104 protein-coding genes and 6 tRNA genes (1 of these 110 running past the window's edge) are annotated in these 115,343 nt (G+C 54.5%); 65 read left to right on the forward strand and 45 right to left on the reverse strand.

Going from position 1 to position 115,343, the window contains the following annotated elements:
- The coding region (locus F3I44_RS02485) for an integrase core domain-containing protein (RefSeq protein ID WP_150019289.1) at nucleotides 1-127 on the forward strand (127 nt) is incomplete at its 5' end.
- Nucleotides 128-169: 42 nt separating this feature from the next.
- Here F3I44_RS02485 and pflA read toward each other — a convergent pair.
- The 4 genes from pflA to ycaO form a co-directional block, all read right to left on the reverse strand.
- Nucleotides 170-910 carry a pyruvate formate lyase 1-activating protein gene (gene pflA, locus F3I44_RS02490; protein ID WP_150009919.1) on the reverse strand — a complete coding sequence of 247 codons (741 nt, stop codon included), beginning with the start codon at nucleotides 908-910 and terminating at the stop codon, nucleotides 170-172.
- A gap of 162 nt (nucleotides 911-1,072) precedes the next feature.
- The gene (gene pflB, locus F3I44_RS02495) at nucleotides 1,073-3,355 is read right to left on the reverse strand and encodes a formate C-acetyltransferase (RefSeq protein WP_150009917.1); all 2,283 of its coding nucleotides are present in this window, start codon (nucleotides 3,353-3,355) and stop codon (nucleotides 1,073-1,075) included.
- 71 nt (nucleotides 3,356-3,426) lie between these two features.
- Nucleotides 3,427-4,287, reverse strand: a complete 861-nt coding sequence (focA, locus tag F3I44_RS02500) for a formate transporter FocA (protein ID WP_150009915.1) — start codon at nucleotides 4,285-4,287, stop codon at nucleotides 3,427-3,429.
- A gap of 373 nt (nucleotides 4,288-4,660) precedes the next feature.
- Nucleotides 4,661-6,424, reverse strand: a complete 1,764-nt coding sequence (ycaO, locus tag F3I44_RS02505) for a 30S ribosomal protein S12 methylthiotransferase accessory factor YcaO (RefSeq protein WP_150009913.1) — start codon at nucleotides 6,422-6,424, stop codon at nucleotides 4,661-4,663.
- Nucleotides 6,425-6,750: 326 nt separating this feature from the next.
- Between ycaO and serC the strand changes: the two genes are divergently transcribed.
- From serC to F3I44_RS02565, 12 genes are all read left to right on the forward strand, one after another.
- Entirely contained in the window at nucleotides 6,751-7,836 is a 1,086-nt protein-coding gene (gene serC / locus F3I44_RS02510; protein ID WP_150009911.1) for a 3-phosphoserine/phosphohydroxythreonine transaminase, read from the forward strand.
- 82 nt (nucleotides 7,837-7,918) lie between these two features.
- Entirely contained in the window at nucleotides 7,919-9,205 is a 1,287-nt protein-coding gene (aroA, locus tag F3I44_RS02515) for a 3-phosphoshikimate 1-carboxyvinyltransferase (protein ID WP_150009909.1), read from the forward strand.
- Between the two features lie 199 nt (nucleotides 9,206-9,404).
- Nucleotides 9,405-10,091: a (d)CMP kinase gene (gene cmk / locus F3I44_RS02520; protein WP_013357315.1), complete on the forward strand. Its 687-nt coding sequence runs from the start codon at nucleotides 9,405-9,407 to the stop codon at nucleotides 10,089-10,091.
- Nucleotides 10,092-10,199: 108 nt separating this feature from the next.
- Nucleotides 10,200-11,873, forward strand: a complete 1,674-nt coding sequence (rpsA, locus tag F3I44_RS02525) for a 30S ribosomal protein S1 (RefSeq protein ID WP_003849352.1) — start codon at nucleotides 10,200-10,202, stop codon at nucleotides 11,871-11,873.
- An 82-nt stretch (nucleotides 11,874-11,955) separates the two neighbouring features.
- Nucleotides 11,956-12,240, forward strand: coding sequence for an integration host factor subunit beta (ihfB, locus tag F3I44_RS02530; RefSeq protein ID WP_003849360.1), 285 nt, complete (start codon nucleotides 11,956-11,958; stop codon nucleotides 12,238-12,240).
- Nucleotides 12,241-12,442: 202 nt separating this feature from the next.
- The gene (locus tag F3I44_RS02535; RefSeq protein WP_190285882.1) at nucleotides 12,443-14,698 is read left to right on the forward strand and encodes a DNA internalization-related competence protein ComEC/Rec2; all 2,256 of its coding nucleotides are present in this window, start codon (nucleotides 12,443-12,445) and stop codon (nucleotides 14,696-14,698) included.
- A 34-nt stretch (nucleotides 14,699-14,732) separates the two neighbouring features.
- Nucleotides 14,733-16,481, forward strand: coding sequence for a lipid A ABC transporter ATP-binding protein/permease MsbA (gene msbA / locus F3I44_RS02540; RefSeq protein WP_150009905.1), 1,749 nt, complete (start codon nucleotides 14,733-14,735; stop codon nucleotides 16,479-16,481).
- Nucleotides 16,478-17,464, forward strand: a complete 987-nt coding sequence (lpxK, locus tag F3I44_RS02545; protein WP_150009903.1) for a tetraacyldisaccharide 4'-kinase — start codon at nucleotides 16,478-16,480, stop codon at nucleotides 17,462-17,464. The genes msbA and lpxK overlap by 4 nt, the downstream gene beginning before the upstream one ends.
- A gap of 39 nt (nucleotides 17,465-17,503) precedes the next feature.
- A complete protein-coding gene (locus F3I44_RS02550) occupies nucleotides 17,504-18,718 on the forward strand; it encodes a winged helix-turn-helix domain-containing protein (RefSeq protein ID WP_150009901.1) in 1,215 nt (404 codons plus the stop codon).
- 105 nt (nucleotides 18,719-18,823) lie between these two features.
- Nucleotides 18,824-19,006 carry a Trm112 family protein gene (locus F3I44_RS02555; protein WP_003849374.1) on the forward strand — a complete coding sequence of 61 codons (183 nt, stop codon included), beginning with the start codon at nucleotides 18,824-18,826 and terminating at the stop codon, nucleotides 19,004-19,006.
- On the forward strand, nucleotides 19,003-19,752 hold the full coding sequence (gene kdsB, locus F3I44_RS02560; protein ID WP_150009899.1) for a 3-deoxy-manno-octulosonate cytidylyltransferase: 750 nt from the start codon (nucleotides 19,003-19,005) through the stop codon (nucleotides 19,750-19,752). The genes F3I44_RS02555 and kdsB overlap by 4 nt, the downstream gene beginning before the upstream one ends.
- Before the next feature lie 109 nt (nucleotides 19,753-19,861).
- Nucleotides 19,862-20,755, forward strand: coding sequence for a phosphotransferase (locus F3I44_RS02565; protein ID WP_150009897.1), 894 nt, complete (start codon nucleotides 19,862-19,864; stop codon nucleotides 20,753-20,755).
- On the opposite strand, the gene elyC is transcribed toward F3I44_RS02565, so the two are convergent.
- Complete coding sequence (elyC, locus tag F3I44_RS02570; protein WP_150009895.1) at nucleotides 20,735-21,520, reverse strand: envelope biogenesis factor ElyC; 786 nt, start codon at nucleotides 21,518-21,520, stop codon at nucleotides 20,735-20,737. The two genes, F3I44_RS02565 and elyC, sit on opposite strands and share 21 nt — an antisense overlap.
- Nucleotides 21,521-21,645: 125 nt before the next feature.
- Here elyC and cmoM point away from each other — a divergent pair, with 125 nt between their 5' ends.
- From cmoM to F3I44_RS02605, 7 genes are all read left to right on the forward strand, one after another.
- Entirely contained in the window at nucleotides 21,646-22,431 is a 786-nt protein-coding gene (cmoM, locus tag F3I44_RS02575) for a tRNA uridine 5-oxyacetic acid(34) methyltransferase CmoM (protein ID WP_150009893.1), read from the forward strand.
- Nucleotides 22,428-23,750, forward strand: a complete 1,323-nt coding sequence (mukF, locus tag F3I44_RS02580; RefSeq protein ID WP_150009891.1) for a chromosome partition protein MukF — start codon at nucleotides 22,428-22,430, stop codon at nucleotides 23,748-23,750. Before cmoM ends, mukF begins: the two co-directional genes overlap by 4 nt.
- Nucleotides 23,731-24,453, forward strand: coding sequence for a chromosome partition protein MukE (mukE, locus tag F3I44_RS02585; RefSeq protein WP_147788446.1), 723 nt, complete (start codon nucleotides 23,731-23,733; stop codon nucleotides 24,451-24,453). The genes mukF and mukE overlap by 20 nt, the downstream gene beginning before the upstream one ends.
- Nucleotides 24,450-28,937, forward strand: a complete 4,488-nt coding sequence (mukB, locus tag F3I44_RS02590; protein ID WP_150009889.1) for a chromosome partition protein MukB — start codon at nucleotides 24,450-24,452, stop codon at nucleotides 28,935-28,937. Before mukE ends, mukB begins: the two co-directional genes overlap by 4 nt.
- Before the next feature lie 147 nt (nucleotides 28,938-29,084).
- Nucleotides 29,085-30,896 carry a L,D-transpeptidase gene (ldtD, locus tag F3I44_RS02595; RefSeq protein WP_150009887.1) on the forward strand — a complete coding sequence of 604 codons (1,812 nt, stop codon included), beginning with the start codon at nucleotides 29,085-29,087 and terminating at the stop codon, nucleotides 30,894-30,896.
- Between the two features lie 186 nt (nucleotides 30,897-31,082).
- Nucleotides 31,083-31,631 (forward strand): YcbK family protein, encoded by a 549-nt coding sequence (locus F3I44_RS02600; RefSeq protein WP_150009885.1) that lies wholly within the window; start codon nucleotides 31,083-31,085, stop codon nucleotides 31,629-31,631.
- A 39-nt stretch (nucleotides 31,632-31,670) separates the two neighbouring features.
- Nucleotides 31,671-32,300, forward strand: a complete 630-nt coding sequence (locus F3I44_RS02605) for an MBL fold metallo-hydrolase (RefSeq protein WP_150009883.1) — start codon at nucleotides 31,671-31,673, stop codon at nucleotides 32,298-32,300.
- A gap of 65 nt (nucleotides 32,301-32,365) precedes the next feature.
- Here F3I44_RS02605 and F3I44_RS02610 read toward each other — a convergent pair whose 3' ends face one another.
- The 4 genes from F3I44_RS02610 to pncB form a co-directional block, all read right to left on the reverse strand.
- Complete coding sequence (locus F3I44_RS02610) at nucleotides 32,366-33,556, reverse strand: amino acid aminotransferase (protein WP_150009881.1); 1,191 nt, start codon at nucleotides 33,554-33,556, stop codon at nucleotides 32,366-32,368.
- A 233-nt stretch (nucleotides 33,557-33,789) separates the two neighbouring features.
- Complete coding sequence (ompF, locus tag F3I44_RS02615; protein ID WP_304621872.1) at nucleotides 33,790-34,893, reverse strand: porin OmpF; 1,104 nt, start codon at nucleotides 34,891-34,893, stop codon at nucleotides 33,790-33,792.
- Nucleotides 34,894-35,193: 300 nt separating this feature from the next.
- Nucleotides 35,194-36,594: an asparagine--tRNA ligase gene (gene asnS, locus F3I44_RS02620; RefSeq protein ID WP_150009879.1), complete on the reverse strand. Its 1,401-nt coding sequence runs from the start codon at nucleotides 36,592-36,594 to the stop codon at nucleotides 35,194-35,196.
- A gap of 156 nt (nucleotides 36,595-36,750) precedes the next feature.
- Nucleotides 36,751-37,956, reverse strand: coding sequence for a nicotinate phosphoribosyltransferase (gene pncB, locus F3I44_RS02625; RefSeq protein WP_150009877.1), 1,206 nt, complete (start codon nucleotides 37,954-37,956; stop codon nucleotides 36,751-36,753).
- A 243-nt stretch (nucleotides 37,957-38,199) separates the two neighbouring features.
- Here pncB and pepN point away from each other — a divergent pair, with 243 nt between their 5' ends.
- Entirely contained in the window at nucleotides 38,200-40,815 is a 2,616-nt protein-coding gene (gene pepN / locus F3I44_RS02630) for an aminopeptidase N (RefSeq protein ID WP_150009875.1), read from the forward strand.
- Between the two features lie 35 nt (nucleotides 40,816-40,850).
- Here pepN and ssuB read toward each other — a convergent pair whose 3' ends face one another.
- From ssuB to ssuE, 5 genes are read right to left on the reverse strand one after another with little or no spacing between them, the layout of a single operon-like run.
- Entirely contained in the window at nucleotides 40,851-41,639 is a 789-nt protein-coding gene (gene ssuB / locus F3I44_RS02635) for an aliphatic sulfonates ABC transporter ATP-binding protein (protein WP_150009873.1), read from the reverse strand.
- Entirely contained in the window at nucleotides 41,636-42,427 is a 792-nt protein-coding gene (gene ssuC, locus F3I44_RS02640) for an aliphatic sulfonate ABC transporter permease SsuC (protein WP_150009943.1), read from the reverse strand. Before ssuC ends, ssuB begins: the two co-directional genes overlap by 4 nt.
- 10 nt (nucleotides 42,428-42,437) lie before the next feature.
- Complete coding sequence (gene ssuD, locus F3I44_RS02645; RefSeq protein ID WP_013357338.1) at nucleotides 42,438-43,586, reverse strand: FMNH2-dependent alkanesulfonate monooxygenase; 1,149 nt, start codon at nucleotides 43,584-43,586, stop codon at nucleotides 42,438-42,440.
- 9 nt (nucleotides 43,587-43,595) lie between these two features.
- The gene (locus F3I44_RS02650; RefSeq protein ID WP_150009871.1) at nucleotides 43,596-44,549 is read right to left on the reverse strand and encodes a sulfonate ABC transporter substrate-binding protein; all 954 of its coding nucleotides are present in this window, start codon (nucleotides 44,547-44,549) and stop codon (nucleotides 43,596-43,598) included.
- An 11-nt stretch (nucleotides 44,550-44,560) separates the two neighbouring features.
- On the reverse strand, nucleotides 44,561-45,112 hold the full coding sequence (gene ssuE, locus F3I44_RS02655) for an NADPH-dependent FMN reductase (RefSeq protein ID WP_013357340.1): 552 nt from the start codon (nucleotides 45,110-45,112) through the stop codon (nucleotides 44,561-44,563).
- A gap of 751 nt (nucleotides 45,113-45,863) precedes the next feature.
- Between ssuE and F3I44_RS02660 the strand changes: the two genes are divergently transcribed.
- The 4 genes from F3I44_RS02660 to F3I44_RS02675 all read left to right on the forward strand — a co-directional run bounded on the left by F3I44_RS02660 (nucleotide 45,864) and on the right by F3I44_RS02675 (nucleotide 50,086).
- A complete protein-coding gene (locus tag F3I44_RS02660; protein WP_150009941.1) occupies nucleotides 45,864-46,844 on the forward strand; it encodes a glycosyltransferase in 981 nt (326 codons plus the stop codon).
- Between the two features lie 102 nt (nucleotides 46,845-46,946).
- Nucleotides 46,947-48,248 (forward strand): flippase, encoded by a 1,302-nt coding sequence (locus F3I44_RS02665; RefSeq protein ID WP_013357342.1) that lies wholly within the window; start codon nucleotides 46,947-46,949, stop codon nucleotides 48,246-48,248.
- 134 nt (nucleotides 48,249-48,382) lie between these two features.
- Nucleotides 48,383-49,393 (forward strand): quinone-dependent dihydroorotate dehydrogenase, encoded by a 1,011-nt coding sequence (pyrD, locus tag F3I44_RS02670; RefSeq protein WP_150009869.1) that lies wholly within the window; start codon nucleotides 48,383-48,385, stop codon nucleotides 49,391-49,393.
- A 153-nt stretch (nucleotides 49,394-49,546) separates the two neighbouring features.
- A complete protein-coding gene (locus F3I44_RS02675; RefSeq protein ID WP_150009867.1) occupies nucleotides 49,547-50,086 on the forward strand; it encodes a cell division protein ZapC in 540 nt (179 codons plus the stop codon).
- Here the strand turns inward: F3I44_RS02675 and F3I44_RS02680 are convergent, their stop codons facing one another.
- Nucleotides 50,087-51,196: a YcbX family protein gene (locus tag F3I44_RS02680; protein ID WP_150009865.1), complete on the reverse strand. Its 1,110-nt coding sequence runs from the start codon at nucleotides 51,194-51,196 to the stop codon at nucleotides 50,087-50,089. It abuts the gene before it with no gap.
- A 110-nt stretch (nucleotides 51,197-51,306) separates the two neighbouring features.
- On the opposite strand from F3I44_RS02680, the gene rlmKL reads away from it, so the two are divergent.
- The 6 genes from rlmKL (at nucleotide 51,307) to rmf (ending at nucleotide 59,270) form a co-directional block, all read left to right on the forward strand.
- Nucleotides 51,307-53,421 (forward strand): bifunctional 23S rRNA (guanine(2069)-N(7))-methyltransferase RlmK/23S rRNA (guanine(2445)-N(2))-methyltransferase RlmL, encoded by a 2,115-nt coding sequence (gene rlmKL, locus F3I44_RS02685; RefSeq protein ID WP_150009863.1) that lies wholly within the window; start codon nucleotides 51,307-51,309, stop codon nucleotides 53,419-53,421.
- Nucleotides 53,422-53,427: 6 nt separating this feature from the next.
- On the forward strand, nucleotides 53,428-55,344 hold the full coding sequence (locus F3I44_RS02690; RefSeq protein WP_150009861.1) for an ABC transporter ATP-binding protein: 1,917 nt from the start codon (nucleotides 53,428-53,430) through the stop codon (nucleotides 55,342-55,344).
- A 14-nt stretch (nucleotides 55,345-55,358) separates the two neighbouring features.
- A complete protein-coding gene (gene pqiA / locus F3I44_RS02695) occupies nucleotides 55,359-56,627 on the forward strand; it encodes a membrane integrity-associated transporter subunit PqiA (protein WP_150009859.1) in 1,269 nt (422 codons plus the stop codon).
- A complete protein-coding gene (gene pqiB, locus F3I44_RS02700) occupies nucleotides 56,614-58,257 on the forward strand; it encodes an intermembrane transport protein PqiB (protein WP_150009857.1) in 1,644 nt (547 codons plus the stop codon). The genes pqiA and pqiB overlap by 14 nt, the downstream gene beginning before the upstream one ends.
- A complete protein-coding gene (pqiC, locus tag F3I44_RS02705; protein WP_150009855.1) occupies nucleotides 58,254-58,823 on the forward strand; it encodes a membrane integrity-associated transporter subunit PqiC in 570 nt (189 codons plus the stop codon). The genes pqiB and pqiC overlap by 4 nt, the downstream gene beginning before the upstream one ends.
- A gap of 279 nt (nucleotides 58,824-59,102) precedes the next feature.
- Nucleotides 59,103-59,270 carry a ribosome modulation factor gene (gene rmf / locus F3I44_RS02710; RefSeq protein WP_008925875.1) on the forward strand — a complete coding sequence of 56 codons (168 nt, stop codon included), beginning with the start codon at nucleotides 59,103-59,105 and terminating at the stop codon, nucleotides 59,268-59,270.
- Nucleotides 59,271-59,338: 68 nt separating this feature from the next.
- On the opposite strand, the gene fabA is transcribed toward rmf, so the two are convergent.
- Together fabA and F3I44_RS02720 are read right to left on the reverse strand one after the other, a co-directional pair.
- The gene (gene fabA, locus F3I44_RS02715; protein ID WP_009091047.1) at nucleotides 59,339-59,857 is read right to left on the reverse strand and encodes a bifunctional 3-hydroxydecanoyl-ACP dehydratase/trans-2-decenoyl-ACP isomerase; all 519 of its coding nucleotides are present in this window, start codon (nucleotides 59,855-59,857) and stop codon (nucleotides 59,339-59,341) included.
- Nucleotides 59,858-59,925: 68 nt separating this feature from the next.
- Entirely contained in the window at nucleotides 59,926-61,794 is a 1,869-nt protein-coding gene (locus tag F3I44_RS02720; RefSeq protein ID WP_150009853.1) for a Lon protease family protein, read from the reverse strand.
- Nucleotides 61,795-61,847: 53 nt separating this feature from the next.
- Between F3I44_RS02720 and matP the strand changes: the two genes are divergently transcribed.
- Complete coding sequence (gene matP / locus F3I44_RS02725; RefSeq protein ID WP_150009851.1) at nucleotides 61,848-62,315, forward strand: macrodomain Ter protein MatP; 468 nt, start codon at nucleotides 61,848-61,850, stop codon at nucleotides 62,313-62,315.
- A gap of 91 nt (nucleotides 62,316-62,406) precedes the next feature.
- On the opposite strand, the gene ompA is transcribed toward matP, so the two are convergent.
- Together ompA and sulA are read right to left on the reverse strand one after the other, a co-directional pair.
- The gene (gene ompA, locus F3I44_RS02730) at nucleotides 62,407-63,477 is read right to left on the reverse strand and encodes a porin OmpA (protein WP_013357354.1); all 1,071 of its coding nucleotides are present in this window, start codon (nucleotides 63,475-63,477) and stop codon (nucleotides 62,407-62,409) included.
- A gap of 350 nt (nucleotides 63,478-63,827) precedes the next feature.
- Complete coding sequence (gene sulA, locus F3I44_RS02735; RefSeq protein ID WP_150009849.1) at nucleotides 63,828-64,319, reverse strand: SOS-induced cell division inhibitor SulA; 492 nt, start codon at nucleotides 64,317-64,319, stop codon at nucleotides 63,828-63,830.
- A 210-nt stretch (nucleotides 64,320-64,529) separates the two neighbouring features.
- On the opposite strand from sulA, the gene F3I44_RS02740 reads away from it, so the two are divergent.
- Nucleotides 64,530-65,159: a TfoX/Sxy family DNA transformation protein gene (locus F3I44_RS02740; RefSeq protein ID WP_150009847.1), complete on the forward strand. Its 630-nt coding sequence runs from the start codon at nucleotides 64,530-64,532 to the stop codon at nucleotides 65,157-65,159.
- Here the strand turns inward: F3I44_RS02740 and yccS are convergent.
- Nucleotides 65,156-67,315, reverse strand: a complete 2,160-nt coding sequence (gene yccS / locus F3I44_RS02745; RefSeq protein ID WP_150019309.1) for a YccS family putative transporter — start codon at nucleotides 67,313-67,315, stop codon at nucleotides 65,156-65,158. The two genes, F3I44_RS02740 and yccS, sit on opposite strands and share 4 nt — an antisense overlap.
- A complete protein-coding gene (locus F3I44_RS02750; RefSeq protein WP_013357358.1) occupies nucleotides 67,299-67,739 on the reverse strand; it encodes a YccF domain-containing protein in 441 nt (146 codons plus the stop codon). Before F3I44_RS02750 ends, yccS begins: the two co-directional genes overlap by 17 nt.
- A 123-nt stretch (nucleotides 67,740-67,862) precedes the next feature.
- Here F3I44_RS02750 and helD point away from each other — a divergent pair, with 123 nt between their 5' ends.
- Nucleotides 67,863-69,917, forward strand: coding sequence for a DNA helicase IV (gene helD / locus F3I44_RS02755; RefSeq protein WP_150009845.1), 2,055 nt, complete (start codon nucleotides 67,863-67,865; stop codon nucleotides 69,915-69,917).
- Between the two features lies 1 nt (nucleotide 69,918).
- Here the strand turns inward: helD and mgsA are convergent, their stop codons facing one another.
- Both mgsA and F3I44_RS02765 read right to left on the reverse strand, forming a co-directional pair.
- The gene (gene mgsA / locus F3I44_RS02760; RefSeq protein WP_150009843.1) at nucleotides 69,919-70,377 is read right to left on the reverse strand and encodes a methylglyoxal synthase; all 459 of its coding nucleotides are present in this window, start codon (nucleotides 70,375-70,377) and stop codon (nucleotides 69,919-69,921) included.
- A gap of 69 nt (nucleotides 70,378-70,446) precedes the next feature.
- Nucleotides 70,447-71,088, reverse strand: a complete 642-nt coding sequence (locus tag F3I44_RS02765) for a DUF2057 family protein (protein WP_150009841.1) — start codon at nucleotides 71,086-71,088, stop codon at nucleotides 70,447-70,449.
- Nucleotides 71,089-71,264: 176 nt separating this feature from the next.
- On the opposite strand from F3I44_RS02765, the gene F3I44_RS02770 reads away from it, so the two are divergent.
- Nucleotides 71,265-71,678, forward strand: coding sequence for a CoA-binding protein (locus F3I44_RS02770; protein ID WP_150009839.1), 414 nt, complete (start codon nucleotides 71,265-71,267; stop codon nucleotides 71,676-71,678).
- A 34-nt stretch (nucleotides 71,679-71,712) separates the two neighbouring features.
- Here F3I44_RS02770 and hspQ read toward each other — a convergent pair whose 3' ends face one another.
- Nucleotides 71,713-72,030, reverse strand: a complete 318-nt coding sequence (hspQ, locus tag F3I44_RS02775) for a heat shock protein HspQ (protein WP_150009837.1) — start codon at nucleotides 72,028-72,030, stop codon at nucleotides 71,713-71,715.
- 58 nt (nucleotides 72,031-72,088) lie between these two features.
- The gene (rlmI, locus tag F3I44_RS02780; protein ID WP_150009835.1) at nucleotides 72,089-73,279 is read right to left on the reverse strand and encodes a 23S rRNA (cytosine(1962)-C(5))-methyltransferase RlmI; all 1,191 of its coding nucleotides are present in this window, start codon (nucleotides 73,277-73,279) and stop codon (nucleotides 72,089-72,091) included.
- An 85-nt stretch (nucleotides 73,280-73,364) separates the two neighbouring features.
- Here rlmI and yccX point away from each other — a divergent pair, with 85 nt between their 5' ends.
- A complete protein-coding gene (gene yccX / locus F3I44_RS02785) occupies nucleotides 73,365-73,643 on the forward strand; it encodes an acylphosphatase (RefSeq protein ID WP_150019290.1) in 279 nt (92 codons plus the stop codon).
- Here yccX and tusE read toward each other — a convergent pair whose 3' ends face one another.
- On the reverse strand, nucleotides 73,644-73,970 hold the full coding sequence (gene tusE / locus F3I44_RS02790) for a sulfurtransferase TusE (RefSeq protein WP_033732189.1): 327 nt from the start codon (nucleotides 73,968-73,970) through the stop codon (nucleotides 73,644-73,646). It lies immediately after the preceding gene.
- Nucleotides 73,971-74,075: 105 nt separating this feature from the next.
- Nucleotides 74,076-74,729, reverse strand: a complete 654-nt coding sequence (yccA, locus tag F3I44_RS02795) for an FtsH protease modulator YccA (RefSeq protein ID WP_003850014.1) — start codon at nucleotides 74,727-74,729, stop codon at nucleotides 74,076-74,078.
- Between the two features lie 235 nt (nucleotides 74,730-74,964).
- Between yccA and F3I44_RS02800 the strand changes: the two genes are divergently transcribed.
- From F3I44_RS02800 to agp, 3 genes are all read left to right on the forward strand, one after another.
- Nucleotides 74,965-75,052 (forward strand) — tRNA-Ser (locus tag F3I44_RS02800).
- 66 nt (nucleotides 75,053-75,118) lie between these two features.
- A tRNA-Ser gene (locus tag F3I44_RS02805) sits at nucleotides 75,119-75,206 on the forward strand.
- Between the two features lie 270 nt (nucleotides 75,207-75,476).
- On the forward strand, nucleotides 75,477-77,192 hold the full coding sequence (gene agp, locus F3I44_RS02810; protein ID WP_190285883.1) for a bifunctional glucose-1-phosphatase/inositol phosphatase: 1,716 nt from the start codon (nucleotides 75,477-75,479) through the stop codon (nucleotides 77,190-77,192).
- Nucleotides 77,193-77,257: 65 nt separating this feature from the next.
- On the opposite strand, the gene F3I44_RS02815 is transcribed toward agp, so the two are convergent.
- From F3I44_RS02815 to wrbA, 3 genes are read right to left on the reverse strand one after another with little or no spacing between them, the layout of a single operon-like run.
- A complete protein-coding gene (locus F3I44_RS02815; protein ID WP_150009829.1) occupies nucleotides 77,258-78,631 on the reverse strand; it encodes an NAD-dependent succinate-semialdehyde dehydrogenase in 1,374 nt (457 codons plus the stop codon).
- A 52-nt stretch (nucleotides 78,632-78,683) separates the two neighbouring features.
- Nucleotides 78,684-78,914, reverse strand: coding sequence for a YccJ family protein (locus F3I44_RS02820; protein ID WP_003850006.1), 231 nt, complete (start codon nucleotides 78,912-78,914; stop codon nucleotides 78,684-78,686).
- Nucleotides 78,915-78,934: 20 nt separating this feature from the next.
- Nucleotides 78,935-79,534, reverse strand: coding sequence for an NAD(P)H:quinone oxidoreductase (wrbA, locus tag F3I44_RS02825; protein ID WP_150009827.1), 600 nt, complete (start codon nucleotides 79,532-79,534; stop codon nucleotides 78,935-78,937).
- 299 nt (nucleotides 79,535-79,833) lie between these two features.
- On the opposite strand from wrbA, the gene F3I44_RS02830 reads away from it, so the two are divergent.
- Together F3I44_RS02830 and F3I44_RS02835 are read left to right on the forward strand one after the other, a co-directional pair.
- Nucleotides 79,834-80,007 carry a general stress protein gene (locus F3I44_RS02830; RefSeq protein ID WP_003850002.1) on the forward strand — a complete coding sequence of 58 codons (174 nt, stop codon included), beginning with the start codon at nucleotides 79,834-79,836 and terminating at the stop codon, nucleotides 80,005-80,007.
- A 96-nt stretch (nucleotides 80,008-80,103) separates the two neighbouring features.
- Nucleotides 80,104-81,018 carry a DMT family transporter gene (locus tag F3I44_RS02835; protein ID WP_150009825.1) on the forward strand — a complete coding sequence of 305 codons (915 nt, stop codon included), beginning with the start codon at nucleotides 80,104-80,106 and terminating at the stop codon, nucleotides 81,016-81,018.
- Here the strand turns inward: F3I44_RS02835 and rutG are convergent, their stop codons facing one another.
- From rutG to rutA, 6 genes are read right to left on the reverse strand one after another with little or no spacing between them, the layout of a single operon-like run.
- A complete protein-coding gene (gene rutG, locus F3I44_RS02840; RefSeq protein WP_150009823.1) occupies nucleotides 81,019-82,347 on the reverse strand; it encodes a pyrimidine utilization transport protein G in 1,329 nt (442 codons plus the stop codon).
- Nucleotides 82,348-82,396: 49 nt separating this feature from the next.
- On the reverse strand, nucleotides 82,397-82,909 hold the full coding sequence (rutF, locus tag F3I44_RS02845) for an NADH-dependent FMN reductase RutF (protein WP_150009821.1): 513 nt from the start codon (nucleotides 82,907-82,909) through the stop codon (nucleotides 82,397-82,399).
- Nucleotides 82,910-82,927: 18 nt separating this feature from the next.
- Nucleotides 82,928-83,737, reverse strand: coding sequence for a pyrimidine utilization protein D (rutD, locus tag F3I44_RS02850; RefSeq protein ID WP_150009819.1), 810 nt, complete (start codon nucleotides 83,735-83,737; stop codon nucleotides 82,928-82,930).
- Complete coding sequence (rutC, locus tag F3I44_RS02855) at nucleotides 83,737-84,132, reverse strand: pyrimidine utilization protein C (RefSeq protein ID WP_150009817.1); 396 nt, start codon at nucleotides 84,130-84,132, stop codon at nucleotides 83,737-83,739. Before rutC ends, rutD begins: the two co-directional genes overlap by 1 nt.
- A gap of 20 nt (nucleotides 84,133-84,152) precedes the next feature.
- A complete protein-coding gene (rutB, locus tag F3I44_RS02860; protein WP_150009937.1) occupies nucleotides 84,153-84,866 on the reverse strand; it encodes a pyrimidine utilization protein B in 714 nt (237 codons plus the stop codon).
- A complete protein-coding gene (rutA, locus tag F3I44_RS02865; RefSeq protein ID WP_150009815.1) occupies nucleotides 84,866-85,957 on the reverse strand; it encodes a pyrimidine utilization protein A in 1,092 nt (363 codons plus the stop codon). The genes rutB and rutA overlap by 1 nt, the downstream gene beginning before the upstream one ends.
- A 306-nt stretch (nucleotides 85,958-86,263) precedes the next feature.
- Here rutA and rutR point away from each other — a divergent pair, with 306 nt between their 5' ends.
- Together rutR and F3I44_RS02875 are read left to right on the forward strand one after the other, a co-directional pair.
- Nucleotides 86,264-86,899, forward strand: coding sequence for an HTH-type transcriptional regulator RutR (gene rutR / locus F3I44_RS02870; RefSeq protein WP_033732203.1), 636 nt, complete (start codon nucleotides 86,264-86,266; stop codon nucleotides 86,897-86,899).
- Between the two features lie 38 nt (nucleotides 86,900-86,937).
- Nucleotides 86,938-87,912 carry a metal-dependent hydrolase gene (locus tag F3I44_RS02875; protein WP_150009813.1) on the forward strand — a complete coding sequence of 325 codons (975 nt, stop codon included), beginning with the start codon at nucleotides 86,938-86,940 and terminating at the stop codon, nucleotides 87,910-87,912.
- Between the two features lie 45 nt (nucleotides 87,913-87,957).
- Here the strand turns inward: F3I44_RS02875 and cycA are convergent, their stop codons facing one another.
- A complete protein-coding gene (cycA, locus tag F3I44_RS02880; RefSeq protein WP_150009811.1) occupies nucleotides 87,958-89,352 on the reverse strand; it encodes a D-serine/D-alanine/glycine transporter in 1,395 nt (464 codons plus the stop codon).
- Between the two features lie 286 nt (nucleotides 89,353-89,638).
- Here cycA and F3I44_RS02885 point away from each other — a divergent pair, with 286 nt between their 5' ends.
- From F3I44_RS02885 to F3I44_RS02895, 3 genes are all read left to right on the forward strand, one after another.
- Nucleotides 89,639-90,334 (forward strand): extensin family protein, encoded by a 696-nt coding sequence (locus F3I44_RS02885; RefSeq protein WP_150009809.1) that lies wholly within the window; start codon nucleotides 89,639-89,641, stop codon nucleotides 90,332-90,334.
- 1,172 nt (nucleotides 90,335-91,506) lie between these two features.
- On the forward strand, nucleotides 91,507-92,229 hold the full coding sequence (gene sdiA / locus F3I44_RS02890) for a transcriptional regulator SdiA (protein ID WP_150009807.1): 723 nt from the start codon (nucleotides 91,507-91,509) through the stop codon (nucleotides 92,227-92,229).
- Nucleotides 92,230-92,351: 122 nt separating this feature from the next.
- Nucleotides 92,352-92,963, forward strand: a complete 612-nt coding sequence (locus F3I44_RS02895) for an acyl-homoserine-lactone synthase (RefSeq protein WP_150009935.1) — start codon at nucleotides 92,352-92,354, stop codon at nucleotides 92,961-92,963.
- A 33-nt stretch (nucleotides 92,964-92,996) separates the two neighbouring features.
- Here F3I44_RS02895 and F3I44_RS02900 read toward each other — a convergent pair whose 3' ends face one another.
- Nucleotides 92,997-93,221, reverse strand: a complete 225-nt coding sequence (locus F3I44_RS02900; RefSeq protein ID WP_003849983.1) for a DUF2594 family protein — start codon at nucleotides 93,219-93,221, stop codon at nucleotides 92,997-92,999.
- A 431-nt stretch (nucleotides 93,222-93,652) separates the two neighbouring features.
- On the opposite strand from F3I44_RS02900, the gene uvrY reads away from it, so the two are divergent.
- From uvrY to F3I44_RS02930, 6 genes are all read left to right on the forward strand, one after another.
- Nucleotides 93,653-94,312 carry a UvrY/SirA/GacA family response regulator transcription factor gene (gene uvrY / locus F3I44_RS02905; RefSeq protein ID WP_150009805.1) on the forward strand — a complete coding sequence of 220 codons (660 nt, stop codon included), beginning with the start codon at nucleotides 93,653-93,655 and terminating at the stop codon, nucleotides 94,310-94,312.
- Nucleotides 94,305-96,137, forward strand: a complete 1,833-nt coding sequence (gene uvrC / locus F3I44_RS02910; RefSeq protein WP_150009803.1) for an excinuclease ABC subunit UvrC — start codon at nucleotides 94,305-94,307, stop codon at nucleotides 96,135-96,137. Before uvrY ends, uvrC begins: the two co-directional genes overlap by 8 nt.
- 69 nt (nucleotides 96,138-96,206) lie before the next feature.
- The gene (gene pgsA / locus F3I44_RS02915; protein ID WP_150009801.1) at nucleotides 96,207-96,755 is read left to right on the forward strand and encodes a CDP-diacylglycerol--glycerol-3-phosphate 3-phosphatidyltransferase; all 549 of its coding nucleotides are present in this window, start codon (nucleotides 96,207-96,209) and stop codon (nucleotides 96,753-96,755) included.
- A 152-nt stretch (nucleotides 96,756-96,907) separates the two neighbouring features.
- Nucleotides 96,908-96,983 (forward strand) — tRNA-Gly (locus F3I44_RS02920).
- 40 nt (nucleotides 96,984-97,023) lie between these two features.
- Nucleotides 97,024-97,097 (forward strand) — tRNA-Cys (locus F3I44_RS02925).
- 10 nt (nucleotides 97,098-97,107) lie between these two features.
- Nucleotides 97,108-97,194 (forward strand) — tRNA-Leu (locus F3I44_RS02930).
- A 133-nt stretch (nucleotides 97,195-97,327) separates the two neighbouring features.
- On the opposite strand, the gene F3I44_RS02935 is transcribed toward F3I44_RS02930, so the two are convergent.
- Nucleotides 97,328-97,585, reverse strand: coding sequence for a hypothetical protein (locus F3I44_RS02935; RefSeq protein WP_150009799.1), 258 nt, complete (start codon nucleotides 97,583-97,585; stop codon nucleotides 97,328-97,330).
- A 209-nt stretch (nucleotides 97,586-97,794) separates the two neighbouring features.
- Between F3I44_RS02935 and F3I44_RS02940 the strand changes: the two genes are divergently transcribed.
- From F3I44_RS02940 to F3I44_RS02950, 4 genes are all read left to right on the forward strand, one after another.
- Nucleotides 97,795-97,870: transfer RNA gene (locus F3I44_RS02940), tRNA-Lys, on the forward strand.
- 161 nt (nucleotides 97,871-98,031) lie between these two features.
- Entirely contained in the window at nucleotides 98,032-98,877 is an 846-nt protein-coding gene (locus F3I44_RS02945) for a substrate-binding domain-containing protein (protein WP_150009797.1), read from the forward strand.
- Nucleotides 98,855-99,028: a hypothetical protein gene (locus F3I44_RS23675; RefSeq protein ID WP_156085412.1), complete on the forward strand. Its 174-nt coding sequence runs from the start codon at nucleotides 98,855-98,857 to the stop codon at nucleotides 99,026-99,028. The genes F3I44_RS02945 and F3I44_RS23675 overlap by 23 nt, the downstream gene beginning before the upstream one ends.
- Before the next feature lie 242 nt (nucleotides 99,029-99,270).
- Nucleotides 99,271-99,471 (forward strand): DUF6404 family protein, encoded by a 201-nt coding sequence (locus F3I44_RS02950; protein WP_013357389.1) that lies wholly within the window; start codon nucleotides 99,271-99,273, stop codon nucleotides 99,469-99,471.
- A gap of 35 nt (nucleotides 99,472-99,506) precedes the next feature.
- On the opposite strand, the gene F3I44_RS02955 is transcribed toward F3I44_RS02950, so the two are convergent.
- From F3I44_RS02955 to F3I44_RS02970, 4 genes are all read right to left on the reverse strand, one after another.
- Nucleotides 99,507-101,012 (reverse strand): SulP family inorganic anion transporter, encoded by a 1,506-nt coding sequence (locus tag F3I44_RS02955; RefSeq protein WP_190285884.1) that lies wholly within the window; start codon nucleotides 101,010-101,012, stop codon nucleotides 99,507-99,509.
- A 137-nt stretch (nucleotides 101,013-101,149) separates the two neighbouring features.
- Complete coding sequence (locus tag F3I44_RS02960; RefSeq protein WP_150009795.1) at nucleotides 101,150-101,410, reverse strand: biofilm/acid-resistance regulator YmgB/AriR; 261 nt, start codon at nucleotides 101,408-101,410, stop codon at nucleotides 101,150-101,152.
- A 393-nt stretch (nucleotides 101,411-101,803) separates the two neighbouring features.
- Nucleotides 101,804-102,211, reverse strand: coding sequence for a DUF2000 domain-containing protein (locus F3I44_RS02965; RefSeq protein WP_150009793.1), 408 nt, complete (start codon nucleotides 102,209-102,211; stop codon nucleotides 101,804-101,806).
- 41 nt (nucleotides 102,212-102,252) lie between these two features.
- The gene (locus F3I44_RS02970; protein WP_150009791.1) at nucleotides 102,253-103,101 is read right to left on the reverse strand and encodes an AraC family transcriptional regulator; all 849 of its coding nucleotides are present in this window, start codon (nucleotides 103,099-103,101) and stop codon (nucleotides 102,253-102,255) included.
- A gap of 145 nt (nucleotides 103,102-103,246) precedes the next feature.
- Here F3I44_RS02970 and F3I44_RS02975 point away from each other — a divergent pair, with 145 nt between their 5' ends.
- The 6 genes from F3I44_RS02975 to F3I44_RS23685 all read left to right on the forward strand — a co-directional run bounded on the left by F3I44_RS02975 (nucleotide 103,247) and on the right by F3I44_RS23685 (nucleotide 108,607).
- Complete coding sequence (locus tag F3I44_RS02975) at nucleotides 103,247-103,678, forward strand: MarR family winged helix-turn-helix transcriptional regulator (RefSeq protein WP_013357394.1); 432 nt, start codon at nucleotides 103,247-103,249, stop codon at nucleotides 103,676-103,678.
- A gap of 2 nt (nucleotides 103,679-103,680) precedes the next feature.
- Nucleotides 103,681-105,366, forward strand: coding sequence for an MFS transporter (locus F3I44_RS02980; protein WP_150009789.1), 1,686 nt, complete (start codon nucleotides 103,681-103,683; stop codon nucleotides 105,364-105,366).
- The gene (locus F3I44_RS02985) at nucleotides 105,363-106,457 is read left to right on the forward strand and encodes an HlyD family secretion protein (RefSeq protein WP_150009787.1); all 1,095 of its coding nucleotides are present in this window, start codon (nucleotides 105,363-105,365) and stop codon (nucleotides 106,455-106,457) included. Before F3I44_RS02980 ends, F3I44_RS02985 begins: the two co-directional genes overlap by 4 nt.
- Nucleotides 106,457-107,839 (forward strand): efflux transporter outer membrane subunit, encoded by a 1,383-nt coding sequence (locus tag F3I44_RS02990; RefSeq protein WP_150019310.1) that lies wholly within the window; start codon nucleotides 106,457-106,459, stop codon nucleotides 107,837-107,839. Before F3I44_RS02985 ends, F3I44_RS02990 begins: the two co-directional genes overlap by 1 nt.
- A 410-nt stretch (nucleotides 107,840-108,249) precedes the next feature.
- A complete protein-coding gene (locus F3I44_RS23680) occupies nucleotides 108,250-108,393 on the forward strand; it encodes a hypothetical protein (protein ID WP_167498268.1) in 144 nt (47 codons plus the stop codon).
- A 40-nt stretch (nucleotides 108,394-108,433) separates the two neighbouring features.
- Nucleotides 108,434-108,607 (forward strand): hypothetical protein, encoded by a 174-nt coding sequence (locus F3I44_RS23685; protein ID WP_190285885.1) that lies wholly within the window; start codon nucleotides 108,434-108,436, stop codon nucleotides 108,605-108,607.
- Here F3I44_RS23685 and F3I44_RS03000 read toward each other — a convergent pair.
- Nucleotides 108,595-109,758: a beta-glucosidase gene (locus F3I44_RS03000; RefSeq protein ID WP_150009783.1), complete on the reverse strand. Its 1,164-nt coding sequence runs from the start codon at nucleotides 109,756-109,758 to the stop codon at nucleotides 108,595-108,597. The two genes, F3I44_RS23685 and F3I44_RS03000, sit on opposite strands and share 13 nt — an antisense overlap.
- A 155-nt stretch (nucleotides 109,759-109,913) precedes the next feature.
- Here F3I44_RS03000 and F3I44_RS03005 point away from each other — a divergent pair, with 155 nt between their 5' ends.
- Nucleotides 109,914-111,374 carry a phospholipase D family protein gene (locus F3I44_RS03005; protein WP_150009781.1) on the forward strand — a complete coding sequence of 487 codons (1,461 nt, stop codon included), beginning with the start codon at nucleotides 109,914-109,916 and terminating at the stop codon, nucleotides 111,372-111,374.
- A 246-nt stretch (nucleotides 111,375-111,620) separates the two neighbouring features.
- Here F3I44_RS03005 and mdoC read toward each other — a convergent pair whose 3' ends face one another.
- A complete protein-coding gene (gene mdoC, locus F3I44_RS03010; RefSeq protein ID WP_150009779.1) occupies nucleotides 111,621-112,763 on the reverse strand; it encodes a glucans biosynthesis protein MdoC in 1,143 nt (380 codons plus the stop codon).
- A 268-nt stretch (nucleotides 112,764-113,031) separates the two neighbouring features.
- Between mdoC and F3I44_RS03015 the strand changes: the two genes are divergently transcribed.
- Both F3I44_RS03015 and mdoH read left to right on the forward strand, forming a co-directional pair.
- Nucleotides 113,032-114,567 carry a glucan biosynthesis protein G gene (locus F3I44_RS03015; RefSeq protein ID WP_190285891.1) on the forward strand — a complete coding sequence of 512 codons (1,536 nt, stop codon included), beginning with the start codon at nucleotides 113,032-113,034 and terminating at the stop codon, nucleotides 114,565-114,567.
- Nucleotides 114,560-115,343: the 5' portion of a glucans biosynthesis glucosyltransferase MdoH gene (gene mdoH, locus F3I44_RS03020; RefSeq protein ID WP_150009777.1), read on the forward strand. 1,769 nt of this gene lie beyond the right edge of the window; 784 of the gene's 2,553 nt are visible here — the first part of the coding sequence; the start codon lies at nucleotides 114,560-114,562; its stop codon lies beyond the right edge, outside the window. Before F3I44_RS03015 ends, mdoH begins: the two co-directional genes overlap by 8 nt.

Here is a 115,343-nt window from a genome sequence, read left to right on the forward strand (position 1 = left end):
AACCCGGCCGGAAGATGTTGCTCAGGCAGGGAGGATGGTGGCAGAGTCAGTAGAAATCTATAACAGTCAGCGGCCACATCTGTCGCTGAAATACAAAACGCCTGATGCAGTGCATCAGGCGTTTTAACGGCATAACGTGTCAACCTATGCCAGGACTAGTCACGATTATTCAGTACACCACTTCGTGGCCATAGCTGGCGAGAATGTTTTTAACGCGTTCCATCGTCTCTTTCTGCGGTGGTTTCACCCCATCCAGCTTGTACTCTTCACCCATCGCAATCCATTTATGCTTACCCAACTCATGATAGGGCAGCAATTCAATCTTCTCGACGTTTTCCATGTCACGTGTGAATTCACCCAGCCGATGCGCGGTGTCATCATCGTCAGAATAGCCCGGTACCACAACAAATCGGATCCAGGTCCGCTTGCCTTTTTTCTGCAGATAGCGGGCAAAGTCCAGCGTACGATGATTCGACACGCCCACCAGAATCTGATGGATATCGTCATTCATCTGTTTCAGATCGAGCATCACTAAGTCAGTCACGTCGAGCAGTTCATCGATTACCGGATCGTAGCGGCGTACGAAGCCGTTGGTGTCGAGACAGGTATGGATGCCCTCGGCCTTGCAGGCGCGGAACCAGTCACGCACAAATTCAGCCTGAAGAATCGCCTCACCCCCTGACGCAGTAACACCGCCGCCAGACGCATTCATAAAGTGTCGATAGGAGAGCACATCTGCCATCAGCGCCTCGACGCTGATCTCTTTTCCGCCGTGAGTATCCCAGGTGTCACGGTTGTGACAGTAGAGACAGCGCATCAGGCAGCCCTGGAAGAAGGTGATGAAACGGATGCCGGGACCGTCGACGGTCCCGCAGGATTCAAATGAGTGGATACGACCGTTAACTGACATTGCGATGTTTCTCCAGTGAGTCTGCCGGGACAGACGGCGCAATCTCTGTTGCGCTCAGGGCAGGAAATCGATTCTGAGGGGAACCTTGATGAAGATGACCATCAGAACAGACTTTTAAGGAAAAGGCTCCGCGAGGAGCCTTTTTATCGGGTTTGGTCGTGATTACAGTGACTGTGTGAAGGTACGGGTAATCACATCCTGCTGCTGCTCCTTAGTCAGTGAGTTAAAGCGTACAGCATAACCAGAAACGCGAATCGTCAGCTGCGGATACTTCTCAGGATGCTCCATCGCGTCCAGCAGCATTTCACGGTTCATGACGTTGACGTTAAGGTGCTGGCCGCCTTCGATGCTGGCTTCATGATGGAAGTAACCATCCATCAGACCGGCAAGGTTGGTTTTGCGCACATTATCATCTTTACCCAGTGCGTTTGGCACGATTGAGAAGGTATAAGAGATACCATCTTTCGCATAGGCAAACGGCAGTTTAGCGACAGAAGTCAGTGAAGCCACCGCACCTTTCTGGTCACGACCATGCATCGGGTTCGCACCGGGTCCAAACGGTGCGCCAGCGCGACGTCCATCCGGCGTGTTACCGGTTTTCTTACCATACACAACGTTCGAAGTGATAGTCAGAACAGACTGCGTCGGCACGGCATTACGGTAGGTCGTCAGCTGTTGAATTTTCTTCATGAAGCGTTCAACCAGATCGCAGGCCAGGTCATCAACACGGGCGTCGTTGTTACCGAACTGTGGATATTCACCTTCGATATCGAAGTCGATCGCCAGACCATCTTCGTCACGAATCGGTTTCACTTTGGCGTATTTAATTGCAGAAAGTGAATCCGCAGCTACAGAAAGACCGGCGATACCACAAGCCATGGTGCGATAGACATCCCGGTCATGCAGGGCCATCAGTGCCGCTTCATAGCTGTACTTATCATGCATGTAGTGGATGATGTTCAGCGAAGTCACATATTGTTTCGCCAGCCAGTCCATGAAGTGATCCATACGCTCCATGACGGTGTCGAAATCCAGCACGTCGTCGCTGATTTTATCGCCTTTCGGTCCGACCTGCATTTTCAGTTTTTCATCCACGCCGCCGTTGATTGCGTAAAGCAGCGTTTTCGCCAGGTTGGCACGTGCGCCAAAGAACTGCATTTGTTTGCCGACAACCATCGGGCTCACGCAGCAGGCGATGGCGTAGTCATCATTGTTGAAATCAGGACGCATCAGGTCATCGTTCTCATACTGCAAAGATGAGGTATCGATAGAGACTTTAGCCGCGTATTTCTTGAAATTAATTGGCAGTTTTTCTGACCACAGGATGGTCATGTTTGGCTCAGGTGAAGGACCCATGGTGTAAAGGGTATTCAGGAAGCGGAAAGTGCTTTTTGATACCAGTGTACGACCATCAACGCCCATGCCTGCCAGTGATTCGGTTGCCCAGATTGGGTCACCAGAGAACAGCTCATCATATTCCGGGGTACGCAGGAAGCGAACCATGCGCAGTTTCATGACCAGATGGTCAATCAGTTCCTGAGCCTGTTCTTCCGTCAGCTTACCGGCTTTAAGATCACGCTCAATGTAAACATCCAGGAAGGTCGAGACGCGGCCAAAGGACATGGCAGCACCGTTTTGTGATTTAACGGCAGCCAGGTAACCGTAATAAGTCCACTGCACAGCTTCCATCGCGTTGGTGGCCGGACCGGAAATGTCATGACCATATTTTGCGGCCATCTCTTTGATCTGGGCCAGCGCACGATGCTGATCGGAGATCTCTTCACGCAGACGAATGGTCGCCTCAAGATTCACACCATTCTCTAAATCTTCCTGCAGTGATGCGAACTGAGAGAATTTATCCGCCATCAGGAAATCGATGCCGTATAACGCCACACGACGATAGTCACCGATAATACGACCACGACCATAAGCATCAGGAAGACCGGTCAGAATACCTGATTTGCGGCAGCGCAGAATGTCCGGGGTGTAAACATCGAATACACCCTGGTTGTGTGTTTTGCGGTATTCAGTGAAGATTTTTTTCAGAGAAGGGTCGAGTTCACGGCCATACACTTTGCATGAACCTTCAACCATTTTGATGCCGCCATAAGGAATGATGGCGCGTTTTAATGGCGCTTCCGTCTGCAGACCAACAATTTTTTCCAGAGACTTATTAATGTAGCCCGCGTCGTGTGAGGTAATGGTGGAGGCGAGATCGGTGTCGAAGTCGACTGGCGCGTGGGTGCGGTTCTCAATTTTGATGCCTTCCAGCACGCTTTCCCACAGCCTGGTTGTCGCTTCAGTCGCGCCCGCCAGGAATGACTCATCACCTTCATAGGGGGTGTAGTTTTTCTGAATGAAGTCGCGCACATTGACGCTGTTCTGCCATTCGCCTTCAGCAAATCCTTCCCATGCTGAAGCCAGTTTTGCATTAAGTTCGGTCATAATATACCTGCCTTATATGAAGAGACTTTACGGTCGGGCACAGTCAACGTCCTGTGCCGTCAAAAATGCGTTTAATGTACCTGGTCACCTTTGCGGAGATAGATAACCCAGTAAGTCAGCCCAACCAGAACGCCACCGCCGATGATGTTACCGATCGTTACGGGAATCAGATTATGGAGAATAAAGTTACTGACGGTCAGCGAATGAAACTGTGCAGCCGTGGTGCCAGCAGCCTGCCAGAACGCAGGCGTTGCGAAGTCGCGGATAGTAATGGCATAGGGAATGAGAAACATGTTAGCGATGCTGTGTTCGAAACCGCTGGCGACAAACATCCCAACAGGTAGAATCATCACGACCAGCTTATCGGTCAGGCTGCGACCGGAATAGCTCATCCAGACGGCAAGGCAGACCAGCAGATTAGCTAATGTACCCAGACAGACGGCTTCTATAAAGGTGTGATGCATCTTGTGATCGGCGGTTTCCAGGACATTTAATCCCCATGCACCATTCGCAACCATATGCTGTCCGGCAAACCACATCAGGGCGACAAAGAAGAGCGCACCTGCCAGGTTACCGGCGTAGACGTTAATCCAGTTGCGGGCCAGCTGACCCCAGCTGATGCGACCACTGGCTTTAGCCACGACGATCAATACCGTCGAGGTAAAAAGGTCGGCACCACATACCACGACCAGCATCAAACCGAGAGAGAAGCAGATACCGCCAATCAGTTTGGCTATGCCATAGGGCATCGCGCCACTGCCGGTAGTCGCTGTAATATAAAAAACGAATGCGATTGAGATGAATACGCCAGCGTTTATTGCCAGAAAGAAGGTAGTAAAGGGGTGTTTGGTTGCTTTATAGATACCGGCGTCTTCGGCCACTTTCGCCATTGCGGCTGGTAATAAAAGATTAAAAGGGTTGTCAGTTTTCACACTAACTTACTCCTGAAGTTGTCTGAAAAAATACTAACAAAGGAGTATAGGTCAGTAATTGATGTGGATCATGTTTGCCGAAATGGTAGCCAGGTCATCGCGTGATAATGAAAATATAATCGCGTAACTATATGAAAATAAACGTTTAAATAAATTTTAAAAATGCAAATATATTTTAAAGAGATGCGGTTACTCGCGCTTTTAATTCATCCGGTGTTATAAATTAACTTCTTATATGTTAAGTAAAATGATGGAATGTGGCGCGAGTTATTTTTATTACAGCTAATGTTTCATTGAGATCGCGGGAAATTATGGCACCAGATAAATCCAGTGCCATGTTGAGTTGTCTATTTCCCGTTTAAGGCGTTACGCCTTACGCTTTTTTCCAGTAATGACGTTTAGCAGCTTGCAGTTTTTCGTAGGCAGCAAGCAGGGATTGATGGGCAGGGAATGTCTGCAACTCTTCATCCACAGCCTGAAGCCCATTAAACGGATTCTCACCACTGATAGCGGCGGAAGCTGCTTCCATTGCGCTCTCACCATACATACGCAGGAAGGCGTGATGATACTGCAGCGGATCGCGCTCATCTTCCATTGCCAGCAACAGCAGGGTCTGCAGGCAACGATAGTAATTAGCCCGCTCTGGCGTAAAGATTGAGCTGTTAAACTCCATGGTCCACTCGGTCCAGATCAATGCCTGATCCAGATCGCCGCCTGCCAGCGCCAGCATCGCTTTTAATTCGCCAATACGCAGCGTGTACCAGCCGTTGTCTTTACCGGTTGCCAGGCCCAGCAGCTCGCGAATACGGGTGAAGTCGTCAAAACCTTCATCATCCAGCTGTCCAATCAGATCCAGATACTCTTCCGGATTCCAGTTGCTGGCAGGCAGGGCAAGCAGGGTTTCACGAATGCCAGCACCCATGCTGTTATTTGCCAGGAACAGATCTTCCGCCGGGTAGATATCAGACATGCCAGGTACGATGATGCGGCAGGCATAGACGCCCAGATGCTCGTAGTCAGCGATATAGACTTCCTGATCTTCTGAAGCGAAGATCGCCATTAGCGTAGCAAATTCCTGCTCGGTGCTGCCTGCAAAAGACCAGTCGACAAAGGGATAATCTGCCGTCTCTTTAAACAGATCCCAGGAGATCAGACCGCTTGAATCGATAAAGTGTGTTTCAAGGTTGGCATGTTCAGCCACTTCTTCATCATCAAAGGTTGGTGGTGTAAATACATCCAAATCTTTGAGGCTTCGGCCCTGCAGCAACTCGGTGACGGTACGCTCCAGCGCCACACCAAAATCAGGATGCGCACCAAATGAGGCAAAACAGGTGCCGTTGGTCGGGTTAAACAGCACCACACAAATAACCGGATATTTGCCACCCAGCGAGGCATCATAAGCGAAAATCGGGAAGCCTTCAGCTTCAAGGCGTGCAATCGCTTCAATGACGTCAGGATAACGCTGCATCACCTCATCAGGAATGGCCGGCAGGCTGATTGCTTCCGCAATAATGCGGTTTTTAATATAGCGCTCAAACACTTCTGACAGCCCCTGAACACGTGCTTCATTCGCGGTGTTACCTGCAGACATGCCATTTGAAACATAGAGGTTGCCGATGATGTTCATCGGGATATAGACGGTTTGCTGATCGGACTGGCGGGTAAAGGGCAGAGCGCAGATACCACGCTCAGCATTGCCGGACTGCAAATCAATGAGGCCAGAAGCCGTCAGAGCATTGTCGGCATCGTAAAACGCGTGCAGGCGCGCATCCAGAATGCCTTCAGGTAAGGAATCATCCTCTGGTAACGCAAACCATTTTTCATTGGGATAGTGAACAAAATCACCGTTAGCGATCTTTTTCCCCAGCCAGAAGTCAGCAAAAAAATAGTTAGTAGAGAGACGCTCAAAATACTCGCCCAGTGCAGAGGCCAGTGCCGCTTTTTTACTGGCACCTTTACCATTGGTAAAGCAGAGCGGGCAATCGCGGTCGCGGATATGCACAGACCAGACATGGGGAACAGGATTAAGCCAGGAGGCTTCTTCAATATTAAAGCCAAGATCCTGCAGCTTGTTCTGGAAACGCGCGATGGAGTCTTCCAGTGCGGCATCTTTGCCCGGGATAAATGTTTGCGTCATAGTGCCGCTCTCTCTGTTGTCATAGGGTGCGTAAAGCGCGCCATGATACGGATTTTGCTAACTGACCGCTATCAGGGCGGGACATTTTTACCGGCTTAGTTTACCGACGTAGTTTTCATCACAGCGGCACTCTGACCAAACGCAGATTGATGGGGCTGGATATAGCCTCACAAAATTCCGTTCAGATTTGCATTGGTAACATAACCTCCGGCGAGCCGGATTCAGAAAATGTGACCGCACCCTGATTTATGATTGCAGCTATCAGAATGCAGTGATAAAACCGGATAGTTATTCATAACCGTTCGATATGACAGTGGTGAGGGGAAATGACGCAAGTTTATAATTTTAGCTCTGGCCCGGCGATGCTACCGGTTGAAGTCCTTCGTCGTGCAGAACAGGAGCTGACGAACTGGCGCGGTCTGGGTACCTCTGTAATGGAGATCAGTCACCGCAGTAAAGAGTTTATTCAGGTGGCTGAGGAAGCGGAGCAGGACTTCCGTGATCTGCTAAAAATACCGGCTAATTACAAAGTTTTATTCTGTCATGGTGGTGCGCGTGCGCAGTTCGCTGCAGTACCGGGTAATCTGCTCGGGCAAGCGACCAGCGCCGACTATGTCGATGGCGGCTACTGGGCGCACAGTGCAATTAAAGAAGCGGAAAAGTATTGTTCCCCGCGCACGCTGGATGTGAAAACCACCCGCGATGGTAAACGTGCCATTCTGCCGATGAGCGAATGGCAGGTGAGTGAATCGTCTGCTTACCTGCATTTCTGCCCGAATGAAACTATCGATGGCATCGCTATTGATGAACAGCCCGATTTTGGCAGTAAAACTGTTGTGGCTGACTTCTCATCTACCATTCTGTCACGTCCGATCGATGTGAGCCGCTATGGCGTGATTTATGCAGGTGCGCAAAAAAATGTCGGTCCGGCCGGGTTAACGCTGGTTGTCGTTCGCGAAGATCTGCTGGGTCAGGCGCACGCCTCTGTACCTTCAATTCTTGATTACAAAGTGCTGGCGGATAACGATTCGATGTTTAATACCCCGCCAACATTTGCATGGTATCTCTCAGGCCTGGTGTTTAAATGGCTGAAAGAGAAGGGCGGCGTGTCTGAAATTGATCGTATCAATCAGGCAAAATCTGACCTGCTTTATGGCGTCATCGATCACAGTGGCTTCTACCGTAACGATGTGGCTAAAGAAAACCGCTCACGCATGAATATTCCTTTCCAGCTGGCGGATGCGTCACTTGATGCGCTGTTCCTGGAAGAATCATTTAAGGCGGGATTACATGCGCTCAAAGGACATCGTGTAGTAGGCGGTATGCGCGCCTCTATTTATAATGCGATGCCGCTGGAAGGTGTGAGGGCGCTGACCGATTTCATGGTCGACTTTGAACGCCGTCACGGCTGATTATTAAGAGATCAGCGTTGATGCTGATGCCAGACCTCGTCATAGGGCGAGGTCTCTGTATTTTTTGAGGATTTCGTTTCACATGCAGGACTCCCTGACTCTCCAACCTATCGCGCGCGTTGATGGCACCGTAAATCTGCCTGGTTCAAAAAGCGTTTCCAATCGCGCATTGCTGCTGGCTGCGCTGGCTGAAGGTACAACCCGTCTCACCAACCTGCTTGACAGCGATGATGTGAAGCACATGCTGAATGCGCTGACCGCGCTGGGCGTAAGCTATACGCTTTCCAGCGATCGCACCGTATGTGAAGTGAAGGGGAATGCCGGCCCACTGCACTCCTCTCAACCGTTGTCGCTGTTTCTGGGCAATGCCGGCACCGCAATGCGTCCTCTGGCCGCTGCACTCTGTCTGGGTGAGCACGATATCGAACTGACCGGCGAACCTCGTATGAAAGAGCGTCCAATCGGGCATCTGGTTGATGCGCTTCGGCAGGGTGGAGCAACTATTGAGTATCTGGAAAACGAAAACTATCCGCCGCTGCGTTTACGCGGTGGTTTCACCGGAGGTGACGTCAGCGTGGATGGCAGCGTTTCCAGTCAGTTCCTGACAGCACTGCTGATGACCGCGCCGCTGGCACGGCAGGATACCTGCATCACTATCAAAGGCGATTTGGTTTCCAAACCTTACATTGATATCACTCTCAATCTGATGCAGTGCTTTGGCGTTGAGGTTGAGAACCAGAGCTATCAGCGCTTCCTGATTAAGGGACAGCAACAGTATCAGTCACCAGGCGATTACCTGGTTGAAGGCGATGCCTCTTCCGCCTCCTATTTCCTGGCTGCCGGCGCAATAAAAGGTGGTACGGTTCGCGTCACCGGTATCGGACGCCAGAGTGTGCAGGGCGACATCCGTTTTGCTGACGTACTGGAAAGGATGGGTGCGGTAATTGAGTGGGGCGATGATTACATTGCCTGCACGGCCGGAAAACTGCAGGCCATTGATATGGACATGAACCATATCCCGGATGCTGCCATGACCATCGCGACCACTGCGCTGTTTGCAGAGGGCACGACCCAGTTACGTAATATTTATAACTGGCGTGTAAAAGAGACCGATCGACTGAGCGCAATGGCTACAGAGCTACGTAAAGTGGGAGCGGAAGTTGAAGAAGGCCATGACTATATCCGTATTACACCGCCAGCGACGCTGATTCATGCTGATATTGGCACCTACAATGATCACCGTATGGCAATGTGTTTTTCGCTGGTTGCCCTTTCCGATACACCAGTAACTATTCTCGACCCTGGCTGTACAGCCAAAACCTTCCCGGACTATTTTGTTCAGCTGGCTAAAATCAGCCAGCACGCCTGATATCGCCTTTCCGGTGCGGTTCCGCACCGGATCTTCCCCTGATTTAATCTGGCTTTAACCTTACCGATATCCTCTGAATTGACTAACATTTCGAACCCGGTCAGTGCGAAAGGGTAACCAAGCCTTGCTATGCAGCGTATAATGCTAAGCATTAAGGGTGGCCTGAAGGTCATAATGCACGCAGCAACAGGAGGGAAAAATGACAGTAACTGCCCCGGTCATAACTATTGATGGGCCAAGTGGAGCGGGAAAGGGAACCCTGTGCAAAGCGATGGCAGAATCGCTGCAGTGGCATCTGCTGGACTCCGGTGCTATTTATCGCGTGCTGGCGTTAGCGGCATTGCATCATCAGGTGGACATTGAATCTGAAGAAGCGCTGGTACCGATTGCTGCACATCTTGATGTGCGCTTTTTGTCACAAAACGGTGAAATGCAGGTCATACTTGAAGGTGAAGATGTTACCGGTGAAATCCGCACTCAGGAGGTCAGCAACACCGCCTCACGTGTCGCTGCGTTTCCGCGGGTGCGTGAAGCGTTATTGCGCCGCCAGCGCGGTTTCCGCGAGATGCCAGGCCTGATCGCTGATGGCCGTGATATGGGCACCGTGGTTTTCCCGGATGCGCCAGTAAAGATTTTCCTTGATGCCAGCCCGGAAGAGCGTGCTCAGCGACGTATGCTACAGTTGCAGGGAAATGGCTTTAATGTTAACTTTGACCGCCTTTTAGCCGAGATAAAAGAACGCGACGACCGCGATCGTAACCGCGCAATTGCGCCTTTAGTCGCTGCTGCCGATGCACTGGTTCTGGACTCTACTGAGATGTCTATCGACCAGGTCATTGAAAAAGCGCTACACTATGCCCGCGAGAAGCTGGGCATTCCGGCTTAACTGAATTTATCACCCTGTACCACGGATCTGGTGCCGGGCATGTGAAACAACCCCATCCGACATGAAGTCAGATGGACGTTAAATTGAAGAATCCTGAAGATTATCAATATGACTGAATCTTTTGCTCAACTATTTGAAGAATCCTTAAAAACAATCGAAACCCGCCCGGGTTCTATCGTTCGTGGCATCGTCGTTTCTATCGACAAAGATGTCGTTCTGGTTGATGCGGGTCTGAAATCTGAATCTGCAATTCCTGCAGAGCAGTTCAAGAACGCAGCCGGCGAACTGGAAATCCAGGTTGGCGACGAAGTTGATGTTGCTCTGGATGCAGTGGAAGACGGCTTCGGTGAAACCCTGCTGTCCCGTGAGAAAGCTAAGCGCCATGAAGCATGGATCACGCTGGAGAAAGCTTACGAAGACGCTGAAACTGTTACCGGTGTTATCAACGGCAAAGTTAAAGGCGGCTTCACAGTTGAGCTCAACGGTATCCGTGCGTTCCTGCCAGGTTCACTGGTAGATGTGCGTCCGGTGCGCGATACGCTGCACCTGGAAGGCAAAGAGCTTGAGTTCAAAGTCATCAAGCTGGATCAGAAACGCAATAACGTCGTGGTTTCACGTCGTGCGGTTATCGAATCCGAAAACAGCGCAGAGCGCGATCAGCTGCTGGAAAACCTGCAGGAAGGCATGGAAGTTAAAGGTATCGTTAAGAACCTCACTGACTACGGTGCATTCGTTGATCTGGGCGGCGTTGATGGCCTGCTGCACATCACTGATATGGCATGGAAACGCGTTAAGCATCCAAGCGAAATCGTTAACGTTGGCGACGAGATCACCGTTAAGGTGCTGAAGTTCGACCGCGAGCGTACCCGTGTTTCTCTGGGTCTGAAGCAGCTGGGCGAAGATCCATGGGTTGCTATCGCTAAACGCTATCCGGAAGGCACCCGCCTGACCGGTCGTGTTACCAACCTGACTGATTACGGCTGCTTCGTGGAAATCGAAGAAGGCGTTGAAGGTCTGGTACACGTGTCTGAAATGGACTGGACTAACAAAAACATCCATCCGTCTAAAGTTGTTAACGTAGGCGATGTTGTTGAAGTTATGGTTCTGGACATTGACGAAGAGCGTCGTCGTATCTCCCTGGGTCTGAAACAGTGTAAATCTAACCCATGGCAGCTGTTCGCTGAGACGCACAACAAAGGCGATCGTGTTGAAGGTAAAATCAAGTCAATCACTGACTTCGGTATCTTCATCGGCCTGGACGGCGGCATCGACGGTCTGGTTCACCTGTCTGACATCTCCTGGAACGCGACTGGCGAAGAAGCCGTTCGTGAGTACAAAAAAGGCGACGAAATCGCTGCCGTTGTACTGCAGGTTGATGCAGAGCGCGAGCGTATCTCTCTGGGCGTTAAACAGCTGGCAGAAGATCCGTTCAACAACTACATCACTCTGAACAAGAAAGGTGCCATCGTCACCGGTAAAGTGACTGCAGTTGATGCTAAAGGTGCTACAGTTGAATTAGCAGACGGCGTTGAGGGTTACCTGCGCGCTTCTGAAGCTTCACTGGACCGCATTGAAGATGCAACTCTGGTTCTGAACGTTGGCGACGACGTTGAAGCTAAGTTCACCGGCGTTGATCGTAAAAACCGTGTCGTAAGCCTGTCTGTCCGTGCGAAAGACCAGGCTGATGAGAAAGAAGCTATCAATACTGTTAACACCAAACAGGAAGAAGGCAATTTCTCCAGCGCTATGGCTGAAGCGTTCAAAGCGGCTAAAGGCGAGTAATCGACCTGAAGCACCGGGTGGGCAACCACCCGGTTTCGGTAAAAGCTGTCATACATTCCCACAGGAATAAACCGGAGGTTACATGACCAAGTCAGAACTGATCGAAAGACTGGCGGGACAGCATACTCACATACCGGCGAAAGTCGTTGAGGATGCAGTAAAAGAGATGCTTGAGCACATGGCCACTACGCTGGCACAAGGCGAACGCATCGAAATCCGGGGATTCGGCAGCTTTTCTTTGCACTATCGCGCTCCGCGTACTGGACGTAACCCGAAAACGGGTGACAAAGTGGATCTGGAAGGTAAATACGTTCCCCACTTTAAGCCAGGCAAAGAGCTGCGCGATCGCGCAAATATCTACGGCTAAGCCGATACCGAACCCGATAAACGACATCTCCGGATGTCGTTTTTTTTGCCTGCTATTCAGGTTGAGACCTGACATCCAGATTTGCTCATCCTCACTGCAATGCCGCGCTCTCCTTGCGAGACGACTCCAGCCTCACTCATCGCTCACTGTTAATTTCTCCCCAATTGTTCAGAATAATCGAACGCAATCAATGGACACGATTATGCTGACATGGACCGTTCTGGCGCGACTGGCGATCGTTGCAACGTTACCGCTACTGCTAATGGCGCGGCTGCCATCAGGTGAGGCGATTCTGCTGCTTATCCTCGTGGGTCTGGCTCTGCTGCATTGCGCTTACCCGCCGCTTCGTCTGACCGGTATCACTCTGCTGTTTCTGGCATGGGCCTGTAACGACGCGCGTCTGATGGTGAGGGATATCGAACAGCTCTCCGCACGGCCCGCAACCTTTACCCTTCAGATTGATGAACTACGAAAAGAGCGGAAGCAAATCCGGGTTCGTCTGCTGGAAGAGCAGGGCAGGATAATATTTCCGCCTCGCTTTGCCTGGCTCTTTTTCGATACTGATCCAGAGATTTACTGTCCGGGCCAGCGCTGGACTATGCACCTCCGTCTGCGACCGGTCCATGCCCGCCTCAATGAAGGCGACTTTGATGCACAGCGTTTTGCACTCGCGAATAATACGCCGCTTCAGGGGCGGATTCTTAAACAGGATGCTATCAGCGATCGCTGTGATGGCCGCTGGCGATTTATTGTATGGCACCGTGACAGAACCCGTGAAATGCCTTCGCGTGGCACGCTGGAGGCGCTGGCATTTGGTATCCGGGAAGAGATGAGCCCGCAGACGCGCCAGCTACTGCGTGATACCGGCACGGCGCACCTGATGGCGATATCGGGCATGCATATTGCCCTGGCAGCCAGTACTGGCTGGATGCTTGCGCGAGGCGTGCAGTTTATATTGCCAGCCCGCCTTATCGGCTATCTTTTTCCCCTCATCGTGAGCTGGCTGTTTGCAGCAACCTATACCTGGCTTTCAGGGGCGCAGCCTCCTGCAGCCCGTTCTCTGCTCGCCCTGACGCTATGGTCGATAACACGGTTTGCGGGTATTCAGCTGAACAGCTGGCAGATCTGGACATTCTGTATTGCGTTGCTGCTGGTGATGGATCCGCTGACCGTGCTGTCTGACAGCTTCTGGCTTTCAGTACTGGCTGTCGGCATGCTGCTGGTCTGGTATCACTGGTTTCCGCTGCCTGCACATTTCCGCCATCAATGGCGCTGGATCCCGCTACAGCTACTGCATTTGCAGGCGGGCATGATGATTTTAATGGTGCCGCTACAGGTGGCGATATTCAACGGGATCAGCCTGACCGCGCTGGTGGCCAATGTCGTTGCAATCCCGGTCGTCTCATTTATTACTATGCCCCTTGTAACACTTGCCATGCTGCTGCCGGTAGCGCATTTATCTGCATTCTTCTGGGGTACGGCCGATCTCTCTTTACGCACACTGTTTTATTGCCTGACGTTGCTGCCGCCGGGCTGGTGGCCGTTAAATGGCACAGCCTGGTTTACGGTCATGGTATGGGGTGGCCTCATTCTCTGGCGTGCGCAGTTTTTCTTCTCACTGCCATTAAGCAGCTGTGCGATAGCGCTGGCGATGATAGTAAGTCGCCAGCCAGAACCTGAGCAGGGCTGGCGCATCGATATGCTGGATATCGGCCATGGCCTGAGCATAGTACTCACTCAGGGTAACGAAGCGGTGATATATGACACAGGGCCACGCTGGCAGAACGATAATGCGGGGAGCCGGGTGATCATTCCCTGGCTGGAGCGCAGACAGCTACGTTTAAAACAGGTCATCCTCAGTCATAACCATCTGGATCATACGGGTGGGCTGCAGGCGATTACGCAACGCTGGCCCGCGGCCGAGGTAAGAAGCGCGCTGGCGGATAAAACGCACTTACCCTGTGTACGTGGTACGCAGTGGCGCTGGCGGCAGCTCCACTTCCGGGTTGTCTGGCCGCTGACGAACCCTTTAGCCGGTGGGAACAACGACTCCTGTGTCATCATCGTCGATGACGGTCAGGTCCGGCTGATGTTAACCGGTGATATCGAAGCTAAAGCGGAACGTCAGCTGGTGGCGCTGGAGAAGCAGGGGCTGAAGGCCGATATCCTGCAGGTACCGCATCATGGAAGCCGTACTTCGTCCACCTCCCTGCTACTGCGCAAAACTGAAGGACACACCGCGATTGCCTCTCTGGCACGCTACAATGCCTGGCGCATGCCCGCGAAAAATGTGCTGGAAAATTACCGAACGGCTGGATTTCAGTGGCTGGATACGGGCCAGTCAGGACAAATCAGTATCAGGATAGAGCAGGGCAGAGTGCAGGTATCTACCCTGCGGGAACAATTAATGCCCCGTTGGTATCATCAGTGGTTTGGCGTCAAACGCGAATCCAGGTAGAATGGCCGGCTATTTCCAACAGCGTGAATAAATAATGCATCAAGATAAAGATCTCTCTACGTGGCAGACGTTTCGCCGACTCTGGCCGATGATCGCGCCTAACAAAGCGGGATTAATTGTGGCCTCTGTCGCCCTGATTATTAATGCTGCGGGCGACGCCTTAATGCTCTCCCTGTTGAAACCGTTACTGGATGATGGCTTTGGTAAGGCTGACAGGTCGGTGATGCTGTGGATGCCGCTGGTCGTTATTGGCCTGATGCTGGTTCGCGGAGTCACCAGTTATATCTCCAGCTACTGCATCTCCTGGGTCTCTGGCAATGTCGTGATGAATATCCGTCGTCGTCTGTTCAGCCATATGATGGGCATGCCGGTTTCATTTTTTGACCAGCAGTCGACCGGTACACTGCTGTCGCGCATTACCTACGATTCAGAGCAGGTTGCCTCTTCATCTTCGGGTGCACTGGTTACCGTAGTGCGTGAAGGTGCCTCGATCATTGGCCTGTTCATCATGATGTTCTACTACAGCTGGCAGCTGTCGTTAATCCTGATTGTCCTGGCACCTGTCGTCTCATTTGCAATCCGCACCGTATCTAAGCGCTTTCGCTCAATCAGTAAAAGTATGCAGAACACCATGGGGCAGGTGACAACCAGCGCCGAACAGATGCTGAAGGGGCACAAAGAAGTGCTGATCTTTGGCGGTCAGGAAATTGAGTCGGAGCGTTTTTCTCGCGTCAGTAACCGTATGCGCCAGCAGGGCATGAAACTGGTCTCAGCCTCTTCCATTTCCGATCCGGTCATTCAGCTGATCGCGTCACTGGCCCTGGCTTTTGTCCTCTATGCTGCCAGCTTCCCCAGCGTCATGGATACCCTGACAGCCGGGACTATCACCGTGGTTTTCTCCTCGATGATCGCCCTGATGCGTCCGCTCAAGTCTCTGACCAACGTCAATGCCCAGTTCCAGCGTGGCATGGCGGCCTGTCAGACGCTGTTCTCTATTCTGGATAGCGAGCAGGAAGTAGACAATGGCACGCGCGAAATCACCCGTGCGAAAGGGGATATCGAATTCCGTGATGTGACCTTTACCTATCCCGGTCGTGAAATTCCGGCACTGCGCAATATCAATCTGTCGCTACCGGCAGGTAAAACGGTGGCGCTGGTAGGCCGTTCTGGTTCCGGCAAGTCTACGATGGCGAGCCTGCTGACCCGCTTTTATGATATTCAGCAGGGCGAAATTCTGCTGGATGGTCATGATTTGCGCGAGTATACCCTGCGTTCGCTGCGTAATCAGGTGGCGCTGGTCTCGCAGAATGTGCATCTCTTTAACGACACCATTGCCAATAACATCGCGTATGCCCGCAGTGAGCAATATAGCCGTGCAGAGATCGAGCAGGCGGCCACCATGGCGCATGCGATGGACTTTATCAATAAAATGGATAAAGGCCTGGATACGGTGATTGGCGAGAACGGCGTGCTGTTATCTGGCGGTCAGCGTCAGCGTATCGCCATTGCCCGTGCGTTGCTGCGTGATTGTCCGATTCTGATCCTGGATGAAGCGACCTCTGCGCTGGATACCGAGTCAGAACGCGCTATTCAGTCTGCACTGGATGAGTTGCAGAAGAACCGTACCTCGCTGGTGATTGCGCACCGCCTCTCTACCATTGAGAAAGCCGATGAAATCGTGGTGATCGAAGATGGTCAGATTGTTGAACGCGGAACGCATCAGGTGCTGTTAGCAGAACGCGGTGCCTATGCACAGCTGCATAAGATGCAATTCGGCCAATGATAGAACGTATCTGGAGTGGTCGCTCTCCGTTATGGCTTCTGTTATGGCCATTCAGCCTGCTGTATGGTGCGATCACAGCCCTGATACGCTTCAGTTACAGGCGCGGCTGGCGTAAAAGCTGGCGTGCGCCTTTGCCGGTGGTGGTGGTGGGTAACCTGACTGCCGGTGGCAACGGTAAGACGCCAGTCGTGATCTGGCTGGTTGAGGCGTTGCAGCAGCGTGGCTTGCGGGCTGGTGTCGTCTCCAGAGGATATGGCGGCAAGGCAGACCACTATCCTTTGCTGGTCACGGCGCAGACCCCCACGCAACAGGCCGGTGATGAACCGGTACTGATCGCCCAGCGCACCGCAGCGCCGGTTGCGGTTGCGCCCAAAAGGCAACAGGCGATTGAGGCGTTACTGAAGCAGGGGCCGCTGGATGTGATTATCACTGACGACGGCCTGCAACATTATGCGCTACAGCGCGATTGCGAGATCGTGGTGGTTGATGGCGTTCGTCGCTTTGGAAATGGCTGGTGGTTACCTGCCGGTCCGATGCGTGAACGTGCCAATCGTCTGCGGCAGGTTGATGCCGTCATCATTAATGGCGGTGATGCCCTGGGTGACGAGATTGCGATGCAACTTCAGCCCGGACTCGCTACCAATCTGCTGACCGGGGAAACCCGTGCAACCGAGCAACTGGGCGCAGTGGTCGCCATGGCCGGTATCGGTCATCCTCCGCGCTTTTTTACCACGCTGAAAAAGCAGGGTATTACGCCGGTTGCAGAGATCGCCTTTGCCGATCATCACGCCTACAGTGAGGATGAGCTGACACGATTATTACAGCCGGGTCAGCAGCTATTAATGACTGAAAAGGACGCAGTGAAATGCCGTCACTTTGCGCAGCCTGACTGGTGGTATCTGCCGGTGGACGCTCATTTAACCGGTAAAGCCGTAACCCCGTTACTGGACGACATTGAACAACGCTGCCGTCGCCCGCACTGATACCTGCACCCATTCAGGTGAAGCCTGATAAGGAAGAGGATGAACACCCCGCATTCACTTTCGTTACAGCAAGCACGTCACCTTCATCTCGCCGCGCAGGGCCTTCTGCGCCCTCTGGCAAAACGCGCTGTTTATCAGGATCTGATTAACTGCATCTCCCGCATGTCACTGCTGCAAATCGACACCATCCATGTCGTGGCCCGCAGTCCTTATCTGGTGCTGTTCAGTCGCCTGGGAAACTATCCTCAGGCATGGCTGGAACAGGCGCTGGCACAGGGCGATTTCTTTGAGTACTGGGCGCACGAAGCCTGCTTTATTCCACGCGCCGATTACAGACTGCTTCGTCATCGCATGCTGTCGCCTGAACGTCTTGGCTGGAAATATAACGCGCAGTGGGTTGCTGACCACCAGCAGGCGATTACCGAATTACTGCAGCTGATTCAGCAAAACGGTCCGGTGCGCGCCGCTGATTTTACCCATGCGGATAATCCAAAGTCGGGATGGTGGGCATGGAAACCGCACAAACGCCATCTGGAAAACCTGTTTAGCGCCGGTGAGCTGATGGTCGCCGAACGCCGTAACTTTCAGCGTGTCTACGATCTGCGCAGTCGTGTCATGCCCGACTGGCAGGATGAAATACATGGCATCAGCGAAGCCGACGCCACCAGACAGATGCTGATGAACAGCGCCCGTAGCTTAGGAATTTTCCGCGCGGCCTGGCTGCCGGACTACTATCGCCTTAAACGGGCACCCCTGAACGACTTTATCTCTGATGCCCAGGCTGCGGGCGATCTGGTCGCCGTCAATACAGAGGGGCTGGGTGAAATGTGGCTGCATCGTGACTACTTACCATTGCTGGAGACGCCGCTGCAGGCAACGCACAGCGCGCTGCTGTCCCCGTTTGATCCGGTGGTCTGGGATCGCAAACGTGCGCTGGAGCTGTTCAGTTTTGATTATCGTATCGAATGTTACACCCCCGAGGAGAAGCGTAAATTTGGCTATTTCGTTTTGCCTATCCTTCATCGTGGGCAGATAAAAGGGCGGCTCGATGCCCGCATGCTGCGGCAGGCCAAACAGCTGGAGATTAAAAAACTCTGGCTGGAAGAGACGACCCGCGTCACGGCGCGCTTTGTGGTGGATATCCGGCGTGCGATTGAACGCTTCGCAGCCTGGCAGGGGGCAGAAAGCGTCACTATTCTGCAGGTACCCGATGCACTCAAAGACCACTGGCCAGCCCAGTGGCGGCTGGATTAATCAATTTTGCGGCAGCCGCTGCGGGAAGGCGTTTTACCCCATCCCGCCTGCGCCGCGCTATGGTATGCTTGATGCCTTAAGCATTCGGTTCCTGATGGAGGACATATGGATCATCGTTTACTCGAAATCGTTGCCTGCCCGGTGTGCAATGGCAAACTTTACTTCAACAATGCGCAGCAGGAGCTGATCTGCAAGCCTGATGGCCTGGCCTTCCCGGTTCGGGATGGCATTCCGGTGCTGCTGGAAACCGAAGCCCGTACCCTGTCAGTTGAAGAGATTCATCCATGAGTTTCACTGCCATCATTCCTGCGCGCTATGCGTCAACCCGGTTACCCGGCAAGCCGCTGCTCGATATTCACGGTAAACCGATGGTCGTGCATGTGATGGAACGCGCCCGTGAATCGGGTGCCAGCCGGGTCATTGTTGCTACCGATCATCCTGACGTAGCCAGAGCAGTGGAAGCGGCAGGCGGTGAAGTCTGCATGACGCGCGCCGATCACCAGTCCGGCACGGAGCGGCTGGCGGAAGTGATTGAAAAATATCAGTTTGCTGATGACGAAATCATCGTCAACGTGCAGGGTGATGAGCCGATGATCCCGGCAGAGATTGTGCGCCAGGTGGCGACCAATCTGGCGGGTTCAGCGGCCGGGATGGCAACGCTGGCGGTGCCAATCACCGATGTGGAAGAAGCCTTCAATCCAAACGCGGTGAAGGTGGTCATGGATGCGAATGGCTATGCGCTCTATTTCTCACGGGCAACCATTCCCTGGGATCGTGAACGCTATGCTGCCTCACGTGAGCAGATTGGCGATACGCTTCTGCGACACATCGGCATCTATGCCTACCGTGCCGGTTTTATTCGCCGCTATGTTGCCTGGGCGCCTTGTCCGCTTGAACAGATTGAGCTGCTCGAGCAACTGCGTGTCTTATGGTACGGTGAAAAAATTCATGTCGCCGTAGCAAAAACCATTCCCAGCGTGGGTGTGGATACGCCAGACGATTTGCAACGCGTCCGCAATGCCATGCAGGCCTGATACACGGGGAGTCAGCCTCCCCGTTTCAGCGCAACGATTGATCCGCCACTAAACTTATCGCCAGTACTTCCTTCAGGATATTGTGATACTCATCTGAGGAGGATGCCGCATGGAACAGCTTAAATCGGAACTCACGCTGGCGCTGGGTGAAAGCATCAGCCGCCTCGAATTAATCAGTGAACATCCACCTACCCGACTCTATGCCCTGTACGATCGGCAGGGGAACCCCATGCCGATGGTGGCAAAATATTTTCGTCATCAGGGGCGGGCAGCGCTGGAAGCCAGAAAGCTGGCATTACTGGGGCAGGCCGGATTGATCCCGGTGCCAGCGGTCTATGGTCTGGTGCTGAGCCAGCAGCCTCCGGTGCATGAAACGCTTCTGATGGCGAGACTGAATGGCGTGACGGCGGAGGTGCCTGCGCGGGATGCCCAGCGATGGCAACAGTTTTGCGAGCAGGCCGTCGAGGGTCTGCTGGCCTGGCACCGGCTCGACAGCCACGGTCTGGTCGGAACGGTAGACAGCACGCAGCAGAATTGCTGGCCGGCCTGGTATGCACAACGGGTTGAGGTATTGTGGTCGACCCTCAGCTATCTGCGGCCACCCGCATTAACGCTGGAAGATCGCCAGATTCTGTTTCGCTGCCGGTCGCGTCTGGCGTATTTTTTCCGCGACTTCGATGATCCCTGTGTGATGGTTCACGGCAACGTGCGGCTGCAGAGCATGCTGAAAAACAGCCGCAGCGACCAGTTAGTCGCGATGACACAGCCGGGCATGATTCTCTGGGCACCCCGTGAATATGACCTGATCCATCTGGATACCTCACCCGCCGAGACAGCGCTGCTGCACGACTACCTGCAACGGGCACCCGTCTCTGAGGGCTTTGTCTGGCGCCGGTGGGTTTATCAGCTGTGGGACTGCATCGAGCATCTTGTGCAGACTGGCACGTTTGATCGTCCGCGTTTTGACCATGCCCGTGCGCAACTACTTCCCTGGCTCGGCTGAGTCGGGTTCCTCACCTTTAAGTCGCTGCAGTAACGTGCCCAGCGTCTCATACACTGCCCGTTCGCTGTGGCTCAGCCAGATCGATGATGGTATCGCCCGTTCCCAGCCATTCAGCGGCGAGGTAATCGCCAGCTGATTGGCAGGCGCAGCAATCGGCTTCAGACCGACCGCGTGGAAAAAGCGTATCGCCCGCGGCATATGATTCGCTGAGGTGACCAGCAGCATCGGGCGATCGCCGACTACCGTTTTGACCGCCTGCGCTTCATCCGCGGTATCACGCGGTTGGTCCAGAATCTGAATATGTTCGCGCGGCACGCCCAGACTTTCTGCCACCTGAGCGGCTACCCAGGCGCTGCTCTTCGGATTGGTGCCACCAGCGGCACCGGTAAAAATCAGGGTCGACTGTTGATTGCGTTGCCATTGGCGAATACCTTCCGCCACGCGTGGCAGACTGTTATTCAGCAGGTTCGAGCTGGGTGCCCATGCCGGATTGAAGGTGTAGCCTCCACCCAGCACCACAATGTAGTCCACCTTCTCTGCGCCGTTCCAGGTCGGATAGCGGTTATCCAGCGGCAAAAGCAGCCGATCGGCTAGCGGTTGCAGGCTCAGCAGCAGCAGTAACAGCCAGCTGATGGAGATCACGGTTTTGCCGCTTTTTTGCCAGTCAGTAAACCAAAGCAGTAAAATGCCCAGCGCCATCAGCAAAAGCAGAAACGGCAAGGGTAAAAGCAGCCCGCCTATCACTTTTTTCAGGGTAAATAACATCGAAAACGCGTCCTGTTGTCCGAAAATAGAGCACCCGGAAGGGAAGATGGGGATGAAAGGTTCATTCTTCTGATGCCTGTGACAAAATAGCACAAGTCTCACCGCAGCATACCGGAGCGCATGCCATGCAGGATCGTAACTTTGACGATCTCGCGGATAAATTTTCGCAAAATATTTACGGCACCACCAAAGGGAAGATACGCCAGGCCATCCTCCGGGATGAGCTGGAGAAGATAGTGCCCGGCCTGTCACCCCATCCGCTGTCGGTACTGGATGCTGGCGGCGGTGTCGGCCAGGTCTCCAGCGGGCTGGCTGCACAGGGCCATCAGGTTCTGCTGTGCGACCTCTCTGCTGAGATGCTGCGCCGGGCCGCCGAAAATGCGTTGGCACAGGGTGTGAGCCACAACATGCAATTCAGACAAATTAGCGCGCAGCAGGTGGGCGAACATTTGGATAAGCCGGTGGATCTGGTATTGTTCCACGCTGTGCTTGAGTGGGTCGCTGAACCGGAGAAGGTGCTCAAAGCGCTGTTCGATCTGCTGCGTCCGGGGGGCGTCATGTCGCTGATGTTTTACAATCTGCACGGCCTGACATTGCGCACCCTAACGCTGGGTAACTTCGGCTATCTGCGCACCAACCTGACTAAACGCAAAAAACGAACCCTGTCGCCTGACTATCCGCGCGACCCCGAGCAGGTCTATCGCTGGCTGGAGGCGTGTGGCTTTGTGATTGAGCAGCGTGCCGGGATCCGGGTATTCAGTGACTACATGAAACCGCCGAAAGGCGAGCCAAAAAGCGACGACGAAATTATTGAGATGGAGCGGCGTTACTGCCGTCAGGAACCCTTTTTAAGCTTAGGGCGCTACATCCATGTGACCGCGCGTAAACCGGGGCAGAAGGACGAATTATGAGTGAATTTTCCCAGACGGTACCTGAACTGGTATCCTGGGCGCGCAAAAATGATTTTTCCCTTGCGCTGCCAGTGGAACGTCTGGCCTTTTTGCTGGCTATCGCCACCCTTAACGGTGAGCGGATGGATGGCGAAATGAGCGAAGGCGATCTGATTGACGCTTTCCGTCATGTCAGTAAAGCTTTTGAACAAACCCATGAAACCGTGTTGGTTCGTGCCAACAACGCCATCAACGACATGGTGCGTCAGCGCCTGCTCAACCGCTTTACCAGTGAACTCACCGAAGGCAATGCTATCTATCGGCTGACGCCGCTGGCGATCGGCATCACCGACTACTACATCCGTCAGCGTGAGTTTTCAACGCTGCGCCTGTCGATGCAGCTGTCGATTGTGGCCAGCGAGCTCAAGCGGGCAGCTGATGCCGCGCAGGAAAATGGCGATGAGTTTCACTGGCATCGCAATGTTTTCGCGCCGCTGAAATATTCGGTGGCGGAGATCTTCGACAGCATCGATATGACCCAGCGTCTGATGGATGAACAGCAGCAGGCGGTGAAAAACGATATCGCTGAACTGCTGAATAAAGACTGGCGTGCGGCGATCTCCAGCTGTGAAATGCTGCTCTCTGAAACCTCCGGGACGCTACGTGAACTGCAGGATACGCTGGAAGCGGCGGGCGACAAGCTTCAGGAAAACCTGCTGCGCATTCAGGATGCCACGCTGGACAGCCCGGACCTGGGCTTCGTCGATAAGCTGGTATTTGATCTGCAAAGCAAACTCGACCGTATTACCAGCTGGGGCCAGCAGGCGATTGACTTGTGGATCGGCTATGACCGGCACGTCCATAAATTTATTCGTACCGCCATCGACATGGATAAAAATCGCGTCTTTGCTCAGCGCCTGCGGGTATCGGTACAGAACTACTTCGACGCGCCCTGGGCGCTGACCTACGCCAATGCCGACCGCCTGTATGACATGCGCGATGAGGCACTGACGCTGCGGAATGACGAAGTGATGGGCGAACTGCCGCCAGAGATGGAATACGAAGAGATTAACGAAATTCGCGAACAGCTGGCAGCGATGATTGAAGAAGCGCTGCAGATCTACAAATCGCAACAAAAACCGCTCAACCTCGCGTCAGTGATGCGTGACTACCTGGCCCAGTATCCACGCGCCCGCCATTTCGACCTGGCGCGCATTGTGGTGGACCAGGCGGTACGCCTTGGCGTAGCGGAAGCTGATTTAGCCGGTTTGCCTGTGGAATGGCAAGCCATCAATGATTACGGAGCCAAGGTGCAGGCACATGTCATCGACAAATATTGAACAAGTGATGCCGGTTAAGCTGGCACAGGCACTGGCCAACCCGATTTTTCCCGCGCTGGACAGCCAGTTACGCGCCGGACGCCATATCGGAATTGAAGAGCTGGATAACCACGCTTTTCTGATGGACTACCAGTCATTTCTCGAAGAGTTTTACACCCGCTATAACGTTGAGTTAATTCGTGCGCCGGAAGGCTTTTTCTATCTGCGTCCGCGTTCAACCACACTGATTCCGCGTTCTGTGCTCTCTGAGCTGGACATGATGGTCGGGAAGATTCTCTGCTACCTCTATCTCAGCCCGGAACGCCTGGCGAATGAGGGGATCTTCACCCAGCAGGAGCTGTATGACGAACTGCTCTCGCTGGCCGACGAGAACCGTCTGTTGAAGCTGGTTAACCAGCGTTCGACCGGTTCGGATCTGGATCGCACGAAGCTGCAGGAGAAAGTGCGCGCCTCTCTGAGCCGCCTGCGCCGTCTTGGGATGGTGTGGTTCTTCGGTAACGACAGCAGCAAATTCCGTATTACGGAATCGGTGTTCCGCTTTGGTGCAGACGTGCGCGGCGGTGATGATGCCCGTGAAGCGCAGCTGCGCCTGATTCGTGATGGCGAAGCCATGCTACTGGAAAATGCGACTGCACCGATCGACACCGATGAAAGTGAAGGGCAGGAAGGCGACAGTGAGAACGCAGAGGAAGAACAGGCATGATTGAGCGCGGAAAGTTTCGTTCGCTTACGCTGATCAACTGGAACGGTTTTTTTGCCCGTACCTTTGATCTTGATGAATTAGTGACCACGCTGTCAGGCGGTAACGGTGCGGGTAAATCCACCACCATGGCGGCATTTGTCACCGCACTGATCCCCGATTTAACCCTGCTGCACTTCCGTAACACCACCGAAGCGGGCGCGACGTCGGGATCCCGTGATAAGGGTCTTCACGGTAAATTGCGGGCCGGCGTCTGCTACTCAATGCTGGACGTAGTGAACTCACGCCATCAGCGTGTGGTGGTCGGTGTGCGTCTGCAACAGGTTGCCGGACGCGATAAAAAGGTCGACATCAAGCCATTCAGTATCCACGGTTTGCCAACCGACACCAACCCGACCGACATGCTGACGGAAGTGCTTAACAGCCGTCAGGCACGCGTCTTACCGCTGAATGAGGTAAAAGAGCGGGTTGAGGCACAGGAAGGCGTGCAGTTCCGCGCTTATAACTCGGTGACGGATTATCACGCCATGCTGTTTGATCTGGGCGTGGTGCCGCGTCGTCTGCGCTCTGCCAGCGATCGCAGCAAGTTCTATCGTCTGATCGAAGCCTCGCTCTATGGCGGTATCTCCAGCGCCATCACCCGATCGCTGCGTGATTACCTGCTGCCTGAAAACAGCGGCGTGCGTAAAGCGTTCCAGGATATGGAAGCTGCGCTACGCGAAAACCGTATGACGCTGGAGGCGATCCGCGTTACCCAGTCCGACCGCGACCTCTTCAAGCATCTCATCTCCGAGGCGACCAGCTACGTGTCGGCTGACTACATGCGTCACGCCAACGAGCGCCGTGGACATCTCGACAGCGCATTACAGCTACGCGGTGAGCTGTTCAGCAGCCGTAAGCAACTCGCCACCGAGCAATATCGTCACGTGGAGATGGCGCGCGAGCTGGCGGAGCATAGTGGCGCAGAGAACGATCTCGAAGTCGATTATCAGGCTGCCAGCGATCACCTGAATCTGGTGCAGACGGCGATGCGGCAGCAGGAGAAGATTGAGCGCTACGATGCGGATATCGAAGATCTGACGCTGCGTCTGGAAGAGCAGACCGAAGTGGTTGCCGAAGCGCGCGAAATTCAGGAAGAGAATGAAGCGCGTGCCGAAGCGGCTGAGCTGGAAGTCGATGAGCTGAAAAGCCAGCTGGCCGATTTCCAGCAGGCACTCGACGTGCAGCAAACGCGCGCCATCCAGTATCAGCAGGCCTTGCAGGCGCTGGAACGCGCCCGCACGCTGTGCCAGTTGCCCGATCTGACCATCGATAACGCTGCAGAATGGCAGGAGAGCTTCCAGGCTAAAGAGGAAGAGGCGACAGAACGCCTGCTGCGCCTGGAGCAGAAGCTGAGCGTGGCCGAAGCCGCGCACAGTCAGTTTGAACAGGCGCTGGCGCTGGTGACCAGCATTGCCGGTGACGTGACCCGTCAGGATGCCTGGCAGACCGGCCGCGAACTGCTGCGTGATGCCAGCAATCAGCGTCATCACGCCGAACAGCTCTCGTCGCTCCGTCTGCGTCTCAATGAGCTGGAACAGCGCCTGCGCGAGCAGCATGAGGCGGAGCGGCTTCTGGCCGAGTTCTGCAAGCGTCAGGGGCAGCATTACGAAGCGGATGCGCTGGCTGGCCTGCAGCAGGAGCTTGAAGCGCAGATCGAACAGCTCAACAGCAGCGTCTCGGATGCCGGTGAGCAGCGCATGATGATGCGTCAGGAGCTGGAACAGCTGCGCGAACGCATCACCAGCCTGACCGCCCGTGCGCCACACTGGCTGGCGGCGCAGGAGATCCTGACCCAGCTCAGCGAACAGACCGGCCAGGCACTAAACAGCAGCCAGGACGTCACCGAATTTATGCAGCAACTGCTGGAGCGCGAGCGTGAAACCACCGTCGAGCGCGACGAAGTGGCGGCACGCAAACGTGATATCGAGCAGCAGATTGAGCGGCTCAGTCAGCCGGGCGGAGCGGAAGATGCGCGTCTGACCCAACTCGCCGAACGCTTTGGCGGCGTATTACTCTCTGAGATTTATGATGATGTGACCCTGGATGATGCGCCGTACTTCTCGGCACTCTATGGTCCGTCACGTCATGCGATCGTGGTGCCAGATCTCTCCCGCGTGCGTGAGATGCTGGATGGTCTGGAGGAGTGCCCGGAAGATCTCTATCTAATCGAGGGTGATCCGCAGTCATTCGATGACAGTGTCTTCAGCGTTGATGAGTTGCAGAATGCCGTCGTGGTGAAAGTGGCAGAGCGTCAGTGGCGCTACTCCCGCTTCCCGAAAATCCCGCTGTTTGGTCGCGCAGCGCGCGAAAATCAGCTGGAGCTGCTGCACCTTGAGCGCGACAAACTGGCTGAGCGTTACGCTACGTTGTCGTTCGATGTGCAGAAAACGCAGCGTCTGCATCAGTCATTCAGCCGCTTTATCGGCACACATCTGGCCGTTGCCTTTGATGCCGACCCGGAAGCGCAGATCCGTCAGCTGGGCGCGCGTCGGGGTGAACTGGAACGGGCGCTGAATCAGCATGAGAGCAATAATCAGCAGCAGCGGCAGCAGTATGAGCTGGCGAAAGAGGGCGTGTCGCAGTTAAACCGACTGCTGCCACGCGTCAACCTGCTGCTGGACGATACGCTGGGCGATCGCTGCGAAGAGATCCGTGAGCAGGTCGATGCGGCACAGGACGCGGCGCGCTTCCTGCATCAGCATGGCGCGAAGCTGGCGAAACTGGAACCGATCCTCGCCGTATTGCAGAGCGATCCGGAACAGCACGAGCAACTACAGGCGGATTATCAGCAGGCGCAGCAGCAGCAGCGTAACGCGCGTCAGCAGGCCTTTGCGCTGACAGAAGTGGTGCAGCGTCGCGCTCACTTCAGCTATGACGACTCTGCCAGCATGCTCAACGGCAACAACGACCTCAGCGATAAGCTGCGTCAGCGTCTTGAGCAGGCTGAGGGTGAACGCAGCCGCAGCCGCGATCGCCTGCGTGAACATCAAACACAGCTGACGCAATACTCGCAGGTGCTGGCTTCGCTGAAAAGCGCTTATGACGCCAAGCGCGACATGCTGAAAGAGTTGCAGCAGGAGATGCAGGACATTGGCGTCCAGGCTGACAGCAGCGCAGAGGAACGCGCGCGCGTTCGTCGTGACGAGCTTTACACTGCATTGAGCCACAACCGCGCCCGCCGCAATCAGCTGGAGAAACAGCTCACCTTCTGTGAAGCGGAGATGGATAACCTGCAGAAGCGCCTGCGTCAGCTGGAGCGTCAGTATCATCAGGTGCGTGAACAGGTGGTCAGCGCGAAAGCGGGCTGGTGTACCGTACTGCGTCTGGTTAAAGAGAATGGCGTTGAGCGCCGTCTGCATCGTCGTGAACTGGCTTATCTGAGCGGCGATGAGCTGCGTTCGATGTCGGATAAGGCGCTGGGTGCATTGCGTCTGGCGGTGGCGGATAACGAACATCTGCGCGACGTACTGCGGCTGTCGGAAGATCCAAAACGTCCTGAACGTAAGATTCAGTTCTTTATTGCGGTCTATCAGCATCTGCGTGAGCGTATTCGTCAGGATATTATTCGTACTGACGATCCGGTCGAAGCGATTGAGCAGATGGAAATCGAACTGAACCGTCTGACCGAAGAGCTGACCGCGCGTGAGCAGATGCTGGCGATCAGTTCACGCAGTGCGGCAAACATCATCCGCAAAACGATCCAGCGTGAACAGAACCGCATCCGCCAGCTCAACCAGGGGCTGCAGACCGTCAGCTTTGGTCAGGTCCGCAGCGTGCGGCTCAACGTGAACGTGCGTGAAACCCACGCTATGCTGCTGGATACGCTGTCAGAAGAGCATGAGCAGCATCAGGATCTGTTCAACAGCAACCGCCTGACCTTCTCTGAGGCGCTGGCGAAACTTTATCAGCGTCTTAATCCGCATATCGACATGGGTCAGCGGACGCCGCAGACCATTGGTGAGGAGCTGCTCGACTACCGCAACTATCTGGAAATGGAAGTTGAAGTTAACCGGGGTTCCGATGGCTGGCTGCGTGCAGAAAGCGGTGCGCTCTCAACGGGCGAGGCGATCGGTACCGGTATGTCGATTCTGGTGATGGTGGTGCAGAGCTGGGAAGAGGAGTCACGTCGTCTGCGCGGCAAAGATATTTCACCCTGCCGACTGCTGTTCCTGGATGAAGCGGCCCGTCTGGATGCCCGCTCCATCGCCACACTGTTTGAACTCTGTGAGCGACTGGAGATGCAGCTGGTGATTGCCGCGCCGGAGAATATCAGCCCGGAGAAAGGCACGACCTACAAACTGGTACGTAAAGTGTTTAATAACACCGAGCATGTGCATGTGGTCGGGCTGCGTGGTTTTGCGGCCGATCCTTCACCGGTGCGTGCGGTAAGCGAAGCCGATGCGCTACCCGATCTGACTGCTGAAAAATCGCAGGCCGAAACGTAGTCAAAAACTGAACCATTGGTTAATCTGATAACGGCATTTGTCCCATGAGGCAAATGCCGTTTTTGTTTGTATACTCACATTATGAGTCACGGCGCGGTCGCAGTGGATACAGGGAACATTGCGAAGTTGAAAGTTAAGGGGGCAGGGATGTTGCTGGTAAAAAAATTAAATCATCATCGCGTTTTATCATTGTTAGCGCTGGCGCTAACCGCTGTTCCATTTACGCTACCACAGGCCGCTGTCATCGCCGCGATGCCAGGGACAACGCAGGCGGCTATCTCCGTTTCTGAAAGTCAGCACCGCATCCGTCAGGCTTTTTCCAGTGCCGACCAGCCTTTTTATCTGGGACCGCTGGCAACGCTCTATGCGTCCCGCCACATGCAGCCGCTCTGGCAGGATGAGCAGGCGGTTCAGAAGTTTCAGCAGCAGCTGGCTGAGGTGGCTCTCTCTGGCGTCCAGCCGCAGTTCACGCGCTGGGTTGACCGTCTGACTAACCCGGCTATTACCGGCTTTGCCCGCGACGTCGCGCTCTCCGATGCCATGCTGGGCTACCTGCAGTTTGTCTCTAACGTGCCGACGCAGGGGGAAACCTGGCTCTACAGCAACGTTCCTTACAGGCTGACCCAGCCATCGGTAGCAGTGGTAAATCAGTGGCAAAACGCAGTTAATGCGGGTTCAGCTGACACGTTCATTGTCTCATTACAGCCGCAGCACCCACAGTATCAGCCCATGCACGCCGCGCTGAAAACACTGCTCAGCGATAAACAGCCATGGCCGCAACTAAAAAGCAGTGAAACCCTGCGTCCCGGTCAGGTCAGTGATGACGTTCCTGCTCTGCGTGAAATTCTGCAGCGCAGCGGTATGTTAACGGCGCAGGTTAACGCCCCCGCACCGGATGACGATGCGGTGCCTGTCGCGCCGTCGCCGGTGACGCACAGCGACCAGCCGGTCGCGGTGAGTCCTTCCGCCGCGCCAGTCACTAATCTGCTTACACCTTCGCCACAATCACCGGGTAACGTTCAGAGTTCGACGCTGGATGGGAATACCGCCAATATTTATGACGAGACGCTGGTGGCGGCGGTGAAGCGTTTCCAGCAGTGGCAGGGACTGGATGGCGATGGTGCTATCGGTGCCAGAACGCGTCAGTGGCTTAACGTCTCTCCGCAGATGCGTGCTTCTTTGCTGGCGCTGAATATTCAGCGCCTGCGCCTGCTGCCGGACGATATGCACAATGGCATCATGGTGAACATCGCCAACTACTCGCTGATCTACTACAACAACGGCAACAAGATTCTCTCATCGCGCGTCATCGTCGGTCGTCCCGATCGTAAAACGCCACTCATGCGCAGTGCGCTGAATAATGTCGTGCTTAACCCACCGTGGAATGTGCCGACAACGCTGGTGCGTAAAGACATTATTCCGAAAGTGAAGCAGGATCCAACCTATCTCTACAAGCATGGGTATACCCTGCTGTCAGGCTGGAGTGCAGACGCTGAAGTGATTGATCCCAGCATGATCGACTGGCGCATGGTCACCGCCTCATCGTTCCCTTACCGGTTGATTCAGGCTCCGGGCGTGGCGAATGCGCTGGGACGGTATAAATTTAATATGCCGAGTTCAGATGCAATCTACCTGCATGACACGCCAAACCATAACCTGTTCCAGCGTGATATCCGTGCACTCAGTTCAGGCTGTGTGCGGGTGAACAAAGCATCTGAACTGGCAGGGTTATTGTTGCAGGATGCGGGCTGGAATGACGCCCGAATTTCCAGCACGCTGAAAGAGGGTGACACCCGCTATGTGCCGATTCGCCACCGCATTCCGGTCAATCTCTATTATCTGACGGCGTGGGTCGCTGATGATGGCAAACCTCAGTTCCGTACAGATATTTACAATTACGATGACACTGCTCGTTCGGGCACTCAGGCCCTGAGTCGGGCCGAGCAATTGCTGCTCTAGTAATTGATTTTAAATCGTTCCCCCCGCAAATCCTCTTAACGAAAAATTTTATCAGATGGCGATCCCTCAGGGGATCGCCTCGCAAACTCATAGCAGATGGGTTGACGCTTCTCCGGGAGAAAGTTATGGTTCGGCCTGTGCGCTTTTTGCACATTTCTATGGCTTCGCTCTCAGGTAAACCGTTACATGTCTACTATTGATTCTTTTCGTCGCAAACTACTGCTGTGCGGTAGTGCCGCCGCCGGACTGGCATTATTGCCCGCTTCTGCAAGGGCCTCGCTCTCTACGTCTCGCCCGCGTGTATTGATGCTTAATAATCTTCATACCGGTGAAACCCTTAAAACTGAGTTTTTTAATGGTAAGAGTTACGATAAGGATGAGCTGTCACGATTAAATCATTTTTTCCGTGACTATCGTGCCAACAAAGTGAAAAGCATCGATCCACATCTGTTTGACCAGATTTTCCGCCTGCAGGCGCTGCTGGGTATACGTAAACCGATCCAGCTCGTTTCCGGCTATCGTTCACTGGCAACCAACAACATGTTACGTGAGAGTGGTCCGGGAGTAGCAAAGCACAGCTATCACACCAAAGGCCAGGCGATGGATTTTCATATTGAAGGGGTTTCGCTGGCGAATGTACGCAAAGCGGCGTTATCTCTGCGTGCGGGTGGTGTAGGATATTATCCCCGCAGTAACTTTGTACATATTGATACCGGTCCGATCAGGCACTGGTAGTGACACCGGCAACGCTGCGTGAGCCGGTCATGGAGCGTTATGAATTACCACATTATTCCTGTTACCGCTTTTGCCCAGAACTGCTCAGTGATCTGGTGCGATACGACTCGCGAAGCCGCACTGGTCGATCCAGGCGGCGATGCCGAACTGATCAAACAAACGCTGGAACAGCTAAAACTTAAACCCGCTCAGATTCTGCTGACACATGGACACCTTGATCATGTCGGGGCCGCTGTTGAACTGGCAGCGTTTTATCATATTCCGATTGTCGGACCGCAAAAGCGCGATGCCTTCTGGCTTGAAGCGCTGCCGACTCAGAGCCGGATGTTCGGACTTGACGAATGCGCACCTTTTATCCCCGATCGCTGGCTGGAAGAGGGAGAGAGCGTGCAGGTCGGGCTGACCACACTGGACGTTCTGCACTGCCCGGGACATTCACCTGGCCATGTCGTGTTCTTTGACCGTCCGGGACGGTTACTGATTTCAGGCGATGTGATTTTTAATGGTGGTGTTGGGCGTACTGACTTCCCACAGGGCGATCATCAGCAACTCATCGATGCCATCCACACAAAATTACTGCCGCTGGGCGATGATGTGACTTTTGTTCCTGGCCACGGCCCGATTTCCACACTGGGGCATGAACGCATCAGTAATCCTTTCCTGCAGTAAACAATCTGTCATTTTATCTGAAATAAAAAAATGGGCCTGATGGCCCATTTTTTTCGTCGTCAGCGTTACAGCACGGCGACAATCGCTTCGCACAGCGCCGACATATTGTCTGGCGTCATGCCCGCCACATTCACGCGGCCTGAGTTAACGGCATAGACACCGAACTCTTCACGCAGGCGAATCACCTGGTCTTTGGTCAGGCCACTGAAGGAGAACATGCCGTTCTGTTTAATAATAAAGCTGAAGTCACGCTGCGCGCCTTTTTCCGCCAGGGTGTTCACAAACAGCTGACGCATGCGTTGAATGCGCTGACGCATATCTGACAGCTCCTGCTCCCAGATGGTACGCAGCGCGTCGTTACCGAGAATGGTGGCGACAACAGCAGCACCATGCGCCGGTGGGTTGGAGTAGTTGGCACGAATGGTGTATTTCACCTGGCTGAATGCGGTTTCTGCTACGCCGGCGTCGGCCGCTACCAGCGTGATGGCACCCACGCGCTCATTGTAGAGACCAAAATTCTTCGAGTATGAGCTGGCGACGATCAGCTCCTGATGTGACGCGGCAAAAATACGAAGGCCTTCTGCATCTTCATCCAGACCACGGGCAAAGCCCTGGTAGGCGAAATCGAACAACGGTAACCAGCCATTAGTCTGTGACAGCTGCGCCAGCTGCTGCCACTGCTCAGCCGTCGGGTCGATACCGGTCGGGTTATGGCAGCAGCCATGGAACAACACCACGTCGCCAGGCTGAACCTGCTGCAGTGACGCCAGCATCCCCTCGAAATCCAGCGTATGGTTTGCTGCGTCATAGTAATGGTATTCACAGACTTCAAGACCGGCAGCATTGAATACGTTGTTGTGATTCGGCCAGCTCGGATTGCTGATCCAGACCCGCTTTACAGAGGTCTGCGTGGCGAGGAAATCTGCTGCTACACGTAACGCACCTGTGCCACCTGGCGTCTGAGCCGTGCGGGCGCGGCCTGCGGTGATCAGCGGGCTTTGATTGCCGAACAGCAGGGCCTGTGTGCAGCGGGCAAAATCAGCCAGACCATCAATGCTGAGATAGTTTTTCGTGGTTTCGTTTTCCAGCAGGTATTGCTCAGCTTTTTTAACACTGGTCAGTACCGGGGTCTTGCCGGTTTCGTCTTTGTAGACGCCGATGCCCAGGTTGATTTTTTCAGGGCGGTCGTCAGCACGAAACAGATCGGCCAGCCCGAGAATAGGATCGGCGGGTGCAGCAGAGATCGATTCAAACATGTGTCAGGTCCATTAGCGTGAACGTAAGCAAGAGAGCTGTCAGGGTAGCGCCCGGCCAGGCAAATGCCAACCGTTTGCGAGACAAAATCGACTATTTTGCGGCTTTGATTTTGCTATCAGGAGAAGCTGAGGTTAACGCTGAGCAAAAGGACGGGAAGAAACGCGGACAAGCTAAATAACAGCCATAAAAAAACGGGGCCTGAGCCCCGTTTTTCAACATGCTTAAAGCAGAATTAGAACTGGTAAACCAGGCCTACGCCTACGGTGTCATCAGTATTCAGACCCAGACGGTTGTTGTCATCCAGCTGGTTGATCTGATAGTCCACATAGGTAGACATGTTTTTGTTGAAGTAATACGTCGCGCCAACGTCGATGTATTTAACCAGGTCAGCATCGCCCACGCCTTCAATATCCTTGCCTTTAGACTGCACGTAAGCAACGGAAGGACGCAGACCGAAGTCGAACTGGTACTGTGCAACCAGCTCAATGTTCTGAGCCTTATTAGCGAATGCAGTCGTGGTGGTACCAGGAGCAATTGTCAGATCGAATGGCGTTGAATTACGGGTTTCACCGTAGTAAGCGGCCAGATAAACATTGTTCGCGTCATATTTCAGACCGGTTGCCCAGTTTTCAGCGCGCTTGCCCTGACCAACAACAGTACCGTTAGCGGCTACACCGGCTGCCTGTGCATCAGTACGATCGCTGCTGCTATAAGCACCAACAATACCTACGCCGATTGGTGAAACGTAAGAGGTTGAGAGGCCCCAGCCATCGCCATTTGAACGACGAATTTCGTCACGTTCGTTTTTGCCCTGATACTGAACGGCAAAATCCCAGCCATCTACCAGACCAAAGAAGTTGGTGTTGCGGTAGGTCAGCAAGCCGGTGCTACGACCGTTCATGAAGTTATCTGAGTAACCTGAGTCGCCACCAAACTCTGGCAGCATATCTGTCCAGCCGATTGCATCATAAACCACACCATAGTTACGGCCGTAGTCGATTGAGCCAGCGTCACCAAATTTCAGGCCGGCGAAGCCCAGACGTGTTTTGTTACCGTCTTGCGCGTCAGACCCTTCAGAGTTGTTAGCCTGAATGTTGTATTCCCACTGGCCGTAACCGGTCAGTTGGTCATTAATTTGAGTTTCACCTTTGAAGCCGAAACGAACGTATGACTTGTCGCCATCGTTGCCATCGTTATCAGAGAAGTAGTGCAGGCCGACTGCTTTACCGTACAGGTCCAGTTTGTTGCCGTCTTTGTTATAGATTTCTGCAGCATTTGCTGCGCCGGCGGCTAACAGAGCAGGGATAACCACTGCAAGAATATTGCGCTTCATCATTATTCATTACCCTCATTGGAGTTATTTGTACACCTGCCACTGCCGTCAGGAAATCTTTACAGAACCCTGAGCGAAGTTTGGTGTCTTCCTGTGTCTGCACGCATCTTTCCATCCAACCCGCCGTAATTCTAGCGCTTAAATGCTACTAAACTCGTAATCTGGTTTCTAAAGGAAAATATGTATTACAAAATGTAAAAAAGACGGAACTTTGTGAGAGAACTCAAAATTTACAAAAATAAAAAAAGGCCGGCAGTGCCGACCTCTTTATATATATGATTTTCTTATATTTAATGCCGAATATCAGAAACTCGCATTGCGAGGAGTGCGTGGGAAGGGGATAACGTCCCTGACATTCTGCACGCCAGTCACATAGGCGATTAAACGTTCAAAGCCCAGACCAAAGCCAGAATGCGGCACAGTACCGTAGCGACGCAGGTCACGATACCACCAGTAATCCTCTTTATTCAGCCCCATCTCTTCCAGACGCGCATCCAACACATCCAGACGCTCTTCACGCTGTGAACCGCCGATGATCTCACCAATGCCCGGTGCCAGAACGTCCATCGCCGCCACGGTTTTGCCATCCTCGTTCAGGCGCATGTAGAACGCTTTGATGTCTTTCGGATAGTTTTTCACCACCACCGGCGCTTTAAAGTGTTTCTCCGCCAGGTAACGCTCATGCTCTGAGGAGAGATCGATACCCCAGGAAACCGGATTCTCGAAGGTCTGACCGCAGTTCATCAGGATCTCAACCGCATCGGTATAGTCGACCTGGGCAAAATCGGTGGTAATGAAACGCTGAAGACGTTCAACCGAGTCTTTATCCACGCGCTCAGCGAAGAACGCCATGTCATCGGCACGCTCTTCCAGCACCGCGTTGAAGACATACTTCAGCATTGCTTCGGCCAGTGCAGCCGCATCATCCAGTGAGGCAAACGCAATTTCCGGCTCCAGCATCCAGAATTCTGCCAGATGGCGGCTGGTATTGGAGTTCTCTGCGCGGAACGTCGGGCCGAAGGTGTAGATCTTCGACAGGGCGCTGGCATAGGTTTCGCCGTTCAGCTGACCGGAAACGGTCAGGAAGGCTTCTTTGCCAAAGAAATCTTCGCTGAAGTCAACTTTGCCCTGATCGTTACGCGGCAGGTTTTCCATATCCAGCGTCGAGACACGGAACATCTCGCCAGCTCCTTCGGTATCGGAGGCAGTGATCAGCGGGGTAGAAACCCAGAAATAGCCATTTTCATGGAAGAAGCGATGCAGCGCCTGCGCCAGAGTATGGCGAACGCGGGCGACCGCGCCGATCAGGTTAGTGCGCGGACGCAGGTGCGCCACTTCGCGCAGATACTCGATGCTGTGGCGTTTTGCCGCCATCGGGTAGCTGTCCGGATCTTCGACCCAGCCGACCACTTCCAGGCTGGTCGCCTGAATTTCAAACGCCTGGCCCTGACCTGGTGATGCCACCACTTTACCGGTGACGATAACGGAACAGCCCGTGGTCAGACGCAGCACTTCATCCTGATAATTATTCAGAGAATTATTGACGACAGCCTGAACGGGATTAAAGCAGGAGCCGTCATAGACAGCGATGAAGGAAAGACCGGCTTTGGAATCTCTTCGGGTACGCACCCAACCACGTACGGTGACTTCACTGTCAACCGCGACGCGACCGTGCAGTACGTCCGCTACAGGCACTACGCTCATAAATATCTCTCTATATAGAAGAAGTGAGTTAAAAGTTGCCCCATCCGGGGTTTTGCTATGTTACTTGCGAGTCTTCAGGAAACAAGCAAAATTCAGGGGGAAAGCGGATTTATTACAGCAGAGGCGGGGCGTATTGACGCCCCGATAAGAAGAGGTTTAACTCGCTTTTTTCACCAGCGGCAGGTCAAAGGCTTTACGCAGCGCTCTGACAAAGGCTTTGTCCTGACAGATCGTTTTACCCGGGCTGTCGGAGAGTTTCGCCACCGGTTTGCCGTTGCACTGCACCAGTTTGATGACGATATTCAGTGGCGTGACGCCCGGGATATCGCATGTCAGGCGGGTGCCGATACCGAAAACCACATTCGTCCGCTGGCCAAAGTGGCGATAAAGCGCCAGTGCTTTGTCGAGATTCAGGTTGTCAGAAAAAACCAGGTGTTTACTTTGCGGATCGATACCCAGCTTCTGATAGTGCGCCAGCGCTTTCTCGCCCCATTCAACCGGATCGCCGGAGTCGTGACGCAGTCCCTGATAGCGGCGGGCAAACACCGGACCGAAATCGCGCAGGAACGCATCCATGGCGATGCAGTCGGTCAGCGCGATACCCAGCTGATCGTCATACTCGTCCAGCCACGCCTGAAGCGCAGCACGCTGACTGTTGGCGAGAACCGGGCTGATCTGCTGGAAGGCCTGGAACCACTCATGCGCCTGAGTACCAACCGGCGTCAGAGACAGACGGCGCGCCAGATCATAGTTACTGGTGCCAATCAGCCACGGAAAATCCTGCTTCAGCGTGGAGACAATCGACTGCTGCACATCCTGCGAATAGCGGCGGCGGGTGCCGAAATCCATCAGGCGGAAGCGCGACATATCAAGATCAGCCACCTGCGTCTTAAAGTCGCCGAGTTTCTGATGCAGATGGTCGATCGCCTGCTGGGTGGTGACCTGCGGCGTGCGATGACGATGCACAATCTCGCTGATCAGCGCCAGCAGTGGCACCTCCCACAGTATCACTTCACGCCACGGTCCCTGGATTCGAAGTTCCAGTTTGCCGTGGTGATTGCGCACCTCAACCTGCTCCGGGTTATAGCGGAACTGGCGCAACCAGCTGAGGTAATCCTGTTGGAAAAAGGGAAGGCGGGATAACCAGGTCGCTTCATCATCAGTCAGCGCCAGGTGTTGCATAGCAGTAATCGCGTCACGAATTTCGTCAGCGTAGAGACCCAGCAGTTCGTCGCCGCGGCAGCGAAACTCCGCCGCCACCGTTACGTCATGATATCGGTGGAAAACGGCCTGCTGCATATGGAGCTTGTAGGCGTCCGTATCCAGCAGGGAGGTCAGTATCGGGGAAGCATGTCCTGTCATGGCGCGTTTCAGCATCCTGTTCGGTGGCGCAGTGCCCGGTGTTGTACACAGTCATAAAGACGCAAAAGTATAATTCACTATCTGAAGCCGATCACAGCATATTTCAGTCGGACGGGTCGAGGCCAATCTGTGCCTTTGTTAACAAAGTGTAGCCATTTCACCCTTTAGGTGCATTGTGCGTGGCAAGCTTGTAGTAACAAGCTTAGACTTTGCCGGTAAACTTATAACAACGCGAGACGCAATATGACGCAACAGCCCCAAATCAAGTATCGCCACGACTATCGTGCGCCCGATTACACCATTACCGATATCGATTTAACTTTTGAACTGGATGCGTCGACGACCCGTGTAACGGCCATCAGCCAGGTTAAACGCGTGGGCGACAGCCAGGCTGAGCTGCGACTCGACGGCGAAGCGTTAACGCTGATTGCGCTGGAGGTCGACGGGCAACCCTGGACGGCCTTTCGTGAAGAAGAGGGCGCACTGGTCATCAGCCAGCTGCCGGACAGCTTTACCCTGAAAATCATCAATGATATTCATCCGGATCAGAACACCGCGCTGGAAGGGCTGTACAAATCGGGCGAGGCGCTCTGCACCCAATGTGAGGCTGAAGGCTTCCGTCATATTACCTGGTATCTCGATCGTCCTGATGTGCTGGCACGTTTTACCACCACGATTTACGCCGACGGTGAGCGTTATCCGTTCCTGCTTTCCAACGGTAACCGCATCGACAGCGGCCGGGATGAGCAGGGCCGCAGCTGGGTCAAGTGGGAAGATCCGTTCCCGAAACCGTGCTACCTGTTTGCGCTGGTGGCGGGCGATTTCGACGTGCTGCGCGACAGCTTCACCACCCGTTCAGGACGTGATGTGGCGCTGGAGATCTTCGTTGATCGCGGGAATCTTGACCGTGCCGACTGGGCGATGACGTCGCTGAAAAACAGCATGAAGTGGGATGAAGAGCGTTTCGGCCTGGAGTATGACCTCGACATCTTTATGATCGTCGCAGTGGACTTCTTCAACATGGGGGCCATGGAGAACAAAGGTCTGAACGTTTTCAATGCCAAATATGTGCTGGCGAAAGCGGAAACGGCGACCGACAAAGATTACCTCGGCATTGAGGCGGTTATCGGTCACGAATATTTCCACAACTGGACCGGTAACCGTGTGACCTGCCGCGACTGGTTCCAGCTCAGCCTGAAAGAGGGACTGACGGTGTTCCGCGATCAGGAGTTCAGCTCCGATCTGGGTTCACGTGCGGTAAACCGCATCGATAATGTGCGTATTGTGCGCGGCGCGCAGTTCGCCGAAGATGCCAGCCCGATGGCACACCCGATCCGCCCGGATCAGGTTATCGAAATGAACAACTTCTACACCCTGACGGTGTATGAAAAAGGGTCTGAAGTCATCCGTATGATGCACACCCTGCTGGGAGAAGAGAACTTCCAGAAGGGCATGAAGCTCTATTTTGATCGTCACGACGGCAGCGCCGCCACCTGTGATGACTTTGTTCAGGCGATGGAAGATGCCTCAAATGTCGATCTGTCGCAGTTCCGCCGCTGGTACAGCCAGTCCGGTACGCCGGTACTGACGGTGCGCGATGATTACAATCCGGAGCTTGAACAGTATACGCTGCACGTTACGCAGCACACGCCAGCCACTGCCGATCAGAAAGAGAAACTGCCGCTGCATATCCCGCTGGATATTGAGCTGTATGACGGTGAAGGCAAGGTGATCCCGCTGCAGAATAACGGCCATCCGGTGCATCATGTACTGAATGTTACCGAAGAGTTCCAGACTTTTATTTTCGATAACGTCTACTTCCAGCCGGTGCCGTCGCTGTTGCGTGAATTCTCTGCGCCGGTGAAGCTCGACTACAAATGGAGTGATGCTCAGCTCACTTTCCTGATGCGTCATGCACGCAACGACTTCTCCCGCTGGGATGCGGCTCAGAGCCTGCTGGCGACCTACATCCGCCTGAACGTTGCCCGCTATCAGCAGGGCCAGCATCTGTCACTGCCGCTGCATGTTGCCGATGCTTTCCGCGCGGTGCTGCTCGATACCGATTGTGACCCGGCCCTGACCGCGTTGATCCTGACGCTGCCGTCAGAAAATGAGATTGCCGAGCTGTTCGATACTATCGATCCGCAGGCGATTGCGCTGGTACGTGACGCCCTGCAACGCACACTGGCACGCGAGCTGGCCGATGAGTTCTTTGCGATCTACAACGCCAATCAGCAGCCTGAATACCGTGTGGAGCATGACGCGATTGGTCAGCGCAGCCTGAAAAATATCTGCCTGACCTATCTTGCCTTCAGCGACGCACAGCTGGCGGACAAACTGGTGCAGACGCAGTATCACCAGGCGACCAACATGACCGATGCACTCGCGGCGCTTTCCGCTGCTGTGGCGGCTCAATTACCGTGCCGTGATGCGCTGCTGGCGGCTTACGATGAGCGCTGGCATCAGGATGGTCTGGTGATGGACAAATGGTTTGTGCTGCAGGCGACCAGTCCGGCTGCTAACGTGATGCGCAACGTGCGTCAGCTGCTGAATCATCGCTCCTTCACTATGAGCAATCCAAACCGCGTTCGCTCGCTGGTGGGGGCTTTTGCCTCAGCTAACCCGGCCGCGTTCCATGCTAAAGATGGCAGTGGCTACAAGTTCCTGGTGGAGATGCTCACCGATCTGAACACCCGCAATCCGCAGGTTGCGGCACGAATGGTGGAGCCGCTGATTCGTCTGAAACGTTATGACGAAGGCCGTCAGGCGATGATGCGTCAGGCGCTGGAGCAGCTGCTGGAGCTGGATAAACTCTCCGGCGATCTCTACGAAAAAATTACCCGGGCACTGAACGCCTGATAATACAAAAGGGAGCGTCTGAGACGCTCCCTTTTTCAGCGCTGCTGCGCGTAACGTACCGGCTGCGGTCGTTCCGTACGCTGCATCACCCGATCCAGCACCTCCGCTTCCAGCTCGGCCAGCCGCGCCGATCCCCGACGCCGCGGACGCGGCAGATCCACCTGCAGATCCAGACCGATCTCACCCTCTTCGATCAACAACACGCGATCCGCCATCACGACCGCTTCACTGACATCATGCGTGACCAGCAGAACGGTGAAGTGATGTTGCTGCCACAGTGACTCAATCAATCCCTGCATTTCAATACGAGTCAGGGCATCCAGCGCCCCCAGGGGTTCATCCAGCAGCAGTAAGCCGGGCCGATGAATCAGCGCTCGGGCCAGCGCCACACGCTGTTTTTGCCCACCAGAAAGTGCAGCCGGCCACTCATTGGCGCGATCGGCCAGTCCCACCGCCGTCAGGGCATCCATCGCGGCACTGCGCCATTCGCGTCCGCGCAGGCCCAGCCCGACGTTATCGATCACTTTTTTCCACGGCAGCAGTCGCGCATCCTGAAACATCAGGCGGGTATCGTCGCGCGCCGACTGCAGTGGCGCATTGCCTGCCAGCAGTTCACCGCTGGAGCTTTGTTCAAGTCCGGCCAGCAGGCGAAGCAGGGTGCTTTTACCGCAGCCGCTGCGACCCACTACCGCCACAAACTGACCTGAAGGAATGTGCAGGTCGATCTTATTGAGAATGGTACGACTGCCATACTGTTTGCTGACGCCATTAACGCCAACCGGTGTGCCGGTGTTAAGGCGTGCTGGTGAGAAAGTCTGGCTCATGCGTTCTCCTCCTTCAGTTGGTAAGCGGGGTGCCAGCGCAGCCAGACGCGTTCCAGTAATAACGCGGCGACATCCGCCAGTTTGCCGAGCAGGGCATAGAGAATGATGGCGACCACCACCACATCGGTCTGCAGGAATTCACGCGCGTTCATTGCCAGATAGCCAATGCCCGCGTTGGCGGAGATGGTTTCAGCGACAATCAGCGTCAGCCACATCAGACCGAGCGCGAAACGCACGCCGACCATAATATTCGGCAGTGCGCCGGGCAGGATCACCTGGATAAACAGGCTCCAGCCGGAGAGGCCATAGCTGCGCGCCATCTCAACCAGCCCGCGATCAATATTGCGGATGCCGTGATAGGTATTCAGGTAGATCGGGAACAGCGTGCCCAGCGCCACCAGAAAGATTTTGGCGGACTCGTCGATTCCGAACCAGAGGATCACCAGCGGGATCAGCGCCAGATGTGGCACGTTGCGCAGCATCTGTACCGACGTATCCAGCAGGCGTTCACCAGTTTTTGAGGTGCCGGTGATCAGCCCAAGTACCAGGCCGATAGAACCGCCAATACTGAAGCCGATCAGTGCACGCCAGCTGCTTATCACCAGATGCTGCCAGAGTTCACCGCTGGCAGACAGCTGCCAGAAAGTGGTCACAATTTTCTCCGGCGCGGGCAGAATACGGTTCGATAACCAGCCGGTTTGCGAAGCAATCTGCCACACCACAACAAGCAGCGTCGGCAATAGCCACGGCACCAGCGTATCAGCAAGGCGTTTTCGGGTTCTGGCCATCATGCTCTCCTCAGCCCCGGGCGACTTTTTTCTCAGGGGTAAAATCGTTGGCTACCGCTTCTCCGTGCGCCTGAACGACGCGCGGTTGTGGCACCAATGGAACCTGCAGATCAAGATGCGGGAACAGCAGTTCGCCAACGCGATAAGCCTCTTCCAGATGCGGGTAACCTGACAAAATAAAGGTCTCGATGCCCAGTGCTTCATACTCTTTGATGCGTGCGGCAACGGTCGGGCCATCACCGACCAGCGCTGTACCGGCTCCGCTGCGTACCAGACCTACTCCTGCCCACAGATTCGGGCTGATTTCGAGTTTGTCGCGGCGACCACCGTGCAGCGCGGCCATCCGGCGCTGACCCACAGAATCGGCCCGCTGGAACGCTGCCTGTGCCTTCGCAATAGTGGCGTCATCGACATTGGCAATCAGCCGGTCGGCGGCCTGCCAGGCTTCTTCATTCGTTTCGCGCACAATCACATGCAGGCGGATACCAAACCGCACCGTACGTCCCTGCGCGGCTGCTTTCGCGCGTACCTGTTCAATCTTTTCCCGAACCTGAGCAGGCGGTTCGCCCCAGGTAAGGTAAACATCGACCTGTTCGGCCGCCAGTTCCTGAGCCGGTTCAGAAGAGCCACCAAACCAGAGTGGTGGGCGAGGCTGCTGTACCGGTTTAAACATCAGACGTGCGCCGCGAACCTTTACGTGCTTACCTTCGTAATCGACGGTTTCGCCTTCCAGCACGCGACGCCAGACGCGGGTGAACTCAGCGGATTCTGCGTATCGCTCACGGTGATCCAGGAAAACGCCGTCACCCGCCAGCTCTTCCGGATCGCCGCCGGTTACCAGATTGAACAGGGCACGGCCGTTGGAGAGGCGATCCAGGGTGGCAGCCTGACGCGCGGCCTGAGTCGGTGAAATGACGCCGGGCCGCAGTGCGACCAGGAAACGCAGGCGCTGCGTCACCGGAATCAGGGAGGCGGCAACCAGCCAGGCGTCTTCGCAGGAGCGGCCGGTCGGGATCAGCACCCCGCCAAAGCCGAGACGGTCAGCAGCCTGCGCCACCTGTTGTAAATAGGCGTGATCAACCGGGCGCGCGCCTTCCGCGGTACCAAGATAGTGGCCGTCGCCATGCGTCGGCAGGAACCAGAAAATGGATACGCTCATTATTGCTCCTTACTGCGTTACGGTATGCGGTTGCCAGATGCGATCCTGGATCGTCACTTTGACTGGCAACAGATGATTGGCATAAAACAGGTCAGCGGTACGCTGCTGGGCGGCTGCGGTTTCAGCACTGACCGGCGAAATCCGGGTAGGTGGACGATGGCTGAGATAGCTGGCAATAACCGGTTCAGGCAGGCCCATCGCCTGCGCCAGAAGCGTAGTGCTCTGCTGAGGCTGGCTGATCGTCAGCGCGTCGGCACTGCTGAAGGTGTCGAGCACCTGCTGGATAAACGCGCCGTGGGCTTCGGCATAGCTGCGCGTTGCCAGATAGAAGGAACCGGTCAGATTCAGTGAGCTGCCATCAATCAGCAGGCGCGAATTACCCTGCAGCAGCACCGAAGAGTAGTAGGGATCCCAGATTGCCCAGGCATCCACATCACCCTGCTGGAAGGCGGCGCGCGCATCGGCGGGCGTCAGATAGACGGGTGTGATGTCTTTGAAGGTGAGGCCCGCCTGCTGTAAGGCGCGCAGCAGTAAGTTGTGTGAGCTGGAACCTTTCTGAAAAGCGACTTTTTTGCCTTTCAGATCGGCAACCTGTTTCAGCGCGCTGTTTTTCGGCACCAGAATCACTTCTGATTTCGGTTTAGGCGGCTCTGAACCGACATAGAGCAGATCTGCGCCTGCGGCCTGGGCAAACAGTGGCGGAAGGTCACCCGTGCTGCCGAGGTCAATGCTGTTGATGTTCAGCGCTTCCAGCATTTGCGGACCAGCCGGGAACTCGATCCACTTAATCTGAGTATGGGGAAAACGCTTCTCCAGCAACTGATGTGACTTCGCCAGCACCATGCTGACTGAACCTTTCTGATAGCCGATGCGAATCTGAGCCGGATCCGATTCGGCGGCCTGTACCTGAAGGCCAGCCAGTAACAGTCCTGCCACCAGCCACTTTCCTAATCTCTGCTTCATCAATCGCTTCCTTATACTGCCTGCGCAACGGGATGGTGATGACGGGTCAGCGCCAGCCAGAAAGCGGAGACGGCTTCGTCAAGACGCTCTGCCAGTGAATCTTCCAGTACAGGCTGACGATCGTAATGCGTGACCTGGCTGTCTTCGGCGTAGACCCCATGCAGAATTTCCTGTGCTTTTAAAGCGTTAAGAACCGGCTTCAGCGCGTAGTCCAGCGCCAGCATATGACCGACACTGCCACCGCTGGCGAGTGGCAATACAACTTTGTGCTCCAGTGCGCGCTCAGGCAGCAGGTCGAGCAAAGTCTTCAGCGCGCCCGAAAACGACGCTTTATAAATCGGCGTTGCCACAATCAGGCCATCAGCCGAGGCCAGATCGTCACGCAGGGCCAGCAGCGCGGGCGCATCAAAGCGCGCGTTAATCAGATCGTCAGGCTGAAAGTTGTGAATATTCCAGGGAATGACTTCAATGCCACGTGCCTCCAGCTTGTGCTGACACAACGTCAGTAATGAGGTTGAGCGGGAGGGAAATCGTGGGCTGCCTGCCAGCGTAATAACTCGCATCATCACTCCTTATAACTAAAAGTTATTGATTATCAAATGTTGAGAACTTATGCCTTCATACTGTCAGAGCAGGGGAGTGGGCTTAAATGATTTATCCGGCAAAGCAAGGGTGAAAACTGCAAATAGACATGCTGGCGGCAGATAATAAAAACATCGCTTCCGAAAATTCTTAAAATAAAGGCGAGCAGCGAAACCATTCATTAAGAGCAGTGATGCAAGAGGGGTAAAAGAAGACGCATGGCGGAAAAAATTATCTTTCTTCTGATTGCTTAACCATTCTGCTTGTGGCTGAAACCATGTTCAAGCGCAGCGGCAGCCCGAAACCGGAAGGTAAAGCAGCCTGACATCAGCGTATTTCAGCCATGTTCCAGCACGACATTAGGATTAATTGCAGAGCGTAAACTGTAATAAAAATGAAGGAATGCTGAAGTTATTCACGGTTTCAGATGTTCGCTTACATATTCCTGATTCTGGTTACGCCTGCCTGATGGGGATAATTTAAATCGTTCCTCAACGGTTTTAACATTAACGCGGGCGATAGATGCACTTTTTTTAACAGTGATAATCAGGTGAAACGTTAAGATAATTTTTACGACTGGTCTTTTTTCGCATAACCGGTTTAAGATAATCAGGCTCAATCAAAGCCATCATAATAGTAGCGTATTACTCTTTTTCGACGTTTCGCCTCTGGTCAGTCCCTGCATCTGGCAGGTGAATCGTAATGTCATTTTCTAACAGCAGAGAATTGCATATGTCTGACATCCTGTTATCAGTTATTATTCCAACCTACAATGTAGAGAAATATATTGTGGAGTGCGTCGATTCATTATTACGTCAGGTTAAAGCGCCCAATGAAATAATTATTGTGAATGATGGATCCACCGACGGAACATTAGCCTTAATTGAACAGAATTATACGCATCTTTCTCAGGTAAAAGTAATTACCATTGAAAATGGCGGTCTCGGTAATGCGCGTGATACCGGCATCGCACTGGCACAGGGACAGTTTATCTTCTTCTGTGATCCGGATGATGTGGTAGTGGATGGGCTGGTGACTGAGCTGGCCATGGTGGCGGAAAAGCATCCGGAAACTGATCTCTTCTGCTTTAACTCCTGCGTCTATGAAGATGGCCACATTGATGTGACCTCACCCAAAGTCAGACATGATCACTTTGGCCAGCAAAAACCGCAGGAAGTCTTTTTGCGCCTGTTACGTAATGGGCGCTATACCTCTGCCGTCTGGAATTATGTACTGCGGAAAAGCGTGATTGAACAGCACAAATTACGCTTTGTACGTCGCGTTCATGAAGACCACAATTTTACGCTTTCCGTCTTTATGAAGTGTCAGCACGCCTGGGTAAGTCGCCAGGTTTATTATAAACAGCGAATCCGCAGCGGTTCACTGACTAACAGTACCAAAGGAAATGAGTTTTTCTATCAGCGTTATGATGCCTTTATGCACGCTTACAACACGCTAGTCAGTTCGTTACCTAAATCAGACTGGCGTAATTCGCTGGAGAAAGCATATTTATTGCAATCTTTTCGCCTGATGATCTATTTATCACTTTATAATGGAACTCCTGTTCCGGAATATGTCATTAACGCTATCCGCTTTATGGGACGTAACGTTAAAACAGAAAATATTAAAGAGTGGCTATTGTTCAACCGACCGGAGCTGTTTATTGCATTGCAGCATTACAAGGTTAAAAAAGAACTCAGGGGCGCCGCCTGATTCTGAAAAAGCCGCCTGATTCTGAAAAATGTGAAGCGATATTGTTTATGCCTTAGCGAAATGAGAAGGTGAGACATGCAATGTGTATAAGGTTGTTGCGTCATGGCAAAAGTACTTGATAAAAGTCTGGTTATTAATATTTTCTCGCTGCTGGCCTACCGCGGCGCATCATTTTTGTTTCCGCTGGCCACGCTGCCCTATCTTGCCCGCGTTCTGGGCGTAGAGCAGATGGGTACGCTGGCGCTGGCCATCGCCTGCGTGCTCTATTGCAGCACCATCTCTGACTGGGGATTCAACGTCTTTACTACTAAAGACATTGCTCACCATCGTGATGACAAGGAACGCGTCAGTCAGCTCTTCTGGTCAACCTTTAACGCCAAGCTGATGCTGCTGGTGGTAACCAGTGGCACGTTACTGACGGCGACCTGGTTTAATCCCGCCTGGCATCCGCTGTTTTTTATCATTCTGGCAAACTGCACCACGCTGATAGGCTCGCTGTTTTCATTCGGCTGGCTGATGCAGGGTTTTGAGAAGCTGGGTAAAACGGCGATGATTGCCACCTTCGGTAACTTCTGTGCCATTCCGCTGACCTTTTTGCTGGTGAAGTCCCCGCAGGATACCTGGCTGGCGGCGCTGATCCCTGGCACGGTCTCCATCATCAGTGCAGCGATTACGCTGAAGTTTGTGCTGGAGATGAAGGTCATTGGCCGTTACCGCTTTGAACCGCGCGAAATCAAACAGCGCATCACAGACAGTATGGATGTGTTTATTGCTATCGCGGGTGCCAATCTGTTTAACAGCGTCAACGTGGTGATCCTGGCGTCCTTTACCTCTACCTATATGGTCGGTATCTACAACGGTGCAGATCGTCTGCGTAAAGCAGCTAACTCTGTACCCGAGCAGATCGGCAGTGCTTTCTTCCCGCGCGTCAGCCACCTGTTTGGCCGGGATAAACGTGCCGCCATTGCGGCGACGCGCAAAAGCCTGCTGCTGTCGTTCTCCCTGAGTCTGTCGATTGTGATCTTTACCTGGTTCTTTGCTGACCTGGTGGTCTCTATTTTACTGGGTAAAGACTTTATTCCGTCGGCGGATGTGCTGCGCGTCTTCGTGCTCTGCTTCCTGTTCGGCAACATTGCTTATCCGGCTGGATTGCAGATTCTGATCCCACATGGTCTGGCGCGTCAGCGTATGTGGGTCATGATGGCCGCTGGCGTGATAAACGTGCCGCTATGCTGTTTCCTGGCGTGGAAGTTTGGTGCTATCGGTGCCGCATGGTCGATGGTGGGGGCTGAAGCGTTTGTCTGTCTTGGTATCTTTGGCATCATGCAACGTCACGGTATTCTGCGGGAGTATCTGTTTCCTTCCGAAGTGAAAAACCAGCCCGTAAACGATTCCGCCGTTTAAGATCAAAGCATGTTCATATAGTTTTCTGCATCCCCGCCCTTCGATTTACTTTTGCGCCAGAGCACTTTACCATTCTGGCGCACATTTTCCCGTGCACCGACTTTCACGATTGCTTCCGTCCTTCAGGAGAGTGCATGTTTTATCCTATCGTCCGACCGGCGCTGTTTAAACTCGACCCCGAACGCGCGCACGAACTCACCTTTCAGCAACTGCGTTTTATGAACGGCACGCCGCTGGAGCGGTTTTATCGCCAGAATCTGCCGTCGCGTCCGGTCACCTGCATGGGACTGACCTTTAAAAATGCCCTGGGCCTGGCTGCGGGTCTGGATAAGAACGCAGAGTGCATTGATGCGTTTGCGGCGATGGGGTTTGGTTTTGTTGAAGTCGGCACCGTCACGCCGCGCGCGCAGGCAGGTAATGATAAGCCGCGGATGTTTCGTCTGGTGGAAGCCGGCGGCATTATCAACCGGATGGGATTTAATAATCTGGGCGTTGACCACCTGGTTGAGAATGTGAAAAAAGCGCGTTTTAACGGCGTGCTCGGGATCAATATCGGTAAAAATAAAGATACGCCGGTTGAGCAGGGCAAAGAGGATTATCTGATCTGCATGGAAAAGGTCTATGCCCATGCCGGCTATATCGCCATCAATATTTCGTCGCCTAACACGCCAGGTTTGCGTTCACTGCAATATGGCGAGGCGCTGGATGATTTGCTTTCTTCCATCAAACAAAAACAAAAAGAGCTTGAAAAGCGTCATCTTAAATATGTTCCGCTGGCCGTAAAAATTGCGCCCGATCTCTCTGAGGAAGAGTTAATTCAGGTCGCGGACAGTTTGATTCGGCATCAGATTGATGGCGTCATTGCCAGCAATACAACGCTCGATCGTACGCTGGTAAGCGGTCTTAAGCATGCAGAAGAAGCGGGTGGATTAAGTGGACGGCCAGTGCAGTCGCGCAGTACGGCAGTGATCCAGCGCCTCTCTCAGGAACTGCAGGGACGCCTTCCCATTATCGGCGTTGGCGGCATCGATTCTCTGACCGCTGCGCGTGAAAAAATCGCCGCTGGCGCAACGCTGGTTCAGATTTATTCAGGCTTTATTTATCAGGGGCCAGGATTAATTAAAGATATCGTCACGCATCTCTAAGACAATTCTCACAATGATTGGCCGGGGGGTTTATTTATCCCCTCGGCTCGTTTATATTTTGTCCTGTTGCACGCTTTTTCAGCTTTTCCTTATGTTTCTTTTTTCGCTGAATTCTGCGCGATTTTTGGCGCAGCGGTAAATACAGGGCACACGATGAAAATTAAACCCGATGATAACTGGCGCTGGTATTTTGATAGCAGCCATGACCGAATGATGCTCGACCTGGCTGACGGGATGCTTTTTCGTTCCCGCTTTTCCCGCAAAATGCTCACGCCGGATGCGTTCTCTGAGTCGGGTTTCTGTGTCGATGACGCCGCTCTGTATTACACCTTTGAAGAGACCTGCCGTCAGTGCAAACTCAGTGGCAGCCATTGCGCTGAACTGGTGCTGAATGCGCTGGTCGCCGCGCGTTTCCTCAAACCACTGATGCCAAAAAGCTGGCATTTCGCCGCTTATGCCCCTGCAATGCAGCCCCGTCCCGGTGAGATGGTGCAGGTTACGCTGGCCGAAGAGGGCACACAGGCACGTCTGCTGGTGGTTGAGAGCGGTGATAATGCGGCACTCTGCCTGCTGGCGCAGCCAGGATTAACCCTGGCGGGTAAAAATATGGTTCTCGGCGATGCCATCAAGGTGATGAACGATCGCCTGCAACCCTGGTACCAGGATGTCGCGCACTACGCCCGCGCGGTCTGATTACTTCACTTCTATATCACCTGCCGGAATACAGCTGCAGCTTAAGAGTGTGCCGTCCTGACGCAGGGCACTCTGTTTAAGCGCCTTTACCTCACCGGTCACCAGATTCAGCTTGCAGCTACCACACAGACCTGCCCGACAGGAGTAAGGGATGCGAAAACCCTGCATCTCCAGCTGATCCAGTAATACCTGCTGATTATCTCCGGTGAAGGTCTGACCCTGAAACGTGATGGTCACGGCATCCGGAATCTGTTGCTGTGGTTTCAGCGTTTCGACCACTTCGCCGGCACCATAGCTGCGCGGCGCATGACGTTTCAGGACGATCATTTCATCACCCGCACGCACCACACCACTGTTACGCGCCACTAAGTTCAGACCGAAATCGATGTCACCACTGCCATCCTGAGCGGTGCGGAAAGTCTGCAGTGTCGCCAGCGGATGACCGGTCGGATGCTTAAGTCCGGTCTCGGTGCTGACCGTGGTAAGTACACAGCGACTGCAGGGCTTGGGAGCCTCAAAAATGACGTCACCAATCTGAATCTCTGCCCAGCTATCCTCATCCCAGGCGGCCGCACCGCTGACGATCAGATTCGGGCGAAACTGTTCGGCACGGACGCTGGCCGGGCAGCGCTGTTGCAGATCGTGCAGCGAAGCATTGTTGATCAGCAAAAACGGAAAGCCATCGGCAAAGCTCAGCGGAATATGATCAAACTTTTTGACCCGGCGAGTCGGTTGCGGCCCGACCCAGCGCAGCTGAACGTCACGCGGGAAGAACTGGCTCAGCCACTGATTAACTGCTTCGGGCGCAATGCGCGCAGTGAAGTGGTTGCCCCAGACTTCGGTGGGATGATCCTGCTCACTAAAATCGCTGAAGCGGATCAGGGACTGGCTGCCATCCGGCGCGACCAGCAGCAGGCCATCCGGCAGGATCGCGGGTGTAAAGCGCACCATCTCCGGGTGCTGGCGTGCAGTAATAAAGGTGCCATCAGGTTCGGTCACCATAAACAGACGATCAAACGCCAGTCCGCTGTCAGTGACCAGCGCATGTGACAACGCTAATCCCCGCATTGACTTCACAGGATGAATAAATAAGCGGGAAAGCGTGATCATGGTGTTCTCCTTGAACCCGACGCGCGACACAAAAGAAGCTAACTTTATGACATAGGTCTCCGATTCGCTATAATGCGCGACAATTTTCTCAAGAGTTAAAAAGTGACGATATGAATTCTCTGTTTGCCAGCACGGCGCGTGGGCTCGAAGAGCTGTTAAAAAGTGAGCTGGACGCGCTGGGCGCGCAGGATTTGCAAGTGGTGCAGGGAGGCGTTCACTACGAAGCCGACGATCGCGTCATGTACCAAAGCCTGATGTGGAGCCGTTTAGCATCACGCATCCTGTTGCCGCTGGGAGAATTTGGCGTCTACAGCGATCTCGATCTCTATCTGGGTGTACAGAGCGTGGACTGGCCGTCGATGTTCGGCAGCGATAAAACCTTTGTCGTGCATTTCAGCGGCACCAACGATTCGATTCGTAACAGCCAGTTCGGCGCGCTGAAAGTGAAAGATGCCATCGTGGACAGCTTTACCCGTCAGAATCTCGAGCGGCCTGATGTCGATCGTGAGCAGGCGGATATTCGTGTCAACGTCTGGCTGAATGACGATCGCGCCAGCATTGCGCTGGATCTTAGCGGCACCTCACTGCATCAGCGCGGTTATCGCCAGCAGACGGGTCAGGCTCCGTTAAAAGAGACCCTGGCGGCGGCGATTGTGCTGCGTTCAGGCTGGGAGCCGACCACGCCGCTGATCGACCCGATGTGTGGTTCGGGTACGCTGCTGATTGAAGCGGCGCTGATCGCCTGCGATCGGGCACCGGGCCTGCTACGTAAGCACTGGGGCTTCACTGCCTGGAACAAGTTTGATGCTGCGCTGTGGCAGGACGTGAAAACCGAGGCGCAGAACCGTGCCCGCGCAGGCACGGCCGCGACTCAGGCGCGCTTCTTTGGCTACGATAACAATGGTCGGGTACTGGAGTGGGCGCAGGCGAATGCCCGTCGTGCTGGTGTCTTTGAACTCTTTACGTTTGCGCAGCAGGACCTGCTGCAGTTGACCAATCCGCTCGATCCGGCGGTTTACGGTACGGTGCTGAGTAACCCGCCGTACGGTGAACGTCTGGAGAGCGAACCGGCCCTGATTGCGCTCCACAGCCAGCTCGGACGTCTGATGAAGCAGCATTTTGGCGGCTGGAACCTGTCGCTGTTCAGCGCCTCGCCTGAACTGCTAAGCTGCCTGCAACTGCGAGCCGATCGCCAGTTTAAAGCGAAGAATGGTCCGCTGGATTGCGTGCAGAAAAACTATCAGCTGGCGGTTAACAGCCATGAAAGCGCCGGACAGATTGCGGAAGATTACGCAAACCGTCTGCGTAAAAATGTGAAGAAGCTGGAGAAGTGGGCACGCCAGGAAGGCATTGAATGCTACCGCATTTACGATGCCGATCTGCCAGACTACAACGTTGCTGTCGATCGCTATGGCGACTGGGTGATTATCCAGGAGTATGCGCCACCGAAGACCATCGATCCAAATAAAGCGCGGCAGCGCCTGTTCGATGTGATCAGCGCAACACTGAGCGTACTGCAGCTGCCCGCTGACCGCCTGATTATGAAAACGCGTGAGCGCCAGAAAGGTAAAGCGCAGTATCAGAAGCTCGGCGAGAAGGGCGACTATTTTGAAGTTAAAGAGTTTAATGCGCATTTCTGGGTGAACCTGACCGACTATCTCGACACCGGCCTGTTCCTCGATCACCGCATTGCCCGTAAAATGCTCGGTCAGATGAGTCAGGGCAAAGATTTCCTGAACCTGTTTGCCTACACCGGCACCGCCAGTGTGCACGCCGGTCTGGGCGGTGCGCGCTCAACCACCACGGTAGATATGTCGCGTACCTATCTGGAATGGGCGGAGCGCAACCTGCGTCTCAATGGGCTGACCGGGCGTCAGCACCGTCTGATGCAGGCAGACTGCCTGAGCTGGCTGAATGAGAGCGATGAGAATTTTGACCTGATCTTTATCGATCCGCCAACCTTCTCCAACTCAAAACGTATGGAAGAGAGCTTTGACGTTCAGCGCGATCATATGATGCTGATGCGTAATCTGAAGCGCATGCTGCGTCGCGGCGGCACCATCATGTTCTCTAATAATAAACGTGGTTTCAAAATGGACATGGATGGTCTGAAAACACTGGGCCTGCAGGCGCAGGATATTACCCAGAAAACGCAGTCGCAGGACTTTGCGCGTAACCGTCAGATTCACAACTGCTGGCTGATCACTCATGCCGGTAAGGAATAAGATTACATGTCATTAATCAGTATCCACGGTGCCTATCTTTCCTTCAGCGATGCGCCGCTGTTAGACAATACCGAACTGCACATCGAAGAGAATGAACGCGTCTGTCTGGTAGGCCGTAACGGTGCGGGTAAATCCACGCTGATGAAAATCATCAATGGCGAACAGCCCCTGGATGATGGCCGCATTATTTATGAAACCGATCTGGTCGTGGCGCGTCTGCAGCAGGACCCCCCACGCAATATTACCGGTTCGGTCTATGACTTTGTGGCTGAAGGCGTTGAAGAGCAGGCTGAGCATCTGAAAGCCTATCACGCCATTTCCCATCTGGTGATGGACGATCCCAGCGATAAAAACCTCAATGAGATGGCGCGTCTGCAGAGCATTCTCGACCATCAGAATCTGTGGCAGCTGGAAAGCCGTATCCATGATGTGCTCGAGCAGATTGGCCTGAAGCCCGATACCGAGCTCTCATCGCTCTCCGGCGGCTGGCTGCGTAAAGCGGCGCTGGGCCGTGCGCTGGTGAGCAATCCGCGCGTTCTGATGCTGGATGAGCCCACCAACCACCTCGATATTGAAACCATCGACTGGCTGGAAACCTTCCTGAAGAACTTCAGCGGCAGCATCGTCTTTATCTCCCATGACCGTTCGTTTATCCGCAACATGGCGACGCGGATCGTCGACCTTGACCGCGGCAAACTGGTCTCCTGGCCGGGCAACTACGATCAGTATCTGGCGGGTAAAGAGGAAGCGCTGCGCGTCGAAGAGATGCAGAACGCGGAGTTTGACCGCAAGCTGGCGCAGGAAGAGGTGTGGATCCGTCAGGGCATCAAAGCCCGTCGTACCCGCAATGAAGGTCGCGTGCGTGCGCTGAAAGCCCTGCGTCGCGAGCGTTCTGAACGCCGCGAAGTGATGGGCAAGGCTAACATGCAGGTGGGCGAAGCCTCCCGCTCGGGCAAAATTGTCTTTGAACTGGAAAATGTCGATTACGCGGTCGATGGCAAAGTGCTGGTGAAGGATTTCTCTTCCCAGGTACAGCGTGGCGACAAGATTGCTTTGATTGGGCCAAATGGTTGCGGTAAAACCACACTGCTGCGCCTGATGCTGCAACAGCTTAAGGCCGATCATGGCCGCGTGCATTCCGGCACCAAGCTGGAAGTGGCCTATTTTGACCAGCACCGTGCGGAGCTGGATCCGGATCGCACCGTGATGGACAATCTGGCCGAAGGCAAGCAGGAAGTGCTGGTCAACGGCAAACCGCGTCACGTTCTGGGTTATCTGCAGGACTTCCTGTTCCATCCGAAACGGGCTATGACGCCGGTGCGCGCGCTCTCTGGTGGGGAACGTAACCGCCTGCTGCTGGCGCGTCTGTTCCTGCGTCCCAGCAACCTGATGATCCTCGATGAACCGACCAACGACCTCGATGTCGAAACGCTGGAGCTGCTGGAAGAGCTGATTGATGGTTATCAGGGCACTGTCTTACTGGTGAGCCACGATCGTCAGTTCGTCGACAATACGGTCACCGAGTGCTGGATTTTTGAAGGCAACGGCGAAATTGGTACCTTTGTTGGCGGTTATCACGATGCGCAGCAGCAGCGTGCCGCTTACCGGCAGCACAGGTCTGCTTCACCGGCAAAAGCGACAGCGAATACCGCTAAGCCCACCGCCGAAAAGAGTGAAGCGAAGCGTAGCGTGAATAAGCTCAGCTACAATCTGGCGCGTGAGCTGGAACAGCTGCCGCAAAAACTGGAGCAGCTGGAAGCGCGCATCGGTGAACTGCAGGCGAAAATGAGTCACCCGGACTTCTTCAGTCAGGCACACGATCAGACGCAACCAGTGCTGGATAATCTGGCTCAGGCTGAGCAGGAGCTGGAAACCGCTTTTGCGCGCTGGGAAGAGCTTGAGTCACTGAAAAACGGCGCGTAGGGCAGGGCTAACGGATGTGTTCAGCAGTGAAAAGTAACGCGTGGATGCTCTGTCCACAATGCGATTTAATGATTAAGCTGCCGGACATTCCCGTTGGCAGCCGTGCGTCATGCCCGCGCTGCGATACCTCTCTGACGGCTAACTGGCACGAACCCCGCAAACGGCCAACGGGCTATGCGCTGGCGGCACTTTTTATGCTGCTGCTGGCGAATCTGTTTCCTTTTGTCTCCATGAAAGTGGCGGGGCTGACCAGCCAGATTACGCTGTCGCAGATCCCACAAGTGATGGTGACGGAAGATTACAGCAGCCTGGCGACACTGTTTCTGCTGTTTGTGCAGGCGGTTCCGGCCTATTGCATGGTCACCATTATTCTGCTGGTCAATCCGATCCCTCTGCCCGTCCGCCTCAAAACTGGTCTGGCACGTAGCCTGTTTCAGCTGCGTAACTGGGGCATGGCAGAAATCTTTATGGCGGGCGTACTGGTCAGCTTCGTCAAGCTGATGGCCTATGGTGATATCGGACTGGAAACCAGCTTCTGGCCGTGGGTGATGTTCTGCCTGTTACAGTTGCGGGCCTTTCAGTGCGTTGACCGGCGGGGCTTGTGGGACGGTCTTTCCCCGCGACCCGCTACCCCTCATTCACCCGAAGTGGGCATCAGTGGTTTAGAGCAGGGCCTGCGCTCCTGTCCCTGCTGTACCGCCATTCTGCCGGAAGCTGAGCACACCTGCCCACGCTGTGGCGTTACCGCACAGGCGCGGCGTAAGCACAGCCTGCAATGGACGCTGGCGCTGCTGCTCACCTCGGTGCTGCTCTACATTCCGGCTAACCTGATGCCGATTATGGTTACGGAGACGCTGGGCAGTGCCTATCCCTCCAATATCATGGCGGGGGTGATTGTGCTGTGGGCTGATGGCTCCTATCCGGTGGCGCTGGTGATCTTTATCGCCAGCATCATGGTGCCGACGCTGAAAATGCTGGCAATTGGCTGGCTCTGCTGGGATGCCAGCGGACGCGGACGGCGGGACAGCCACAAAATGCATAAGATTTATGAAGTGGTCGAGTTTGTTGGCCGCTGGTCGATGATCGACGTGTTTGTGATTGCCGTGCTCTCTGCGCTGGTGCGTATGGGGCAATTAATGAATGTTTATCCCGCGTGGGGGGCAGTATTGTTTGCGATGGTGGTCATTATTACCATGATCGCTGCCATGACCTTTGACCCGCGATTAACCTGGGATCGTGTACGCGAAAACAATATGAAGGAGTCGCGCCTTGACGGAAACTAACCACGGCCATGCAAAGGTGGAACAGATTAAGCGCTGGTCGCCGGTCTGGATTGTCCCCATCGTTACGCTGTTAATCGGCGGCTGGATTCTCTTTTATCACTTCAGCCATCAGGGGCCGGAAGTCACCTTAATCACCGAAAATGCCGAAGGCATTGTTGCCGGTAAAACCACGATTAAAAGTCGCAGCGTCGATGTCGGCGTGGTGGAGAGCGCGGTATTGAGCGACGATCTTCACCATGTGGAAATCAAAGCGCGTCTGAATGCGGGCATGGAAAAACTGCTCCACAGCGACAGCGTTTTCTGGGTAGTGAAACCGCAGGTGGGGCGTGAAGGCATCAGCGGGCTTGGCACGCTGCTGTCCGGTGCTTATATCGAACTGCAGCCCGGCACCAAAGAACAGCCACCCGAGCAATTTAAACTGCTGGATGCGCCGCCGTTAGCGCCACCGGATGCCAAAGGTATTCGTATCGTGCTGGACAGCAAAAAGGCTGGCCAGCTTAATCCGGGTGATCCGGTGCTGTTCCGTGGCTACCGTGTCGGTACGGTTGAGACCAGCGTTTTTGATACTGACAAACGTATGATGACCTATCAGCTGTTTGTCGCTGCACCCTACGATCGCCTGATTACCACCAACGTACGCTTCTGGAAGGACAGCGGCATCGCCGTGGATATGTCCGCCTCAGGGATGCGGGTGGAAATGGGATCGCTTACCACGCTCTTCAGCGGCGGTGTCAGTTTTGACGTGCCGGATGGCTGGGAGCTGGGCGAGCCAGCGCAGAACAAGTCTGACTACCATCTGTTTGACGATCAGCGCAGCATTCAGGACTCGCTCTACACCAATCATATCGACTACGTGATGTTCTTCTCTGACTCGATTAGGGGTCTGCAGGCGGGTGCGCCGGTTGAGTTCCGTGGCATTCGTCTGGGTACCGTCTCCGAAGCGCCACTGATGAAAGCGGGCCTGGATCAGGCACTGAATAATGATTACCGCGTGCCGGTGCTAATCCGCATCGAGCCGGATCGCTTTATCAGCCGACTGGGTGAAAACTTCGATCTCGAGCAGCATCTGCAGGATGGTAAAAAACGGGGTCTGCGCGCAACGCTGAAAACCGGCAACCTGTTGTCGGGCGCGCTCTATGTCGATCTCGACTTCTATGACAATGCGCCGGCCTACAAAGGCCCGCAGAAAGTCTCAGGCTATGAAGTGATCCCAACCGTCAGCGGCGGACTGAGCCAGATTCAGCAGAAACTGATGGCGGCGCTGGATAAGATTAACAGTCTGCCACTGAACGGTATGGTCAACGAAGCGACCGGCACGCTGAAAGAGAGCCAGAAGACGATGCGTGATCTGCAGCGCACCATCGACAACATCAACAAAGTCACCGCCAGCCCAGCCATGAAAACGCTGCCGGAAGATCTACAGCAGACCTTGCGCGAGCTAAACCGCAGCATGAAGGGCCTGCAGCCAGGTTCGCCTGCCTACAGCAAGCTGGTCGGCGATATGCAGCGGCTGGATCAGGTGTTGCGTGAACTCCAGCCAGTGTTGAGAACGCTTAACACTAAGAGTAATGCGCTGGTATTTGAGGCGAAACCGGGACAGGATCCCCAGCCGAAGAGGGCGAAACAATGAAAAAAGGATTGATACTTTGTGCCGCGCTGGTGTTGAGTGCGTGTAGCAGCAGCGTTGATAATACCTGGTATCAGCTGCCCTCCGGGGCGGCGTCCATGCAGGTCACCAGCAGTCAGCTGAATGAAGCACAGCCGATGTTGTGGGTGCAGCAGGTGACGGTGCCGGACTATCTGGCAGGTAATGGACTGGTTTACCAGACCAGTGATGTCAAATATGTTATCGCCGCGAATAATCTCTGGGCCAGCCCGCTTGATCAGCAGTTGCAGCAGACGCTGATTACTAATCTAAGCAAGGCGCTGCCTGGCCGATTAGTGGCGGGATCTCCGTTAGGCGCGCAGCACGACACGCTGAATGTCACCATTACAGGCTTCCAGGGACGCTACGATGGTAAAGCGATTGTCAGTGGCGAATGGACGCTGGAACATCAGGGCCGTGTGACCAAACAAGCGTTTAACCTCGTGCTGCCGCAGACTGAAGATGGCTACGATGCGATGGTCAGAACGCTGGCGGCGGGCTGGCAGCAGACCGCACAGAAGATTGCTAATAGTGTGGTTGCGTTAAATTAATAAAAATGTGAATAAATAAGCTAAGCCCCTGAACGATTGTCGTGTTTTATCGGCGTCATTCAGGGGCTTTTTTATTAGCTTATTCAGAAAGATAGTGCTGGCGTATGCATCACAAAATGTCCTTAATTTTACCGATTAAGGTCACATTTATGACACTGGTATGAAGATTGAGCATTGATCTTTGGGTGCGCAGGGGGTAGAACATAAGGGTGGTTGAACATTAATTCACCACTTTTCTTTCCACCAGATTCCACAGACCTTACATGAGGGACACGGAGTATGAAGAGACAGAAACGAGACCGCCTCGAACGCGCCCATTCACGTGGTTATCAGGCAGGCATTACTGGACGCTCAAAAGAGATGTGTCCGTATCAGTTGATTGACGCTAAGTCTCACTGGTTGGGAGGTTGGCGACAAGCCATGGAGGACAGGTCGGTAGCAGCATAACCGGATGTCACTGAAAAAGGAAAATAACCTCCGCCTGGCGCGGAGGTTTTTGTTTCTGTGCAGAATGCTCAGAATGCCGCGGTGTCTTTAAACAGACCCACTTTGAGATCGCTGGCGGTGTAGATCAGGTTACCGTCAACCAGCACTTCGCCATCTGCCACGCCCATCACCAGCTTGCGGTTGATCACGCGTTTGAAGTGAATGCGGTAGGTGACTTTCTTCGCGTCCGGCAGGACCTGTCCGGTGAATTTCACTTCACCCACGCCCAGCGCGCGACCTTTACCTTCGCCGCCCAGCCAGCCCAGATAGAAACCGACCAGCTGCCACATGGCATCCAGGCCCAGACAACCCGGCATCACTGGATCACCAATAAAGTGACAGCCGAAGAACCAGAGGTCAGGATTGATATCCAGCTCGGCTTCAACAAAGCCTTTGTCATATTTGCCGCCGTCTTCGGTCATTTTGACCACGCGGTCCATCATCAGCATGTTGCCAGATGGAAGCGGCGGACCATTTTCGCCAAACAGTTCACCACGACCTGACAGAATCAGATCTTCTTTGGTATAGGATTCGCGTTTATCTACCATGTTTTCAATAAGCCTTGTTTTAGTGAATCACGAATATTAGCGAACAGTTGTACGCTGAGCAAATCGGATTAACGGTGGTTGAACCAGTTAAGCCAGCGGAGCGCCCAGGGACGTTGCGGCACGTCCGGCTGGTTAAACAGGCTAATGCGTTCCTGGATGGTATTCAGCAGGCAGTCGCCCTGGCCATCTTCAGTACTCCAGATTTTACCGGTCAGAAGCGGCAGCGCTTCATCAGCACGGTCGATCGCCCAGATATGGAAGCGACCCTGTTCAACTGCTGTCACAACGGCCTGGTTAAGACTGAGATGACGCACGTTGCAGGCAGGAATGATCACACCCTGCTGACCCGTCAGTTCCCGCTGATGACAGATATCAAAGAAGCCTTCGATCTTCTCATTCAGTCCGCCTACCGGTTGTACGTTGCCAAATTGATCGACTGAGCCAGTCACGGCGATTTGCTGATTGATCGGCTGATTCGCCAGTGCGCTGATCAAGGCACAAAGTTCAGCCAGCGAAGCGCTGTCACCGTCCACCTCGGAATAGGATTGCTCAAAGACCATTGAGGCTGAGAAGGGCAGTTGCTGATCGAGCTCCAGCTCGGCAATCAAAAATGCCTGCATAATCATCATGCCTTTAGCATGAATGTTACCGCCCAGCTCCGCTTTGCGCTCAATATCCATGAACTCGCCATCGCCGGGATGTACCACGCAGGTAATACGAGAGGGATCACCCCAGGCTCGGGGATGACCAGGATATTCCACCACCGACAGGCCGTTAATCTGACCGACGACTTCGCCTTCGGTTTCAATCAGAATCTGTCGCAGCAGGATCTCATCACGCATTCGTTCATTGAGATAATTCTCGCGCCACAAGCGCGCTTCAAGCGCATCACGTAATGCTTCGGCATTGAGTACGTCGCCCATCAGGGCCGACTCGCGCATCTGACGTTGAAGCCAGCGCGGGCAGAGTGGCAGCGTATCCTGATCGCCGCTGTAACGGACACCTTCTTTGATCAGCTCTGGCCAGAAGTCCACTTCCGGCACGGGCAGGCCCGCCTGTTGCGCCAGTTCAGCACTCCAGCGACACCAGGCCAGCATGTCATCTTCATCAAGAACCTGAATGTTCTCTTCAAATTCAGTATAGATGGCCATTTCATGCGCTTCAGGGTCGAGCTCCTGAAAATCCGCAAGCGCTTCCCTGTCGCCACACAGGACCAGGTTAAGACTGAGTGGTAATGAAGGAATCGAGACAGGTAGCGGGCGGCGTTCATCCTGAGAAGTCCACTCCACATAGCCTTGTTCAATACACTTTTTCAGGCGCAGCCATAGAATTGGCTGCGTCAGCAGGCTACGCAGTGACAGTACCAGCGTGCCGCCGTTGGCACGGTGGATCAGCCCTGGCTCAAGCTGGATGCGATCTTTATACTGCCGCACGCAGCCAAACAACTGCTCCATCTCAATCCACTCAGCAAAGTGAATACCACCCTGACTGGTGAATGGGCGTTGCGGATCTGATGGGGGCTGAAGCGTGACGTTGTCAGCTATGATATGGTAATCACCGCCGGACAGAGTGGTAGTGTCAGCCATGACCCGCTGCGCAGCCTGAACGATGAATGTCAGATAATCGCGATTTTCCTGGCTTCGAACCAGCAGTAATGGGAATCCCTGCGACTGGTGATGTAAATGCGCCAGCGCATTCAGCAACCGGGGCTGTACCGTTGCCAGAGCATCAGTTTCTTCATCTGCAATTCGGGAGAAAACGGATTGGTATTGCGCGCTATCCGGCTGTAAGGTCTGCCACGTAAGTTGAGTGCTGGTCAAAATAATCGCATTTGTCTGTTTTAATAAAAGCGAGATTATACAGGATTCACCCTTGTTAAGCACTGCAGACTTCCTGTTGAAGATGTGATGATGGCAGCATGTTTTTCGTTGCTGCATCCGGGAAAAAAGCTGTTATTCTTAGCCCGTTACGTGATCACGATGAGATTCCGATGAAATACCAGCAACTCGAAAATCTTGAATGTGGATGGAAGTGGAAATACCTGGTGAAAAAACATCGGGAAGGTGAACTGATCACGCGTCACCTTGAATTAAGCGCGGCACAGGCGGCAGTGGATAAACTGCTGGCGATGGAAAATAATCCGGTGACAGTGAACGAGTGGATTGCAGAACATATCCATGCCGAACTTGATAACCGACTGAAACAGACCATCCGCGCACGGCGGAAACGCCATTTCAACGCCGAACATCAGCATACCCGAAAAAAATCGATAGACCTGGAGTATCTGGTCTGGCAGCGGCTGGCAGGCCTGGCTCAGCGGCGCGGCTGCACGCTTTCAGAAACGATTGTTCAGCTGATAGAAGATGCGGAGCGCAAAGAGAAATATGCTACTCAGATGTCGAGTCTGAAGCAGGATTTGCAGGCGATTCTGGGTAAATCGGGTTCAGAAAGCGAGTAAGCAGGCAGGAGATTTCAGAATGTGTGCGGTCACCGTTAGATTACCGGCATAAAAAAACCCCGCCTTAGCGGGGTTTTTATGACGTGAGAACTTAAGCCTGTGGCTGAGTTACAACGTCTTTGATGCCTTTAACATCGATTTCTACACGACGGTCCGGAGACAGGCAGTCGATCAGGGCGTTACGGCCTTTCACGCTGTCACAGGTGTTGCCGGTAACTGGGTTAGATTTACCCATGCCACGTGCAGAGATCTTGTTAGAAGGGATACCTTTAGATACCAGGTAGTCTACGACTGACTGAGCACGTTTCTCAGACAGTTTCTGGTTATACTGCTCTGAACCGATGCGATCGGTGAAGCCCAGTACGACAACGGAGCCATCTTTAGGATCCATTGAGCTCAGCTGGCTGTACAGCTGATCCAGAGCCTGCTGGCCTTCTGGCTTCAGGGTAGATTTGTTGAAGGTGAACAGAACGTCAGACTTCAGAGTGAAACGCTTGGTTTCAACAACTGGAGCTGGTGCTGGAGCCGGAGCTGGAGCTGGAGCAGCGACGTCATCCTGACCGAAGCGGTATGAAACGCCTACGCTCAGCATGCCATTGTCTGGACGGGTACCAACGGTCTGTGCATCACCGATGTTGTTAACCCACTGGTAATCCAGACGGGTAGCCCAGTTTTTGGTCAGTGCATATTCAACACCAACTGCAGCCAGCGGAGATACGCCGGTGTCGTGGTCGCTGATGCGGCCAGTAGTTGGGTTAGTCTGCGTTGCATCTGCACGCCATACCATGCCGCCCAGACGAGTGTACACGTCCAGATCGTCATAGATTGGGTAGCTCAGTTTAGCAGCCAGCTGAACGCCTTGTGCTTTGAATGCGCCGTTAGTCACAGTGCCTTTGTTAGGCATGCGGCCCAGCCAGTCATAGCCCAGCTCGAAGCCCAGGTATGGGTTTGCCTGATAACCAACGAACGCACCTGCGCCCAGCTGGCTTTCATGAGTTGGACCGTTGTTGTTCTCGTAACCGTTACCGTAGTAACCAGTGTCGTGATACTGAGACCAGCCCAGTTTAGCACCGGTGTACCAGGTGTCATCTTTCGGAGCGGCCTGCGCTACGGTAGCGAAGCCAGCCAGTGCCACTGCAATTGCGATAGCTGTCTTTTTCATTTTGCGCCTCGTTATCATCCAAATAGGCAATGAGCAAAAAGGTTGCTCTTGGTTTAAATCCTTCGCCGGGTCAAAACGCTCGCTTATGACTCTACCGCAAAAAACGGAGGTTATTGAGCACCCTGGCGAGATAAAGTCTACAACGAGATTGGAAACTTACAAGTATGATGTGAGGCGCTTCTGTAAAAAAACAGCGATTTATACACAATTTCTAACAATTAGCCTGGTAGTATTGTCGCGGCAAAAAGCCTTAAAAACCTGCTAAACCATTGTCACAGCTCGAACTAACAGAATCAGTGGTTTAGCGACGACAGATAAGAAAAATAGCTTGGGAAACTTCTGATTTTTACTTAATGAAACAAATCCGACTGAATTTTTATGGCACTTTGCGGTCTGAGAGGCGCTTCCGATGTCCCGCTTGCCCGCAAAATCAAACCCAGCGCTTCACCTTCTGCCGCCGCATTTTCAAGTTGACGGCGCTCATCTTCGTCAAGGTCATAAGGAATCCATGCCAGAACGACACTGTAATTTCCGGTACGTAATGCCTTGACCATCGCTTCCACCGCATTAAGACGTTCAGAATCGGCGATATGCATACTTTTATCCAGCGGTAATCCCGACTCCTGCATCCAGGTGCGATTCAGTTTATGTGCCGGTGTTAACCACAACTGCCAGCGTGATTGCTGACTCAGCTGCTGTAATAATGGCAACAGCAGCATCTGCATCATACCGGGCTGCTCGCTGCAGCGTAACTCGGTAATTCCACCGCCCTGAGAGGCCGGAACGGAAGAGGACGCGTAATGATGAGCATAGCGTGTATTATCAGGATGTTGTGTTCGCATAAGTTAATCACCAGCAGTTGACTGTATGAATATACAGTACTGTCATCCTGGATAAAGATCAACCCAAATTTCTGAAAACGCCTCGCAAAAACGCGACAAGATTAGTTGAAGCGTTATTTATTCATTGAACCGGCTGACACTTTTTTCTATCTTCTAATTGCCTGATACCCAAGGCAATTTAAGAAATATTTCTGACATGGAGGTGGTGCAATGAAAAAGGTGAATCCGGTCGTAGAGCGCTCCAGAGCGCGTCTGGCCCCATTGGGACCCATAGAGTCCCGCACCCAGTTTGGGGGGTATGCTCTGGCTGTCGAAAGTGTGGTTTTTGCCTTAATTAATAAAGATGAACTCTATCTGCGGGCCAGTGAACCGTTGCGCGAATACATTACCGATCGCCCGCTGCAACCCTTGATTTTTCGCAAGAGGGGAAAACTGGTCTGCCTCAATTATTTTCGGGTTGATGAGGCGTTATGGCGCGATTCTGCCCATCTGCTGGCGCTCTCTGCTGCCTCTTTAGAGACCGCCCAGCTGGAGTTGCAGGACAGGCAAGCGTCACCGCGGCTGAAAGATTTGCCTAATCTCAGTGTACGCATGGAGATGATGCTCTTTGAGGCGGGCGTAATGAGCGTCAATCATCTCTATCAGATAGGGGCCAAGCAGTGCTGGCTGAAGCTAAAAGCGATCAACCAGCACGTGGGGTTTCAGACATTACTGGCGCTGCAGGGGGCTATTACGGGCCACCATGCGGCTGCGCTGCCACAGGCAACCCGGGCAGAGCTGAATGCATGGTTCCAGCGCACGCTTTTATCCAACCCGAACCTCAGAAGCAGTGAAAGCTAGTCAGTAATGAGCGTGCGGCGCAGGCGAGCCACATCGGGCATTAATGCCACCAGCAGACCGAGTTGCTGGAGCACCAGCGGCGCACGCGTATCTGCATCTGCAGCCAGCTGGCTGATTCGCTGTGCCAGTTGCTGGCGCATCGCTTCAACATGTTCATCGCTGACCACGTCTGTCTGAAGTACATCCTCGACATAGCAGACCGTATCATCCAGTAAGGCGAGCAGGTCTGGCGCAGTAATTTTATCGCGGTGAGCGCCCAGCGCGGAAATGTAGCTCAGAAATGAGTGATTGGAGCAGAGCAACTGAAAAGCTGAATCACGCAGCTTCTGGCTGGTACGACTTTCACTGCTCATATTTGAGACGACAGACGCCAGTTCAGCATCCGCATTATGCGCATCACGGCGGGCGATACGATAGGCAAGCCGGTTATCTTTACCCTGGTGATATTGCTCCATGATCGCATCCAGATAGCGACAGTTCGCTTTCAGGGTTCGCTCTGCCACCGCGGGCAGTTGACGAAAGCGCCAGTCAGGCCAGATAAAGGCGACAGCCAGCCAGGCCAGACCACATCCGAGTAAGGTATCCACGACACGGGGCAGGGCGACGTCAAACCCATCACCTAACAGGTTGAAGCAAAGCAGCACCAGCAGAGTGATAAACAGCGTAGCCTGCGCATACTGCACCTGCCTGAAAGCGAAGAACAGCACGCCAGTAATCACAATCAGGATTAACTGCCCTTCAATGGAGGGTACCAGCCATAAAACGGGTAAACCAATCGCAATTCCCGCCAGCGTTCCGCCGATGCGCAAGGCTAGACGTCGCTGCGTGGCGTTATAGTTTGGCTGGCAGACAAACAGACTGGTCAGCAAAATCCAGTATCCCCGCTCCAGTCCGGTTATCTGAATGAAGCCGTATCCAATACAGAGTACCACTGACATCCGAACCGCATGCCGGAACAGCGCCGACGCGGGAGAGAGATGACGGCTGAAGCGTAGCCGGATATCACTCCAGCCACTCAACCCTTCACGTGACAACAGATTGTCACTGTGCTGCGGATCTTCACCGGCCAGCGTCTGCTCTGATTCAATGGAGGCAAGCTGTGCGTCAATGGCACGCAGGTTACGCAGCAGCCAGAACAGCGCGCGGGTATGCGGAGCCTCTGGCTCGTGCTGCTCAAGCCGTTCAATCGCTTTCTGCAAGCGTTCAAACGTGCGCTCAAAGCGGCTGTCATGCACCCATCTTTCACGCATCAGGATGCAGTGTGCCAGCTGGCGACAGGCTTGCGCCTGCATATTCAGCAGCCGCTGAAAGCGAAACAGAATTTCGTTATAGCGCCAGTCGCCGCGCAGCAGGTGATATTGCAGATGAGAAGAGCTGGCGCGTTCATGAATATCCTGCGCCACAAAGTAGTAGTGCAGACTGCGACGGGTGCCGCGCGATCCGCGATCGCCGCGCAGACGGCTCTGCAGCGTGGTTTTGGTCAGATTGAGCTGCGCCACTAACTGGCTGTTCACCATCGCTGCATCGATAAACGCCGCATCATCCTGCTCGCCTGCATCGGGATCGAACAGATTCGCCTTGGCATCAAGGTAGCGCGCCAGTTGTGAAAAGCTTCCCGCCAGCTGTTCCTGGACCGGCCTGACCGGGAACATCAGATGACCCAGCAGGGTCAGCAGGTTATACCAGAGCGCGCCGACCAGCAGCAGAATCGGCTGCATGTACCACTGGCTGAACAGCCCGATGCCGAGCATGGTATAGACCGCAATCAGCAGCGCACCAAAAGCGATAGTGGCGTAGCGCTGTCCCAGGGCACCCAGCAGAATAAAGCCCCAGGTCGAAATCGCCAGTCCGACCATAAAGGCGAAGGGCCAGGGAAACAGCAGCTCTACGGAAACCGAGGCGATGCAGAAGCAGAGCAGGGTAATCAGCAGGTTCTTCAGGCGACCGGCCAGGCGATCATCAAGATCGGCCAGCGCAGCCGCGACCACCCCCAGCGTTAAGGGAATCGTCCACTCAATCTGATGCAGCCACCAGGGAATGGCAGCGCAACCACTCAGCGCAAACAGGATCCGCAACAGATAGCGCCACGTACTGTTAAACAGATATTTTCGCCAGCCAGGCACTGCATCGGACATCATATTAATAGCGGCGGGCATTGGCTTCGCGCGCAGCACGCGCTTCTTCCACTGACACCACCCGGCGTCCAACCGGCCAGAGCGCAATAGCGGCGATCTTAAAGTTCGCAATCCCCACCGGAATACCGATGATACTGATGCACTGCACAATGCCGACGGAGATATGCGAAAGGCAGAGCCACCAGCCGAAGAAAATCAGCCAGAAGATATTCAGGAAGGTCCCGCCGGTGTTCATAATATGGCTCTTACTTTCAGGGCGCAGCACATCAACATGTACCGCCTCGTTGCCAAATGGCAGCAGCGAGAGTTTGGTAATTTCCCAGCAGGAGCGGGTCAGCGGAAGGGTAAAAACCAGCACGATGCTGATTAAGGTGGCAAACAGCCAGCTCAGGGTGGTGAAAAAGCCGCCCAGGACAAAATTAAGAATATTTAAAACGGTGCGCATGATCTTCTTTTCCTTTTGCATTCCGCAAGATGTGACGCCAAGTTTAGCCTGTTTTAAGGCTGGAGCGCCAAGGGTCTGACAGGTAAACTCCCCCTAATCCTGTTATCTGACGTTGGTGTCGGCGTGGAACTGAAAGCAACCTCAATGGGCAAACGGCTTGCCCAGCATCCTTATAACCGTGTTCGTCTGCTGACAGCGGGTGTCGAAGTCAGTGGCGATAAGCATGAGTATCTGATCCCCTTTAACCAGTTACTGGATATTGCCTGCAAGCGCGGGCTGGTATGGGGCGAGCTGGAATTTTTGCTGGCCGATGAAAAAGTGGTCCGGCTGCACGGAACGGAATGGCAGGAGACGCAGCGCTTTCACCACTATCTGATGCAGGCCTGGCAGAACTGGAGTCTGGAGATGAGCGCGGTGTGCCGCGAGGTGCTCCAGTCACTGCGCGACGAAATTGAGACGTTTAGCGCGCAGGATCGCTGGCTGAATCGCCACGAGCTGCAGGCGCTGAAAACAAAAATTCTCAAACAGTTCGACGCGTTACCGATGCCGCTCCTCCGCTTAAACGATTTTCCTGACTGCCGTAATAACCTGGCATTTTGCCAGCACTGGCTGGATCAGGGTGAGTCGGCCCTGCGGCAGCGAAACCGCGACTGGACTGCTGCCATGCTAACCCGCTATCAGTCGTTCTTCGCCAGCGTCGAGAGCACGCCACTCAATCAATCGCAGTGTGAGGCCGTGGTTAATGGCGAGGATTCTCTGCTGGTACTGGCCGGTGCGGGCAGCGGTAAAACCTCGGTGCTGGTGGCCCGTGCAGGTTGGTTGATGGAGCGCAGGCTGGCCAGCGCCGATCAAATCCTGCTGCTGGCATTTGGCCGCCAGGCTGCTGAAGAGATGAACGCACGTATTCAGTCCCGGCTCTCTGCGGGTGACATCCAGGCAAAGACTTTCCATTCTCTGGCTCTGCATATTATTCGTGAAGGCAGCAATAAGCAGCCGGTTATCAGCAAGCTGGAGAGCGATGCCGATGCGCGTCGCACACTGCTACTCAGGGAGTGGCGGCAGCAGTGCCATGATAAAAAGGCGATGGCAAATGGCTGGCGTCAGTGGCTCCGTGACGAACTGGAATGGGAGTTACCGGAAGGGCCGTTCTGGGAGGACGACAGGCTGGCAAACCGGCTGGCGTCCCGACTTGAGCGCTGGCTCGGCCTGATGCGCATGCATGGCGGCGCACAGGCGGCCATGATCGCGGATGTGCCGGAAGAGATCCGGGAGCGCTTTAGTAAACGCATCAAACTGATGGCACCCCTGCTGAAAGCGTGGAAAAGCGCGCTGAAAGAAGAGGGCGCGGTCGATTTCTCGGGCCTCATTCACCAGGCCATTGCGATTCTGGAAAAAGGACGGTTTATCAGTCCGTGGAAACACATTCTGGTGGATGAATTCCAGGATACCTCGCCTCAGCGTGCCGCATTGCTCAGCGCACTACGCCAGCAGAATAAGCGCACCGCGCTGTTTGCTGTCGGCGATGACTGGCAGGCTATCTACCGCTTCAGCGGCGCAGAGATGACGCTGACCACCGCATTTCATCACTACTTCGGTGAGGGCGATCGGTGCGTGCTGGACACCACCTATCGCTTTAACGATCGCATCGGTGACATTGCGAACCGGTTTATCCAGCAGAATCCGCAGCAGCTGGCAAAACCGCTGAACAGTGTCACCAAAGGCAATAAAAAGTCGATTTCGCTGCTGGCGGAGGATCAGCTGGAAGCCCTGCTGAATAAACTCAGCGGTTATGCGAAGCCTGAAGAACGCATTCTGCTACTGGCGCGCTATCACTATCTGCGACCGGAGCTGCTCGATAAAGCCAGAACCCGCTGGCCGAAACTTAGTCTGGAATTTATGACAATCCATGCCAGCAAAGGTCAGCAGGCGGATTATGTTATTCTGCTGGGATTGCAGCAGGGCAAAGAGGGTTTCCCGGCGGAGGGACGTGAGTCGATTATCGAACAGGGCCTGTTACCGCAGCCCGAAGCGTTTCCGGATGCCGAAGAACGCCGTCTGGCCTATGTGGCGCTGACGCGCGCGCGCCAGAAGGTCTTTCTGATGTTTGACAAGGCCGCGCCGTCACCGTTTGTCGATCACTTCCGCGAACTGGGCGTTCCCGTGCTGCGTAAAGCCTGAGTTATTTCAGACGATCGGCCAGATAGCGCTGATAGTCGGGGATCATAATCTCAACGTTTTGCGCAAACAGGGGTGACTGAATAATAAAATCCGCTGTGGAGCGGTTCGTGGCGACCGGTATATTCCAGACGGTCGCCAGACGCAGCAGGGCTTTCACATCCGGATCGTGCGGCACGGCGTTGAGCGGATCCCAGAAAAAAATCAGCGCATCAATTTTCCCTTCCGATATCAGCGCGCCTACCTGTTGATCGCCGCCCATCGGGCCGCTCAGCATAGCTGTCACATTCAGACCGGTATGACGATTGATCAGATTTCCGGTGGTGCCGGTCGCATAGAGGATGTGTGGATCAAGTGCGGGCTGGTTTTGTTTAACCCATTCAAGCAGGGCGGCTTTGCAGTGGTCATGGGCGACCAGCGCAATATGTTTTGTGGTGCCAAGGGTACGAAAGGTCTGTTCCATAAAAGCGTCCTGATAAGGCTCATGCGCAAGAAGAGAAAGCACGAGTTTACCTCCGGCCCTTCAACGCTATCAACTTGTACGCAGCATTTTGACCAGCGTCAGAAATTGCTGACGCGTGGCTTCGTCGAAGCGGTGAAACCAGCGATTCAGCGAGGGCAGTTCAGCCTGGGTTGTCCAGTCCAGATCGGCGGTGAGGCGGGAAGAAGAGGGCGCAGCAGAAGCGGAGTTTGCAAACCTTGGTACAGAGGCAATCTGATGGGTGCGATTGTAATTCAGCATCGCTTTTTCCATATCAGCTGTCGCGGTGGCTGGCAGGTGGTCACGCACGCTGGTGATCTCATTGCCTTTCTCATCCACCAGCTGAAAATTCAGACTGCGGTCAAAATGATAGCGCTCACGTTTTGTCTCCAGCGCCGGTAACCGGATGGTGATGGTTTTGGCCACGGCAGTAAAGGTAACGATCATCGGTGCAGACTGATAAGCGATCACACTCTCTTTCTGCCCTTTGCGCTGCTGCTCAACCCGAAACAGAAATTGATGCTGACCGCGATCCAGCTCTAAGCTGTCTGCTCCTTTGAGGAGCGAGCCTGAAATTTTTCGACCATCCAGCACCAGCAGATCGATTTGGGGATCGAGCTTTAATGTGATGGCAGAACAGGATGCCGAAACAAGGAGTGTAAGTAACCCCGTTAAGGCCAGCGACAGCTTCATTTCAACTCCGGTAAGTGGTGACGTAAAAGATGGCGTGTAGCAAATTCTTACATTATGGCAGTTAATTTACATTTAAACATATTTATTCGTGCGCGGGTTCAATTAATTTCGTCAGGGACTTAACGATTAAAGCATCCGCCAAACTACACTCAACACTGACCTGAAAGGAGATAAAGATGAACGACCAGACAATTCGCGATGTGCTGACGCGTACCCAACGTATCGCCTTAGTAGGGGCAAGCGATCGTCCCGACCGTCCCAGTTATGGTGTGATGAAATATCTGCTCGATCAGGGCTATGACGTGATCCCGGTCAGCCCGAAACTGGCCGGTAAAACTCTGCTGGGGCAGCAGGCTTATGGCAGCCTGGCGGATGTACCGGGCGAGATTGATATGGTAGATGTCTTCCGCAATTCAGAAGCCGCATGGGGCGTGGCGCAGGAAGCCATTGCAGCAGGTGCAAAAACATTATGGCTGCAACTGGGTGTGATTAATGAGCAGGCGGCGGTACTGGCACAGGATGCGGGTATGACGGTGATTATGGATCGCTGCCCGAAGATTGAAATTCCGCGCCTGGGGATAACGCGTTAAAAATTAGCGTGGCGGCAGAGCGTGCCGCCACAGATTAATGCCGCAGATGAGGTGCCTGTAATTGCTGACGTACTGACGCCGCCAGCTCATCCATTGAAGGCTGCTCAGGATGCTCAATGCTGGTTTCACCGGAAAGCTGAATTTCGGCAACATAGGTATGAACCTGATCGCCTTCCTCATCTTCCATCACCACATGATACCAGGGCGCAGTGCGCATCCTTTCTTCCGCGCCAACATCTTCAATTTTAGGCTCATCAAGCGAGTATTCAGGATCGACATCAACAATAACGCCCAGAACGCCGGACAAACGATGACGAACCTGCTGACCAATACCAAATTTACTGGCAATCATAGTGACCTCCGAAAAAAAGCTCTCTTTCCGATATGGGGGCAGGCGCTGTTTTTTCAAGTCACATCAGGCGGCAGGCGAAACCTTTCAGATAGAGACCTTCCGGATAGCTGGCGATGACCGGATGATCCGCTGCCTGCCGGAACTGCTCAATAAATTGCACTTCGCGGTCCGCATCCAGCGCCGCATCGGCGATGATCTTCTGGAACAGATCGGTGGCCATCAGACCGGAACAGGAGAACGTCAGCAGCACGCCGCCCGGGTTCAGTAGCTGAATGGCGAGCATATTAATGTCTTTATAGCCGCGGCAGGCACCCATCAACTGGCTTTTGTTTTCGACAAACTTAGGCGGATCCATGATGATCAGATCAAATTTCTCCCCGCTGTCACGATAACGGCGCAGCAGTTTGAATACATCATCACGCTCAAAGCGCGCGCGAGAGAGAGCCAGCTCATTCAGTTCCACGTTCTGACGGGCAACGTCCAGCGCCTCCTGTGAGGTATCCACGCTGATCACTTCTTTACAGCCGCCCATCAGTGCAGAAACCGCGAAGCCGCCAGTATAAGAGAAGCAGTTAAGCACGCGGGCATCCTGCGCGTAACGACGCGTGGCAAGACGGCTGTCACGCTGATCGAGGTAATAGCCGGTTTTGTGGCCGCCCTGAATATCAACCAGCAGCTTCATGCCATGCTCAGTAATCGGCAGCAGCGGTGGGGGCAGTTCACCGGTGACGGTGCCCTGCGTCAGCTCCAGCCCCTCTTTCTTACGCACAGCGACGTCAGAGCGGTCATAGATGGAACAGCCAGGGAAGCACTTTTGCAGGGCAGTGATGATCGCCGCACGCTGATATTCCGCGCCTGCCGAGAGCAGCTGAAGCACTAAAAAGTTGCCAAAGCGATCGATGGTAACGCCCGGTAAACCATCTGATTCACCGGCGATCAGGCGATAGCTATCCAGACCATCGCGGGCCGCCAGCCATTTGCGCCACTGCTGCGCCTGTTCAAAACGGCGCACAAAGAAGGCGATATCGATGGATTCATCGGCCTGCCAGCTCCAGACGCGGGCGCGGATCTGCGACTCGGGTGAATAAGCGGCACGTGCCAGCCATTTACCGTTGCTATCACACACGTCAATGGTTTCACCCAGTTGCGCTTTACCTTCCAGACGTGCAACGGCACCTGAAAAGACCCATGGATGGCGACGGAGCAGGGACTTTTCACGTCCCTTTGCGAGAATCAATCTGACTGTCATAGTTTGCTATGCTTACCTGAAAAAATGAGCCGCCATTGTCCGGTGGATAACGGGAAATTGCAACGAACAGCAGCGGGAGATAAGAATGTCAGAAGCCTGTTTTAAAGCATGGGTTCATGGCCGCGTCCAGGGCGTTGGGTTTCGCTATAGTACACAGGCTGAAGCCAGAACCCTGGGCGTACTGGGTTACGCGCGAAATCTGGATGACGGCAGCGTCGAGGTGCTGGCATGCGGCGAGTCGGATCAGGTTGAAGCGCTGATTGCCTGGCTTAAAGCGGGCGGACCCCGCAGTGCGCGCGTGGATAAGGTGCTGGTGGAGCCGCATCAGCCCGCAGAACCGCCCCGCGATTTTAAAACTGGTTAATTACAGGCATTTCGCCGGTTTAGGCAGACCGGCGATTTTCGTCGCCTGTTTAGCGGGTCCTTCCGGGAAGAGGCGAAACAGGTAGCGGCTGTTACCTTTCTCTTCCCCATACTTCTGTGCCATTGCCTTGACCAGCATTCGCACGGCGGGTGAGGTGTTAAATTCCAGATAAAAGGCGCGCACGAAATGGACCACTTCCCAGTGTGCTTCAGTCATGGTAAGCCCTTCCTGTTCCGCGATGTGCGCCGCCAGCGCCTCACTCCAGTCGTCGATACTCTTCAGATAGCCTTCGGCATCGACGGCGATTTCGTTACCGTTAAAATTCACGTGATGTCCTCTCTGTAAATGACGGCGCAGTTTAGCAAACCTGGCGGGCAGTAAAAGCAAAAACCCCGCCGAAGCGGGGTTTCACAGGCTGACTGTCACTGCCGGTTAGTTGCTGCGGGCAAAACCCAGCAGGCTCAGCAGGCTGACGAAGATGTTATAGAGCGAAACATAGAGGCTGACCGTTGCGCGGATGTAGTTGGTTTCGCCACCATGAATGATGTTGCTGGTTTCCCACAAAATGGCACCGGCTGAGAACAGGATGAACAGGGCGCTGATAGCCAGATGCAGCGCAGGCAGTTGCAGGAAGATATTCGCAACCACCGCGACCAGCAGCACCACAAAGCCAGCCATCATCATGCCGCCCAGGAAGGACATATCACGACGGGTCGTCAGCACGTAAGCAGAACAGCAGAAGAACACCAGCGCCGTACCGCCCAGTGCCAGCGCTATCACGTCGCCCATGCCTGCGGTCAGGAATGAACTCAGGATAGGACCCAGGCAATATCCCAGGAAGCCGGTAAACGCAAACGCGGCCAGAATACCCATCGGGCTGTTCGCCAGACGGTAGGTTAAAAACATTAAGCCATAAAAGCCGACCAGCATCAGGATCAGACCCGGTGCAGGCAGGGCCAGCAGAGTGCTGGCTGTCGCCGTCACCGCGGAAAAGGCCAGGGTCAGTCCCAGCAGAAAATAGGTATTACGCAGAACTCTGTGCGTAGACAGCAGTGAGGACTGCGATGAGGTGACAATTCTTTCCATGTTGCGCTCCTTTAAGCAGAACACTAATCAGCAGAACACTAAATATGTGCCGAGAATACGCAGGCCATTAAAGAGGGAAAAGGCGTTTTACCCTTCTTTACGCGCTATTCTGCTAATTGTTTGAGCAGAGTGGCGATTTTCACAGCGAAAAATCGCAATCTGGCTGTTTTTCAGGCGAATAGACAGATAGATGCTTTACATCGCTAAACGGGATGTTTATAGTGCGCGTCATTGCGGAGGGGTGGCCGAGCGGCTTAAGGCAGCGGTCTTGAAAACCGCCGATGGGAAACCATCCGAGAGTTCGAATCTCTCCTCCTCCGCCACTTTATCTGCCACGGGCAATAAAGCGGTAAATCAGTAAGTTTACCGAAGCAGTACAGTTTCAAAACGGAGGGGTGGCCGAGCGGCTTAAGGCAGCGGTCTTGAAAACCGCCGATGGGAAACCATCCGAGAGTTCGAATCTCTCCTCCTCCGCCACATTCTACAGGCCAGTACATAGTGCTGGCGTGTTTCGTTTCTGCCATTCCGATTTTTCCTCCAGTCCGAAAAAAGCACGCCTCTTCCGGTGACGCGCGGCAGCGCATTCATCTGCCCGGTGCATCTCTGCTATAGTCCACTCACTGTTTTTGCAAACATCTGGCGCTTTTCTGAGGCGAGCTGAGTTACACTGTTAAATACATCGCTCTGAGGCGAGCTAATCGGTTGATAGCCAGAGTGTTTCTTTACTGAATGAATGGAATAGGCACAATGATCAAGAAACTGAGTCTTTGCGCATTGTCAGTGCTCGCTGCATTGCCGGTCGGAACGGTAGCATTTGCTGCTGATGGCGATATGCAGCTGCAACAGGTGCTGATGTTAAGCCGTCACAATCTGCGCGCGCCGCTGGCCGATAATGGCAGCGTGCTGGAGCAGTCGACCAAAAAGAGCTGGCCGCAGTGGGATGTTCCCGGCGGACAGCTGACTACGAAAGGTGGTGTGCTGGAAGTCTACATGGGTAACTACACCCGTCAGTGGCTGGCACAGCAGGGCCTGGTGAAGAACGGTAGCTGTCCTGACAGCAATAATGTCTTTGTTTATGCGAACAGCCTGCAGCGCACTGTCGCTACCGCGCAGTTCTTTGTCAATGGCGCCTTCCCAGGCTGTGACGTTGCCGTCACGCATCAGGATGAAATGGGTTCCATGGATCCTGTCTTCAATCCGGTCATCACTGATGACAGCGAAGCCTTCAATAAAAAAGCGCTGGCCGCCATGGCCGCTGCCAATGAAAAACTGTCACTGAAGCCTGCCTTCCAGCGGCTGGAAAAGATTGTCGACTACAAAGCTTCTCCTGCCTGTAACAATAAAAAGCGGTGCGACCTTAGCAGTGGTCAGAACACCTTCAGCGCTGAAAACGGTAAAGAGCCTGGTGTCAGCGGTCCGCTGAAAGTGGGTAATTCGCTGATGGATGCGTTCACGCTGCAATATTACGAAGGTTTCCCGCTGGACCAGGTTGCCTGGGGCCAGATCAAAACGCCGGAACAGTGGAAAGAGCTGTCAGCGATTAAAAATGGTTATCAGGATGCGCTGTTCACCAGCCCGGACGTTTCCCGTGAAGTGGCAGCACCGCTGGTGGATTACATCCGCAGTCAGTTAGTGGATCAGGACAAAGCCAACGCGCCGAAAATCACGCTGATGGTCGGCCATGACTCGAACATCGCTTCACTGCTGAGCGCGCTGCAGGTCAAGCCTTATGAGCTGCCTGACACCTGGGAAAAAACGCCAATTGGCGGTCAGGTTGTTTTCGAACGCTGGCATGATGCAAAAAACGATAAAGACCTGCTCAAGGTGGAGTATGTCTATCAGACCGCCGATCAGCTACGCAATGCGGATGTACTGAGCCTGAAGAACCCACCGAAGCGCGTGACGCTGCAGCTGGCGGGTTGTGAAGCCGATGCGAATGGCTATTGCAGCTGGGATCAGTTCTCTCAGGTGCTGAATGCTGCACTGCAGGGTACACCGATGCAGCCTGCTGCGGCACCACAACCGGCAGCTCAGGCTGACGATGACAGTGCGAAAGCCGCTGCGACGCAGGATGCTGCAGCCAATAAAGCTGAAGCGGACAAAGCAACCGCAGCCAAAGAGAAATCTGACGCAGATAAAGCTGCCGCTGATAAGTCAGATGCGGACAAAGCCGCTGCTGAAAAAGCGAAAGCGGATAAAGCCGCAGCCGATAAAGCTGCCGCAGAAAAGGCAAAAGCAGAAAAGGCAAAAGCGGATAAAGCTGCAGCTGAAAAAGCCGCAGCTGAAAAGGCAAAAGCTGACAAAGCAGCAGAAGAAAAAGCCGCTGCTGAGAAATCGAAAGCCGACAATGCAGCAGAATCAGCCAGTGATAATAAAGCCACGACTGACAAAGCTGACGCTGCAAAAGCGCCTGCAACCACGAAAGATGACAATTCAACGTCAGCGGCTGTGGCCACACAGTAATTGCGCTTTACGGCCGATAATAAAAAACCCCGTCGCGACGGGGTTTTTTTATGGCTGCAGAACGATTAACCCGCCACGACCACCAGTTTCTGGTTAGCAAACTCTTTGATGCCCAGATCAGAAAGCTCACGACCATAGCCTGAACGTTTCACACCACCAAACGGCAGCTCAGCAGAGGTATCGCTCTGAGAGTTGATAAACACCATGCCCGTTTCAATGGCGGAAGCCAGTTTCCGACCCCGTGCAATGTCACGGGTCCAGACCGACCCACCCAGTCCATAGTGGGAGTCGTTCGCCAGCGCTACAGCCGCCTGATCGTCACCCACAACATAAACCTGCGCCACCGGGCCGAAGAACTCCTGATAATAGGCAGGATTATCCGGGGTAATGCCAGTCAGAATGGTGGGCTGATAGAAGCAACCTGTACCTTCAACGGCTTTGCCACCCGTCACCAGTTTTGCGCCATTGGCGACGGCTTCGTCTACCTGTTTTACCAGACGGTCGCGCGCGTCAGCGGAAGAGAGCGGGCCAAGCGTGGTTTTCTCATCCAGCGGATCGCCCAGCGTGGCGGAACTCAGTGCGGCACTGAACTGGCTGATAAAGCGATCGGCAATCTTCTCATGCAGAATGAAACGTTTTGCGGCGGTACAGACCTGGCCGCAGTTGCTGAGACGCGCCTGCACACCCTGACGGACGGCTTCGTCGAGATCGGCATCGTCCAGCACAACAAACACATCATTGCCGCCCAGTTCCAGCGTCGATTTTTTCAGATGCTTACCGGCCTGCTCAGCCACCGCACTGCCCGCGCGCTCGGAACCGGTCAGAGCAACACCCTGAACCCGGTCATCAGCAATCAGATCGGCAACCTGATCGGTGGAGATGAACAGGTTAGTCCAGGCCCCTTCAGGTGCACCCGCTTCACGCACCAGCTTTTCAAAGACATCGGCACAGTGCGGCACGATATTGGCATGTTTTGCCAGCACCGGGTTACCCAGCGCCAGGTTAGGGGCCAGCACGCGCATCAGCTGGTAGTAAGGGAAGTTCCACGGCTCGACAGCAACTAACACACCAATCGGGTGATACTCAACCCAGGCTTCACCCAGTTCGCTGGGATAGGACTGCGGCTGCAGAATACGTTCCGCATTCTCTGCGTAGTAGCGGGCAATCTGCGAACAGATTTTCACTTCGCCACGGCTCTGACCAATCAGTTTCCCCATCTCTTTACTGGCGATGGTGGCCAGTTCTTCCGCACGGCTATCAATCAGGTCAGCCAGTTTTTTCAGTACCTGCAGACGTGGCTGGATTTCACCTTTGCTCCATGACGAATGGAACAGGCGATCGGCGACGTCCAGGGCATGGCTGACAGCGGCCTCATCATGCGACGGCCAGCTTTTCAGCAACTGGTTATTGGCGGGATTAATGCTTTGATAGGAAGACATAGCGTACTCCTTGGTGAGCTAAAAATGAGGGCGGGAAGGTCCCGCCCCTGAATCAGACGTTCTTACGTTCTACGGGCTTGTCATCCCAGGTCAGGAGATCTTTATCGGTTTTTTCGAAGGCACGGATCAGCACGTCATCGCTGCCTTGCTGACGCCAGATCTCTTCTGCCAGTCTTTCATCGTAATTGGCCACTTCGAAAATGGCCTCGGCAATTTCAGGGGAGGTATGACGCAGACTGGCCCATTCGCCAACGTGGTGTGCTTTCGATTGTTCAGTAGACATATTTTTCTCCTTTGTTTAAATCAGTCCTGCAGTTTCACTGTCAGTCCGGCAACATGTTCACCCTGGAAACGGGCAATATTCAGTTCCGCTTCTGTCGGCTGACGCGAACCATCGCCACCCGCCAGCGTGGTCGCACCATAAGGCGTGCCACCGCGAACCTGTGAGATATCGAACAACTCTTTGGTGCCGTAGCCGATAGGCACAATGACCATGCCGTGATGCGCCAGCGTGGTCCAGACCGAGGTAATGGTCTGTTCCTGACCGCCGCCGGTGCCGGTTGAGGTAAAGACGCTGGCAACCTTGCCAAACAGCGCGCCTGACGCCCAGAGACCGCCGGTGCGGTCCCAGAATGTGCGCATCTGTCCGGACATGTTGCCAAAGCGGGTCGGGGTGCCGATGATAATCGCGTCATACTGCGGCAATACCTCAGGCGTCGCTTCTGCTGCCTGCTGATTGGTTTTACCGCCCACCTGTGCAAAGCGATCGGCCTCCATCGTTTCTGGTACCCGCAGGATATCCACTTCCGCACCGGGAACCCGACGAGCGCCTTCTGCAACCGCGTTCGCCATCGTTTCAATATGTCCGTACATCGAGTAATAGAGCACCAGAATTTTGGCCATAAATCTCTCCAGGTGGTTTTGACGTCCAGAAAAGTATAGAAGAGCTTTCGTTTTACGCAGGCGATGGTTAGTCCGCAGTAGATGAGTCGGGCATTAAATCTGCAGCTAATCGGTTGTAAGCTGGCAGAATGTTCGTTGTTTAATCAAATTGCTGGTGATTACTCTGTTGCTAAATGTGACTGTCGGGCGAGTTAAAGCAGAATCTGGCTATTATTTAACCATGAGTTGAATTCGGCTTCTGGCCGTCAGCTCTCTGCTATTTCATTCTTATTTATCGCACTACGCGACAGGAGCAAATCATGACAGCACATCGTGGAGGTTCAGGAAATTTTGCTGAGAACCGTGAACGTGCCGCAGAAGCAGGGCGTAAAGGGGGCAAAAACAGCGGCGGTAATTTCAAAAACGATCCGCAGCGCGCCGCGCGTGCCGGTGAGAAGGGCGGGCGCAGTAGTCCAAAAAAAGCGGACGCATAATCCCACTCTGCCGCCGGTTGAGGCCGGCGGTTAACGTCGTTGCTTTTCCCGCTCGCTCTACCCACAATATCGTCCGGACACATCATCAGGTGAATTATGTCGGACACACCCCGCGGTTTAACCCTGCGCCTGACGCGGCAGGAGCTGGTATTACTGTTTATCACCATGATCTGGGGCGGCACCTTTCTGGTGGTGCATCGTGCGATGCAGCACGCCGGCCCGTTCTTCTTTGTCGGCCTGCGTTTTGCCACTGCCGCACTGCTGCTGGCGCTCTTTTTTCGCCGTTATCTGGCCGGCATGACCTGGCTGGAAGTGAAAGCGGGCGCACTGATTGGCCTGTCTATTGCCGGAGGTTATGGTCTTCAGACCTGGGGCATGCAGACTATTTCCAGCAGTCAGTCCGCCTTTCTTACTGCGCTTTATGTTCCGGTGGTGCCGCTACTGCAGTGGCTGTTTTTACGCCGTCCGCCGGGATTAATGTCGTGGCTGGGGATTGTGCTGGCATTTACCGGCCTGCTGCTGGTGGCGGGGCCGCAGGATGGCCGTATCAGCCTGAACGCCGGTGAAATAGCGACACTGCTCAGTACCCTGGCGATTGCCGCCGAGATTATCTTAATCAGCCGCTATGCCGGTCAGGTTGATGTACGCCGCGTGACGCTAATCCAGCTGGCGGTGGCGTCACTGTGTGCTTTTGCGCTGATGATCCCCAATGGCGAAACGGTGCCCGCGATCTCAACGCCACTGCTGCTCAGCGCGCTGGGGCTGGGCGCGGCCAGCGCCCTGATTCAGGTCACCATGAACTGGGCGCAACGCAGCGTTTCGCCAACCCGCGCAACGGTGATTTATGCCGGGGAACCGGTCTGGGCGGGCGTGGTAGGGCGTATTGCCGGTGAGCGACTGCCTGCGCTGGCGTTGCTGGGTGGAGCGCTGATTGTCTGCGGGGTTATCGTCAGTGAACTACGGCTGAAACGGAAAAAAGCGGTGCAGCCTGCTGCTACACCGCTGGAGTAGTTAACCCTGTTGTCGCGCCAGCGGTTCATCCTGCTGTGTCGCACTGCGTCGGCGCAGAATGGCATTGAGGATAATCGCGCCAAAGGTAGCAGTGCCGATCCCGCCAAGCGTGAAAGAGCCGATTTTCAGCGCGAAATCCCCTGCGCCGAGCACCAGCGTGGTGGCGACCATAATCAGGTTACTGTTCTGACCTAAATCGACGTGGTTCTGCACCCAGATGCGTGCGCCCGCCACCGCAATCAGCCCAAACACCACAATGGATGCGCCGCCAATCACCGGGGCCGGAATGGTGTGGATCAGCGCACCAAACTTTGGTGAGAAACCGGCGAGGATGGCGATAACAGCTGCGGCGACAAACGCCAGCGTGGAGTAGACCTTAGTCACGGCCATCACCCCGATGTTCTCAGCATAGGTGGTTACGCCACTGCCGCCAATCGAGCCGGAGAGCATTGTGGCCAGTCCATCGCCCACAAAGGCGCGTCCCATGTAAGGGTCGAGGTTACGGCCAGTCATGCCCGCCACGGCTTTCAGATGCCCCAGATTTTCCGCCACCAGGATAATGGCGACGGGGGCGATCAGCACCATCGCCTGCAGATCAAAGGTCGGTGTGGTGGTATGCGGCAGGCCAAACCAGGCTGCCTGTGACAGCAGCGTAAAATCGACCGGCTTGCCTAGCCCCAGAACGTTAGTCAGCAGCGCATAGATCGCCCAGGCCATAATCAGGCCGACCAGAATCAGCAGACGCTGTACCATCCCGCGGGTAAACACCGCCACAAGACCGATACAGAGTACGGTCATCACCGCGACCCAGCTGTCGAATGAAGAGGCGGAGACGCTATGAACCGCGATGGGGGCCAGATTCAGCCCGATCGCCATCACCACCGCGCCGGTCACTACCGGCGGCATCAGGTTTTCGATCCAGCGTGTGCCGGACTTCATGACCACCAGCCCAATCAGCGTGTAGAGTATGCCGCAGGCGATAACGCCGCCCAGCGCCACGCTGAGGTTTTGATTCAGCCCCTGACCGCTGAAGCCGGTCACCGCAATCACTACGCCAACAAAGGCGGCGCTCGACCCGAGATAGCTGGGCACGCGACCACCGGTTATAAAGAAGAACAGCAGGGTGCCAATACCCGAGACCAGAATCGCCAGATTGGGATCCAGCCCCATCAGCAGCGGCATCAGCACCGTTGCGCCAAACATCGCCACCGCGTGCTGCAAACCCAGCACCAGCGTCTGCCCCAGCGGCAGTGTTTCATCCGGGGCGATAATGCCGTTTTCAGTCAGTGCCGACTTCTTTTGCCATTGCGGAAACCATGATCGTGCCATCGTCTACTCCAGAGCGTGATGAATGCCGGTAAATTTCAGGGAAGAGTTATCAGGCTTCCTGCCGCATCAGGGGATGATAGCCCCGGTCAAACCACATAAGGCCGTGGGTATCATCATTTCGCACTATGCCCACGACTTCACAGAACAGCGTGTCATGCGTACCGACGCTGACAATCTGCGTAATGCGGCAGTCAAAGGAGGCAACCGCGCCGCTCAGTACTGGCGAGCCGGTCACGGCCGTCGACCACTCAGCGGCACTAAAACGCTCGGCCATCGGCGTTTTCCCGCCAAACAGAGTGGAGAGCGCTTCGTGTCCCGCCGCCAGCGTATTAACGCAGAGCTGCATGTTTTCGCGGAACACCGGATAGACCGAGGCCGAGCGGTTCAGGCAGACCAGCAGCGTGGGCGGCGAATCGGTGACGCTGCACACCGCTGAGGCGGTAAAGCCTGCGCGTCCGGCAGGACCTTCCGTCGTGATGATGTTGACCGCAGCGCCCAGTCGAGACATCGCATGACGAAACGCCGTTTTCTCAACGGCGGGGGTAAGGGTATCCAGGCTCATAGTCTTCTCCGTTAAGGGCTATCCGGCGACGCGCTGCAACGGCTGCACGTCATCAGTCTGATCCAGCCACTGCAGCAGCAGGGCATTGAATTTTTCGGGGTCAGTAACGCTCATAGCGTGGCCGCCCCAGGTCATCATCTCTTCAGTGGCGTTCGGCAGCGCCGCGGCCAGCTCGGTTGAACAGCTCCACGGCACCAGCAGATCGTCCTGGCTGGCAATCACCAGCACCGGTTGCGGGATGGTGGCAGCCCGTGCGCTGAAGTCGGCGCTCATCAGGGCATGCAGCCGTCGCATCAGATTTTCCATCCCCTGAAAATGCGTGACGTGATGGCTATCTTCCTGCTCCAGACGCGTCTGATTATCGGCCATCCATTCAGCAGGATAGAGAAACAACGGCTGAGCGCGGACGAAAGCTTCGACGCCGACATTGAGCAGCAGATCCTGCCGCACCTGGAAGCAGCGGCGGGTATGCGGATGCAGTGTCAGCCAGCCATTGATCACGACGATCCGTTCGATCCGATCCGGATAATCCAGCGCCAGCTGCATTCCCACCAGACCGCCCAGCGCATGACCGATCAGGCTGAAGCGCAGAATGCCGTGTTGCGCCAGCGCGTCGGCCAGCTCCGCCGCCATCATCGCCATGCTGTAGCCTTCCGGTAAGCTGTCCGTGCTGCGACCGGTGCCGCGCTGGTCATAGAGCACGACCCGATAGCGTGCTGTCAGCGCCGCCAGCTGCGGCTGCCAGAAACCCGCCACGCCACCCAGACCGGAAGAGAGCACCAGCGTCGTTGCCTCGGGATTCTGCAGACCCAGAATATCCAGCTGCATCAGACCTCCGGCTTGCCGATGTGCGCCACGCTGGCGATCTCAATCAGCGCGTCAGGCTTGACCAGCCCGCACTGAATGCAGAAACGGGCAGGCTTTTCACCGGGGAAATATTCGGCATAAACCTGATTTACCGCGGCGTAATTCGACCAGTCGGTGATAAAGATCGAGTTAAACGTCACATCGGCCATGTTGCCACCGGCGGTCTCAATCACCTTTTTAATGGTTTCCAGCACATGACGGGTCTGCGCGGCGGCATCACCCACATGGACCACGTTGTTGTCACCATCAAACGGCAGCGTACCCGAGACATAGACCACGCCATCCGCCAGCGTGCCGGGGACAAATGGGGCGATGGGGGCCGTGGTGCCTGGCGGCACAATACTACTTTTCGGCATAGCGACATCCTCTTCGTGGGTTAGCGGGCATTCAGGCTTTCGCAGAAGGTATCGACATCCGATACCCAGCCAAAAAAGGTTTCAATATTGAACAGCGCCGCCTGCTGAGCAAAGGGCGGGCCAGCCTGATAGGTGGCGTCTTCCAGCACCACGCCGAAGTACTCCAGAAAGAAGCCGTCACGCAGCGTCGATTCCACACAGACATTGGTGGCGATGCCGGTGAAAATCAGATGACGGATCCCGCGACTGCGCAGCATGCTGTCGAGCGGGGTGTTATAGAAGCCGCTGTAACGCGATTTTGGCAGCACGATGTCACCGGCTTGTGGCACCAGCTCATCGACCAGCGCATAATCCCAGCCGCCTTTTGACAGCAGCGAGCCCTGCAGTTCGGGCCGTTTACGCATGGTTTTCAGCGCATTCGATTTGTGAAAGTTGGGGGAACCGGTATCTCCGGCTTCAACGTAGTCACTGTCCCAGCCGTTCTGGAACCAGATGATCTGCACGCCGGCCGCACGCGCCGCCGTCACCGCCTGGTGGATCTTCGCAATCACTGGCTTCGTCGCGGAAACATCAAAGCCCGCCAGGTCGAGGTAACCCCCTTCAGTGGCATAGGCGTTCTGCATATCCACGACAATCAGCGCCGTCTGGCCTGGCGGAAAAGCGATCGGCTCCGGACGAGCAGGCAGTTCAACCTGCGGAACATCCGGCGTGTGGGCGCAGTAAACAGTATTCATCATGCCACCTCCTTCTGTGCGTCCAGCAGGGCGCTGCGACAGCTCATCAGCGGCTGGATGTGTTGTCCGAAGTTCTCAATACCTTGCAGGAAATCATCAAAGGTCAGCAGCACACCGTGAGTGCCTTCAACCTGCGCCACTTCATCCAGCATCCGCGCCACGCTGGCGTATGACCCCACCAGGGTACCCATATTGATGTTGACGGCCGAGGTCGGGTCTGCCATCTGGCGCACATTGGTGTCGCTGCCTGATTTGGTATCCTGTTGACTCTGGGTAGTGAGCCACGAGAGCGCCTCTTCGTCTGCACCAGCTTTGTAGTGTTCCCACTTAGCCCGCGCCTCTTCATCTGTTTCGGCGGCAATGATCATAAACAGTACGTAGGAGCCGACTTCGCGGCCCGCTTTTTCTGCGGCCTGCTTCATGCGAATCGAAGTCGAACTGAACGCAGCAGGCGTGTTAACCCCTTTGCCGAAGCAGAAGTTGTAATCGGCGTGCTGAGCGGAGAAGGCCATACCGGCATCGCTCTGTCCGGCGCAGATCACCTTCATCGGACGCTGCGGCTGTGGACTGACGCGGCAGTCATTCATCGTGAAGAACTCACCTTTGAAGTCCGATTTTCCGGTGCCCCACAGGTCGCGCAGCACGGTAACGTACTCGGTCAGATAAGAATAACGGCTGCCGAAGTACTCATCGCCTGGCCACATTCCCATCTGTTCATATTCTGGTTTCTGCCAGCCGGTCACCAGATTAACGCCGAAACGACCGCCTGAAATGGAATCAATCGTGGATGCCATGCGCGCCACAATCGCCGGAGGCAGCGTCAGGGTGGCCGCGGTGGCGTAGATTTCGATGCGTGAGGTGACGGCCGCCAGGCCCGCCATCAGGGTGAATGACTCCAGGTTATGATCCCAGAACTCTGTTTTTCCGCCGAAGCCGCGCAGTTTGATCATCGAGAGCGCAAAGTCGAAGTGGTAATGCTCTGCTTTCAGCACGATGGCTTTGTTCAGTTCAAAGGTCGGCATGTACTGCGGCGCGTTGGACGAAATCAGCCAGCCATTGTTACCAATCGGAATAAAGACGCCTATCTTCATGTGAAACCTCGTTGCGATGGGGGAAAGGTGTTTCACGCGCTGCACTGCATCCTGCTACATCCGTATAAGCTGCGCTCAGTCACAATTCTGCAAACGGTGTGCCACATTTTTTATTCTTATAAATAACAAATAGTTAAAATTAACCCATAAGAGGTAAGTGGAGTAACTGGTCCATTTCGGACCATCTGGTCAAAATTCACTGCACATTTTGCATGCAGGCTGAGCAAAAAAGGTGCAGGGCGCGGATTGGGCAGCGACTCATCCCTTTGCTATGATGCGCTGACACCAGAAGGATGAGGTAAACGTGTGAATAGCGATGAAAAAAAGCCAACGCGTCGTTCGCGTGCGGTGGCAGCGAAGCGGGCTGCCATACTGGAAGCGGCGTTAACCTTCTTCTCACAGTTTGGCATTCACGGCACCAGCCTCGATAAGGTGGCCGAACGGGCCGATGTCTCTAAAACTAATCTGCTCTACTATTTTCCCTCTAAAGAAGTGCTCTATGTGGCGGTGCTTAAACAGATTCTGGATGTCTGGCTGGCACCCTTGCGCGCGCTTGCGCACGATCAGGATCCGCTGGTGGCCATACGGCGTTATATCCGGCTAAAGCTGGAAGTATCGCGCGATCATCCGCAGGCTTCCCGGCTGTTCTGCCTGGAGATGCTGCAGGGCGCACCCTTACTGAAAGGAGAACTGGCGGGCGATCTCAAACAACTGGTGGATGACAAAGCGGCTATTATTGAACGCTGGATTGATGAAGGACGGCTGGCGGGCGTACAGCCACAGCACCTGATCTTTATGCTGTGGGCCACCACGCAACATTACGCCGACTTTGCCACCCAGGTTGAGGCCGTGACTGGTCAGACGCTCAGCGATCCGGCGTTTTTCGATCAGACCGTCGAAAACGTCCAGCGAATGATCATTGAAGGAATTCGCGTACGCTAATTCAGGACACATTCACAATTCGGTGACGGAGTGAATCAATGGATTCTGTTTCGCAGTTGGTATTGGGTGCTTCGGTCAGTGTGGCGGTGATGGGACGTCGGGTGCCGATCTGGCAGGCTGCGCTGGTGGGTGGCGTCTGCGGCACCTTACCCGATCTGGATGTGTTTATTGACCATGGCGATGCGATACGCAACATGACGCTGCATCGCACGGAAACACATGCGCTGCTCTGGCTTACGCTGATCTCCCCTCTGATCGCATGGGGGATTGCAGGACTTTTTCGTCAGCGGGTGAAGTGGGCGGTGTGGTGGCCCGCGGTCTGGCTGGCGCTGATTACTCATCCGCTGCTTGATTTAATGACGGTGTATGGGACCCAGCTTGGCCTGCCGATCACCGATTATCCTTATGCCATTGGCAGTATCTACATCGTCGATCCCTTCTATACGCTGCCGTTGCTGATAGGGCTGGGTGTCGCGCTGTGGCGTCGTGGTGACAGAGGCATGCGCGGGAACCGGATCGGGCTGGCGCTGAGTACGCTTTATCTGGTCTGGAGCGTGGTCATTCAGGGCATGGCAGGCTGGCAGATTCGTGATTCGCTGACGGCGCAGGGCATTGCGGCCAATAAAGTCCTGGTGACGCCTACGGCCTTTAATACCCTGGTCTGGCGCAGCGTAATTATGACGGCGGATCGCTATGGCGAAGCTTACTGGTCACTGTTGTCGCCCTCGCGTCCGCTGCAGGTCACGTGGTATCCACGTCATCCTGAACTGTTCGACGCCTTCCGGGGCAGCGGGTATGCAGAACGTGTCGCCTGGTTCAGCCACGGCTTCTACGCTTTGCGTGAGCAGGATGGGCAGACCACGATAGCCGACCTGCGCATGGGCGAAGGCGATAACTATACCTTCACCTTTGGCCTGGGCACGCCTCAGCAGCCCGATTCGCGGCCGCAGCGCTTACCTTATGAGCGCCCCACGTTGTCCGCCATTTTCTCTGCGCTGGGTGAACGCCTGTAAAAAAAGCCCGGTCAGGGGACCGGGCTTTTAACATGTCGTCAGCGATTAACGGCTGCGGCGATGACGCAACGTCCAACCCACACCCAGCAGCACAAACCAGAGAGGCGTGACCATCAGCGCCTGGCGCGTATCTTCCTGCAGCGTCAGCAGCACCAGCACAAATGCAAAGAAGGCCATGCAGACCCAGCACATAAATTTGCCCAGTGGCATCTTAAAGGCCGATCTGGCATGGCGCTCAGGATGCTTTTTACGGTAAGCCAGATAGCTGCACAGAATGATGGTCCAGACGAACATAAACAGAATGGCTGAAACGGTGGTCACCAGCGTAAAGACCTTCATCACATCCGGGATCAGATAGATCAACGCCACACCGAGCAGCAGACACAGGCAGGAGAAGAACAGGCCGGTAGTCGGGACCGCACGGGCAGAGAGACGGCCAAACGCGCGGCTCGCGACGCCTTGCTGCGACAGGCCATAGAGCATACGGCTGGTGGAGAAGATGCCGCTGTTGGCTGAAGAGGCGGCAGAGGTCAGCACGACAAAGTTAACGATACTCGCCGCAGCAGGCAGGCCAATCAGCACGAACATCTCGACAAACGGACTGCGGTCGGCCATCACCTGGGTCCACGGCGTCACCGCCATGATCACCATCAGCGCCAGCACATAAAACATGATGACCCGCAGTGGAATCGCGTTAATCGCGCGCGGTAAGACTCTATGTGGATCGTGGGTTTCAGCGGCTGCCGTTCCGACCAGTTCAATGCCGACAAAGGCAAACACTGCAATCTGGAATCCGGCAAAGAAGCCGCTGAGTCCTTTCGGGAACATCCCGCCGTGATCCCAGATGTTGCTCAGCGCCGCGGTGCCGCCACCGGGTGAAGGGTAGTGAATCGATACCAGCACAATCCCTGTGACGATCAGCGCGACAATGGCGACGATTTTGATTATCGCGAACCAGAACTCCAGCTCACCAAACAGCTTAACCGTGGCGATGTTCAGCGCCAGAAAAACCACCACACAGAGCAGGGCGCTCATCCAGACCGAAAAGCCCGGGAACCAGAGCTGGAAATAGGCGCTGATGGCCACGACGTCGGCGATACCGGTGACTACCCAGCAGAACCAGTAAGTCCAGCCGGTAAAATAGCCCGCCCACGGTCCAAGCAGATCCGCGGCAAAATCGCTGAAAGACTTGTATTCAAGGTTGGAAAGCAGCAGCTCTCCCATAGCGCGCATCACGAAGAACAGCATAAAGCCGATGATCATATAGACGAAAATGATCGAGGGACCAGCCAGGCTAATGGTTTTACCGGAACCCATAAACAGGCCAGTACCGATAGCACCCCCTATGGCAATCAGCTGAATATGGCGATTATGCAGGTTGCGCTGTAGCTTGTCGGGCGCGTCGTGCGCGCGTGCGGTTTCTTTAGATTGGTCGACCATAGAATTGTCTTTCCTGTCTTGATGTTGTGTCAGCTCTGCTGGCTGTTAGTAAACGCATCTGCCCAAGGGGCAAGTGGGCATAAGATAGAGGAAGAGGGCCGGAATCGGGTAACGCTTTTTTATCAATTGTGAAGCCTGATGCTCCGCAAGCCGTAATAACGGGCAGTTTCGTTCAATCCTGCGTCAGTCTGGGTAATTATTCATCACGTTATGTCAGGCAGACGGCGTGAAGCGGAATGTGCTTCTACACTTTTTAGTTATTAATCATTATGCTGCAAAGGGAATTATGCGCACGCTTATCCTGTTTCTGCTGTTAATTGCGCTGGGATGGGTCAGCTTACCCTGGCTTAAGCAGCATCTCCCGCCGCAGTTCAATCCTTTTATACCGCTCTCCGTCACCGATCCTCCAGGCTGGATGACGCAGATAAAGATGAAAAGGCTGGACCAGGATCCCGACGAATGTCTGGCGGTGATGCGTCGTGCCCAACAGGCGGGATGGGTCAGTTTCAGCGAACGTCCGGCCGTCACGGGCAACTGTCCGATCAGCCATCCACTGCGAATTCAGAAATTTGGCCCGGTCAGCCTCAGCAGCAGCTTTCTCGCCAGCTGTCCAATGGCCATCGCCAGCACCATGTATGCCCTGCGCAGCCGGGAACAGATTGCCCGGGATATGCACAGTCCACTGGTACGAATTACCCATGTCGGCAGCTATGCCTGTCGTAATATTTATCATCGCGCAGAGGGGCGGCTTAGTGAGCATGCCACCGCCGATGCCTGGGATGTGACCGGCTTCCAGCTGGCTGATGGCCAGCGGCTTGAGGTCAGTCGTCACTGGCAACAGCCAAAAGAGAAAGCGGCCATGCTGCACACGCTGTGGCGTGGCGGCTGTGACGTATTCGGCAATGCGCTGGGGCCGGACTACAACGCCGCGCACGCCTCACATTTTCATCTGGGTATGCGTGGCGCGGGCTACTGCCGATAAATCATCAGGCAGGATTAAGACCGTGTTTGATTAAGAATCAACCTGCCGGTAAGGGAAAAACTAAACCAGTTATCATTGCCAGCGCAGACATACCTGACAATGAGCAGCAACAAATCAGGCGGCCGATCGGGCAGCCTTTTTCAGGGCCGTGAGTTACAACAGAAAAGTGCCCATAAATGCAATCAGCGGTAAACTTTCACCGTCTTATCTGAACAGGGCGAGCAACATCTGGATGAAATTAATTCACGAGGCTGCAAAGTGAATTAAGGGAAATTAACTGCATCGATAAAGTGTGCAGCATCAAATAACGATAGGGGTTTTTCACTTTGAATTTTTCAGTGATTTAGGTGTGTGACTATCGGTATAGTGATTTTCATGACTAACATAGCGTCAGCGTTGAGCGTACTGTTGCCATAACGTACTATCGGAATAAATAGTGATCTGCGCCACGTATTATGTTAAGGCAGGAGACAGATAAAGCTGATTTTCTTTAATGCCCTGCTTTCGGCTCAGATTACTCGCACTCAAAAAGACTGTTTAAGGGCTGAGCGGGTCAATTTGTCCGCTAGTCATTGCAGCCGGGCAGAATATTCTTATTAAACAACTCTTCGCTACGCCTGTCGGACAGCTAAGGAAAAGGGAGCAGAATCAGCATCGAGAGGCGGCAGATGTAGTCTGCGCACCTGTTACCTTTTTCGGTTAGAGAGGCGCGTGCTTCCGTACAGAGGGACTGATAGCAGCAATGGGACATCGCCTGGCGAGCAGAGCTTATTTCCTGATAAAAAATATGTCAGCAGTTTTCGACTGCCGCTTCGCTTATTGAGATGCAATTAACGCATTGTTTACGCATTATTTACTCAACATCCCGTAGACCGATTCAATATTCCCGGCAGCTTTTCGAAAGCTGAGGTAAAATTGATTCATTGCCAGGGATTGAATTTCTATCAGAAAAATCTTATTCTCCTGGGGTGATTGAAATTGCTGTGGCCGGCCTCACATTACTGGGGCTGGGGCATTTTTTCACTGCGCCATAACGGTGAATGGCATTATGCGCTGTATAGGGTGAGGGGTTCACCTCAACGATAAATTAATTTTCTACTATTAATTAAATTTATCCGATGAATCCGAATGAATAATACCGGAAGGGCGAGTGAAATTAACGCTGAGGCAATATGAGTACTGAAAACTATTTCGCCTGGCGAAGTGAGGTGAAAGAAAAATTTCAGGCATTAACGGCTTCTTCTGAATTGAAGGCGTTATTGCAACAGTTTACTGAATCATTAGGCTTCGATTATTTTGCCTTTTTGATTCAGCATCCGGTGCCATTTACCCGGCCGCGTATTCATTTACATAGCACCTATCCCAAATTATGGGTTAACCGTTATGAGAAGCAGAATTATTACGCTGTCGATCCGGTGCTCACATTGTGTCAGCGACCGGGCAGAGGGATGGCCTGGATAGAAGAACAGTTCGCTGACGCCGGCAATCTTTGGCATGAGGCGAGAGAATATGGGCTGCAGAGCGGATTTTCTTGCTCCGCAATGGCACCAAATCGCGTCATTGGTATATTATCTATATCGTCGCAACAGCCCATTTCTGTCCAGCTCCGCCATGCTGAGCTGGAGGTGAAACTACACCTTTTAGCGGAACTAAGCCTGGATACGCTGGAACGCTTTAGCGATGATGCAATGATGGTACTAAAAAAAGCGTTTAGTCAGCGCGAGCTGGAAATTCTGAAGTGGACAGCCGAAGGAAAAACGGCGGTCGAAATTTCACTTATTTTATCCATCTCTGAACATACCGTTAACTTTCACCAAAAAAATATGCAAAAGCGTTTCAATGTTTCCAATAAAACGCAGATTGCCTGCTACGCAGCGGCAATCGGACTGATTTGAACATAACACAACTGCTACATTTGGCAGTTCCTTTGTACAGGTCTGTTGTCTACCCTGCGCCGGGGCTTTGCCGGGCTGGCGCAAAGAAATCATTGCAAACATGGGGATGTCAGAGGCGTATGATGAAAATAGTGCAAACGCAATTAAAGGATATGCCATCCTCTTTGCTTGCCGAACTCGGCAGCTACCGTTATAGCGTTTTTGCGCGCGGCGAAGGGTGGTCAATACCCCCGCGCCTGAGCACGCCAGGACAGGAATATGATCGCTACGATCGTTCAGATGTCACCTGGCTAATCGCATGGAATGCGCGCGAGGGCATTAGTGGCTGCGCGCGTCTGATGCCCTGGTTCGAACCTGAGCAGAGTGAGGGCATTGTGCTGCCTTTCAGCCATGAAAAAGTGTGGGAGATGTCGCGCTTCTCGGCACGGCTGGAAGTCGATGCTGAACTGCCGCTGAATATTCTCTGGCACGCGGTACAGCTGGCAGAGCTGAACGGCATGGAGTACATCATCAGTTCGGCAACGCCGATGCTGGAGAAGATGTTTGAGGAGCATGGCGTGGTATATGAGCCGCTGACGCCGGGACTCATTCTGTCAGAAGATAATCTGTTTGCGATCCGTATTCCGGTGGTTCAACCCACTCTGGCAGAGAAATATCGGGGAACACGTCGTTTCAGCCCGGAAGAGGTGCTGCCAACGCTGGGCGTTTCAGTTAACTGGCAGGCACACAGTTAGCGTATTTGCCCCCGCTGCTGGGGGCAAAAAAGCTTACTGACGGTAGGCTGTTTTAATCTGTTTGATGGTATTGCTGAACACTTCCGCCTGAGGCTTGTCGCCCAGCGTCTGCACATAGCGTTCCATGTTAATAATCACTTTTCCGGCATCAGCCTGTCCCATACCTTTCAGAATCAGGGTGATCATCATCTTCAGCCCCGCGATTTCATCCGCTAATTTCCGGGCTTCCTGGGAAGTTGCAAAATCTTCATCGCTCATGCGTTTCTCCTTGGTGAATGACAACGTGTCGACAAACTGTCCGAACAGCAGTGCGTGAGTATATCACAGAGGCAGTAAGTTGCTGAGACGGCCGCTTCGCTTCGCCCGGAAAGGCTGGTTTGTCCAGTACAACTAATCAATCGCTGAAAGTAATCACAGGCTTCATCGGCTCAGCAGTCGCGAGGATGCACGGCTCTGAACCCTGAGGCGAGACGGTGCTAATGCACTGAAAAAACTATCATTTGACGGTTTTTTTGCCATCCGGTCTCAGTTCGTAACCGTCCATCAATCTCGTCTGGATAAACCTGGCAGCAATGATGTAACACTTACACTGTTTTGCTTTGTTGATGTGCTTTTGAGGTAAAAGCGGGTATGATTAACGCCTGAAATCGTGAATTACTTCTTCTTTTTTAGCCTCTGGAGTTTCCCCGTTGATCAGTGTGCTTCTTGTTGATGACCATGAACTTGTCCGCGCGGGTATCCGTCGCATCCTGGAGGATGTGAAAGGCCTGGCTGTGGTCGGAGAGGTCAACTGTGGTGAGGATGCCGCCAGATGGTGCCGTACCAATCAGGTTGATGTGGTCCTCATGGACATGAACATGCCGGGGATCGGCGGACTGGAGGCGACGCGCAAAATCGTGCGTTATAATCCCGATATCAAAATTATCATGCTGACTATTCACACGGAAAATCCGCTGCCTGCTAAGGTTATGCAGGCGGGTGCAGCAGGCTACCTCAGTAAAGGTGCTGCGCCACAGGAAGTGATTAACGCGATTCGCTCAGTGAATGCCGGTCAGCGCTACATCGCGTCAGACATTGCTCAGCAGATGGCGCTGAGCCAGATTGAGCCGCAAAAAGCGGAATCGCCCTTTAGCTGTTTGTCGGAAAGGGAATTGCAGATTATGCTGATGATCACCCGAGGACAAAAGGTGACGGAAATTTCCGAGCAGTTAAATCTCAGTCCTAAAACCGTTAACAGCTACCGTTACCGGATGTTCAGTAAGCTGAATATCAGTGGCGACGTAGAGTTAACGCATCTGGCCATTCGACATGGCCTCTATAATGCGGAGCCGTTAATCAGTAGTGAATGACGTTTTTGATTCCAGAGCCTTTCTGAGTACGGTAACCAGCAAACCCGGTGTTTACCGCATGTATGACGCCTCAGGCACCGTCATCTATGTGGGCAAAGCCAAAGACCTGAAGAAGCGTCTCACCAGCTACTTCCGCACCCAGGTCGGCAGCCGCAAAACCGAAGCGCTGGTCAGCAATATCCAGCACATCGATGTCACCGTTACCCACACCGAAACCGAAGCGCTGCTGCTTGAGCATAACTACATCAAGCTCTATCAGCCGCGCTATAACGTACTGCTGCGCGACGATAAATCGTATCCCTACATTTTTCTTAGCAGTGATACCCATCCGCGGCTGGCGATGCACCGTGGCGCAAAGCATGCCAAAGGTGAATACTTTGGCCCGTTTCCAAATGGTTATGCGGTGCGCGAAACGCTGGGCCTGCTGCAAAAAGTCTTTCCTATCCGCCAGTGTGAAAACAGCGTTTACCGCAATCGCTCCCGGCCCTGTCTGCAATATCAGATTGGTCGCTGTCTTGGTCCCTGTGTCGCGGGCCTGGTCAGTGAAGAGGAGTATGCGCAGCAGACTGATTACGTGCGCCTGTTTTTAGCCGGTAAAGACGATCAGGTTCTCAATCAGCTGGTCAAACGCATGGAAGAAGCAAGCATTGGGCTGCGCTTCGAGGAAGCAGCACGGCTGCGGGATCAGATTCAGGCCGTACGCCGCATCACCGAAAAGCAGTTTGTTTCCAATCAGGGTGATGATCTGGATGTGATGGGTGTAGCTTATGAAGCGGGCATGGCCTGTCTTCACGTGCTGTTTATCCGTCAGGGTAAAGTATTAGGCAGCCGCAGCTACTTCCCGAAAGTGCCGGTAGATACCGATCTTGCCGAAGTGGTTCAGACCTTTGTCGGGCAGTTTTATCTGCAGGGCAGCGAGGCACGCACGCTGCCGGGTGATATTCTGCTGGACTTTACCTTGCCGGAGCGCGAACTGCTGGCGGAGTCGCTCAGTGCACTGGCGGGACGCCGGGTGAATATCCAGAGCAAGCCGCGTGGCGATCGCGCCCGTTATCTTAAACTGGCGCGCACCAACGCCGCGACGGCATTAACCACGCGTCTGTCTCAGCACTCCACGATTCATCAGCGGCTGATGGCACTGGCGGAGTTCCTTGAGCTCGACCGGATCACGCGCATGGAGTGTTTCGATATCAGCCACACCATGGGTGAGCAGACCATCGCATCCTGTGTGGTGTTTGACCAGAACGGTCCGCTGCGTGCTGACTATCGTCGCTATAATATCACCGGTATTACGCCGGGCGATGATTACGCTGCCATGAATCAGGTGTTACGACGCCGGTATGGTAAGGCGATTGAAGAAGATAAAATCCCGGATGTGATTCTGATCGATGGCGGTAAAGGCCAGCTCTCTCAGGCAAAGCAGGTTTTCGCAGAGCTGGATGTGCCGTGGGATAAAAACCGGCCCATTTTACTCGGCGTTGCGAAAGGCAGCGATCGTAAAGCCGGACTGGAGACGCTGTTCTTTGAGGCGGAAGGTGAGGGCGTTTCGCTGCCACCGGATTCGCCCGCGCTGCATGTGATCCAGCACATTCGTGACGACGCTCACAATCATGCTATTTCGGGCCACCGTAAAAAACGGGCTAAAGTAAAGAATACCAGTGCACTGGAGAGCATCGAAGGGGTGGGGCCAAAACGACGTCAGCAACTGCTCAAGTACATGGGGGGCCTGCAACCGCTGATGAATGCGTCGGTAGAGGAGATCGCCAATGTACCGGGTATCTCACACGCGCTGGCAGAAAAAATATACTACTCACTGAAACACTAGCATTGAAACGGGGGGGGCAATGTAGGAACATAGGCTAAATTTTACCTATATCCAGACAGTTACCGGCATATGCAATTAAACATCCCGACGTGTCTCACCCTGTTTCGAGTCGTGCTCATCCCGTTCTTTGTGCTGGCTTTCTATCTGCCGTTCACCTGGGCGCCGCTGGCTACCTCACTGATTTTCGTTTTTGCTGCCATCACTGACTGGTTTGATGGCTTTCTGGCGCGCCGCTGGAAGCAGACCACGCGCTTTGGTGCGTTTCTCGATCCAGTAGCGGATAAAGTGATGGTGGCGATTGCGTTGGTGCTGGTAGCGGAATATTTCCACGCCTGGTGGATCACGCTGCCAGCAGCCACCATGATTGCCCGCGAGATCATTATCTCCGCACTGCGTGAATGGATGGCGGAGATTGGCAAACGCAGCAGCGTGTCGGTTTCCTGGATTGGTAAAGTGAAAACCACCGCGCAGATGTTCTCACTGTTTGCCTTGCTGTGGCGACCTGATGCCACCGTTGTGGCGGTTGGCGTAGTCGCGTTATACATTGCTGCAGTGCTGACTTTCTGGTCTATGTTCCAGTATTTAAGCGCCGCGCGCGGCGATCTGCTCGAACCGTGATCGATACGATTTAAAAAGCAGCAAACGGACGCGCTGTGAGGATAATTTTATTGACTCATTGCGTCATCTAAGTAGAATGCAACGCATCGAACGGCAGCCAGGCTGCCAGAAGATAAATAAAATCAGCAGGTTCGACGAAATTGCTGAAAATTGCGGGAATAGCTCAGTTGGTAGAGCACGACCTTGCCAAGGTCGGGGTCGCGAGTTCGAGTCTCGTTTCCCGCTCCAGATTCGCAGGTCAGGTTAACCTGACGGCACATGAGTTTAAGGCGCGTTGGCAGAGTGGCTATGCAGCGGATTGCAAATCCGTGTACCTCGGTTCGACTCCGGGACGCGCCTCCAGTTACACCCTGCCCGGGTGGTGAAATCGGTAGACACAAGGGATTTAAAATCCCTCGATCGTAAGGTCGTGCGGGTTCAAGTCCCGCCCCGGGCACCATATTTCTGCCGCAGAAAAAAGAATAAAACAAAGTAATATGCAGTAATGTCGTAACCGCCCAAGGGCGGTTTTTTTGTGCCTGTTATCTGGCATGACGGCAACGAAAAGATCCGACTGGCGGTATCAACCGCCGTCAGCCGCGGGAGCTGAACACCAGTTCATCCTCCGTATCACTTACCAGCACCATTCTTTGCGCCTCTCCACTGGACGAAACAAAGGTCACTTCATGCCCGATGCTTATAGCATCGAATACATCTGTTGGCTGTGACTGCTTCTGGATATCCAGAACCATTCGCGAGGCAAAGGGTTTATCATTGACCCTATCCAGACGATAGTTCGCGGTAAAGCTCAGTTCTGGCTGATCAACCACGTAGAATTGTCCTGAAGGCATAGTCTTGACCTCTATGTAGTGTTGGCCATACGTCCCGGTCGGGACAGGCTGCCTGAAATTTAAGATTAGCGGAATAATCAATGTCTGCAGGTGCCGATACCTTGTTAATAGGGTTATACAGCGATTCCTGAAAATACACGGCGCTTGCGCTTGTCAGTTCTGAAAGGGGTACTAATCTTGTTTACACAGTGCGCTGTCCTGGCAAACTTTCGGGCATGGTATAAAGGTATTACTGCAACTCTTAATGGGTTGACGATGCGGGTTCAATTCCTGCTGCCCGGTCCATCTCTCACCTCTTCTTGACGCCTGCTGCTCTGCCACCGCAAACCCATTTACATCTGATTTCACTCATTTTTGCGGCCTGCATCGAACTCTGTAATCTGTTGAAATACCCTGGTTTATCGTAAAGTGGGGGATTGTTTGTCGTCTCAGAGAAGTTAACGCCAATGAGTACACCTTCTATTCCTGTCTTAACGGAACCGGCTTTACCTCCAGTTATCGGCGTTGTCGCCAGCCAGCTGCTCAACCCCTGTCAACAGAAAATGCTGGATGAGGTAACGCGCCAGCTCAATGCGCGCGGGGTTATCACCGTGCTGCTGAATGCCGAAACCGACGTGGCACTGACTGCACTCATCCAGCAGGCGACACCCCTTGCGCTGCGGGGGTTGCTGCTGTTGCCCGGAAACAAGTCCATCAGTGCCTGCAACCTGCCGGTGCTGGAGATTGACGCTGAACCTGAATGGCAGGCGGATGCGCTGCGCGCGGGCGAAGCAACCGCAGCGTTACTGCTCGCGCAGGGGCATCAGCGGTTTGGCTATTTGCAGAGCCAACCCGGTGACATGGCGCAGAAGCAGAGCTACTGCACCACATTACAGGCAGCGGGCATGAAGCTGGATGCAGAACTGACTGCTGGCGCTGGCGACCGTGACGGCGCTTATCAGGCGATGATGCACTATCTGAAAAAGACCCGTGCCGCTGAGCGCATTCAGGCACTTTTCTGTGAAAGCGATCTGCTGGCGTTTGGTGCGATACAGGCAGTACGCGATTTTGGTCAGGGTACGCATCTGGCGGTGGCTGGATTCGGCGACAGTGAGGAAGCCCGCAGTCCGACCTGGCATCTGACCAGCTGGTCACCTGACATCAGACAGCTCATTGGCCGGGCGTTAGATCGCTGGCTGGGGCAGCAGGCAGAAAACAGCGGTGAAGAAGGGCAATTACAGCAGCGTCACTCCCATTCTGGCAAAGTTATACCGGGTGAGATGTCCGCCTGTGGCTGCGCCTTCCGGCATTAGCCAGCCTGCGACGCAGGCTGGCCTGAAACACATTATCCCTGCGGTTGACCTGCCGGGCCGACACCGCCCGGTGCACCAACTGGCTGCTGTCCGCCTGGCGGTGGTGGTGGTGGGGCATCTCTGCCCGGCGGTGGTGGGGCACAAGCGGTGAGGGTAGCAAGAATAGCCAGCGTCGATAACAGATAAGCCGTACGTTTCATCGTAATTCTCTGTTCAGGTAAGCGGAACGTAAAGTATAGAGAATCGCCAAAAAATCGCGCAGACAGCGTTGAGCGCCCGCTGCATAGCGTAAATTAATGGCGATTATTTGAGACGCCTCTCAACTCCTGCAAGCCGGGAATGCGTTGCGGGTAGGAGCACGCTAAGGTAGCGCTTCATTTAAGAGGAGTCGTTATGAATGGCATGATGAAGTTCGTCCGCGGCTGGCTGGTGTTCTCTGTTCTGTGGGGCGTATTCATGTGGTTTATGTCATGGCAGCAGCAGGGCAAGGAGCCTGGTCTGGCGGTTCTGACAAGTCTCTACGCCGGTTTAATCTATCAGGCGCTGATTACGATGGTGGGCCGTTACCGGGCGCGCCGACAACAGGCTGAGTAAATTCTGCTGCCGGAGAGGCAGCAGAACGTATCCTCTTAGCCGAAATTACCGGTCAGACGCTGATGGAAATCAGTACTGCGTGGATCCAGCCCCTCAATGGTCACCTCTGCACCATAACGCTGATAGCGATACTCAATGCCATCCAGTGCCGCAACGCTGGATGCATCCCAGATTTGTGCGTGGGTTAAATCGATCGTCACCTTTTTCGGGTCATGTGCATAATCAAAATGCTCAAACAGATCGTTGCTGCTGGCAAAGAACAGTGGACCGCGCACCACATAGCGCACTGACCTGCCATCGTCGCTCAGCTGGCGTTCCGCATGGATAACGTGCGCAATACGACGGGCAAAGAGCAGCATCGCGAGGAGCACCCCAGCCAGTACGCCCAGCGCCAGATTCCCTGTCCAGACCGTCACTGCCACTGTGAGCACCATAATCAGCGTCTCTGACCACGGCATACGTTTCAGGGTAGCGGGCTGCAGGCTATGCCAGTTAACGGTTTTCACCGCCACCACCATCATGATCCCAGCCAGCACCACCATCGGGATTTGCGCCATAATCCGGCTGAGCCCGGTCACCAGCAACAGCAGGACCAGGCCAGCGGCTACGGTGGAGACTCGGCTACGCGCCCGGCCCAGCTCAACGTTGACAATCGTCTGCCCTATCATCGCGCACCCGGCGATGCCGCCATAAAAACCGGCAAAGATATTTGCTACCCCAAGGCCCCAGGCTTCACGTCGCTTACTGGAGGGGGTGTCGGTCAGGTCATCAACCAGTTTGGCGGTCAGCAGCGATTCCATCAGCCCGACAAAGGCGATGCTTAGTGCGGTGGGCCAGATAATCTGGAGGGTCTGCAAGTTGAGCGGCACCAGCAGACTGTTAAAACCGGGCAGGCCGGGGCTCATTGGCCCTTCATCGCCCACGTTCGGCATGCGATAGCCCATTAACAGTGCGACCGCAGTCACCACCACAATGGCGACCAGAGGAGAAGGAACACTCTTTAACAGGCGTGGTAGCAGCAGCACGATAGCCAGGGTGACGGCAAAGAAGCCCCATACCAGGGATGGCTGCCCCCAGACGTGCGGCACCTGAGCAAAGAAAATGAGCACGCCGAGCGCATTCACAAATCCCAGCATGACCGATCGGGGGATATAGCGCATCATGCGCGCCAGACCCGCAACGCCAAACAGAATCTGAATCACGCCGCCCATCACCACTGCTGGCAGAATATATTCAACACCGTGCAGATGGACCATCGGCCCGATAACCAGCGCTACGGAACCTGCCGCTGCCGTGACCATTGCCGGACGACCACCCAGTATCGACAGTGTAAGACAGAGCACCACAGAGGCGACAAGGCTGACTTTAGGGTCAACCCCGGCAATAACGGAAAAGGAGATCACTTCGGGGATCAGCGCCAGCGCGGTAATCACACCGGCCAGGCATTCGCGGGTCAGCAGCGCAGGCGAACGCAGAACGCGCCCCACACTGATATCGCCCGTCACAACGTCGGTTGCGGCAACATCATTGGTTTGAGTCATAAAGTTTGCAGGCTCTTTAGTTGTTTTGCTCCCGCGCGAGGGGCGGGAAGATTTGGATAATGGTGAGGGATAGATAGTACCGGGCGACTGGCGAAGATACCAGAAAAAGGGGAATGACTCCCTCCGTGGAGTCGCGATTACAGTGAAAAATCGTCCGGGGTTTTGTGGACCACCAGGTCAAGCAGCTGCCGGTAGATGTCCAGCATCTCCCTGTCGCTTTCCAGTTCCAGCCGGTGAATAAGCTTCGAGATAATAGCCTTATTATTCACTGGCATACCTGATTGCAGGATCTCTGCAACAAGGATACCCAGCATTTCCATCTCGCTGGCTGGCTTATTGGCGGCAGGATTAAAGTAATCAGCAATTTCCTGATTGGTCCGGGGAAGACTATGTTGCATGTGTAAGCCCTTCAGAACAGCCCGATTCCGGTTCGGATGTCAGGACAAAATCGATCAAAAAAACCATCACATGGACAGATGCGATGGTGCCAGCTACAAAACTGAGCAGATAAAAAATAACCTCTGAAGGTGGAAATCCACTGACACCTTCAGAGGCGACGCAAGTGCATCATTCGTTACAGAGTCGCATGACAACTCATGGCAGTAAACTTATACAATGAAGGGCGATCTGTACAATCCGATCCTTTGATAAAAAGTGCTATTATTCACTTATCAGCAACTTATAAGGATTAATCCGAACCCAAATCTGTACAAATAACCTATACAAGCGATGGGGTCGGCTGATGGAATGGGAGAGGCAAGGGAAACAGCAGTCTGCTTCCTGCTGAAAAACTAACTGAAAAGCGCCAGTTTTGCCGTCAGCTTACGCAGCGCTTTCTTATCACCGACCATAGCAAGTCCAGACAGACGCCACTGCTGACGCGGTTGTTGCCGCAGTACGTCACCCAGCGCCTGATAATCGGTGGTGCTCTGACCCGCTTCGGGAAACAGCACCAGATCACACTCCGCCTGTTCGCACTGTTCACGCAAAATAGTGAGTTGTTCATCAGTGGCCGCCAGAACCGGAATGCCGGTAGTAATGAAACCGGGAGAGGAGCGCTTCTCCGCATCTTCCAGATTGTTACCGACCAGCGCCGGATGACGCTGCCCCAGGGTTAACGCCATTACAGCGGCAGCATTGGTAGCTTTGCCTGGCGGCAGAGCGGCATTGAGTATCATCACACATCGTTTGTTCTGCATTGCGTTTCTCCTGTCTGAAAAAACGCATTGTGGCAAGTGGCTTAACCCAGGTCTGGAAGATTTGTGCAGGCGTGCTGATAACGGGCGGGGGAGAGCTGGCAGGCGCGCTTAAACCAGCGGCCCAGATGACTCTGATCGGCGAAACCCAGCGCAGCGGCGACATCGGCGACAGGCTGGCCCTGCGCCAGCTGGCGTCGTGCCTGGCTCAGTCGCCACTGCACCAGCCAGGCGTGGGGTGGCAACCCCCAGTGTGTCTGAAACAGGCGCGACAGCCGGAAGCGATCTGTCTGCAGATGCTGTGCCATCTGTGCCAGACCAGGATTATCCGCATGATGGGCAATCAGCCAGTCACGCGCCTGCAGCGCCAGCCGGGCATCTCTGTCTATGGACTGTGCGGGCAGTGACCACTGCTGGTGCGGAGTAAGCTGACCGAACAACCGATCCATCGCTGCCTCTTTGATGATGGCAGGATGGTTGTGCCACAGCGCATCAAATGCGTGCCAGACGGCATACGCCAGAGGGCGATCATCGCGCAGCGTGGCGGCAAACCGCAGCTCACGCGGTGAGGGTGCATCAGCCTGCTCAGGGGCGAGGTGGCGGGCAATCTGCTGTGGAGAAAGATAGAGCATCCGGTAGGTGAAACCGCTGTCGTTGATAGCATCCCCATCATGCAGCTCCTCCGGCTCCAGCATAAAGACTGTTCCGGGACGACTCTGATGCTGTTTGCGTCGCGAATGAAACTGCTGTACACCTTGCTCGGTCACGCCAATCAGATAACTATCGTGCCAGTGCGGATCATAGGCGTGACCGGTAAAATGGGCGCGCAGGGCCTCGATACCACTGACGGCGTCGCGGCGCAGATCGACCCAGTTTGCTGATGACTGTTGCATGTTATCTGGCTCCCGGTTGCGGCCTCTGGACATTCTGACGTGATCCACTAATTTTTAACAGACCGGACGCTTTTCAATCGCGTTTCGCTTTGCGTATAATAACGCTTCCACTCAATTAGAAATCTTACTATTAGGCTGCTAACATTTGTCTCAGCATACCCGTACCTTTACCCATTTACTGCATCTGACCGCCCACGCCTGGCGGCTGGCGGTGGATCGTCACCTCAAAGATAGCGGCTTAAGCATGAGCAGCTGGATGGCTATCGGGCTGATTGCCAGCGAACCGCAACGCATGACTCAGACCGAACTGGCGCAGTTGCTGGGACTGGAAGATGCCAGCATGGTGCCGCTGGTGGATCGGCTGGTCAAACAGTCACTGCTGACGCGCGTACAACCGCCGGAAGATCGCCGTAAACGCCACCTGGTGCTGACCGAAAAGGGCAACGAAGCGTTTGCTAAAGTGAAAACCGAGGCTGATGCACTCCGTACTGAAATGCTGGCCGATATCGATCCGCAGGATCTGGCCGTCACCGAACGTGTACTGCAACAACTGCTGAGCCGTATGGGAAGTATGTAGCAGTGGCAAAGCGAAATCCCTACGCTGTCCGCGAGTGGTTGCCGCATGAAAAACCGATGCTGCCGGGTTCGCCCTCGACCCCGCTGCATCCGATGCCAAAACGTCTGGCGTTTGGTCTGATTGGCTTACTGATCTCGTTGACGGGTGCGCTAAGTAACGCGCTGGTCACAGCAAATCTGGTTAATCTGCAGGGCACCTTTGGGGCCTGGTCGAATGAGATTGCCTGGCTGCCTGCGGTCTACGTAATGGGTAATATCTCGATCAACCTGCTGCTGGTGAAGTTCCGTCAGCAGTTTGGCCTGCGCGTCTTTACCGAAGCGTTTCTGGTGCTATATGTGCTGGTGGCGTTCTTTCATCTTTTCGCTAACGACCTCAGCTCGGCAATCGTTGTGCGCACGGCCCACGGCATGGTGGCTGCGGCGCTCAGCTCGCTGGGTATCTACTACCAGGTACAGGCCTGGCCCGCGAAACACAGGCTGAAAGCGCTGGTGATAGGCCTGACGGTCTCGCAGCTGGCTATCCCGCTGGCCCGCTTATTCTCATCGGAATTACTGCAGCTCAACGAGTGGCGCGGTCTCTATCTTTTTGAACTCGGTCTGGCGCTGATTGCGCTCGGTGGGGTTCTGCTGGTGAAACTGCCGCCGGGCGATCGCATCAAAACGTTTGAGAAGATGGACTTCGTCACCTTTATCCTGCTGGCGCCCGGCATGGCGCTGTTGTGCGGTGTACTGACGCTGGGCCGTATTGAGTGGTGGTTTACCACGCCCTGGCTCGGTATCTGTACCGCGATTGCCCTGACACTGATTGTCGCGGCGATCGTCATTGAGCATAACCGGCGCAACCCGCTGATTAATACCCGCTGGCTGAGCAGCGGCATGATGGTGCGGCTGGGCATTGTGATGATCATGATCCGAATTGTACTGGCGGAGCAGAACACCGGTGCGGTCGGCTTTTTGCAGCAGATCGGCCTGCAGAACGATCAGATGCGCGGTCTGGCATTGGCAATCATGGCCGGGGTTATCGTGGGTATCGCTGCCAGTGCGCTGACCATCAAGCCCGCACATCTTAACTGGCCGATTGTCGCCTCGCTGGTGGTGATGATTATCGCCTCGCTGATGGATGCGCAATCCAGTCCGCTGACCCGTGGGCCCGAGATGTATTTCAGCCAGTTTCTGCTGGGCTTCAGCAGCGCATTTTTCATGGCACCCGCCATGCTGATGGGTATTGGCAGCGTGGTCACGCAGCCGAAAAATCTGGTGAGTTTTGTGGTGCTGTTTGGTATGAGTCAGAACCTGGGCGGACTCATCGGCTCGGCGATTCTGGGCACCTTTCAGGTCTGGCGGGAAAAATATCACTCCAGTCTGCTGGGCGATCAGCTCTCACTGCTCGATCCCAATGTTACTGAGCGGCTCAGCCAGTACAATGCGCTGTTTAATTCGCTGGTGGGTGACGATGTTCTGCGCAGCGCGCAGAGCACCAGCCAGTTACAGACGGTTGCCACGCTGCAGGCCAACGTGCTCGCTTATAACGACACCTACCTGTTAACTGCCGCGCTGGCCCTGGTCACGCTGATGTGGGTGATCTGGCGTTTAACCCGACGTCGCTATCTTGACTGGCGTCAGGCGCAATTTAACCTGCGTGAGCAGCAACAGCTGGCCGCGTTACAGGAATCAACGGAGAAACAATGAGTCAGCAGGATGAGCTTCAGGCGGCGGAACGCGAGCGCGCGAATCGCCGCCGTATTCTTTCTATTGCCGCAGGCAGCGGCATTGTGGTGATTGGCGTACTGGTTATTCTCTACGCCTGGCAACTCTGGCCCTTCACCAGCGCCATACAAAGTACCGAAAACGCCTATGTGCGCGGTCAGGTCACCTTTATCAGTCCGCAGGTTAATGGCTATCTCACGTCGGTAGAGGTGATTGACCTGCAGCCGGTGAAAAAAGGGCAGCTGCTGATGACGATTGACGACCGTATCTATCGCCAGCGGGTGCATCAGGCGCAGGCGCAGCTGGCGATGAAGCAGGCGGCACTCAACAATAATCTGCAGCAGCGGCGCAGTGCCGAAGCAACTATCCAGAGCAACAAAGCGGCGCTGGAGAATGCCAAAGCCCAGGCGCTGAAAAGCGGTTTTGATCTGAAGCGTGTTGAAAATCTTACGGCAGATGGATCGCTGTCAGTGCGCGAGCGTGACGCTGCCCGAGCCGCCAATGCCCAGGCCCAGGCCCAGGTGCGTCAGGCTGCCGCACAGATCGCTGTCGCCCGGCAGAACCTGCAAACTGTCATCGTTAACCGTGATGCGCTTGAAGGCGATGTCGGGAGCGCTCGCGCCGCGCTGGAACTGGCTGAGATCGATCTGGCCAATACCCGCATTACCGCGCCCGACGATGGCCAGCTCGGTCAGTTGTCGGTTCGCACCGGTGCCTATGTCACGGCGGGAACGCGCCTGACCTCGGTGGTCCCGAATCACAAATGGATCATCGCGAATCTGAAAGAGACCCAGCTGGCCAATATTCGTCCCGGCCTGCCGGTGACGATTCGGGTCGATGCGCTGGATGGCAAACGCTTCAACGGGCAGGTGGAATTTATCTCACCGGCCGCCGGTTCGGAGTTCAGCGCCATTTCGCCCGATAACGCTACCGGCAACTTCGTTAAAATCGCACAGCGTATTCCGGTTCGCATCCGCATCAACGATCAGGATATGCATCAGTTGCGTCCAGGGATGTCAGTTGAAGTTAACATCGACACCGCCGCTCAGCCCGCTGCTGAGGCCGCGCCATGATGCGACGCGGCTTACTGGTCAGCGCGCTGACGCTGGCACTGACAGGCTGCGCCACGCAGGTTGAAAAGGCACCGGCCTCTCTGCCGATCCCCGAAGCCTGGCGCAACAGTGTCGGGCCAACGGCGGCACCGGAAGCAGAGTGGTGGCGTGCGTTTCATGATGAATATCTCAACCGGCTGGTGACGCAGGCGCTGCGTAATAATCCCGACATTCTCACGGCGCGATCCCGGGTTGATCAGTATCGCGCCCAGCTACGCGCCACGCAGGGCGATAACTTTCCGACCCTGAGCGCCGGTGTTGCTGCGACCCGCGAGCGCACGCTTTCGTCAGTAACGGGCCAGCCGTATGAAACCGATGTTTTCCAGGGCTTATTACAGGCAAACTATGAGGTCGATCTCTGGGGGGCGCGCAGCAGTAGCATTTCGGCCGCACAGGCGACCTTAGCGGCGCAGCAGGCTGCCGCATCTGCGGCCGGGCTGACCATCGCCAGTTCGGTGGCGTCAGGATATCTTAACCTCTGTGCGCTGGATGAGCAGCTGCGGGTGACGGAGGCGACGCTGGCGACGCGCAACAACTCCCTGAAGCTGGCACAGCGTCAGTTTGAAACCGGCTACACCTCCAGACTGGAGTGGATGCAGGCCGCCTCGGAATATCAATCAGCCAGAGCGCAGATGCCGCAGCTGCAGCATCAGATCACCCAGCAGGAGAATGCGCTGAGCATCCTGGTGGGCATGAATCCGCGCAGCATCGCCCGTCGCCAGCAGTTCGACCAGATCTTACCGCAGCAAATGCCGTCACTGCTGCCCTCAGAGCTGCTTAATCGCCGTCCGGACATTGTGCAGGCACAGCGTCAGTTACTGGCCGCAGATGCGAGCCTGGCATCGTCGCGGGCGAAGCTGTTGCCAGGTCTGAACCTCACCGCCACCGGTACCCTGCAGAGTTCGGTGCTGCATCAGCTGGCGGATGACCCGTTCCGGCTGTGGAGCGTGGGTGGCAGCATTCTCGCACCGCTGCTGAACCGTGAAGCGCTGACGGCGCAGGTGGATGTCTCCATGGCGACACGCAATCAGGCACTTTATGGCTACGAAAAAGTGGTGCGCAACGCCTTTTCGGAAGTCAGCGATGCCATTGATGCCATCATACGGGGTGAGGAACAGCTCCAGGCACTGCAAAAGCAGGAAGCCTATGTAACGGAGGCGCTGCGCATTGCCCGCAATCGCTATCAGAACGGTTACGCCTCGTATCTGGATGAACTGGATGCGCAGCGTACCCTGTTTTCCACCCAGCTCAATCGGGTGACGGTCAAAAATAACCTGCTGCTGGCGCAGATCGACCTCTACCGTGCGCTGGGCGGTGGCTGGACGCCCGCTGCCACACCGTAATTAACCTGGCCGATCCAGCCGCCGCCAGAGTTTTGCAGTTGGGATCGTCTTCTGTGACTTCGTCGGGGCAGGGCGAGATTCATCATCGCTTTAGTCGCTGGACTGCCCGTCTCGATCTGGATATCCAGTTACGACTGGCAGCCCTGGCCGCTCACTCATGTACGCGCGGTTGCCATGATCTGTCGGCAGATGTTTTGAGTATAAAGATTGCCAGCAACCTGCCGGCCAATGACGAAAAGAGTGTAACGATGAAACTCGCTTACTCACGGGGCGACTGGCAGGCTCTGATTCCGGAATGACACGGGCTGGTTTATTTTTCGGACGAAAGAACCGGACGGCAATAAGCCTTTCATTTACACTGTCACCTGCCGCATCACGTCCGGCGACTCCCTATTTTTCACAGGATAGTTATGTCTTTGCCCTTGCCGCCCGACGATCAGGATGAGCCAATTCGCCAGTCACTTGACGATGCGCACTTTGCGATAGTGGTGCTTGCGGTGACCTCGGTAACGCTTATAATCTTTGTGCTGATGATTACGCTCTGGATGAGCTGACGCACACAGGGGCTCCAACGGACTCAATAAGGAGAAGGCGATGGACTCCGGAGATGATAAATTAATCGCAATTATCGGTTTACTGGCTGCCTGCCTGATCGGGGTGACGTTCCTGTTTACGATGGTCTGGCTGACCGACGTTCGTCATCCTGCCGACCCCACGCTCGACGTTCAGTCCTGTCATCCCAAAAAGCTACCGTCTCAGCCTGTCTGATTACGCGTCGCAAACTTAATCTGCTGACTGCGCAACACCAGCGCTAACGCCTCATGCAGGTTTCGGTTGCCATTAGGATCGGCGAGTCCCAGCAGCGGACCTGGCGAACGCCGATCATCTGCCCAGGCGGGATACTCCACCACGGGATAGAGCGAAATACCCTCCACCGCAATGCCCTGATCCAGCGCCACCGCCACGTTCTCACTGACCTCCTGCAGCCAGGGCGCACGCGAGTCACCCTCTGCGCCGGTTTCGGCAATCAGCATCGGGCGCCGGAAGCGCTGCCAGCACTGCGCCAGCAGAATATGCAGCGGCTCGCGCACCGGATCATCCTGTAGCATCGGCTGATCGGGAAAAAACCAGTGGTTGTCGGGATAGTAGTTCAGACCGAGGATATCCAGGCAATCTTCACTGCCGCCTAACTCCTTATCAACGCGGCCAGCCAGCATATCCCAGGCTTCAAACTGCGCCTGATGATGCGCATCGGCATAAGGCTTGCTGTCCGGGTTATCGGGATGATGGGCAATCTGAACCAGCGGGTCGGTCAGCACAAAGCGTGCCTCCGGATAGACTTCACGAATCGCATGAATCGCCGCCAGCGAGGCACGGACCAGCTGGCGCTTCAGCTCTTTACCACGCTGTGCGGCATGAGGATTAAACCAGGCGACATCCGCACCAGCCCATGACCAGAATGAGATTTGATTCACCGGCGTAAAGAAGGGGCGCTCAATGCCCTGGTCGCGCATCAGTTGCGCCATCGCGCGGGCGAACCGGCTAAAATGATCAACAAATTCGGCTTTCCAGATATTAAGATGATCGGGATAACCGAAGTGCGCCAGCTCCCAGATAATCTCCATCTGCTGACGTCGTGCGGCATCAACCATGGGCAGAAAGCTCTGCCAGTCATAATGACCTGGAATCTTTTCAATCAGATGCCAGCGCGCACCGTCGCGGGCGGTGAGCAGATGCTGCTCAGCCAGTGCGGCATAATCTTTTTCCAGCAGCATATCGTGTCCGCTGCTGATCACCATATCCAGCCGTTTCCCTGGCGTACGGCAGGCGGTGGAGCAGGGGAAACTGCCCTGGAAAAAGCTGCGAAACAGGCTGGGATGGTAGCGCTGGCGGGCATCTGTAAGGGATTGATGGGACATATTCCTCTCCTGCCGGACAAATGCCGGTCACAGATCGTCCGGTTAAGTCTAGACTAAAAAACGCCCATGACCGCTCACTCAATCGGCGCAGAGGTATGGCGTCAGACGCCGTGCCGGGGAATAATAAAAATAACTGCACTTTACAGGGAATTTTCATGACCGAAGCGTTTGAGCTCTCGCAGCCATCAGAACAGACCAGCTGGCTGGAAACACGGCTGGAGCCTCAGTGTCAGCGCCACCCAGGGCTGAGCGGTGTCCATCAGTTGAGCGATGGGCTGGATGCCTTTGCTGCCCGTTATCTGCTGATGCAGAAAGCGGAGTGTTCACTCGATATTCAGTATTACATCTGGCAAAACGATCTCTCGGGCCGACTGCTGTTCAGCGCCGTACTGGAGGCAGCCCGACGCGGCGTGAAGGTACGGCTGTTGCTGGATGATAATAATACGCCGGGCCTGGACGATACGCTGGCCCAGCTTAATCGCCATCCCAATATTGAGGTCCGGCTGTTTAATCCATTCTCATTTCGCACCCTGCGAGCACTGGGCTATCTCACCGATTTTGCCCGTCTGAACCGCCGCATGCATAACAAAAGCTTTACGGTGGATGGCGTGACGACCGTAGTCGGCGGCCGCAATGTCGGCGACGAATATTTCGGCACCGGTAATGAACCGCTGTTTGCCGATCTCGACGTGATGGCGATAGGCCCGGTAGTGAAAGAGGTTGCAGAGGATTTTGAACGCTACTGGCATAGTAAGCCGGTATCCCCACTGCAGAAGGTGCTGGATGATGAGACGCCGGAAGAGGACAGTGTGAGTCTGCCAGCAGAATGGCGTCACAGTGAGCCGGTACAGCGCTATCTGCAGCGGCTGGAAAATTCATCGCTGCTGCAGGAGCTGGAAGAGGGTACGCTGGCGCTGACCTGGGCAAAAGCGCGCCTGCTGAGTGACGATCCGCGTAAAGGGCTGGGTAAAGCGCGCGCCAGAAGCCTGCTGCCGCAGCGGATGCTGGAGGTGATTGGCTCGCCGCAGGAGCAGTTCGACATCATCTCTGCCTACTTTGTACCAACCCGCGCAGGCGTCGCCCAGTTGCTGGCGCTGAAGCGCAAAGGGGTGAAAATTGCCATTCTGACCAACTCGCTGGCAGCCAACGATGTGTCGATTGTTCATGCCGGGTACGCCAAATGGCGTAAAAAGTTGCTGCGCCACGGCATTGCGCTCTATGAACTGAAACCGCAGGCGGCCATGCAGGATGCGCCGCACGACCGGGGGTTAACCGGTAACTCTGGCTCCAGCTTGCATGCGAAAACCTTTTCGGTAGATCAACAGACGCTGTTTATCGGCTCGTTTAACTTCGATCCCCGTTCAGCGGTGCTGAATACCGAGATGGGACTGGTTATCGAGAGTGCGGCGCTGGCCGGAGAAACGCATCAGCGCTTCAGCCAGTCGATGCGTGATCGGGCATGGACGCTGCGGCTGGATAAATGGGGAAGGGTAAACTGGCTGGAGTATCCCGATGAGCCGCAACAGATTGTGCATAAACACGAGCCGGGCTGCTCCTGGTGGCAACGGCTGCAGGTGCGGTTAGTGTGGCGACTGCCGATTGAGTGGCTGCTGTAAGATCCAGGATGGACCCTGCGCGGGCTCAGGGAGCATACGCCCTTCGCAAAGACGCAAAACCCGCCATCCATGGCGGGCTCAGCGCGGGCGATTACGCACCTCATCCCTGAGGTGCGCCCGTTGCCGGGCCAACGCGTTGCGTTGTTCAAAAACGCTCCCGGCGTTTTTGTCCATGGCCCGCTATGCTTTGCTACTGGCGTTTGCTCCCATCGCTTTACGTTTTTGTGCTGTCTGTATATAACACCATCAATGCCCTTGTCCGACCTGTTTGCGCTCAAACTTCCCTGAGAACAGGAAGCGCAGCAGCGGGATGCGCAGGTGGATCTCATACAGCAGAAAGGCGATGCCAAACACCATCAGCAGGCCAACGAAGAAGCCCAGCGTGTTATTTTCGATGCGCGGCGTGACATAAATGCCATACAGCAGCGTCAGCGGATGGTGCACCAGGTAGATAAACAGCGATGCATTGACCAGATACATGATGCGCGGTGAATGCGCGTTCAGCAGTTTGTGACCAAAGCAGAAGCAGACGTTCAGCATGCAGAGGCCCATCAGCGTGGTAATCAGCGCATCCAGCTCATACAGCCAGCCATCACCACTGCTCATACGCTGGTTTGTGCAGTAAGCGACAAACATCAGCACTGCACCTATCCACATCATCGGATTAAACCGCACAAACAGCGCTTTCAGCGGCGGATGCTTCCACGCCAGTGCGCCCAGCATAAAGAAGGGCAGGTAGAAGAGCGTCTGCATCACGATGATATTGAACAGACCATCCATCAGCCAGGCGGGCTGGAAGATAAACACCAGACGGCGGAACACACACCAGAGCAGGGCCCAGGCCAGTACACCCACCGTCAGCGTACCCCAGCCGACCCTCGTGTAGTCTATGGCGCGGTGCTGGTCGCGCAGCCAGCGAAACGTCACCATACCCAGCGTGGTCAGCATCACCAGCACCACCAGAAACCACAGGTGCGAAATCAGCTCCCACATCAGGTTATTAAACTTCTGATAGGGGGTGAAGCGGGGCCAGTCTGCCAGCTTATCTGTCCAGGCTTTCAGCATGAAAAATTGCGGCAGCGTAATCAGCGGCACGGCGGTGAGCATGGGGATCCCGACACGCTCCAGACGCACCTTCAGGAAACGACGCGGCTGATAGCGCAGATACAGCATGTAGGAGAAGTAACCCGAGATGACAAAAAAGACCTGCATACGAAACGCATGAATAAAATCATTCAGCAGCGTCAGCCATACCGAGGCCTCCTGGCTGTTTACTGCCCATTTCTGTGCTGAGTAGATGAGGGAAACGTGAAACGGCACCCCCAGTAACATCAGATATGCGCGGATGGAGTCGAGGAAGTATTCACGTTCAGGTTTTACAGTACTCATAAAGTTCCAGTTCGTTAGTACGTTTGGCCAGTTTCACCCTGAAACCGGATTATGCTCGGGCAAAATTCTACCTGGGATAAACCGGGTATACTATCAGTGGAATCCGTAGTGTCTAATTGTCCTAAAAGTAGCGTTAAGCCTGACTAAATGCGGGAACAATGTTGCGCATAAGCTGTCGGAAAACCGAATAATCCTTTAAGATAAACGGGTTTGATTTAAGCACACGAAAGGGGGGGATGTGCTGACTAAAGAAAAAAATAAAGCCGGACTGATGAAGGTACGCTGGATTGGTACTGCAGTTCTGCTGGCGTTGTACGCTAATAACAGTTGGGCGTTTAATATCGATGATGTTGCAAAACAAGCCAAAGCGTTGGCAGGGAAAAGCTTCGAAGCGCCTAAAAGCAATTTACCCTCTCAATTTCGTGAAATGAAATTTGCTGATTATCAGCAGATCCAGTTTAACCACGATAAAGCGTATTGGGGCAAACTGCGCACGCCATTCAAGCTGGAGTTCTATCATCAGGGCATGTACTTCGATACCCCGGTGCAGATTAACGAAGTGACCGCCAGCGCGGTGCGCGAGATTAAATACAACCCCGATTATTTTAATTTCGGTAATGTAAAACATGACGCGGATGCGGTGAAAAACCTCGGTTTTGCCGGTTTCAAAGTCCTTTATCCCCTGAACAACAAGGGTAAAAACGATGAGATCGCCAGCTTCCTGGGTGCCAGCTACTTCCGGGTGATCGGTGCCGGTCAGGTTTATGGCCTGTCGGCGCGTGGACTTGCCATCGATACGGCGCTGCCGTCTGGTGAAGAGTTCCCGCGTTTCAAAGAGTTCTGGATTCAGCGTCCGAAACCACAGGACAAACAGCTGGTGATCTATGCACTGCTCGATTCGCCGCGCGCGGCGGGTGCGTATCGCTTTGTGCTGCATCCGGGTGAGGCGTCAACCGTTGATGTGCAGTCAAAAGTCTACCTGCGTGATAACGTTGGCAAACTGGGTATTGCGCCGCTGACCAGTATGTTCCTGTTCGGGCAGAACCAGCCATCTACGGTGAACAACTTCCGTCCGGCTCTGCACGACTCTGACGGTCTCTCAATCCACAATGGCAACGGGGAGTGGATTTGGCGTCCGCTGAATAACCCGCGTCATCTGGCGGTGAGCACCTATACTATCGAGAATCCAAAAGGCTTTGGTCTGCTGCAGCGCGGGCGTGACTTTAACAACTATCAGGATCTTGATGACCGCTATGATCTGCGTCCAAGCGGCTGGGTTGAGCCAATCGGCGACTGGGGTAAAGGCCGGGTCGAACTGGTTGAAATCCCGACGGCCGACGAAACCAACGACAACATCGTTGCGTTCTGGACGCCAGAGACGCTGCCAGAGCCTGGCAAAGAGATGAACTTCAAATATCGTCTGCACTTCTCACGCGATGAAAACCAGCTGCACTCCGACGATACGGCCTGGGTCAAAAACACCCTCCGTTCAGCGGGTGACGTGAAGCAGTCTAATCTCGTGCGTCAGCCGGATGGTACCGTGGCTTTCACCATCGACTTCGTGGGTAAAGACATGAGTAAGATGGCGGAAAACAGCCAGGTGGCACCGCAGGTCAGCGTCGGCAAAAATGCTGATGTGGTCGAGCAGAGCGTACGTTATAACCCGGTCACCAAAGGCTGGCGTCTGGTGTTGCGTCTGCGTGTAAAAGATGCCAAACAGTCCACCGAAATGCGTGCGGCCCTGGTAAGCGGCGACAAGACATTGACGGAAACCTGGAGCTATCAGTTACCTGCCAATGAATAAATCCACTTTTACACCTCAACGTTATGTGGAATCTCTGCCGCTGGATGCGGCAGGGAAGGCCCGCCTGAGCGTCTCATTGCAGAATGCCGGCGAGTTCCACTTCATCCATGATGCGCTGGGCAGGGATGTCGCAGCCAGTGATCGCCCCGACGATGCGCCGTTAAAATCGGTCTCATCGCGGGTCGAAATGGCCTGGCCCGATTCGCTGGCCGACGGCCAGCAGTTGGGTAAAGATTATCTTGACCGTACCACGCTGAAAGCGATGCCGAAGGTTAAACGCTCACTGATGTTCCCGGAAGCCTGGCGTACCAACCCGGTTGCCCGTGCCTGGGACTCACTGCGTGGTCACAAATCGGTGCCGCGTTATGCCAATGCGGAAGAGCAGCGTGCTGAAGAGAAGTGGCGTCATGTCGGTTCGATTCGCCGCTACATCCTGCTGATCCTGACCCTTTTCCAGACCGTGGTTGCCACCTGGTACATGAAAAGCATTCTGCCCTATCAGGGCTGGACGCTGCTGGACCCGATGGAGATGATCAACCAGAACTGGCAGCAGTCAGTGATGCAGATCCTGCCGTATGTGCTGCAGACCGGCATCCTGTTCCTGTTTGCCATTCTGTTCTGCTGGGTGTCAGCCGGTTTCTGGACCGCCCTGATGGGCTTCCTGCAGCTGCTGATCGGGCGCGATAAATACAGCATCTCCTACTCCACAGTCGGGGATGAGCCGCTGAATCCGGCGCATCGCACCGCGCTGATTATGCCGATCTGTAATGAAGACG

The sequence above is a fragment of the Pantoea sp. F_5 genome (genome assembly GCF_008631595.1).
GTDB lineage: Bacteria > Pseudomonadota > Gammaproteobacteria > Enterobacterales > Enterobacteriaceae > Pantoea > Pantoea gossypiicola.

Bases quoted from the DNA above. Each gene is read 5' to 3' on its own strand.
- pflA (WP_150009919.1), bottom strand. From the start codon at position 910: ATGTCAGTTAACGGTCGTATCCACTCATTTGAATCCTGCGGGACCGTC.
- pflB (WP_150009917.1), bottom strand. From the start codon at position 3,355: ATGACCGAACTTAATGCAAAACTGGCTTCAGCATGGGAAGGATTTGCT.
- ycaO (WP_150009913.1), bottom strand. From the start codon at position 6,424: ATGACGCAAACATTTATCCCGGGCAAAGATGCCGCACTGGAAGACTCC.
- serC (WP_150009911.1), top strand. From the start codon at position 6,751: ATGACGCAAGTTTATAATTTTAGCTCTGGCCCGGCGATGCTACCGGTT.
- aroA (WP_150009909.1), top strand. From the start codon at position 7,919: ATGCAGGACTCCCTGACTCTCCAACCTATCGCGCGCGTTGATGGCACC.
- cmk (WP_013357315.1), top strand. From the start codon at position 9,405: ATGACAGTAACTGCCCCGGTCATAACTATTGATGGGCCAAGTGGAGCG.
- rpsA (WP_003849352.1), top strand. From the start codon at position 10,200: ATGACTGAATCTTTTGCTCAACTATTTGAAGAATCCTTAAAAACAATC.
- ihfB (WP_003849360.1), top strand. From the start codon at position 11,956: ATGACCAAGTCAGAACTGATCGAAAGACTGGCGGGACAGCATACTCAC.
- F3I44_RS02535 (WP_190285882.1), top strand. From the start codon at position 12,443: ATGCTGACATGGACCGTTCTGGCGCGACTGGCGATCGTTGCAACGTTA.
- msbA (WP_150009905.1), top strand. From the start codon at position 14,733: ATGCATCAAGATAAAGATCTCTCTACGTGGCAGACGTTTCGCCGACTC.
- lpxK (WP_150009903.1), top strand. From the start codon at position 16,478: ATGATAGAACGTATCTGGAGTGGTCGCTCTCCGTTATGGCTTCTGTTA.
- F3I44_RS02550 (WP_150009901.1), top strand. From the start codon at position 17,504: ATGAACACCCCGCATTCACTTTCGTTACAGCAAGCACGTCACCTTCAT.
- F3I44_RS02555 (WP_003849374.1), top strand. From the start codon at position 18,824: ATGGATCATCGTTTACTCGAAATCGTTGCCTGCCCGGTGTGCAATGGC.
- kdsB (WP_150009899.1), top strand. From the start codon at position 19,003: ATGAGTTTCACTGCCATCATTCCTGCGCGCTATGCGTCAACCCGGTTA.
- F3I44_RS02565 (WP_150009897.1), top strand. From the start codon at position 19,862: ATGGAACAGCTTAAATCGGAACTCACGCTGGCGCTGGGTGAAAGCATC.
- elyC (WP_150009895.1), bottom strand. From the start codon at position 21,520: ATGTTATTTACCCTGAAAAAAGTGATAGGCGGGCTGCTTTTACCCTTG.
- cmoM (WP_150009893.1), top strand. From the start codon at position 21,646: ATGCAGGATCGTAACTTTGACGATCTCGCGGATAAATTTTCGCAAAAT.
- mukF (WP_150009891.1), top strand. From the start codon at position 22,428: ATGAGTGAATTTTCCCAGACGGTACCTGAACTGGTATCCTGGGCGCGC.
- mukE (WP_147788446.1), top strand. From the start codon at position 23,731: ATGTCATCGACAAATATTGAACAAGTGATGCCGGTTAAGCTGGCACAG.
- mukB (WP_150009889.1), top strand. From the start codon at position 24,450: ATGATTGAGCGCGGAAAGTTTCGTTCGCTTACGCTGATCAACTGGAAC.
- ldtD (WP_150009887.1), top strand. From the start codon at position 29,085: ATGTTGCTGGTAAAAAAATTAAATCATCATCGCGTTTTATCATTGTTA.
- F3I44_RS02600 (WP_150009885.1), top strand. From the start codon at position 31,083: ATGTCTACTATTGATTCTTTTCGTCGCAAACTACTGCTGTGCGGTAGT.
- F3I44_RS02605 (WP_150009883.1), top strand. From the start codon at position 31,671: ATGAATTACCACATTATTCCTGTTACCGCTTTTGCCCAGAACTGCTCA.
- F3I44_RS02610 (WP_150009881.1), bottom strand. From the start codon at position 33,556: ATGTTTGAATCGATCTCTGCTGCACCCGCCGATCCTATTCTCGGGCTG.
- ompF (WP_304621872.1), bottom strand. From the start codon at position 34,893: ATGATGAAGCGCAATATTCTTGCAGTGGTTATCCCTGCTCTGTTAGCC.
- asnS (WP_150009879.1), bottom strand. From the start codon at position 36,594: ATGAGCGTAGTGCCTGTAGCGGACGTACTGCACGGTCGCGTCGCGGTT.
- pncB (WP_150009877.1), bottom strand. From the start codon at position 37,956: ATGACAGGACATGCTTCCCCGATACTGACCTCCCTGCTGGATACGGAC.
- pepN (WP_150009875.1), top strand. From the start codon at position 38,200: ATGACGCAACAGCCCCAAATCAAGTATCGCCACGACTATCGTGCGCCC.
- ssuB (WP_150009873.1), bottom strand. From the start codon at position 41,639: ATGAGCCAGACTTTCTCACCAGCACGCCTTAACACCGGCACACCGGTT.
- ssuC (WP_150009943.1), bottom strand. From the start codon at position 42,427: ATGGCCAGAACCCGAAAACGCCTTGCTGATACGCTGGTGCCGTGGCTA.
- ssuD (WP_013357338.1), bottom strand. From the start codon at position 43,586: ATGAGCGTATCCATTTTCTGGTTCCTGCCGACGCATGGCGACGGCCAC.
- F3I44_RS02650 (WP_150009871.1), bottom strand. From the start codon at position 44,549: ATGAAGCAGAGATTAGGAAAGTGGCTGGTGGCAGGACTGTTACTGGCT.
- ssuE (WP_013357340.1), bottom strand. From the start codon at position 45,112: ATGCGAGTTATTACGCTGGCAGGCAGCCCACGATTTCCCTCCCGCTCA.
- F3I44_RS02660 (WP_150009941.1), top strand. From the start codon at position 45,864: ATGTCTGACATCCTGTTATCAGTTATTATTCCAACCTACAATGTAGAG.
- F3I44_RS02665 (WP_013357342.1), top strand. From the start codon at position 46,947: ATGGCAAAAGTACTTGATAAAAGTCTGGTTATTAATATTTTCTCGCTG.
- pyrD (WP_150009869.1), top strand. From the start codon at position 48,383: ATGTTTTATCCTATCGTCCGACCGGCGCTGTTTAAACTCGACCCCGAA.
- F3I44_RS02675 (WP_150009867.1), top strand. From the start codon at position 49,547: ATGAAAATTAAACCCGATGATAACTGGCGCTGGTATTTTGATAGCAGC.
- F3I44_RS02680 (WP_150009865.1), bottom strand. From the start codon at position 51,196: ATGATCACGCTTTCCCGCTTATTTATTCATCCTGTGAAGTCAATGCGG.
- rlmKL (WP_150009863.1), top strand. From the start codon at position 51,307: ATGAATTCTCTGTTTGCCAGCACGGCGCGTGGGCTCGAAGAGCTGTTA.
- F3I44_RS02690 (WP_150009861.1), top strand. From the start codon at position 53,428: ATGTCATTAATCAGTATCCACGGTGCCTATCTTTCCTTCAGCGATGCG.
- pqiA (WP_150009859.1), top strand. From the start codon at position 55,359: ATGTGTTCAGCAGTGAAAAGTAACGCGTGGATGCTCTGTCCACAATGC.
- pqiC (WP_150009855.1), top strand. From the start codon at position 58,254: ATGAAAAAAGGATTGATACTTTGTGCCGCGCTGGTGTTGAGTGCGTGT.
- rmf (WP_008925875.1), top strand. From the start codon at position 59,103: ATGAAGAGACAGAAACGAGACCGCCTCGAACGCGCCCATTCACGTGGT.
- fabA (WP_009091047.1), bottom strand. From the start codon at position 59,857: ATGGTAGATAAACGCGAATCCTATACCAAAGAAGATCTGATTCTGTCA.
- F3I44_RS02720 (WP_150009853.1), bottom strand. From the start codon at position 61,794: ATGCAGCAACGAAAAACATGCTGCCATCATCACATCTTCAACAGGAAG.
- matP (WP_150009851.1), top strand. From the start codon at position 61,848: ATGAAATACCAGCAACTCGAAAATCTTGAATGTGGATGGAAGTGGAAA.
- ompA (WP_013357354.1), bottom strand. From the start codon at position 63,477: ATGAAAAAGACAGCTATCGCAATTGCAGTGGCACTGGCTGGCTTCGCT.
- sulA (WP_150009849.1), bottom strand. From the start codon at position 64,319: ATGCGAACACAACATCCTGATAATACACGCTATGCTCATCATTACGCG.
- F3I44_RS02740 (WP_150009847.1), top strand. From the start codon at position 64,530: ATGAAAAAGGTGAATCCGGTCGTAGAGCGCTCCAGAGCGCGTCTGGCC.
- yccS (WP_150019309.1), bottom strand. From the start codon at position 67,315: ATGCCCGCCGCTATTAATATGATGTCCGATGCAGTGCCTGGCTGGCGA.
- F3I44_RS02750 (WP_013357358.1), bottom strand. From the start codon at position 67,739: ATGCGCACCGTTTTAAATATTCTTAATTTTGTCCTGGGCGGCTTTTTC.
- mgsA (WP_150009843.1), bottom strand. From the start codon at position 70,377: ATGGAACAGACCTTTCGTACCCTTGGCACCACAAAACATATTGCGCTG.
- F3I44_RS02765 (WP_150009841.1), bottom strand. From the start codon at position 71,088: ATGAAGCTGTCGCTGGCCTTAACGGGGTTACTTACACTCCTTGTTTCG.
- F3I44_RS02770 (WP_150009839.1), top strand. From the start codon at position 71,265: ATGAACGACCAGACAATTCGCGATGTGCTGACGCGTACCCAACGTATC.
- hspQ (WP_150009837.1), bottom strand. From the start codon at position 72,030: ATGATTGCCAGTAAATTTGGTATTGGTCAGCAGGTTCGTCATCGTTTG.
- rlmI (WP_150009835.1), bottom strand. From the start codon at position 73,279: ATGACAGTCAGATTGATTCTCGCAAAGGGACGTGAAAAGTCCCTGCTC.
- yccX (WP_150019290.1), top strand. From the start codon at position 73,365: ATGTCAGAAGCCTGTTTTAAAGCATGGGTTCATGGCCGCGTCCAGGGC.
- yccA (WP_003850014.1), bottom strand. From the start codon at position 74,729: ATGGAAAGAATTGTCACCTCATCGCAGTCCTCACTGCTGTCTACGCAC.
- agp (WP_190285883.1), top strand. From the start codon at position 75,477: ATGATCAAGAAACTGAGTCTTTGCGCATTGTCAGTGCTCGCTGCATTG.
- F3I44_RS02815 (WP_150009829.1), bottom strand. From the start codon at position 78,631: ATGTCTTCCTATCAAAGCATTAATCCCGCCAATAACCAGTTGCTGAAA.
- F3I44_RS02820 (WP_003850006.1), bottom strand. From the start codon at position 78,914: ATGTCTACTGAACAATCGAAAGCACACCACGTTGGCGAATGGGCCAGT.
- wrbA (WP_150009827.1), bottom strand. From the start codon at position 79,534: ATGGCCAAAATTCTGGTGCTCTATTACTCGATGTACGGACATATTGAA.
- F3I44_RS02830 (WP_003850002.1), top strand. From the start codon at position 79,834: ATGACAGCACATCGTGGAGGTTCAGGAAATTTTGCTGAGAACCGTGAA.
- F3I44_RS02835 (WP_150009825.1), top strand. From the start codon at position 80,104: ATGTCGGACACACCCCGCGGTTTAACCCTGCGCCTGACGCGGCAGGAG.
- rutG (WP_150009823.1), bottom strand. From the start codon at position 82,347: ATGGCACGATCATGGTTTCCGCAATGGCAAAAGAAGTCGGCACTGACT.
- rutF (WP_150009821.1), bottom strand. From the start codon at position 82,909: ATGAGCCTGGATACCCTTACCCCCGCCGTTGAGAAAACGGCGTTTCGT.
- rutD (WP_150009819.1), bottom strand. From the start codon at position 83,737: ATGCAGCTGGATATTCTGGGTCTGCAGAATCCCGAGGCAACGACGCTG.
- rutC (WP_150009817.1), bottom strand. From the start codon at position 84,132: ATGCCGAAAAGTAGTATTGTGCCGCCAGGCACCACGGCCCCCATCGCC.
- rutB (WP_150009937.1), bottom strand. From the start codon at position 84,866: ATGAATACTGTTTACTGCGCCCACACGCCGGATGTTCCGCAGGTTGAA.
- rutA (WP_150009815.1), bottom strand. From the start codon at position 85,957: ATGAAGATAGGCGTCTTTATTCCGATTGGTAACAATGGCTGGCTGATT.
- F3I44_RS02875 (WP_150009813.1), top strand. From the start codon at position 86,938: ATGGATTCTGTTTCGCAGTTGGTATTGGGTGCTTCGGTCAGTGTGGCG.
- cycA (WP_150009811.1), bottom strand. From the start codon at position 89,352: ATGGTCGACCAATCTAAAGAAACCGCACGCGCGCACGACGCGCCCGAC.
- F3I44_RS02885 (WP_150009809.1), top strand. From the start codon at position 89,639: ATGCGCACGCTTATCCTGTTTCTGCTGTTAATTGCGCTGGGATGGGTC.
- sdiA (WP_150009807.1), top strand. From the start codon at position 91,507: ATGAGTACTGAAAACTATTTCGCCTGGCGAAGTGAGGTGAAAGAAAAA.
- F3I44_RS02895 (WP_150009935.1), top strand. From the start codon at position 92,352: ATGAAAATAGTGCAAACGCAATTAAAGGATATGCCATCCTCTTTGCTT.
- F3I44_RS02900 (WP_003849983.1), bottom strand. From the start codon at position 93,221: ATGAGCGATGAAGATTTTGCAACTTCCCAGGAAGCCCGGAAATTAGCG.
- pgsA (WP_150009801.1), top strand. From the start codon at position 96,207: ATGCAATTAAACATCCCGACGTGTCTCACCCTGTTTCGAGTCGTGCTC.
- F3I44_RS02935 (WP_150009799.1), bottom strand. From the start codon at position 97,585: ATGCCTTCAGGACAATTCTACGTGGTTGATCAGCCAGAACTGAGCTTT.
- F3I44_RS02945 (WP_150009797.1), top strand. From the start codon at position 98,032: ATGAGTACACCTTCTATTCCTGTCTTAACGGAACCGGCTTTACCTCCA.
- F3I44_RS02950 (WP_013357389.1), top strand. From the start codon at position 99,271: ATGAATGGCATGATGAAGTTCGTCCGCGGCTGGCTGGTGTTCTCTGTT.
- F3I44_RS02955 (WP_190285884.1), bottom strand. From the start codon at position 101,012: ATGACTCAAACCAATGATGTTGCCGCAACCGACGTTGTGACGGGCGAT.
- F3I44_RS02960 (WP_150009795.1), bottom strand. From the start codon at position 101,410: ATGCAACATAGTCTTCCCCGGACCAATCAGGAAATTGCTGATTACTTT.
- F3I44_RS02965 (WP_150009793.1), bottom strand. From the start codon at position 102,211: ATGCAGAACAAACGATGTGTGATGATACTCAATGCCGCTCTGCCGCCA.
- F3I44_RS02970 (WP_150009791.1), bottom strand. From the start codon at position 103,101: ATGCAACAGTCATCAGCAAACTGGGTCGATCTGCGCCGCGACGCCGTC.
- F3I44_RS02985 (WP_150009787.1), top strand. From the start codon at position 105,363: ATGAGTCAGCAGGATGAGCTTCAGGCGGCGGAACGCGAGCGCGCGAAT.
- F3I44_RS02990 (WP_150019310.1), top strand. From the start codon at position 106,457: ATGCGACGCGGCTTACTGGTCAGCGCGCTGACGCTGGCACTGACAGGC.
- F3I44_RS23680 (WP_167498268.1), top strand. From the start codon at position 108,250: ATGTCTTTGCCCTTGCCGCCCGACGATCAGGATGAGCCAATTCGCCAG.
- F3I44_RS23685 (WP_190285885.1), top strand. From the start codon at position 108,434: ATGGACTCCGGAGATGATAAATTAATCGCAATTATCGGTTTACTGGCT.
- F3I44_RS03000 (WP_150009783.1), bottom strand. From the start codon at position 109,758: ATGTCCCATCAATCCCTTACAGATGCCCGCCAGCGCTACCATCCCAGC.
- F3I44_RS03005 (WP_150009781.1), top strand. From the start codon at position 109,914: ATGACCGAAGCGTTTGAGCTCTCGCAGCCATCAGAACAGACCAGCTGG.
- mdoC (WP_150009779.1), bottom strand. From the start codon at position 112,763: ATGAGTACTGTAAAACCTGAACGTGAATACTTCCTCGACTCCATCCGC.